The sequence below is a fragment of the Anaerorudis cellulosivorans genome (genome assembly GCF_025943985.1).
Taxonomy (GTDB): Bacteria; Bacteroidota; Bacteroidia; order Bacteroidales; family Dysgonomonadaceae; genus Anaerorudis; species Anaerorudis cellulosivorans.
The window spans coordinates 1-115,343 of the sequence record NZ_JAPCWE010000005.1 but is presented as its reverse complement, the minus strand read 5'-3'; the positions used below and the strand labels follow the sequence as shown (position 1 = coordinate 115,343).

Sequence of the window (115,343 nt, the reverse complement as noted above, 5' to 3'; positions counted from 1 at the left end):
AACTGCCAAAACTGGCAAATCTCGCAGGCTTCTCCCGAAGATTTTGAGCAGTATCGTTTCACCCCGGAAGAGATTGTTCAAGCCGCTGTTTCGTATCGTACGAAAATGATTGCTTTCACCTATACCGAGCCGACCATTTTTTACGAGTATATGTATGACATTGCCGTTCTTGCCCATCAAAAAGGAATAAAAACGGTGATCGTTTCGAATGGTTTTATCAATCAGGAACCTCTCAACGACCTCTGCCCGCTGCTGGATGCCGCCAATATCGATTTGAAATGTTTTAATGATGACGTTTACCGAAAACTGACTACCGGCAGTCTTCATCCCATATTGTCGACACTGAAGACATTGAAGGATAACGACATTTGGCTCGAAATTACCAACCTGATTATCCCCACATACAATGATGATCATCAGATGATCCGAAATATGTGTGAATGGCTGGTAGAAAACGGTTTTGCCGAAACGCCGCTTCATTTCAGCCGCTTTTTCCCCGCTTATAAACTACAGCACCTGCCTCCTACCCCCGAAAGCGCCTTGATTGAAGCAAAAAAAATTGCCGAAAATGCGGGTATAAAATACGTGTATATCGGAAATATGCCTCAGCTGAACGGAGAAAATACCTATTGCCCCGCCTGTCATGAATTGTTGATTGCACGACGGGGCTTTTACGTCACCGAAAATAATATCGTCGACGGAAAATGCGCCTTTTGTGGCGAAAATATTCCGGGCAGATGGGGCTAGGTATTAGGCTATTTCGTCTTCGCTAAATACGGTAGCCGTAAAAATGAAAATATCGGCATCCTTCCAACCATCCCACCCTATGCCGGCTTTGTCACGGGCACAATGGCCAAGAAAATTCTCGAGATCCCAACCGGTTTCTGTGGCCACTTGGGGTAGAAATACCCCGCTTCGGACGCCTTTCACAAGGTAAATGCCGTGCTTCCCGAGCTCGATTTCCGAAATATCGCGAATTCTTTTCAAGGGAGAAAGCACGGATATTTCGATGGAAATATCGCTCAGCTCGCTTGCGGTAACCGGAGGAAAACGATAATCGTGGCGGGCAGCCGATATGGCCATATTGTGTACGGTTTCGATTAAGGGCCTATCGCTTATCATTTGTCCGATGCACCCCCGCAATTGCCCATATTTATTCAACGTTACAAATGCTCCGCAGTGAGCATAAATGGCTTCGGAACAAGCACTCAGATCGGGTCGAGGCGTAATATTAAGGCCGAACAACTGTTCAATGGCACACCTTGCTTCGGCCAATAATGCTTTTTTGTCTTCGAGTGTTAAATTAAAATCGCCGGTATTCATAGTGTTATCATTTTTGAGTAAGAACAATTGCCCAATATCCTACCACTTCACGATGATTGCCGTAAACGGCATCTCCCGAATTGCGATAATCTACTTCGTGATATTCTAAGGAAGGGTTGTTTTGAGTCATGTACAGTAAGGTCAATACCGATGTCCATCCACACAAGCCGGTGAGCAGATTGGGAATCCCTTTGTTCTGATTTTCGGCCAGAACGTTCAACAACACGTCGGGATCGTTGGATAGAATGGCTTTTGCTGTTGCCGCATCCACTATTTTTGCATTCTGATAATCGGGATAATGAGAAAAATCGGTACTGATCACAAACAGATTTTTTTCGTTGAGGTAAGGTTTCAATGCCGATGCCATCTCAAGACACGTTTCGGGTTCGGAAGTGCCGATTACAATGGGGACAATTTTATAATCGTTTTTCAATTTGTAATGCAAAAAAGGAAGCTGCACTTCAATGGCATGTTCCCGTGCATGAGGTGAGGGATTGTTGGTGAAAATTTCGGGATGAGAGGCAACCAATTGCTCTCCGAAATCGGTATCGACTTTTTCTATCCCATAGGGCATGATAAAATCGCCGATACAATACACCGACGCTCCATTGAAATGATAATGGTGAGAGGAAGCCAAGATAAAAATACGCTCATAATCGGCATCTTCATCGAGCTGATTAAATGCCGATGCAGCAACCTTTCCCGAAAAAACATAACCCGCATGGGGAGAAATAACTGCCCTTACATTGGTGTATTTTCGGGGAACTGCTTCGCTAAAATAGGTTGCGATGTCATGCTGCAATTTTTCTGCGCTTGCCGGGTAGAATTGCCCTGCTACGGCCGGTTCCCTGGGTATGCTACTGTTTTTCATAATTCGTTAGTTTTTACATAAACTAAACAATTAATCGCTTGTTAAGTTTCTTGTTTATTTTCTTTTAACATGGCGATAGGGGTTTTGGTAAACCATGAAATAAAAAAGAGCGCCGATCAGTTGACCCGCGCCCTTTCCTGCAAAATAAACCGGTTTGACTTGTTTATCTTCCGCGAGGGGCAGGAGCATTTCTGCGATTAGCAGCTCTCTTCATTTGTTCCTCGCGATAGGCTTTCCATTGTTCCATTTTTTCTTTACCGATGATTTTCTCCAGCTCGGCATCTTGTTCTTTCATGTTTTGTTCCATCAATGCTCTCATTTCTTCGCGTTGTTTTTCGCGATCCTGTTGCTGCATTTGCTGGCGTTCTTCTCTGAATTTACGCATTTGCTCGGCACGTTTCTCATCCTGCTTTTTAAAAAGTTCTTCTACCTGTGCCGTTTGTTCCGGAGTCAATTGCAACTGTTTAGCCATACGTTCGGCACGTTCTTTGGCTGTCATTCTCATTTCTTGCTGCGGTCGATTTCCGCCCCCCCTTTTTGGGGTCGAATCCTGAGCCGATATCGAAAGGCTCATCATAAAAAAGGCAATTAATGCCAACATTCCATACTTTTTCATTTTCATTCCAAATTTTATTGGTTCAACATAAAATACATCGTTATGACACTCAAAGATAAGGAAATGTTTAATTAGGCAATGAGCGATTAACGAAAGTTACACCATCATAATCGCCATATTTACACCTTTTTATACGGGAAAAAGGGGATTTTATAGGAGAGATTGTCCGATTCGTCGATAAAAAAGGGGGATTGGTCTAAAAGTGAATTTTTTATATTTTTTTGCGATTTTTTTATTGCAGAAAATCCTCACGCGTCGGACTGAAAACATCGATCAATTCTCCTTCTTCAATACATGTTACGCCATGAAGGACGTCAGGAGCCATGTAAAGCGCATCGCCTGCCGAAACGGTCTTCGTTTCGTCACCGATGGTGAAGACAAATTTACCCCTGATAATATAGGTACATTGCGAATGTGGATGCGTGTGCATACTGCCTTCGGCTTTTGCATCAAAATGCATTTTTACCATCATGATCCGATCATCATAACCCAAGATCATGCGTTGCATGCCTTCGCCGGCATTTTTCCATTTAGCGTTGTCGGAAATCAAAAAAGTTTCGCTTTGCAATTTCATCGCATTTATTTTTTGTAAATGATTTATATATGTTGCCTCATTTAAATCGTTGTTAAATAGCATTCAAAAGATTTCTTCTCTGGGATATTTTTCTTCCACTTTGCTGAAAAGATACGAGATAATGATACCCACAACAAGAAAAACGACACACAGCAGGAGGGAGCCGAAAAAACTCAGTCCGGAAGCTGCCAACCGTTCGGCATGAAAAGCCGGGAAAACCACCGTGGGAAATATGGCCAACGATGAACCTGCCACCATACCGAGAATGAAATGATACATTTCGGAATAATATCTTCTGAAAAGATAAGCTGCCAGTTTGGCAAACATCAGTACACATACAACCACTCCGATAATCAGCGGAATAATTACGCCGAAATCGAAATCTTTTATTCCGATGGCCATTTTGTCGTATAACCCGAAATAAATCAGAAAATTGGAGGGACTCATGCCGGGTACCACCACACCTAATCCGATGAGTGCTCCCGAACCCATCCATACCAAAAAACCGGGCGGAACTGCAGTGAGCTGCTTTTCGCCAATCATCATCAGGATGAAAATGAAAAGGGTGGAAACAGCGAAAAGAATGAAATCTTTTGCCGAACGCCCTTCTTTACCCGCTGTTTTGTAGAGCGACGGAAATGTGCCGACTACAAATCCCACAAACAAACAAATAAATTGTGCGGCATAGTTGCCGAATGCCTTCTCAACGAATATCGAAAAAATGACAATGCCGATGGCCATCCCAATGGCTACGGGGAAAAAAAAGGCGATGTTTTGAAGAAATTTTTTCCGGATATCGGACAAAAATTGAATCAACTTATCGTAAATTCCCAAAATAACGGCAAATACGCCTCCCGAGAGACCGGGTAAAATAAAACCAATTCCAATGATGATTCCCTTTATCAGCCTGATAAACCAATCGACCATCGCATGGGGTTTGACAGTTGCTGATTCCGTTGCTTTCGTTTCGTCCATAAACTTATTCATGAATTATTTTTTATATACGGCCGCAAAGTTACAATAAAATAAAAAGGTATCCAAAGATACCTTTATAAAAATCGTCATAAAGTCGGTTACCAACCCGGAACGAAATTGATGCCGAACATGCCGTTGCTGAATCCCCCGTTTTGGAAAGGAATGGCATAATAGGGCTCGATTACCAGATAACCGAACAAATTTATTCTGAACGAAGCGCCGGCGCTGAATACCGGAATGCGTTCATTAAAATCGGAGGTTTGCCATTTCATGGCTATTTTATCGCCTTTGTTCCATGCCAGACCGCCATCGAAAAACAAATTGAAGTCGGTTAAAAAGATGTTCGATTTGATAGGCGCCAACACTTTTGGTCCCGAAAACGGGAATCGCAATTCGGCATTGATAACGGCAATTCTCGAACCCGCAAGATTGGATACGTTAAACGAATTGTAACCTGCTGTACCACTTGTACCGCCGTATATCGAAATGTCTTCATAACCTCGCACCAACCAGGGGTATCCAAGATACATGGGGGATGCTTTCTCAATTTCAGATGTACTCCCGTATAAGCCGTTATGATATAGGCGGAAAGCAAATCCTACCGGTTTAGAGAAATAATATCTCCGATAATCCAGTAAAATATTGAAAAGGTTGATATTCCCGAAATACCGTTCAATCTGATAGCGTGATCGTTGACCTACCAAAGGGGCAGTCATTCCGAAATAGGAATTATCGGTCACATATGCCACATAGGCAGTCTGAAAATCGATACCGGGTGGTGAAGGCAGCTTCTCTCTACTTCCGCCAATAGGATATCCCAATGCATCAAAATAATTATGATACCTGTCGATGCGGTAAGAATACCACGAAGCCGAAATCCCACCCTCCACGCGTCGGGTTTGTGAGAACGGGTAATACATAAATGCCGAAACATTATCTTCGAACATACGGATATAATCGAGCACCAAATCATCGGCAATGAATTCTTCCTTTTCGATTTGTAATGTATCTATTGTCCAAAACATACTTCCACTGCGATAGGGAATATGCGAAACCGAAGCTCCCCATTTCATTTTGTTGCTTTGATTCACATAGGCAACCTGACCACCGAAATCGTATATTTCGCCGTTGAGCGATAAAGTAGTATATAGCTGATGATCACCTATCATATCGCTGAAAAGCATGTACACACTTCCGGCCATATCGGTTCTGTTGAAACTGGGTCCTGTGGAGATGCCCACACCTACCGAATTGGAGATGTAATCGAGTTTCAATTTGGGGCGGTAAGGCAATTCTTCGAGAGAGTCAACCGGTAATGCAATTGCCGGAAACCGGTTACATAATGCCGAATCCACTATGTTGATGGAAAGATGTTTCAGTACGGGAAGCGTGCCGGCATCGAAATTTACCGCATATTTATCTACTTCCACCGGATTGAAATCCCTGTCGTTTGCAGTATATATTTCGTACTTGGTATTGAAATAATGGGTATAGGCAATCAATCCGTTTGCTCTGTCGGTGCTGATTGCCGGAGAAAACAACGTAATGCCGCTTATTCCGGTCAAATATTCGGTAAGCCGGTACACTTTATCGCTTTGTAAATCGTATTTATACAGATTCCTAAATCCGTCGGCATCCGACAAGAAATAGATGAAACGATTATCGGGAGAGAATCGGGGATTCAAATTGTCGGCTTTGGGGAATACATCGATGATCCTGCTTTCGCCGGTTTCAACATTTAAAAGGGTAAGATTGAAACAGTATTTTTTGGACTGATCGGTACAAATGGCTTCGGTCGAATATACAATATACCGGCCGTCGGGCGACCAGGAAGGATGGATATTGGAAAACAGATCATGAGTGAGTTTACGGGTTTGTTTGGTTTCAAAATCGTAGAGATACAAATCGCCTATCCCTTCATTTAATCCGGTAAAAACCACATATCTGCCGTCAGGCGACCATTCGGGATTGGAAAAAGCAGGCACTTCTTTTATTTCTACCAGCGCTGTTTCTTTTTTATCGATATCCACTATGGCGAGTTTGTTTCGGCCTTCACTATACACCACGAAAGCGAATTTTTTGCTGTCGGGCGACCAGGTTCCTCCCGATTCGATGAAGCTGAAATCGTCAATTTCGCTGTTACGGGTTACGGTAGAGAGTTTTTTGATGATTTTTCCCGTCCTGGCATCAGCCAAAAACAAATCCAGTGCAAAAATACTTTTGTCGGAAAAAAAGGCGAGGTATTTTCCGTCGGGACTCAACGATGGACAAACATTGGTGGAACTGCCGTTTTTCGCTCCAATGATTTTGTTTCCCGCCAACGTGTAAGTGGAATCTTTCATGAATTGTTTATAATGATTTTCGGTGGCGGATACCCACATGCCGGATAACGTTTTCGTATTGAAATGGAACACACTATCGATGGCAGCGTCCAATCCCAATAAGGCTGTTTGCTCAAAAAGAGGCATAATGATGGTGTCTCCCCAGGTTTTCCCGATAAATGCCCATAACGCCTGCCCATACCGGTAAGGAAAATATTCCGACGGATTGGCCAAATCGTCTATCGTGGGAAATTTTTTATTGAGAATAGCATCTCTCATCCACATGGAGGTGTTGGGATCGACACTGCCGATCGAGAGGTATTCGGCCATTCCTTCCACCATCCATAAAGGCAGATTATTGATCGAATAATTAACGGAATCGTTGTGCAACAATTTGTTATACTGAAAAGCATGTACCAATTCATGACCAAGTACATGGTCGGTTTGGTACAAGGTAGGCGCAAAAGGCATTATAACCCGCTGTTTCAAACTCTCCGTAACCCCTCCCGTTCCTTCGCTAATAATGCTGCTGATGGCGTTGGTTTGCTGAAAATCGGCATGATGCGAATAAAGAATAATGGGATTTTTTATCCGGAAAGTATCTTTAAATATGCGTTGATGCATAGTGTACCATTCTTCAGCCCAACCGGTAAAATAGTTGATCATCGTATCGTTTTTCAGGTAATGATGAATTTCGAAGTGAGGTGATCGAACCACTTCAAATTTAAATTTCTTGTAACCGGGTTTGTTCCGCCCAAAATACTGTGCATACGTTGCAAACGTACTCATTTGCAGAATGGTTATGGCAACAATTAAAACGGCCTTGGCATTTAAATTCTTCATAACTCTCCTCCCCTTTGCATTTTTTATGATATCATTGATTTAACGCTTGATGGGGTCACATGTTCACGAAAAAGCGGAGAATTTTGTATAAATGCCTTATTTTTTAATCATTCCATTTTCAATAGTAAAATAGGCATTCCCAATATTGTCGATGATATCCGATGCGACGAAACTGCGCGGATGAATGGTTTGTTGCGTTAGATTTGCCGTTAAACCGTGAAGATAAACCCCTACTCTTGCTGCATGGCCGGGTTCGTAACCCTGAGCCAACAAGGAAGCAATTATTCCGGTCAGCACATCGCCGCTTCCTGCAGTAGCCAGAGCGGGTGTCCCCGAATCGTTCACATATAAATTATCGGAATCGATGATCAACGAATAAGCGCCTTTTATGATGACAATGAGTCGATATTTTTGTGCGAATGCAGTTGCTTTCTCTATTTTTTCATAGTCGTCGCTCCATTCTCCTATCAACCTCGAAAGTTCTTTGGGATGCGGGGTTAGGATGGTTTTTGGAGGCAAAAGATCGAGCCATTCGGGATGTAACGATAAAATATTCAGGCCGTCGGCATCGATAACCATCGGCAACGCATTTTTCTGCAAAAACCGGTAAAACGCGTGTTGCGTTTCCTCCCGTTTTCCCATGCCGATGCCGATACCGATTGCATTGGGGCTGATGTCATAATCAATATGGGTAATGAAAGCACTATTGTCATCCTCTATTGCCATCGCTTCGGGAAAATGGGTCTGAATAACCGGCGTGCCGCATTTGGGCAAATAAGCCGAGACCAAACCACAGCCGGTTTTCAATGCCGCTTTAGAAGCCAAACATACTGTGCCTGTCTTTCCTAAGCTGCCGCCAATAATGAGTGCATGACCTTGTGTGCCTTTGTGTGCAAATTTGGATAAGGGTTTTAAAAGTTCCCGGATATCTTTCTTTTCGATGAGGTACCGGTTGGTGGAAGCTTCCGCAATCGCTTTTTCGCTTAAACCGATATTTACAATCGTCACGTTGCCCACAAAACGATAATTATCGGGTAAATACAACGCAAGTTTAGGAATTTGAAAAGTAACCGTCTCGTCTGCTTCAACAGCAAATGTGGTTTTTTTATCGGGAAACAACCCGCCGGGAACATCGATGCTGACAATGGTTTTGCCGCTTTCGTTCATTTTTTTTATCACTTCGGCAGCAATACCCGTAATTTCTCGCGATAAACCGGTTCCGAAAAGTGCATCGATCAGTATATCGTATTCCGAAAAATTCGGAATCTCTTTCTCCTTCGTAATCCGTTTAAAAGGGATGTTCTCCGCTTTTACGCGGCGTACATTATGTGCGCAGTCTTCGGTGTAATTCTCGCTATATTCAACAACACATGCCTGAACGCGATAACCGGCTTTGTGGAGCAGACGGGCAACCATCAACCCATCGCCGCCGTTGTTGCCTACCCCCGACAAAATGAGGATAGCGTCGTTTTTGTCGGTATATTTTTTGGTAAACCAATCGTAAAAGGCACCGGCTGCATGTTTCATTAATTCGAGTGATGAAATCCCTTCATAATGAATGGTTTTTGCGTCTATTTCCCGGATTTGTCCGGCAGAAAGAATCTTCATAAATTACTTCTTGAGTTGTTGTTCTTTTTAGCTGTTATTCCCGATTATTTGTCGTTTTTCATCATGAATTCAAAAAGGATATGAGGTATCGGCATTCCTATGTATCGAATTGATTATTGATTTTTGTGCTTAAAAAAAGAGGTACACTGATTGCAGAATACCTATTGGATAAAAGTGCGCAGGATGAGACTCGAACTCACACGCCGTTACCGGCACTACCCCCTCAAAGTAGCGTGTATACCAATTTCACCACCTGCGCAAACAAGGTGCCCGGAACAGGACTTGAACCTGCATGTTGTTGCCAACACTAGTCCCTGAAACTAGCGCGTCTGCCAATTCCGCCATCCGGGCGCAACACTATTTTTATTTAATCGAAAAACAGACAACCCCTGTTGTCGTATTTTTTGTGCGTGCAAAGTTAGGTAATTTTTAAACCTCTACAAACATTTTCGGACCTTTTTTAATAACAATAATTCGTTCAACTTTTAATTAATATGTGTCAAGTCTTACAAGGTTGTTTATGAAAACTTGGATTTTTATTCGGCTAATAGTGCAAAAATATGCCGAAAAGAATAGAAATATTTTCATGATATGAACATTTGTTCAAAATAAGTCGTATATTTGCAAAGTTATTGTATGGTATTTCAATTATAAGTAAATAAATATGTCTCGTCCTAAACAGTGTCGAAAAATACTTTCTCCACCCTTAATGGTTGGATTTAAGCCTTTTGGCATACCTCGGTCGGAACTCGAAGAGATAGTTCTCCAATACGATGAGTATGAAGCCATCAGGTTGCTTGACTATGAGGGGATGTTACAAGAGCAAGCTGCAGAAAAGATGAATGTATCGCGTCCTACCCTGACCCGCATTTATGAAAATGCGCGCAAAACCATTGCTGAAGCTTTCGTGGAAGGTAAAATGATTGTAATCGAAGGAGGAAATGTGGATTTTGGCCGGAAATGGTATCGTTGCAGAAAGTGCTACAAATTGATTGATGGTCTTGAAAATCATACCGCTTGCAAACATTGCAGAAGTGGTGGTGATGAGGAATTAATTCCCATAAATAACGAGCAATAAATTCATTATGAAAGCCGTTGTTTTATCCGATAATAGAAAAGGATTCCCCGATATTGAAACAGAGCACGGTTTATCGATTTATCTTGAAACCGAAAGACACAGGATTTTACTCGATACGGGCGGATCGGATTTATTTCTGCAAAATGCTTCGAAATTGAATATCGATCTTGCCCCGGTAGATTACGTATTCATTTCTCATGGGCACAACGACCACATGGGAGGATTACCCCATTTTCTGAAAATAAACACCCGTGCCAAAATAATCGTTTCGCCAAATGTGATGCATTGTTCTTTTTATTCCAAAAGGAACGGATTTCATACCATTGGTTTGGATTTTGATTTTTCGCCTTATCAACATAGATTGATACCGATTGAGAAGGAATACCGGATCGATGATGAAATTAGTATTTTTGTGAATATTTCAACCAGATTTAAACAGCCTATGGCCAACCAAACGCTGTTTTGTGAGGGTAAAAATCATGAAATCATCCCCGATGATTTTTCGCACGAATTGATATTTACCCTTACCAACAACGAAAGACTTTTTGTATTCACGGGATGTGCACATAAAGGTTTATTGAACATACTTGAAACAGTAAAAGAAAAACTTGAATTCCCTATACAATGGGTGATGGGAGGGTTTCATTTACTCGATTCAAAAAACGGTGTCGATTACGAAACGGAAGAGAACATCGCTGAAATCGCCAATTATCTGAATGTGCATTATCCTTCATCCATGTTCATTACGGGGCATTGTACCAGAGATCGAGTTTTTGGTCAATTAAAAAATATGTTGGAAGACAGATTAACTCAATTTTTCAGTGGATACACTGTTCAATTTTAAAAGAAAGTATATGAAAATAGCTATTACGTCAGAAGGGAATTCCCTTAATTCAAACATGGATGCTCACTTTGGTAGATGTTCTTATTTTGTTTTTTATGATACCGAAACCGGTAAAACTGATTTCATTGTCAATCCTGCCAAAGAAGTTACTGAAGGAGCTGGTCCTGCAGCAGTTCAATTTATCGGATCAAAAAAAGTTGAAAAAGTGATTTCCGGCGAATTTGGATTAAAAATAAGATCATTGTTGGAGAGCTTGAATATAGAAATGCAGCGTGAACACGATAAAACCATTGCAGAAATTATACAAGAATTGAAAAAACAATCATGAAATGCCAAAACTCGATGGAACAGGGCCGGAGGGACAAGGTCCCGGAACCGGCCGAAAAATCGGAAAATGCAACATCTTGCCTGAAGATGAAAAAGTAAATTTGTTGGGAACAGGTATGGGAAAACGCCGAAATAGTGGTGGTGGAGAAGGACAAAAGAAACGCTTGAAAAGCGGAGATAAAATAATAACAATAATTAAAAAAGGAGGTAAATTATGCCGGGATTAAACAGAAGAGGACCTCTTGGAGAAGGTCCAAGAACAGGAAGAGGATTAGGCCGTTGCAATCCTCAAAACAAAGGTAAAACGGATGAAGAAATTTTGCAGAGTCGTATGGAAAACAATTCCAATGAAGAATCTTTTTTCGGCCGCGGTCGGCAGCTCGGTTATGGGATGGGGCGCGGATTAGGCAGAGGAAATGGTTTAGGATTAGGACGAGGACGAGGTCCTCACCTGGGCCGAAATCGATGAATTTTGTAAAAGGTTGTATGACAAAACGTACAACCTTTTTATAAGTCCAATATATTTTGAATAAATAATTATAAAATCAAGAATTCTACAAATGAAACATGTATTTGCTATTCCATTAGAAAATGGAATTTTATGTCAACATTTTGGTCATTGCCAACAATTTGCTTTTGTTGAAGTCGAAAATGGTTCGATTATAAAAGAAAGCTTGGTTACTCCGCCTCCACACGAACCGGGATTGCTCCCTGCTTGGCTTGCAGAAAAAGGGGTTACCGATATTATTGCTTCCGGAATAGGGCAAAAAGCGATCAATTTATTTCGACAACAACATATCAGGGTATATATGGGAGCTCAGCAAAAAAGTCCTACCGAACTGGTCTCCGATTGGATGGAACAATCATTGGTTACCGGAGTCAACACTTGCGATCACTAAATGGGAAATGATGAGATCAGATTATCGATGTTATTTTTGCTTTGCCCGGCATTTTGAAAATTTAATCGAAAAGACGTCCCTCTCGGCCGAAGAAAAAAACCATTTTGCCGGCGAATTGTTTGGATTATTCAATACAGGCGAAAACAGTTTTTCCGTTCCTCATTTGTCGCGAGAGGTGCACCTTCTTTTCAAAAAATATAGTGGCAACGACGATCCGTATAAATTGGTCAAACGTCAAAGCAACGATATGGTTTTAAGTAGGTATGCCGATTTGAAAAAGACAGTCGCCTCATCGGCAGATCCTTTCGTCACGGCATTGAAACTGGCCATTGCAGGAAATATTATAGACTATGGCATTCCGCAACATTTTGATTTGGATGAAACCATCGGGAAAGTACTGACTTCCGATTTTGCCATCGATCATTCAAAAGATTTAAAACAATCGTTGTCTGAAGCAAAATCGGTGTTGTATATTGGGGATAACGCAGGGGAAATCGTATTTGACAAACTATTTATCGAAACCATTCACCATCCCGATTTGTGGTATGCTGTTCGAGGGGCTCCGATTATCAATGACGTAACACCGGAAGATGCGAATTATGTGCAAATGAATGACGTAGCTCACGTAATAGAAAACGGATACGATGCTCCTTCTACCATGCTGTCGCATTGTTCGGAAGAGTTTAAAGACCTTTTTTCACGGGCCGATATTGTCATCTCGAAAGGACAAGGAAATTTGGAAAGTTTACTGCATGAATCAAGCAAAAAAATCTACTTTCTTCTCATGGTAAAATGTGATGTCATAGCCGATATTTTAGGTGTAGAGAAGGGACAATTTGTAGTTGCGCGAAACATATTTGAAAATGAAAATTGCCATAGCCAGCGGGAAGGGGGGCACAGGGAAAACGTTTGTCTCGACCAATCTTTTTTGGACGGCGCAACATTCCGGAATGCCGACTACGCTGATTGATTGCGACGCCGAAGAACCGAATGTAAGTGAATTTCTCAGAGGAGAAGAACAATCAGTAGAGAAAGTCGTACAGCACATTCCGTATATTAATGTGGGAGCATGTACTTTTTGCGGAAAATGTGCCGAATACTGCAACTATAATGCAATTCTGTTTTTACCGGAAAGTCGCTTCATAAAGGTATTGCCGGACCTATGCCACGATTGTGGAGCTTGTTCTTACGCCTGTGAATACGGAGCCATTATTGAACAAGAAAAAACAATAGGGACTGTAAAAATCAGTCTTGTCGGAAACTCCTCTTATATTATCGAAAGTCGTTTGGAGGTTGGAGAGCATTCACCTGTTTCCGTTATCAAAAAAGCCATAAAGGCAGCCGATTCTCAACATCTGATATTGCTGGATGCTCCTCCGGGTATTTCTTGTCCATTCATTACAACAGCGGAACAAGCCGATTTTATCATTTTAGTTACAGAGCCTACACCGTTTGGATTACATGACTTGGAACTCTCCGTGAGTACCGTTCAACAGCTTCAAAAACCTTTCGGTGTAATTGTTAACAAATCGGGGCTTGGCAATCGGGCTGTTTATCAATGGTTAGACGAAAACAAGATTCCCTTGCTGCTCGAAGTTCCATTTGATAAAGACATTGCCCGTATATATTCGGAGGGTAAGATACTGGCAAAGGAAAATCCGACATATCAAAAAATTTTTATGGATTTACTGAACAAAATAGTTAAAACGCTTTGGTCATGATGGAAATTGCAATCCTCAGTGGAAAAGGTGGAACAGGAAAAACAAGTCTGAGTGCCGCCCTCGCTACCATTAACCATCAGATTGTCGTTGCCGATTGCGATGTAGATACTGCCAATCTGTATTTGATCTTACAGCCTGAAAATTATATCGAAGAAAAATTTTTAACGGGACACAAAGCAATGATCGATTACAGTTCCTGTAATCAATGTGGAATATGCATCGACTATTGCCGATTCGATGCCATTACTTATGTAAACGGACGTGTAACTATTTCCGAAACAGCCTGTGATGGGTGTAAGCTTTGTTCGCGGGTTTGTCCATCGCAATCTATTACCATGATTCCATCCGATAAAAGTTCCTGGTATATAGGTAACTATCGTAACGGAAAAATGATCCATGCCCGATTGGCACCCGGAGAAGAAAATTCGGGAAAACTTGTCAACATGGTGCGCGAGCAAGCCCGTAATACGGCCAAAGAAACCGGCCGGGAAATTATTATTATTGATGGTCCTCCCGGCACAGGCTGCCCGGTTATTTCCACGCTTACAGGAGTAAACAAAGTGATCGTAGTAACAGAACCCACTCGTTCGGGATTTCACGATTTGAAACGCATTGTAGATTTGACGAAAGGGTTTAACATACCCACTTATATCGTTGTCAACAAATATGATCTGAACGAAAATATGACAGACGAAATTCTTGTCTGGTGCTCCGAAATGGGACTTCCCGTGATCGGTAAAATCTCTTTTGAACCCCAAATCGTCGAAGCCATGCTCCAATGCAAAAGTATTGTCGAATGGGCTCCCGAAACACAAGCTGCAAAAGAAATATATGCCATTTACCAACAAGTGGTGAACAACAAAACAATAATGTAACAAACAAAACAACGATGGAACAACTAAAAGCACTCAATAAAAGCCCTTTTGAAAAAATAATGATTCCCTCCATTAAGAACATGATAATGGTTTCTTCCGGTAAAGGCGGAGTCGGAAAATCGACGGTAGCCGCAGGTATTGCACTATCTCTGGCAAAGAAAGGATATTCGGTAGGTCTAATGGATGCCGATATATACGGACCTTCAGTTCCTACTTTATTTAATTTGAAAGACGAACGTCCTGTAACCATTGAATTAGACGGGAAAACTAAAATTGAACCTTTCATCCGATTTGGGATTAAAGTCAATTCACTGGGATTTCTTATCGATCCGATGCAAGCAGTATTATGGAGAGGACCAATGGCTTCCAATGCTATAAAACAACTTATGAACGATACGCATTGGGGTGAATTGGATTTTTTGATTATCGATACCCCTCCCGGAACAGGAGATATTCATCTTACTTTTCTTCAGCAATTTGAAATCACCGGTACAATCATTGTTACTACCCCTCAGCTAGTGGCGCTGGATGATGTCCAAAAAACGATCAGCATGTTTAAAAATGAACGGGTGGGTGTTCCCGTATTGGGAATTGTGGAAAATATGGCATGGTTTACTCCATCCAAACATCCTGAGGAAAAATATTTTTTGTTTGGACGGGGAGGAGGAGAAAAATTATCGAAAATATTCAATGTGCCTCTCATTGCCCAAATACCGATCAACGAAAATATTTGTCAAAGCTGTGACGAAGGTAAACTCGATATTTTATTCGACGATGATGAAGTAAAAACAGCTTTTTCAAATTTAACAGATGCTCTCCTGGATCAGTTAAAAACAAAGGCCTAATTCAACAATAATAAATTAACTTGGTCAAAAAACATACGAAAAAAACTTCATAATACTAACCTCTTCGAAAAAATTAATGCAAATGAATTCAAAAAAAATTATCGTAATCGGAGGGTCGGCAGCAGGGCCAAAAGCTGCTTCAAGAGCCCGCAGACTGGATGAAAATGCTACGATTACTATTTATCAGAAAGCTTCTGATCTTTCCATGGCCTCGTGTGGCTATCCTTATTACATCGGTGGATTTTTTAACGACCGCAATCAACTGTTATGTTCTCCCGCAGGTGTAGTAAGAGACTCCAAATTCTTTCTCAATGCAAAAAATATCAATGCCGTCGTCAATACGGAAGTTACTGCAATCGATCGAAAAAACAAACGCATTGAATTTACTAATCTGCTTACCGGAGAAAAAGGCAGCGACACTTATGATAAACTTGTCATAACTACCGGATCTTCTGCCCGCAAACCACCTGTAGAAGGAATTGATCTGGAAGGAGTAACAACCCTTCAGTCATTGTCGGATGCCGATTATTTGCGAAAGATTCGCGACGAAGGAAAAATAAAAAAAGCGGTTGTGGTTGGTGGAGGATTAATTGGAATAGAAACGTGTGAAGCTCTTCACTTAGCCGGAATCGAAATTACCATCATCGAACTGTTGCCACAATTGCTCACATTCCTCGATAAACAGATGGCGCGTCTGGTCGAAAAATATTTACAAACCAAAGCCAACGTTATCCTGAAAAATGGAGTAACCGCATTTTTAGGCGAAAATGGGAAACTTACCGCCGTAAAACTGCAAAACGGAACAGAAATTCCTTGCGAATTAGCGGTTGTTGCAATTGGGGTATCTCCCAATACAAAGCTTGCGAAGAATGCCGGAATTGAAATTGGCCATACCGGAGGTATTAAGGTGAATGAATACATGCAAACCAACGATCCGGATATTTATGCGGCAGGCGATTGCGTTGAAATTCCAAATCTGATCACAGGGAAATCTGTTCATGCTCCCTATGGTGATTTAGCCAATCTGGAAGGTCGGGTAGTCGGAGAGAATGTGATTATGGGTAATGTAGCCAAATTCCCGGGGACAATCCAAACGGGAATATGCAAGGTTTTTGATTATGGTGTCGGATCAACCGGATTATCTGAACAAAACGCCCTGCAACAGGGATTTGATACTATCGAAACCGTAGTCAATGCTAGTCTCGATAAGCCCGGATTTATGCAAGGAAAATTACTCATTACGAAATTAGTGGTAAACAAAACCAACAGCAACATATTGGGCGCTCAAGTCATAGGGCCGGGCGAGGTTAGTAAACAGGTAGCCATTTGGGCAATGGCGATAAAAAACCATTTGACGGTTGACGATATGGTCAATGCCGACTTACCTTATGCTCCTCCCTATTCGTTGGCCATCGATCACAGTATTGCCACGGCTCACGTGATGCAAAATAAATTAAAGGGTCTTTTTAAAGGAATATCGGCCAAAGAATTAAGGGAGAAATCAAAAAATAAAGATCCGATGGTTTTGATTGATGTTCGTAATCCGGACGAATATGAAGAAATGCGCCTGGGTATTGGCGAAAAACTGATCCCTCTCGGGCAACTGCGCAAACGGCTCAACGAATTGCCGGAGGATAAAAATACCGAAATCATTGCCTGGTGCAAAATCTCATTGCGCGGTTATGAAGCTGCCCGTGTACTTCAAGCATACGGTTACCGAAATGTAAAAATATTGGAAGGTGGGATTGTCGCCTGGCCATATCAAAGAGAAAAATAAAGTGAAATGAAGATTTATGTTTTTTATTAAAGGCTAATTAGCCCGAACATTAATCAATGTTCCGGCGTTATATAACTATAAAAAGGCAAATCTTCGATTATGATGTGAGGTTGTTCAATATCATCAAGAAAATCAAAATGTAACAATAATTTTATAGGAGGAATTTATTATGGGATGTGATGCAGGTATAAAACCAAGAAAAAAAATTCAACTTCAATCAACAGAAATTTCAAACATTCAACAAACGGAGGAAACGAATATGAGTTCAACTATGGTCCGGCAAATAATGCCAACTTTCACAATGGATGCGTACGACGCAAAAACAGGACATTTTAAAACGGTTTCGAGCGACGATTATAAAGGGAAATGGACGGTAATCTGCTTTTATCCTGCCGACTTTACTTTTGTTTGCCCTACCGAAATAGCGGCTATGAATGCCAAGTATGACGAATTTCAAAAACTGAATACCGAAATCTTAGCCGTATCGGTAGATTCGAAGTACTCTCACAAACGGTTTGTGGAAACGGAACCTCTCTTGAAAGATTTGAAATTAACCATAGCTTCCGATGCCAATCAAGAGGTCAGTCGTGCTTTCGGAGTACTGGTTGAAGAAGACGGGGTGGCTCTCAGAGGGCGTTTTTTGTTTAACCCTGACGGGATTTGTGTGGCTCAGGAAGTTCAGGCAGATGCGGTGGGAAGAAATGTAAACGAATTTTTGAGACAGATACAGGCATGGCAACATGCAACCAAGACCGGAGAGGTATGTCCGGCGAATTGGAGACCCGGGAAAAAAACATTACCCGTGAACACCGAAGCCGAAAAAATGACGGGTCGTGTCGGCGATTACATAACGATAGAAGAAATTTTATCGTAACCCTTGACGACCGCAATATATTACATTGGGGTTTTTCTTTGTCGATCACGGCAATGGCATAAGCACCAATCACTTCTACCAGTCGATGGGGGTTTTTCCGTGCGCAATTAAATATTCATTCGTTTTGCTGAAATGCTTATTCCCGAAAAATCCCCGATTGGCAGAAAGCGGCGAAGGATGGGGAGATTTTAGGATGAGATGCTTATTCGCATCAATATTTTCACCTTTTCGCTGCGCGTATGCTCCCCAAAGGAGAAATACCAGATGTTCGCGTTCGTTTGCCAAAAGACGTATCACGGCATCGGTAAATTCTTCCCATCCTTTTCCCTGATGCGAACATGCCCGATGTGCCTGAACGGTAAGAATGGCATTCAACAAGAATACGCCCTGTTTGCACCAACGCTCTAGATTCCCCGATTTCGGAATGGGTTTACCCAAATCGTTATGGATTTCTTTGTAAATGTTGAGTAATGAAGGTGGAATTTCTACTCCGTCGTTCACCGAAAAACACAACCCATGAGCCTGACCGGGTGCGTGATAAGGATCTTGCCCTACGATAACCACTTTCACTTTGTCAAACGGACATTGATCGAAAGCATTGAAAATGAGTTTAGCCGGAGGATAAATGGTTTTTGTGCGATATTCCTCACGAACAAAATCGGTCACCTGCTTAAAATAAGGTTTTTCAAATTCGTTTTCCAATCGTTCTTTCCAGCTTTGTTCAATTACTACGTTCATCTTTTTTCTTTTTAGTCCACTAAATTATAAAAAAACGCCAACTTATCCCTCTTTTCTCTTTTTTTTGCCTTCTTTTTCTTTTTTATGACATTCAAGGACGGCGATACAATTTATTATAAAAATATGTTCACCACCTTGCCCGCACCAAGTCCGTACCAAGGCTGCACCTTCCTCGCTCCAAGTCCGCTCTTCGATTTTGCATTTTTTGATGTTAATATTCAGGTTGGTTTTACACTGAACCGACATAATTCGGGGGTTTTGTCCTTGCTATAGAGCGAGCATGAAGCGAGCATTCTCCCTTTATGCTGCCGTGGCGAGGGTGTTTTTTAACGATTTTTTAACATGAAAAGCCGCCTAAATCAGAAAAATTCCACTTTCTTTTGCTTCTTGCCGTATTTCTTTAGGCCATAGACTGGCCTGAATTTCGCCGATATGTGCTTTGCGTAAATAGTACATACATAAACGCGATTGTCCTATCCCTCCGCCGATGGTTTGTGGCAATTCGCCGTTTAATAACCGCCGATGAAAATACAACGACAATCGGTTTTCCTGGTTTTTGGCCTTTAATTGTTGTTTTAATGATTCGGAATTTACGCGAATTCCCATAGATGAGAGTTCCATGGCGTGTTGCAAAACCGGATTCCAAAGCAACAAATCGCCGTTTAAACCCTGATAACCTTCTTCGTTCATGGTAATCCAATCGTCGTAATCCGGAGCACGTCCATCGTGTGGCTCTCCATTCGACAAATCCGCACCAATGCCGATAATAAACACTGCACCGAATTCTTTAGTAATGGCGTCTTCACGTTCTTTTGCATCTTTATCGGGATACATTTGCAGTAATTCTTCGGCATGGATAAATTTGATTTCGCGAGGTAATTGGGGTTTTATTTCCGGAAAAAGTTCAAAAACCATATATTCGGTGCGCAGCATGGCTGCATAAATGCGGCAAACAATCTGTTTGAGAAAAGCAATATTGCGGTCTTTTTCGTTGATCACCAATTCCCAATCCCATTGATCCACATAAAGCGAATGCAGATTATCCAGCTCTTCATCGGCACGAATGGCATTCATATCGGTATAAATACCGAATCCTTCCTCAATTTTATATTCGGCAAGAATCAGCCGTTTCCACTTGGCAAGCGAATGAACAATTTCGGCCTTTTTGTCGTCCATATCTTTAATGGGGAAACTCACGGGCCGTTCACTGCCGTTGAGATCATCATTTATTCCTGTGCCACATTCCACAAACAACGGTGCAGTCACCCTTCGCAAACGTAATTCCGATGAAAGGTTCTGCTGGAAAAAATCTTTAATGTTTTTTATTCCCAGTTCCGTTTGATTAAGATTCAAAATCGGTTTATAACCTTTCGGTATGAGCAGTTTCGACATAATTCCTTTAAACTTATTTACTTTTCTCAAAAAATCAAATAGAAACAACAAAGATAAATTAATTTCTCATTTTGTCAAAATATTCTTATTATTAATTTCAAAATGACTAAATAAAATAAAAAACTATTTCATATACGTATTAGGCGGAATACGTATGCAAATAAAAGAAAATAAAATTATATTTCGAGTTTCCCGATGAGTTCGGAAACCGTGTGTAGGTTATGTCTGTTCAAATAGTTTTTGATACCCTCAATAACCTGTATCGAAACCGTGGGGTCAATGAAATTGTATGTGCCTATTTGAACGGCCGTTGCACCGGCCAGCATGAATTCTACGGCGTCTTTCCAGTTTGAAATGCCGCCCATGCCGATAACAGGGATATTAACGGCATGATATACCTGCCATACCATGCGCAGGGCAATAGGTTTGATGCAGGGCCCCGACAATCCGCCGGTTACGGTTGAAAGAAGGGGCTTTCGTGACTCGGCATCGATTGCCATTCCCAAAAACGTATTGACGAGCGAAACGGCATCGGCTCCTTCGGCTTCTGCCGCTCTGGCTATTTCGGTAATATCGGTAACGTTGGGTGATAGTTTCACGATGAGTGTTTTAGGATACACCTTGCGCACCGCTTGGGTTACCCGGGCAGCCGAAGCGGCTGATGTACCAAAAGCCATTCCTCCTTCCTTCACATTCGGACACGAGATATTGAGTTCAATAGCCGGAATCTTTTCGAGATCGATGAGTTTTTCGGCACACGCTGCATAGTCTTCTATCGTCGAACCGGAAACATTGACGATTATAGCAGTGTCATAATGCTTTATTTCGGGATAAATATGTGTCACAAAGTAATCAACCCCTTTGTTTTGTAATCCCACTGCGTTTAACATTCCCGACGCGGTTTCTGCCATACGCGGATAATCGTTGCCTTCGCGCGGTTCTAAGGTAGTTCCTTTAACGAAAATACCGCCCAAACGATCCAAATCCATAAAATCGGCATATTCTCTGCCGTATCCGAATGTTCCCGAAGCAGTTGTGACAGGATTTTTAAGTTCCAGGTTTCCTATGGTTACTTTCAGTCTATCCATGTGAGTTCTTTTATATTAAAAACGGGGCCTTCGGTGCACGTGCAAACATTTCCGTTTTTCGTTTTTTCGGTGCAACACAAACAGGCACCAAACCCGCAAGCCATAAGGTTTTCGAGTGATACTTCGCATGTTATGTTGTTTTCATGAGCATATCGCGCAACCGCCATCATCATGGGCTGCGGTCCGCAAGTGTAAATGAAATCGTATTTCTTTTTTTGCAGCACGGAATGATGCGTTACCAGTCCTTTTTCACCTTTGGTTCCATCTTCAGTAGTGCAATAAACGGTTCCGTATTTTTCGAACTCGTTGATTTGCAAGAGATCATTTTCCGAACGTCCGCCCAACAAAAAATCGGGAGAAAACCCGCTTTCTTTTAATACCCTTCCTAAAAAAAGCATAGGTGCCGTACCTACGCCACCACCAATCAACACCGTTTTTGTTTCCGTATCATCCGGTATGGAAAAGGATTTTCCGAGCGGAAATATCATATTCAGCAAACTGCCTTCTTTCTTTGCACAAATCTTTTGGGTTCCTTCACCGATTTTCTGCACCAGTAACCACATTTCGTTTGCTTTTTCGTCGACGAAATGGATAGAAATGGGTCTTCTCAGAAAGGTGGAAGGCGAGTCTTCCACGCGAATCTGTACAAACTGTCCGGGATACATAGGGGGGAGTTTTTCGCCTGTCGATGGCGAAACCTTGAGCAAATGATTCCGAGAATTCAATTGTTCATTTGAACGAACAAGAAAATCGAGCATTTTTTTCATTTCGAATGCGAAAAGTATAAAATTGGACAAAGGGTGCACGGATGCACTACCATTACCTATAATTTTGGCAAAGGTACGAAAAAGAAAACGTTTAATTTTTCATTTTATCCGGAATAAAGGTCTCATACGTATTATCATCGTAATAAATAATTATTCGGTCGATTTTTTTCTCCGGTCTTAAATGTGCTGTAATTGCTTTATTTACAGTTTGTTGTTCATCGGAAAATGTCGACTTGGCTGCACTCTCCGTGAGTTCTTCGTTCTGTCGTGTATCATGGGTTGCATTTACATCATTCTGACGAAATAAATCGGGTTCTCCGATTGACGACTTTTCATCTTTTCCTTTAATATACATCGAACCTTTGCCGGTTAACAACCATTCGGGATTAATGTAATCCATTTGAGAAAGAATTTTTAAGACGACATCAAGACTCGGATTATTTCTTCCATTGAGGATATGGGAGATAACAGCTCGACTGATTTGCAATTTGTCCGCAAATTTTGCCGGCGTCAGATTTTCGTGTTCCATGATTTGCCTGATTCGATCTTTCATTGCCGTATAATTTAATGATTGTAACCAATGAAATATATACTTGTGAAATACAAATGTAAAAAAGATAATTCACATTTGAAAATAATGCCAATTTATATTTGTAAATAACAAATGGAACTCTAAATATACATTTATATATTATACATATGTATCGATACAGTTGTAATGATACGGACAGGATTAAAACAACGTTTTATATTTTCCCATTATAAAATTGATATTTAATCTAGTAAATAAATGATAGAGCGGGATTTTAACAAGCTCCCCAACTACACGGAAAAGATGCCTTTAAAATACGATGCAATACTTTAGAAATTATATATAAATGCATGATATTATGGTAATAATATAAAATCAAACACATAAAATCAAACAGTTAAAATTGGAAATTTACATAAATATACAACGAAACAATATTAAATTATAAGGATATAATTGTAAACTATTAGTGTATACAATTGGAGTAAATATTATTCTGAATGATACGGATTGTATAATATATGTATATTATTTACATATGTATAAGGAATAAATATATTAAAATATGAAGGATTTGTTATTGCAACGTGTTTTCTTTCTCTTTGCATTATTTGGATCTTATCCGGAAAACAATTTCAATTATTCAATTCTCGGCGACTTATTGTGTTGATACAATCTCGGCAAACAACTTGTGGTAAAGTTATCTGCACAATTGATATACTTTTTGTGGTAAAGCCTGTTTTTCTGAAGTATATAAAGGGATAACGCTGTAGATATTTACTACAGAAAATCAAATGGTGTAGAAAGAAGAAAAAAAGAAAGGGTTAATGCATTATTTTGTAAACCAATTCTTTGAGCAATTCACCCGGCGCAGCCGAAACATTATCGATTCCTTTGGATTTGGCATCGTAAGTCCGTAAAAGAGAAATAATTTCCATGACTTTATTGGCATTATAATATTTCAAAGCAGTCAGGTATGGGCGAACAAAATAGGCCGATCGCAACTCCAGCGCTTTCATGATATGTTGTTCCGATTTGTTGGGAAGCCAATAACACTCGAGCAGATTACCAAAAAAATTAAACAATACCGACAGGGTTACCTGTATAGGATTATTTTTCGGGTTTTTATCGAAATAATTGACAATCCGGTTGGCACTTAACGTATCTTTCTCGGTAATCGCCTTCAACAATTCGAAATTGTTGAAATCTTTACTGATCCCTACATTTTTTTCGACCAGCTCCTCCGTAATCCGTTTTTGTGTTTCCGGGAGGGAGATTTCCAGTTTTTCGAGTTCCCTGATGAGTTTACTCAGATCATTCCCCACAAAATCGGTGAGCATTTGTGCCGATTTTTCATCAATACCAATCCCCCGAACTTGGAAGTACGACTTAATGAAAGCCGGTACTTGATTTTCGTACAGTTTTTTCGATTCAAAAACCACGCCGGCTTTTTCGATATTCTTGACTACCGATTTCCGTTTATCCACCGTACCGTGTTTATAAGCAATTACCAGGATGGTAGAGGGCACGGGTTTTTGAACATAATAATTCAAATCGTCAAAATGATCCAGCTCCTGTGCCTCTTTAACCATCACCAGTTGGTATTCGGCCATCATTGGAAACCGTCTTGCAGACGATATAATGGTATTTACGTCGGAATCCACACCATAAAATAGCATCATGTTGAAATCTTTCTCTGCGTCGGTCAGTACGTTTTCTTCCAGGAGATCGGTCAATGCATCGATAAAATACGTTTCCTCCCCCATGAACAAATAGACAGGTTTGAAATTGCGGTTTACGATATCGTTGCGAAGCGAATCAAATGTCACTGCTTTTGTAGCCATAATAAATTATATCAATCGAAACGAAGATGTTTTACGTTTGCGCCTTCCTGAATCAGCATCGATAGCGATTTAATGCCGATCATCACGTGTTCCTCCACAAATTGTTGTGTAACAATCTTATCCATTTCTTCTGTTTTTACCCCTGAAGAAATCATGGGTTGGTCCGAAACAAGCAATAAAGCACCGGTGGGGATATGATTGGCAAATCCGCAGGTAAAAAGGGTTGCCGTTTCCATATCGACCGCCAACACACGAATACGGCGCAGATAATTTTTGAAATCGTCGTCATACTCCCAAACACGGCGGTTTGTGGTATAGACCGTTCCCGTCCAGTATTCCCGATTAAAATCGCGAATATTGTAAGAAACCGAACGCAATAAACTGAAAGCCGGCAACGAAGGTACTTCGGGCGGAAAGTAGTCGTTGGATGTACCTTCTCCCCGAATAGCAGCAATGGGCAAGATATAATCGCCCAAATCGCTTCGTTTTTTCAATCCTCCGCATTTGCCCAGAAAAAGTGCAGCCCGTGGCGTAATGGCACTCAACAAATCCATGATGGTGGCTGCATTGGCACTTCCCATTCCGAAATTGATAATGGTAATTCCGTTTGCCGACGCATTGGGCATGTTGCTGTCTAGCCCGACAATGGGTACATCAAAATGATCGGCAAATATTTCCACATATTTCTGGAAATTTGCCAATAGGATATATGGGGTAAAATCTTTCAGAGCCCTTTTGGTATAGCGAGGCAGCCAATTTTCAACAATTTCTTGTTTGGTTTTCATAAATACGCTAATTTTGTTTTCTATCGTATCAATTTATGGACAAAGATAATCGCTACATACTAAATTTACCTCCTTTTGATGCGAAAATTTTGGAAACCGACAGCGGACTTGTCATTTTCGACAAGTTGCGGCGTAAATATGTAGCGTTGACACCCGAAGAATGGGTGCGTCAACATTTTGTTCATTATCTCATTGCGAAAAAAGGATATCCCCTTTCGCTGATGGCAAACGAAATCCCTATAACCTTGAACTCCATGACGCGACGCTGTGATACAGTAGTGTATAATAATCGCTTGGAACCGCTGATGATCTTGGAATATAAAAGCCCCCAAATAACCATTACGCGGGATGTTTTTGATCAGATTGCCCGTTACAACAGCGTTTTGCGCGTAAAATACTTGACTGTTTCCAACGGATTGGTACATTACTGTTGTAAAATGGATTATGAAAATCAAACGTTCTGCTATTTGCGGGAAATTCCCGACTATTTCACGATCACCCAAGATCGTCCCCTTCCATCAACGTGAGCTGCACGTAACATTCTTCGCTGCTAAAGATCAATAACTCTCTTCCGGCGAAGGGAAATCGGTAGTTTTAACGTCTTTTATGTAGGACTGAACCGCCTTGGTAATATCATCGAAAAGGTTGGCATACCGACGTAAGAAACGAGGCGAAAAATTTTTATTGATACCCAGCATATCGTGCATCACCAACACCTGACCATCGACATAAGGTCCTGCTCCGATCCCGATAACGGGAATTTCGAGCTCAGAAGCCACGCGTTTTGCCAATTCGGCCGGAATCTTTTCCAGCACCAGCGCAAAACATCCCGCTTCCTGAAGCAGATGCGCGTCGTCAATCAATCGGTTGGCTTCGTCTTCTTCCCGTGCCCGTACGGTATATGTGCCGAATTTGTTGATGGATTGAGGCGTCAGCCCCAGATGGCCCATGATGGGAATTCCCGCACTCAAAATGCGGGTAACCGACTCCAAGACTTCTTTTCCACCCTCCAGCTTCACGGCATCGGCTTGCGTTTCCTTCATGATTTTCACGGCCGAAGCCACAGCTTCGATGGGATTTCCCTGATAGCTGCCAAAAGGCATATCCACTACTACCATAGCCCGTTTTACGGCTTTCATCACCGACTTGCCATGATAAATCATCTGGTCGAGAGTAATCGGCAAGGTAGTGACATTGCCGGCCATCACGTTCGATGCAGAATCGCCCACCAGGATCACATCCATACCGGCCTGATCGATAATACCGGCCATCGAATAATCGTAAGCGGTAAGCATGGCTATTTTTTCACCCCGCTGTTTCATTTCCTGTAAACGATAAGTGGTAACCTTTCTTTTGTCTTCGAATAATTGAGGTATTTCTTCCGCCATGATTTTAATTGTTTAAACGATTTAGACAAGACAAAGGTACGGTTTTTCTTTTTGAAATGCCGATTTGAGACGAAAAGATTTTTGCGACCACTCACGATCCATTTTTTCCTTTGATCTTGTATTTTTGCACAAAACATGGAGATATCAAATCAAAAATTTATACATTTGCCTTTCATTAATTTGGCCTTCTTGCAAGAATCCATGTGGCCATCAATTGATTTTTTTCGAATAAAACAAAACAATACTATTTCATAACCGGATGAATCCTGACTCAAAAATTTCTTTACCCGTTCTCTGTTTAATCATCTTATCGGTTTGCTTCGTTTCTTTTTTTGTTCACAATGACGCCATTCCTGCCGATTTAATGGAATCCCGCAACCTTGTTACGGCACGGGAAATGGTAAACTCGGGCAATTATTTGATTCCCACCATGAATGGGGAGTTGCGTTTGGAAAAACCACCCTTGCCCACGTGGATTGCAGCCGTAATTGAACAGGCATTTCCACATAATCTTGCTGCACAACGTTCGGCAGCCGGTGTTGCGGCAACGATAATGGTGCTTTTCTTGTTCCTGCTGGTTCGCACGATTACCGGTGAAACTTTTCTCGCATTCATGGCAGCACTGGTATTGGCCACCTGCTACAATCCGGTAATGATGGGGCGCAATGCCACGTGGGATATCTATTGCCATGCCTTTATGCTGGGTGCCATCTATTTTATATGGGGAGCTTTCAAGTCGGAAGGCAAACAATGGTTAAGGTTTCTGCTCGCCGGATTTTTCATGGGGCTCTCCTTCCTAAGCAAAGGACCGGTATCTTTTTATGCTTTACTCTTGCCGTTTCTCATCGCTTTTATTATCGTAGAAAAACCATCGCTGAAAGGAAAAACCGCACCTTTTATCGGCATGATCTTGCTTACCCTTATCGTTTCCTTCTGGTGGCCGGCTTATATTGCCGCTTTCCATCCCGAAACCGGCTCGGCTGTAGCAGCTAAAGAATCGGGGGCATGGCTTAGCCACAATGTGAGGCCGCTGTGGTATTATTGGCAATTTCCTGCTGAAGCAGGCATTTGGGCGCTTTTTTGGGTTACTTCCCTCTTTTATTATTTCCATTACTTTCGTAAAGAAATCTCGGAACCTCGCAATATATTCCGCCTGTCCGTAATCTGGACACTCGCGGCTCTGATTTTGCTTTCCTTGATTCCCGAAAAGAAACCCCGATATTTGTTGCCTATGCTTATTCCCGGAGCCATCAATATTGCTTTTTATTTATGGTATTCCATGAAAAATGTTAATGGTATGAGCAAAGGGGAAAAAATTGTATTGCGGATAAACGGAACGCTAATTGCCGTCATATCGCTGATCATGCCCATCGGAATATACTTTCTTGCAAAAGATGGCCATATAGATTTGTTTTTCCATCTCATCCTTCCATCATTTGTATTTTGGGCAATCGCAATCTATTTATTCATTGGATTATACGGAAAAAAAGGTATATTCCCGAACAGGATATTTTTGGGTACCGTTTTAATAATGATGAGTTTCATCCTGTTTTATTACCAACCGGTCACCCGATTGTTTGTCAATGAAAACAGGCACAGCATCAGTGCGTTGAGAGACGACCCCAAGGTGCAAGGACTCCCATTCCGTTATCCGGAAGAAGAGGGAACCATCCGAATGGAATTGGTATATGAGGCAGGAAGGAGTATCACCCCTATCGATCTCAAAAACGATTCTGCGGTATATGCTGCATTGCCTTTTGTTCTTGTCAGCGAAAAACCGGCACCGGATTTACTTGAAAATTTGGAGGTAACTGCAGAATATTTGGGAACCTTCGACAACAACTGGCAAAAACCGGACAGTCATCGATACAACAAAAGCCTCACAAAAGAGGTTTATCTTGTAAAAAAGAAATAACTTGAATTGTTTGTTCCTAAGCCGATATCGTTAAGATAGTCGGCAATTAAAAGCCCACCACAACGTATGCCCGGCAAACTTTTTCTTAATCGATGCGATCAAAGCCGGTATAAGGTACCAATACGCCGGGGATGAGGATACCGTGGGGCGTTTGGTTGTTCTCGAGCAAGGCCGCTACAATACGGGGTAAGGCCAAAGCACTGCCGTTGAGGGTGTGGCAAAGGTGGATTTTGCGGTTAGCATCGCGGTAGCGGCATTTCAGTCGGTTGGCCTGATAACTTTCAAAATTCGACACCGAACTTACTTCCAACCACCGTTTCTGTGCAGCAGAAAATACTTCGAAATCGAACGTCAGAGCCGACGTAAAACTCATATCGCCACCACAAAGACGAAGAATGCGCCACGGTAATTCCAAGGCATCGACCAATGTTTGTACGTGGTCCACCATCTGTCGCAGACGTGCATAGGAATTTTCGGGCTTTTCAATGCAGACAATTTCCACTTTATCGAACTGATGCAGGCGGTTGAGTCCGCGTACATCCTTTCCGTACGAACCTGCTTCGCGACGGAAACAAGCCGAATATGCCGTATTTTTTATGGGTAGGTCTTTTTCGTCGAGAATTACATCGCGATATATATTGGTGACAGGCACTTCGGCAGTAGGAATCAAATAGAGATCATCGATTTCCACATGATACATCTGTCCTTCCTTATCGGGCAGTTGTCCTGTTCCAAATCCCGATGCAGCGTTAACCATATAGGGTGGCTGCACTTCTTCAAAGCCGGCTTCGCGAGCCTTGTCTAAAAAGAAATTGATGAGTGCACGTTGCAGCTGTGCTCCCTTCCCTTTGTATACCGGAAAGCCGGCACCGGTGATTTTAACGCCCAATTCAAAATCGATAATATCATATTTTCCGGCCAACTCCCAATGAGGAAGAGCATCGGCAGGGAGTTCCGGCATTTTTCCTCCGGTTTTTTCAACCACATTATCTTCTGCCGATTTTCCTTCGGGAACCGAATCATGGGGAAGATTGGGAAGAAGTACCAGGAGATTTTGTATTTTTTCTTCGGTTTCTTTCAGGGTATCGTCATAACTACGGGATGTTTCTTTCAGTTTGCTTACTTTATCTCGAATTTGCGAAGCTTCTTCTTTTTTCCCTTCTTTGAGCAACTTCCCGATTGAGCGGGAAAGGGAATTGATTTCGGCCAATGTACTGTCGAGAACAGCCTGAGTGCTTCTTCGCTCATTATCCAATTCGATGATTTGATCAACAAGCGCTTTGGCATCGAAATTTTTTTTCGCAAGTTTACGAATTACCTCTTCCGGATTTTCGTTTATTGTCTTTAGTGTAAGCATAAAAAAGCAATTTCAACTATTTGTCGTTTTCTAACATGCAAAGGTAAGAAAAAACTTTGCACGAAAAACAGTTGAAATCACCTTTATTGTTTTCTGCCGATTCTGCCGGTCAGAAAAGTTGTAAATGGGCAAAATCTTTTAATTCGCGCTCTTTCTTTTTTCGAATACGGTAACTGCGAAGCATCAAATATGCAAATCCCGTTAATGTTGCTATCGCAAAAATGTCGCGTAAATCACTTGCTTTCATATTTCAGTGGCTTATTTAAATATACTCCTTTATAGTTATAATGTAAAAATCGGGAAAAAGTTGCACGAAAACACGAAAAAATTTTCACAGAAAAATGAAAAGTCACCTCACTAATCCTTAATGAATTCTACAACCATAACATTTTCAGTAAATTCGGTAACTTTAAATCGCTCATCGGAGCGCTCTCCCACAATCCACACCATGTTTTCACCCGAAGTAAGCACCCAGGCATTTTCTTTATCGACAAGACTGAATTTTCGATCGGTAAAAAAATCGCTCAGCTTCTTCCTCCCCTTCATACCAAAGGGGACAAACCAATCGCCCGACTGCCATTTGCGAAGGGTTAATGGAAAGGAGAGTTTATCGGCATCGGCATACAAAAAACGGGCATCTTTGTTAATAACTATATCCCCCGATAAAAAATTGATTTTTAAACGAATGGGATCGGTAATCTCTTGTGAAACTTTATCGATCAAGTATTCTTCCTGTTGAGGCTTTTTATCTGTATTTTTGTCCAAAATAAGCTTGTTTCTATCCTTGATCAACCGATAATCATTCGAATAAAACACGTTACCCGGTATACTGTCCAAACGTCGACAAATATCTTCGATTACCGAAGCATTGAAACCCAAAGGCGAAAGTATTTCGAACAACATAGCGGCAGGCGAGAGGGTCGCTTTGAGTTTGTCGATATCGATACGGTTATCGACAAAAATCGCTTTTTTTTGAGTCTCCACATAAAAATCGTAGATTTTTTTTGCTTCACCAACATGTTGTGCCGTGCGATAAATGGCATTTTTAACCGACGGATTGATTTTTTCAAGCAGAGGCATGACGTTCAACCGCAGGAAATTTCGCACGAAAACATCGTCGCTGTTGCTGCTGTCGAAAATAAACGGCAATTTTCGCTCTTCAACATAAACTTCAATTTCGTCGCGCGAAACACCCAGCAAAGGTCGTACGATAAAGTTGTTTTTGGGTGGGATGCCGGTAAGCCCCCTTATGCCTGTTCCACGAATAAGATTCAGCAACACTGTTTCCACCAAATCATCGCGGTGATGTGCTACCGCAACAGCCTGGGCATGATGTTCTTTGCGTATGTCTTCAAACCAGGTATATCGCAATTCGCGTGCTGCCATTTCAATGGAAATTTTATGCGTGGTTGCGTACCGACGGGTATCGAAATCCACCGAAACCAGTTCTACTCCGACATGTTCACACCACCGCTTCACAAATGCGGCATCGCGTTCGGATTCTTCTCCGCGAAGATGAAAATTGCAATGTGCTGCCACGCAGCTGTATCCCAACGACAAAAGTACATCGAGCAAGGTAACGGAATCCATCCCCCCGCTAAATCCAACAATTACGCGATCTTCTGGAGCCAACAATCGATTTTCTTGAATATAACTGCGAACTTTTTCGATCATCCCTATTTATTCGGTGTTTTGCTCCCACAAAAGTACGAATTTAGAACCGATACTCAACCCCATGTTTGCAAATCTTTTACCGAAAATATTGGCTAATCGCCCAGGAAAATGTATTTTTGTAAAAAATAAAGATTACGCTGTAGAATTTTATACACGATGATAGAAAAAATAAAATCACTCCTTGCCGAAATTGAGAATTTATCGGCATCCACTTTAGACGAATTAGAAGCACTCCGTATTAAATATCTAAGCAAAAAGGGATTGATTCCTTCCCTGATGGATGAATTTCGCCACATTCCGGCCGATCAGAAAAGGGAAGTAGGCATGTTGCTTAATGAATTGAAACAAAAAACACAAGATAAAATTCAATCCCTTAAAAAACAATTTGAAGACAGGGAAACGGCTTATTCCGATCTCGACTTATCGCGAACGGCCTATCCTATACCTTTAGGTACGCGTCATCCCCTATCTATCGTGAAAGAAGAGATATGCGACATATTCAAAAGATTGGGCTTTTCCATTGCCGAAGGTCCCGAAATTGAAGACGACTGGCATGTGTTTACTTCGTTGAATTTTCCCGAAGATCATCCGGCGCGCGATATGCAGGACACCTTCTTTATCCGGAATAATCCCGACATCCTGCTCCGTACCCATACCTCATCGGTACAGACACGGGTAATGGAAAAAACACAACCTCCCATTCGCATTATTTGCCCGGGAAGAGTGTATCGAAACGAAGCCATTTCGTATCGTACCCATTGTTTTTTCCACCAGGTAGAAGCCCTGTATATCGATAAGGACGTGTCGTTTGCCGACCTCAAACAAGCGCTGCTCTTCTTTGCTAAAGAAATGTTTGGCACCGGAACCGACATTCGCTTGCGTCCCTCCTATTTCCCGTTTACCGAACCCAGTGCCGAAATGGATATATCGTGCAATTTGTGTGGAGGAAAAGGCTGTCCTTTCTGCAAATATACCGGATGGGTAGAGATTTTGGGCTGCGGCATGGTCGATCCCAATGTGCTCGACAACTGCGGCATCGACAGCAAAATATACTCGGGATACGCTTTGGGAATGGGAATCGAGCGTATCACCAACCTGAAATATCAGATAAAAGATCTGCGGATGTTTTCCGAAAACGATGTGCGGTTTTTGGAACAGTTCCAATCGGCATATTGATAGCGATGTACCAAGGCCGCTTCATCCTCGCTCCTAAGCAGGGAACAAAACATCCCATTCAACCCATCGATAGAAAAATAGTTTAACGTATTTATAGGATTCGAATGAAGATTATTGAGCGGACTTGGAGCGAGGATGGTGCAGCCTTGGTACGGACTTGGTGCGGAGATGACCTGCATAAATTGCCGGGATCGTAAAAGGATATTCACAAAGAGGTGAATTTGATATAGATTTGATGTAATGGTAATATATAAAACTACAGCAAGATGAGAAGAAGATATGCGCTTTTATTTTTCTTCACCGTTTTTTTGTTTTCCGACGTTTTTTCGCAGAAAACCATTCGTATCGATGCCGTTAAGGCCAACGATTACGGTGTGGTTTATTCCCTGCCGAAAACCACATTTGTCATTACTTTTAAAACAAAAAAGACGACCTATCGACGCGGAGAATTTTATCAGTATGCACGACGATATTTGGGTATCGAGAATCCGATAAACGAAAACAGAACCGTCTATTCGTTGGAAAATGTAGCTGTTGCCAATAAAGGTATTCCCGATAAAACCCATTCGTTTATGGTAGAATTCCGTCCCAATACAATCGAACCTTTTGTGTATTTGACGGAAGAGGGTTTGATTTGCTCGATAAATGCCATGCCTGAAACGAAACCTGCCGTGCCGGCGGAACAAGCTCCAAAAGCCAACCAACAACCGGTTGATGCTCGTCGGTTTTTTTCGGAGGAAACACTTATGGCCGGTTCAACCGCCAAACAAGCCGAGCTGATTGCAAAACAGATTCTCGAATTGCGTCGCAGCCGTAACGACATTCTCATCGGGGAAGCCGAAAACATGCCACCCGACGGAGAAGCCTACAAAGTGGTAATGGATCAGCTGAATCTGCAGGAAAAAGTACTCACCGAACTGTTTACGGGTACCGTTGAAACCGAAACGTTTACTTCGGATATAACCTTTGTTCCCGATGATATGAATATCGAAAGAAAGGTAATTGCCCGTTTTTCGACAAAGTTAGGACTTGTGGATGCCGACAATTTGGCGGGAGCGCCGATTTACTTGTCGTTGACGAACAAAACGCCTAAACCCGAAATGCGGCTTTCAGAAAAGGAATTGCAGCAACTGGAAAAAAAATTGACAGAAGGGTTGGTGTATAATATTCCTTCCAAAGCCGATCTGAAAATGGAATACAACAACCAAATCATAAAAGAAACGGAGGTCGATGTCGTTCAATTTGGGTCGAAAGAAGTGCTGACCAAAAAAATGTTCGACAGTTGTAAAAAGCCCATTCAAATCATTTTTTATCCTGAACTTGGAGCAATAAAGCAAATTATACAATAAAAAATCTTAAAATGAACAAAAACCATATCGTGGCTGCATCGCTTGCCATTTTTATTACAACTATGTTTTTTTCTTGTAAAAATATCCGACAAAAATCCGAAACCGCTCTTACCTTTGATACGATTGTAGTAGCAAAGCAAATTCCTTTGGTGCAAGAAAATGATACTACCGTACCTTATGCCGATGTCGATATCAAATTTATTTACCCCGTTAAATTCAGAACGGCTGAGGATTTGGCACGATTGCAACAAATTTTTGTTGGTACGTTTTTCAACGATACACAATACGATTCGTTGAGTCCGCAGCAAGCAGTAGACAAATATTTGGAAAGCTACATTGCCGGTTATCGGGCATTGTCTAACGATTATTATTCCGACAAAAATCGGTTGCCGGAGGGCAAAACACCGGTATGGTATTATTACCAGCTGAAAATTTCCAACAAAATCATGTTTCAAAACGATTCATTGTTGAGTTATGCCGTGGAATATAGCGATTATACGGGAGGGGCACACGGTTCATACCGAATAGTGTATTACAATATCGATCTCAATGACCTGGTAACCATTTCGGAGGAAGATCTTTTTACTCCCGATTATTATAAACCGCTTACCGATATTATTTTGCGCTCGTTGATGGAGAAATATCAGGTGACTTCTCCCGATTCGCTTCTTGCCAAAGGTTTTTTCAATATTGAAGACATTGCTCCGAACAATAATTTTTGGATGGACGATTACGGTTTGCACTATACGTATAACCAATACGAAATAGCACCCTACTCCATGGGTACGATTGATGTTACGATTCCTTATGAAGAGCTGACTTCGATCCTGAAACCGGACAATATAATCGAACGCTTCTTTCCCAAAAAAGAAGAATAGAATGGGTACTCGGCCTTTTAAACGAAATCGCATTTTTAGATGGAGGTATATAAATCACGCATCGTTCGGAGAGTTGTAGCGGATAGGCAAAACGTTTCATTTTTAGATGCAAGTAAACAAAATGTACTTTTTGTTTGTTTTGCGTAAACGTTTAAGAATAAATGAGTCCACTTGAATAAGTCTTATTTATCAAAAATGAGCAAAAAATATACTTGAAAATCAGAATTTTAAAAAATTATTTTTCAGTATTTTGGACTTTTAAAAGCAGACTCACAAATAAACACGGGGAAAACCCGTTTTAAATTACATTTCGATGGAAGAAACGAATCAAGATCAGCTCTTGAACAAGTTGGCCAAGAGCGATTACAAATACGGATTTACGACAGATATACCCACCGAATTCATCGAGAAAGGATTGAATGAACAGGTAGTAAGGTTGATTTCTGAAAAAAAGAATGAACCCGATTGGTTGCTCGATTTTCGGTTGAAAGCTTATCGTCACTGGTTGACGATGGAAACACCCACCTGGGCACACCTGAATATTCCGCCTATCGATTTTCAAGATATCATTTACTACGCTGCACCCGAAAAGAAAAAAAGTCCGCAGAGTATGGATGAAGTCGACCCCGAATTGATAAAGACCTTCGAACGGTTAGGAATTCCACTCGAGGAACAAAAGCAACTGGCGGGAGTGGCTGTCGATGCTGTTATGGATAGTGTATCCGTAAAAACCACCTTTAAAGAAATATTGGCCGAAAAGGGAATTATCTTCTGCTCATTTAGTGAAGCGGTGCTCCATCATCCCGATTTGGTGAAGAAATATCTCGGTACGGTCGTTCCCTATAAAGACAATTTTTATGCCGCCCTTAACTCGGCAGTATTCAGCGACGGTTCATTTGTATATATTCCGGCGGGAGTTCGTTGCCCGATGGAATTGTCCACCTATTTCCGCATCAATGCCTCCAAAACCGGCCAGTTTGAGCGCACGCTGATCATAGCCGACGACGGTGCGTACGTAAGTTATCTGGAAGGGTGTACGGCTCCTATGCGGGATGAAAATCAGCTCCATGCCGCGGTTGTGGAAATTATTGCCTTAGAGAATGCCGAAGTAAAATATTCGACGGTTCAAAATTGGTATCCGGGCGATAAAGAGGGCAAAGGCGGAGTCTATAATTTTGTTACTAAACGCGGACTTTGTAAGGGAAACAATTCCAAAATATCGTGGACGCAGGTAGAAACAGGTTCGGCCATCACGTGGAAATACCCTTCGTGCATTCTGGCCGGTGACAATTCGGTAGGCGAATTTTACTCGGTGGCCGTAACCAATAATTTTCAGCAAGCCGACACCGGCACTAAAATGATTCATCTGGGGAAAAATACTCGCAGTCGCATTGTAAGTAAAGGGATATCGGGCGGATACAGTCAGAACAGCTATCGCGGTTTGGTGAAAATTACGAAGAAGGCAAAAAATGCCCGCAATCACTCCCAATGCGACAGCTTGTTGCTAACCGATCATTGTGGAGCGCATACTTTTCCGTATACCGACATTCAAAATCCCACGGCTATTTTGGAACACGAGGCAACTACATCGAAAATCAGCGAAGATCAGATATTCTATTGCAATCAGCGGGGGTTGAGCGAAGAAGAAGCCATCGGACTCATCGTGAACGGATATGTGAAGGAAGTGGTGAACAAACTCCCCATGGAATTTGCCGTTGAAGCACAAAAACTGCTGCAAATCAGCTTGGAAGGAAGTGTTGGATAAGGAATTTCAATAACAGGTTTTTACTGTAAAATACGAATTTCGATAACGTATGATCTCAAAAAAAGATATTCAAACCGAAGTGGATGCCGGTTACCTCTACGGAGAAATTGCCGCAAGGGAAGAAGACCCGGAGATGAAAAGAATATTTGAAGAGTTGCGCGACATCGAAAAAGGTCATGCATTGGCTTTCATCAAGGAAAGCCAGCTTAATCTCGCCGAATTACCCAAGCCTTCTCTGCGGGCACGAATATTAAATTTGATTGGAAAAATATTCGGCAACGATTATGTACTTGGTGTATTGCTGGACACCGAAAAAGGGATTTCGTCGGCGCTTGTCAAAGCAAGAAAAGAAAAACAATCCACTCCTTCTCTTACCGATTATGCCCATGTTTTTATTCTTCAAAACGTTCTCAACCGTAAATATCCACTTTCCGGCAACAACATTGCCCGATTGGAAAAACGTCATCATACCATTGGAGGAAATTCTTTACGCGCTTCCGTGTTGGGCGGGAATGACGGACTGGTGTCGAATTTTAGTTTGGTGATGGGCTTTGCAGGAGCAGCAAGCAGCCAGCAATCGATTTTGCTTGCAGGGATTTCGGGATTGCTTGCCGGCGCCTTATCCATGGCACTGGGCGAATGGATATCGGTAAAGAGTTCGCAGGAATTATATGAAAACCAAATCAATATTGAAAAAGAGGAACTCGAGCTCGCACCGGAAGGAGAAGAAAAAGAATTGGTTCTCATTTATCAATCAAAAGGGTTGTCTCACGACCAGGCAGAGAAACTTGCTCGGGAAATTATTTCAGACAAAGATCATGCTCATGCCGTACTAGTGAAAGAAGAATTGGGTATTAACCCCGATGAGCTTAAAGGATCTCCCATGCAGGCCGCAATAAGTTCATTTATCTTGTTTTCCATCGGTGCCATTATTCCGGTAATCCCGTTCTTTTTCACTTCCGGCATGCCGGCCGTCCTTCTCAGCGCAATTTTCAGTGGATTCGGTTTGTTCTTCATCGGCTCTGCCATAACGCTTTTCACCGGTAAAAGCGTGTGGTATTCGGGATTCCGTCAACTCCTTGTCGGCATGGCCGCAGCTGCCGTTACTTTCGGCATCGGAGCATTAATCGGGTCATGAAAATGTTGAACATTCCACAGGCTTCAACACAGGCTGCTTATGATGCCGCTTTGGAGAGATACAACCATCCCTTTGGACGAAAGTTCTGTTTATCAAACACGCCTGTTGAGATCATACATAGCGAAACACTAACAGCAAAATAAATTCCCGGTTGTCCTCTTCCATATTTCTGCTTGAAATAATCAAAAAACGGTTAAAGTTCGTATCTTTGCAGCCGAAAGCTTTTCAACACAGTATTCAATCATGGCAAAAGAATTTAAACGCACACTGATTACATCGGCACTACCCTACGCAAATGGTCCCGTACATATCGGACATCTTGCCGGAGTTTATGTGCCTGCCGATATTTATGCCCGCTATCTCCGAATGAAAGGCGAAGAAGCCATTTTTATCGGAGGTTCGGACGAACATGGCATTCCTATTACGGTAAAAGCCCGCAACGAAGGTGTTTCGCCTCAGGATATTGTGGACAAATATCATTACTTGATAAAAGATTCCTTCGAAAAATTCGGTATTTCGTTTGACATTTATTCGCGCACCACATCGGAAATTCACCATAAAACGGCATCGGATTTCTTTTTGAAGTTATACGAAAAAGGAGAATTTATCGAAATGGAAACCGAGCAGTATTATGATGAAGAAGCGCAGCAATTTCTTGCCGACCGCTATATCACCGGCACGTGCCCTGTCTGCGGTAACGAAAATGCCTATGGCGACCAGTGCGAAGCATGCGGAACGTCGCTCAGTCCTACCGAGCTTATCCGCCCCAAATCGATGTTGAGCGGAAGCGTTCCGGTCATGCGCAAAACCAAACACTGGTATCTGCCTTTGAACAAACACGAAGAATGGCTCAGGAAATGGATCCTCGAAGCACATAAGGAATGGCGGCCCAATGTGTATGGACAATGCAAATCGTGGCTCGATTTGGGGCTTCAACCCCGTGCCGTCAGTCGCGACTTGGATTGGGGAATACCCGTACCCCTGGAAGGTGCGGAAGGCAAGGTGCTGTATGTGTGGTTTGATGCCCCGATCGGATATATCTCGAATACAAAAGAATTATGTCTGAATAATCCCGAAAAATACGGCGATTGGGAAAAATGGTGGAAAGATCCCGAAACCCGTCTTATCCATTTCATCGGGAAAGACAACATCGTATTTCACTGCATCATTTTTCCCGTGATGCTTAAAGCCGAAGGTTCATTTATCCTGCCGGATAACGTGCCGGCCAACGAATTTTTGAATCTTGAAGGAGAAAAAATATCGACCTCACGCAATTGGGCGGTTTGGCTGCACGAATATCTTGAGGACTTTCCCGGAAAACAAGATGTGTTGCGTTATGTTTTGACGGCCATTGCACCCGAAACGAAGGATAACGATTTCACGTGGAAGGACTTTCAGGCTCGCAACAATAATGAATTGGTAGGCGTTCTCGGAAACTTTATCAACCGTGTGTTGGTGCTTACCCAAAAACATTTCGACAATAAAGTTCCGTCTCCCGGCGCGTTTACCGATTACGACAAAAAAACGTTGGAAGAATTGGGCAATTTAAGAAAAGCAGTAGAAAAGAATCTCGATAATTTCCGTTTTCGCGAAGCGCAACAGGAAGCCATGAATTTTGCCCATCTCGGCAATAAATACTTGGCGGAAACCGAACCCTGGAAAACCATTAAGAGCGATAGGGAACGTACGGCCACCATTCTTTATACGGCATTGCAGATGGTTGCGAATTTGAGCATTGTTTTTGAACCCTTTTTGCCTTTTTCGGCAGAAAAAATACGCCAATTCCTCCAAATCGACACCTTGTCTTGGGATCGTTTGGGAGACACGGATATTTTGCCGGTCAGTCATGAACTGGGAAAATCGGAATTGCTTTTCGAAAAAATTGAAGACGAAATTATTGAAAGACAGATACAACGATTGCGGGACACGAAAAAAGCCAACGAAACAAAAACCTATAAGCCGGCACCCGTTAAAGAAAATGTCCCATTTGACGTGTTCGAAAAAATCGATATCCGGGTAGGAACAGTGCTGGAATGCGAAAAAGTGCCCAAGTCGGACAAACTTCTTCGTTTCCTGCTGGATGACGGACAGGGAAAACGCACCATTCTCTCGGGCGTTGCTCCATGGTATCCCCATCCCGAAGAATTGGTGGGCAAACAAGTGTGTTTTATCGCCAATTTGGAACCCAAAAAAATGCGCGGCCTCCTTTCGGAAGGCATGATTCTTTCGGCAGAAAATGCCGATGGTTCTTTTACGCTGATTGAGCCCTCGAAAAATGTAGTGCCCGGAAGCCGGGTATTCTGATAACACAGGAGTGGAGAATCCTGAAACATAACCTAATCTTGCAGGTAGATTATTCGTTTACGCTGCAATAAATACAGAAACCGAATGAGAAATTTTACCGTTTTCAAAAAATTTTTGCCCGATTTGATTGCTATCGCGGTATTCGTTGTTATATCCTTTGCCTATTTCTCGCCGGCTGTTTTTGAAGGGAGAGTTATTGCCCAACACGATTCGTTGGCTGCAATTGGCCAAGGGAAAGAACATCGCGATTACATGGAACGCCATAATGGCGAACGCACCCGATGGATCAATTCCATGTTTTCGGGTATGCCCACTTACCAAATGTCGCCAACCTACAATTCCACAAAACCTCAAGACAACGCAAAGAAAGTCTATTCTTTGTTCTTGCCCGATTATGTATATCTGCTGTTTATCATGCTCTTGGGATTCTATATACTCATGCGGGCTTTTGATGCTTCGCCGCTGATCAGTGCATTGGGTGCCATTCTTTGGGCTTTCTCTTCCTATTTTCTGATTATCATTGCCGCAGGACATATCTGGAAATTTGTTACACTGGCCTATATTCCGCCCACTATTGCGGGATTGGTATATGCTTATCGAAAAAAATACTTGTTGGGAGCCTTGCTCATCATGGTATTTGTTGCTTTTCAAATCTCGTCCAACCACATTCAGATGAGCTATTATTTTTTGTTTGTGATGTTTTTTATGGTTCTTGCTTTTTTTGCAGATGCCCTGAAGAATAAAACATTACCCGATTTTTTTAAAGCTACCGGAGTAATTCTCATTGCGGCTTTGATCGGCGTATTGGCCAATACGTCGAACTTGTATCATACCTACGAATATTCCAAAGAAACGATGCGGGGAAAATCGGAACTATCGCTTCATGGTGAAGCCAACAAAACCGATAACGGATTGGAACGCGATTATATAACCCAATGGAGTTACGGTATTGGCGAAACGTGGACTTTACTCATTCCCAATGCCAAAGGCGGAGCTTCGGTTCCTCTTTCGGAAAACCCGAAGGCCATGAGCAAGGCAAAACCCGAATACCGTCAGCTGTATAGCCAAATCGGTCAGTATTGGGGAGAACAACCGGGGACATCCGGTCCTGTGTATGTCGGGGCTTTTGTGTTGACGCTGTTTATCCTGGGACTTTTTATCGTAAAAGGTCCCATGAAATGGGCACTTCTTGCCGGTACCCTTTTTTCAATCTTGCTCTCGTGGGGTAAAAATTTCATGGGATTGACCAACTTTTTTATCGACAACATTCCTTTATACAATAAATTTCGTACGGTTTCGTCAATTCTTGTCATAGCCGAATTTTGTATCCCGCTACTTGCCGCTCTAACGATAAAAGAGCTGATTAAGAAGCCTGAAACATTGAAAAACAACCTAAAATACCTCTATATCAGTCTCGGCCTCACCGGAGGTATTGCGGTGTTGTTTGCCCTTGCGCCGAAACTCTTTTTCCCTTCATTTATTTCGAGCAGCGAAATGCAAGCACTGCAAACGCTTCCTGCAGAACATATCCGCCCCATTATCGAAAACCTGACCGACATGCGGATAGCCATGTTTACTGCCGATGCATGGCGAAGTGTTGCCATTATCGTAATTGGCACTCTCCTGCTCTATACAATGGCAAATCGTAAATTAAAAGCTCAAACTGCCGTAGGCGCTATTCTTGTTCTCTGCCTTATCGATCTGTGGACGGTTGACAAACGTTATCTGAACGATAGTCATTTTATCCCAAAGACCAATGTGGAACAAGCTTTCGTTAAAACGCCCACCGATGAATATATCCTTCGCGATACCACTAAATACTATCGGGTACTCAACTTGGCTACCAGTACTTTCAATGATGGTATAACCCCTTATTGGCATAAATGTATCGGCGGATATCATCCGGCAAAATTGCGCAGGTATCAGGATCTGATTGATGTGCATCTCTTTAAGGAAATGATGGCATTGCAAAACGATATTATTCGTACACAAGGCCGATTGGATTCGGTGAATACCGAAGGATTCAAGGTCTTGAATATGCTGAACACCAAATGGATTATCATGCCGGCTGAAGGAGGTGGTACATTACCGATAGCCAATCCTTATTATCAGGGAAATGCATGGTTTGTGGATACGATTATGTTTGTAAACAATGCGGATGAAGAAATAGATGCATTAGGGAAAATCGATTTACATAACCGGGCTGTAGCCGATAAACAGTTTGCATCGCTTCTCGACGGATTTTCCGTTACACCTAAAGATTCAGCCTCTTCCATTTGGTTGGAGTCTTACGATTCCAATTTTCTCGATTATCGGGTAGATGCAAAAAAAGACGAGTTAGCCGTTTTCTCGGAAATCTATTATCCCAAAGGGTGGCAAATCACCATTGACGAAAAGCCGGCAACCATGTTGCGGGCAAATTATACGTTGCGTGCTCTGCCTATTCCGGAAGGGAAACACGAAATCGTATTTAAATTCGATCCGCCGAGCATCAAAATTACCGACGCCATTGCTTATATAGCTCTTGCCCTGATGCTGTTGACGGCCATCGTAACGGTGTGGAAAGAAATCAAAGCGGGTTTACGTTCTTAAAAATCGAATATTGAACATTTAAACATTGTCGTAGAAGATAAAAGATAAGGTTCAAAACCGATAGAATTGCGTAAACCATTCGTAAAATTTACGGATGCCGATTTCGATTGGTGTAGAAGGTTTGTAGCCGAAATCTTTTTCAAGAAGGGAGGTGTCGGCATAAGTGCTGATAACATCTCCCGGCTGCATATCCATCAGTTCTTTTATGGCTTTTTTACCCGTGATATTTTCGATGGTTGCAATAAAATCCATAAGTTTTACGGGTGACGAGCAGCCCATATTGTATATGGCATACGGTATTTCGTTTTTGGGAGGTGAAGGAATAATTTTTAAAAGTCCTTCCACAATATCGTCGATATAAGTAAAATCGCGATCCATATTGCCGTGATTGAAAACTTTGATTGGTTTTCCCGCCAAAATGGCCGACATAAACAGTGAAGGTGCCATATCCGGACGTCCCCAAGGTCCGTAAACCGTAAAAAAACGAATTCCCGTAGTCGGAATGCCATAGAGTTTGCTGTAAGTAAAAGCCATTAGTTCGTTCGCTTTTTTTGTTGCTGCATATAAACTTACCGGCGAATCCGTCCGATCCGATTCCTTATAAGGGGTCTTCGTATTTGCACCATATACGCTGCTGGAACCGGCAAAAACCAAATGTTCGACTTTATACCGCCGACATGCTTCTAACAAATTGACAAATCCCACAATATTGGAATCGATATATGCATAAGGATTTTCCAATGAATACCTTACGCCGGCCTGTGCCGCAAGATGAACAACATGCGTAAAATTTTCGCGTTCGAAAAGAGCACGGAGATCGTCTTTGTTTGTAACATCCAATTGCATGAAACGATAAGACGGAAACTTTTTGCTTTGAATGCATTCGTTAGGCTTTATTTCCTTCTTCCCTATTCCGGCTTCTTGAAGACGGGCATATTTCAGTTCCACGTCATAGTAGGAATTGATGTTGTCTATACCGACTATTTCGTATTCTTGATCCGTCAAACGACAAACGGTATGATATCCGATAAATCCGGCAGCACCGGTAACCAATATTTTCATCATCATGCTGTTTTTAAAAAACCACAACGGCGTAATTTCCAATTGCATAATGTTCCTTTCGTTCGATAATAGAACGAAGCTTTTCGTCTTTTTTTATTTCTTTTGTGGGAAGCAAAACTATGCCCGTGGTTGTGATAGATTTTATAAGATCTTCTTTCCCAATTATTTTTATATCTTTTCCCAAATACACATCCATATTTTCGGCACGATGTATATTATAGACATAATAATCTGTTATCTTTTTTTCTTGTGCCAATATTTTCGCTTTTTTGCATAATTCACCCCATCCCAAATACTTGTTTAACTCAGGCATTGACCACCCGGCCACAAATACCGATAATAAAAAACCGACGGCCAACGTATAAATAGCACGATAGATTTTTTTCTTATGATATAATAAATAGAGAACCATTAATCCGCTGATGGTTAATATTCCTCCTGCAATAATAATCGGCACTAAACCCAGAAAAGCCGTTTCTTCCATGCGTTTCAAATAAAAAATTACCGGTAGAACGCTTATAAAAAGTGCAGCCGGAAAAGCAATCGCAATTTTTATCCAACGAGATTGATTATCGAATGTGTTTAGCAGTAATACTGAAAGATAAACGGAGAAGGGAATGATGGGAAGCAAATAAACCGCTAATTTGGAACTGATGATGGATAACATGATGAAAGTTGAAAGAATAATAATTGCAAAAAATTGTTCGAGATCTGTATTGATTTTCTTTTTCAACAATCCGGCAATGATGAGTCCCACAACCAACAATGACCACGGAGCCAGAGAATACCACATGGCAATTAGATAAAAATAAAAGGGTTCTTTATGATGAAATGCATTGATGCCTCTGCCCACCGTTTGATGAATAACCAGATTGTCAAGATATTCCTTCCCTCCTTCCATATAAACACCGGTAAACCAAACCATACATCCTGTTAAAATAATCAACAGGCTTTTCCATCCCCAATATCGTTTAACAGTGTGCAATTTCCTTTTATACAGCAAAAAGAGGATCGTTGAAATCAATGGGACTAACAGTCCGATCGGGCCCTTCGAAAAAAGGGCCAAAAAAACGTACAACGGAAAAAGATATTCATCCCTTTTTCGGTTTTCACCGTTATACATTCTGTAAAAAGTATAAAGAGATAAGGTGATGAACATACACATCAACATATCCATGCGAACAAATATGGTAAGACCTGCAAATAAACCGCATGTCATCAATATCAGCAAGGCAGTTTGTTCATTCGCTTTGTTTTCTTTCTGTATCCACCGCGTCATCGTTATCAAAATTACGAGAGCCGGAACAAACGACAACAGTGACAGGAACCACATATGATGACCACCCAGCAATACCTTGCCTATCATCATCAGCCAAAAATACAATGGGGGTTTCTCTGCATAAATCACCCCCTGATTGGAAAAAGTAAATATAGTGCCATTACGCAACGCTTCATCCACAATACTCAAATAGCGCAACTCGTTGTCCGGTGTGAAATCACGCCCTATCATAATAGGTAACAACGCGATAAACCAAAACAGATAGAGGTATTTAGTTTTCATTCAATGCTGTTTTTTTGTGTTTATTTCCAATCATGATATTTCGGATATAGGCAACGAAGCCGAAAGATTGCCCAAGTATTAACACGGGATCGAGACGAAAAATGGCATAGATGATGATAATAGATGAACCTATCAGACTCCAAACCCAAAAACCAAGAGGGAGAACAGAACAGTGATGAAGTACGCCATAAATCCATTGATAAACGAATCGTAGAGAAAAAATCATCTGCCCGATCGAACCAAAGATCAACAGCCACATGGGAACATCTTTATTATGAAAAAAAGTAACGTTAAACGCCGATAAATCACGAAGCATATATGCTGCAGCAGCTACAGGGGTCAACAATAAAATCACTTTAACTATATTGGCAATTTTTATCCATAGTCCCTGCATATTCAGGTTCCATAAATAAACGTAGTACGACAAAAATTGCCCGAGGATAATGGCAAAATCGTTCCTAAGTACGCCATAAATAAAAAGCAGATATGATCCCAAAATACTTAATACCCAAAAAGCCGGAGGAGAAAGCACCTTTTTGGCCTTTTCGGTAACGATCCATTGATAAAGGACACGGGCAGAAAAAAAAAGTTGCGCCAATAATCCGATTCCAAAAACCCAAATCTGAGTCTGTTGCATAAGTTAATTCAAATTGGTGTCATTCACAACATAGTTGATGTAACGTTTTTTCATCCATCGATAGGCAAAGCAGTCGATAAAAGGTCCCGTCAAACGGTTCCACAAATGATATTTGGATTTGCCGGCCATGCGGGGATAATGACGTACGGGAATTTGTTTTACTTTTCCGTTTTGCAGCAAAATTAACGCCGGCAAAAAACGGTGCATCCCATTGAAAAGCGGCATTTTTTTAGCCGCATCGGTATGCATGACTTTCAGCGGGCATCCCGTATCCGAAACGCCATCATTGGTCATCATCCTGCGAAAGCCATTGGCAATTTTCGACTGAAGATTTTTAAAAAAAGAATCTTTCCGGTTTGCCCTGATTCCCGTCACCATTTCATAGGCTTCGATCTCATTCAACAACAGATTGAAATCTTCGGGATCGGTTTGCAAATCGGCATCCATATATCCAACATAGGCTGAAAAGGTATAATCGATCCCCGCTTTAAGAGCAGCACTGAGCCCGCCATTTTTTTCCAGACTCAGATAAAAAAAATCGTTGTTTCGCTCACATATTTCACGAATTCGATTTAAACTGTCATCTGTAGAACCATCATTTACAAAAACCACACAGGCAGGATAAAGGGATTGCGGAAGAAAGTGCTGCAATTTTTCTTCCAATAAATAGATATTCTCCTCTTCATTATATACAGGAACAAGAATGGTAAACCCGTAATTTTTTGTTTGATTTTCCACTATTCTATTTCAATATTTTAGCATGTGGGAATACAAATCGCGTCTATTGTGCCCGAGTGTATCATCCCGTGATTTTACCCTCTTTGTATTCGTACTCCTATCAGAGAATAATTTTAACTATCCAATTCTCAGCGGCTTATTTTTAATGCCAAAACAGCCTAAGGGATTGTTTCGACGCTACAGCTGCAAAATTAGCAAAAAAACGAAAGGGGAACAATTGTATAATGGAAAAACATCTGTCGGAGCATTGCCCATCAAGTTGGATTTAGCCGGATGGAAAATAAGATTACAGTCCCAATTGACGATACGTTTCCATCAACGCTTGTTCGTTATCGGCAATCAGCAAAACGATATCCCCAACTTCGAGTGATGTGTTTCCTCGTGGCACCAAATATTCGCCACTTCGCTTTATCATGGTAACCAGCACTTTATCCGGCAATGCAAGGTCCGATAGTCGGTTGCCGTTTTTAAGCATTTCTTCCGTTATCACTATTTCCGCTATTGCCGAATTAATTTCGTCCGACAAATCGATATCGAACTCTTTCAGTTGAGGTTTGCGTTCACTGTTGTTCTGAACAGCTAAACCAAGCCAACGAGCCATCAACGGTACGGATGTTCCTTGCAAAAGCAAAGAAAGTATGGTGATAAAAAAAACAATATTGAACATGGTCTCGGCCTGTTCAACTCCACTTATCCAAGGATACGTGGCAAAAATGATGGGTACAGCACCACGTAATCCGACCCAAGAAACGAACAATTTGCCCTTGAACGTAATTTTCTTGAACGGCAACAAGAGCGAAAAAACCGATAGCGGACGCGAAACAAGAATCATGAACAAACCGATTAAGATTCCCACTCCGGCAATAGGCAACAGTTCATGCGGATTCACCAGGAGTCCTAATGTTAAAAACATAATGATCTGAAACAGCCATGTTAAGCCATCGAAAAATTTCATCATGCTGCGCTTATATACAAAACGCTGATTGCCAATTAAAAGTCCCCCTATATAAACAGCAAGATAACCGTTTCCTCCCAAAACGGAAGAAAAGCCGAACAGAAAAAGCATAACCGCAACCAGCAATGCCGAATACAAACCTTCATACTCTAAATGAATATGATTAATCAGATACACAGCCAATCTGCCCAGTATTACCCCTACCAACACACCGATTATCAATTGCTGAAAGAAAGAAAAGATAATTTTCCCCGGTTGAATGGCAGTTGACTGCAAAAGCTGAATGCAAAGAATCACCAGCATGTAAGCCATGGGATCGTTACTGCCACTCTCCAATTCGAGCAGCGGACGAAGATTCTGCTTGAGAGTCAATCCTTTTGACCGCAAAATGGAAAAAACAGAAGCAGAATCGGTTGACGACATGATACTTGCCAAGAGCAACGATTCGATAAGCGAAAAGGTGACGGTTTGTATTACATTGTTTGTCAACCAATAAATAAAAACACCCGTAATGAGAGCGGTAAGCAAAACACCGGCTATCGACAAAATCACACCGGGAAGAATCACCGGTTTTATTTCGGAAAACCGGGTATCCATACCCCCGGAAAAGAGGATGATGTTTAAGGCGATTATTCCTATATACTGCGCTTGATGAGGTGAGCGAAATTCTATTCCAACGCCATCGCTGCCAACAAGAATGCCTACGAGAAGAAACAGCAACAAAGCGGGGATGCCGAAACGATATCCCGTTTTGCCGACAAAAATGCTGACGAAAAGCAGTACTGATGCCAACAGTAAAAAAAATTCGAACGAAACGGCCATAGGCATCAAATTCTTGTTGAAAATTGCAGATTCATCGCATGATCACATTAACGATTCGGGTGGGCGGCAATTCGCGATTGCGTTTATCCACAGCAGCGATAAGATTATCCGCCAGTTCGGAAAAAGCCATGCCGGTAATGCTGTCGGCATTGAGAGCCACCGGTACGCCATCGTCTCCACCCTCTCGAATGCTCTGAACGATAGGTATCTGACCCAGTAAGGCATAACCGGATTCTTCTGCCAATCGTCTGCAACCCTCTTTCCCAAAGATATAATATTTATTTTCAGGAAGTTCGGCAGGTGTGAACCATGCCATGTTTTCGACTAAACCTAAGATGGGTACATTAACTTTATCGTTCGAAAACATGTCGATTCCTTTTCGTGCATCGGCAAGCGCCACTTCCTGTGGCGTACTCACTATCACAGCCCCGGTGATGGGTATGGTTTGCACAAGTGTTAAATGAATATCGCTGGTTCCCGGAGGAAAATCGATGAGAAAATAATCCAATTCGCCCCAATCGGCATCACCGATAAGTTGTTTCAACGCATTGCTCGCCATGGCTCCACGCCACACCACGGCATTTTCCTTTTTGACGAAAAATCCGATGGAAAGCATTTTTACGCCGTAGTTTTCAATCGGAACAATCAGATCTCTGCCCTCCTTTTTTTCCAACAGGGGAGAAGCATCTTCTACACCCAACATTTTTGGAACCGAAGGTCCGAAAATATCGGCATCGAGCAAGCCAACCTTATACCCCTTCATGGCCAGAGCCACTGCCATATTGGTGCAAACCGTACTTTTCCCCACACCACCTTTGCCCGATGCAACTGCAATGATGTTTTTTACACCCGGCAACAATTCCGGTAGAGCCGGACGGGGTGGTTGCTTATATTTTACCGATATATTTCCTTTGATATCGATATCTTTGTTTACATAAGTTAAAACAGCTTGTTCGGCCATTTTAACCAGTGATTTAATGAACGGATCGTTAGGCCTTTCCGCTATAAGCGAAAAACTCACTTTATTCCCTTCTATTCGAATATTATCGGCAACCATGCCGGCAGAAACGATATCCTGCCCCGTTCCCGGGTACCTGACGTTTTTGAGTGCATCAAGAATAAGTTGTGGATATATTGTCATAATTTAATTTATTGGTTATCTATTAGATAATGAAAAAATTTAAATCTTTACTTCCGGGTAATTGAAATAGTCTTTATATCATTTACTCGGGTGAGCATTTCGCTTGTAACTCCGATAATTGTCGCGTTCGATCTCTACCTTGGGTTCTGACCAACTTGCCTTTTTCGGACATCGAAATGCAAGGTACTTAATGTTTAAACCACGAGAAAGCCATTGTTGTTCATAAAAAGTTTGAATATGCAGTATTTTGTCGTCAATTCCCGAATGATACAGATCGTTTGTATCGAAAACGATTTCAAGTTCATTTTCTTCGATCATAGCTTTCGTGTAGGTGTAAAGAAAATCACTGTCGGTCTTCAAATGTACTATTCCGCCGGGTTTAAGAATACGACTATATTCTTCCATAAAACGAGTAGAAGTCAGCCGTTTGTTCGTTTTCTTCATTTGCGGATCGGGAAATGTAATCCATATCTCCGAAACCTCATTCTCCGCGAAAAAATGAGTAATAAATTCGATTTGTGTTCTCAAAAAAGCCGCATTTGTGATATTTTCTTTCAGCGCTTCAGTGGCCCCTTTCCACATGCGTGCTCCTTTTATATCGATACCGATAAAATTTTTTTCGGGAAACAAACGGGCTAATCCAACAGTGTATTCGCCTTTTCCGCATCCAAGTTCCAATACCATGGGATTATTGTTTTCAAAATAGCTATTCCATTTCCCTTTCAACGGAAAACCTTCGCTTTTCAGCATTTCGAACGGACATTGAAAAACATGAGGATAAGTGGCCATATCGGCAAATTTGGATAGCTTATTCTTTCCCATTTCGGAATATTTTCGATTTTCTTTTGCAAAATTACGAATTTAACGTCAAATATCAACCCTATACCTTTTTTGCTATTTATCGATAAAAAGTATCTTTTTTTAATTTTAATCCCTACCTTTGCCCAATAACGAATATTTTTTGGAATATGAAAGTTAAAGATATCATGGCACAACTCGAAGCCAAGTATTCCAACGAAAAGGAATATTTGCAAGCCGTCAGAGGAGTACTTCCTTCTATTGAAGAGGTATATGACGAACATCCCGAATATGAAAAAGAATGCCTTCTCGAGCGACTTGTGGAGCCCGACCGTATTTTTATATTTAAGGTTCCCTGGACAGACGATCAGGGCGATATTCATGTGAATACGGGTTATCGGGTGCAATTCAACAATGCCATAGGACCCTATAAGGGAGGGATTCGATTTCACCCTTCCGTTTCGATTTCCACGTTGAAATTTCTTGGGTTCGAGCAAATTTTTAAAAATGCCTTGACTACTCTCCCGATGGGTGGCGGCAAAGGTGGAGCCGATTTCAATCCTAAAGGACGCTCAAATGGAGAAATCATGCGCTTTTGCCAGTCCTTCATATTGGAATTGTGGCACAATATCGGTCCCGATACCGATGTACCGGCGGGCGATATCGGCGTAGGTTCTCGTGAAATCGGATACATGTATGGCATGTACAAAAAGCTGGCACGCAAAAATACAGGAACTTTCACCGGAAAGGGGCTATCTTACGGCGGATCGCTTATTCGTCCCGAAGCTACCGGTTTCGGCGCATTGTATTTCGTATCGCAAATGTTACGGGAACGAGGAATGGATATTAAAGGGAAAACCGTTGCTGTTTCGGGTTTCGGTAATGTTGCATGGGGTGCAGTCTTAAAAGCAACCCAACTGGGAGCAAAAGTGGTAACCATCTCCGGTCCAGACGGTTATATTTACGATCCTCAAGGCATCAGTGGAAAGAAAATCGATTATATGTTGGAACTTCGCGCTTCCGGCCACGATATCGTAAAACCCTATGTCGATAAATTCCCTGAAGCGGTATTTTATCCGGGCAAACGTCCTTGGGAACAGAAAGTTGACATTGCCATGCCCTGCGCCATTCAAAATGAACTGAACGAAAATGATGCACGTAATATCATCGGAAATAACGTTTTGTGTGTGGCTGAAGTATCCAATATGGGGTGCACGGAAAAAGCCGTCGATTTGTTTCTCGAAAACCATATGTTGTTTGCACCGGGCAAAGCAGTGAATGCAGGTGGCGTGGCAGTTTCCGGACTGGAAATGTCGCAAAATGCCATGCATTTGAGTTGGCCGGCAGAAGAAGTGGATGAAAAATTGCGTTATATCATGTCCAACATCCACGAACAATGTTTGAAATACGGAAAAGAAAAAGACGGATATATCAATTATGTGAAAGGGGCTAGTATAGCCGGATTTATGAAAGTAGCCGATGCCATGATGGCGCAAGGAGTAATCTAACCAAAAAATAAGGAATATCGATGACGCCGTTTCTTTATCGGCTGGCCCAACATTTTTATAACCGATACAAAAATACCTTGCACGAGCATACTTTTGTTTTCCCCGGCCGTCGTGCAGGTATTTTTTTTCAAAAATATTTAACCGATATTTCCGGGAAGCCGCTGTTCTCCCCTACTATTCTCACCATTCAAGAGTTGTTTGAAATACTCTCGCCGTATCAACCCGGCGACAGGATCGGCATGCTCGTTACATTATATAACGAATATGCAGCTATCAGCCGATCGGACGAGTCGTTCGATGATTTTCTATATTGGGGCGAAATGTTGCTGGACGATTTTAATGATGTCGACAAATACTTGATCGATGCCGAACAACTTTTCCGTAACGTGCAAGACCTGAAATCGCTGGAGGCCGACATGTCGTATCTTTCTGAGCAACAAATAAAGGCCATCCGCAATTTTTGGGAACATTTTATGCCTGCAGAAGGCAACGATACCAAGAAAAAATTTCAAGAAACATGGCAGATTTTATTCAAGCTTTATACGGCTTTTCGTAATACCTTGCACGAAAAGGAATATGCATATGAAGGAATGTTGTTTCGGGAAGTTGCGGAACGCACCAATGCAAAAGAAAAAATGCATCTCCCTTTCAACGATATTGTTTTTGTGGGATTAAATGCTTTAACGCCGGCAGAAACCGTCTTGTTGGAATATCTTAAAAATCGTGGGGTTGCCGATTTTTATTGGGATTACGATTCGCCTTTCGTCAGCGACAAACAAAATAAGGCTTCTTATTGGATGACAAATAATTTATGGCGTTTTCCCTCCCATTCATCCATCGAAGAATGCGTAAAATCGGAAACGCCCGAAAAAGAAAAACAAACAATTGAACTCATTGGCGTTCCTTCGGCCGTGGGTCAAGCAAAACAAGCAGGTACTATTCTTTCCCAACTTATTGCATCGGGAGCCCTCGATCCTGAAGAAGCCATCCATACGGCAATCATCTTGCCCGACGAAAACCTGCTATTACCGGTACTCTATGCCATTCCTCAGGATATCAAAAAGATAAACGTAACCATGGGGTATGGCCTATCGCATTCATCCATCGCAAGTCTTATCGAACACTTGGCCGATTTGCAGCGTAATCTCCGAAAATCGAAAGACGAAACTGCTTTTTATTACCGTTGTGTACTTGCCATTCTCCATCATCCGTTAATCACGATTTCGGCAAAAAATGAAGCTGAATTTCTCAAAAAACACATTACGGACAATAACCGGATGGTAATAACCGAATCCGAGATTCCGGATCATCCGTTATTGCAACTCATTTTCAAGCCCCTCATCCGATGGGAAGAAATTGCCCAATACTTGCAGTCGGTTTTGATTTTTATCTATAATCGTTTGACCGAAGAGAAAAACTCGAAAGAAAACAATAAGGAGCCGGATAATCAGACACACTCCGGCGACTTGGAACGCGAGTTCATTGTACAATATTATAAATCGGTTACCCGATTACAGGAAACCCTTGCCGAAGTTAAAACATTGTCTGTTGATACTTATTTTCGTCTATTGAAACAAGTTGTACAACACCTGAGTGTACCCTTCAGCGGTGAGCCGTTATCGGGTTTACAAATCATGGGGGTATTGGAAACGCGCGTTCTCGATTTTGAAAATCTCATTTTGCTATCGATGAACGAAGGTGTTTTCCCCTTGAAAAAATCGACGGGTTCATTTATTCCCTTTACCTTGCGCAAAGGCTTCGGATTGCCTACTTACGAACATCAAGAAAGTACATATGCCTATCATTTCTATCGGTTGATCAGCCGTGCAAAACGGATATTCATGCTTTACGATACCCGTACAGAAGAATTGCAAACCGGTGAAGTAAGTCGTTACTTTTATCAATTGAAATATCTGTACAACAATTATTTCGATATTAATGAACGCGTGTTGACCTACGATGTGAGTGCCCCTGATAATTCACCAATTACGATGGCAAAAACGCCCCAAGTGTTGCGAAAGTTGGATGCTTTTAAAGCAGGAGGCGATAAATATCTGTCGGCTTCCTTAATCAATCGTTACATCACATGTCCATTGCAATTTTACTTTTCTGCCCTAGAAGAATTATCCACGAAAGAAGAAGTTCAGGAATCGGTTGAGGCTGAAATTTTCGGTATCCTTTATCATAGCTTGATGGAAAAAATTTATCGCCGTTTTATCGGAAAAACGGTAACACCCGATACGCTGACCGCTTTAGCGAAAAACGATGCATATCTGACCGAATTGATCGAAAAAGCTTTTGCTGAACACTATTTCAAAGATAAAGACCATCCTCAACCATTGCAGGGGCAGCATTTTTTGATAGGCGAAATATTGCGGAGTTATGTAAAACAAACCCTGGAATCAGATAAACAGTTTGCCCCGTTTCGATATATTGGAGCAGAATATAAATTTAACAGCATTTATCGCGTTGCAGATCATTTATCGGTCAACTTCAAAGGAAGCATCGACCGAATAGACCAAATAGAAGACGGATATCGGATCATCGACTACAAAACCGGTAGTGGAACAACCAACTTTAAGGACATTGCTCAATTATTCGATTCGTCAAAGAGTAACCGCCCTGAGCATATTTTGCAGGTTTTTGTGTATGCCCTGTTTTTTGCGAAAGAAAATCCAAACCACACGATTTTTCCTGCCCTATATTATTTACGATCGATATTCAATAATTTTAATCCTTCGATTACCGTAAATAAACAAAAGATAGCAGATATTTCTTGTTTTTTTGACGAATTTACCGAACATTTTAATGCTTGTTTACAGGAAATCTTCGATGAAAATATACCGTTTACACAAACAAAACAGGAAAAAAATTGTCAATGGTGTACTTTTAAAGAAGTATGTGGGCGATAACAAACCGATTTATCAAAAAATATGTTTCAAATATGCCTGCTAATGCGTATATTTGCCGAGACATTAAATGAATCATTTTCATATGGACAACTACAAAAAACACCTCCTGATTACCGGAGGAGCCGGATTTATCGGTTCTCACCTGGTACGTTTGATGGTGAATCGTCATCCCGATTATCATATTGTAAATCTCGATAAACTTACCTATGCCGGTAATTTGGGAAACTTGAAAGATGTGGAAAACAAGGCCAACTATACTTTCGTAAAAGCCGATATCTGCGATTTTGAGGATATGCAAAAGATCTTTGCAAAATATCGTATCGACGGGGTTATTCACCTTGCAGCCGAAAGCCATGTCGATCGTTCCATAACCGATCCGTTTTCGTTTGCCAAAACCAATGTAATTGGTACACTCAATTTGTTGCAGGCTGCCAAAGAAGCGTGGAAGCCCGACTATACCGGAAAACGCTTTTATCACGTTTCCACCGATGAAGTCTATGGTGCTTTGCAATTTGACGATCCCGCCTTCACCGAAGAAACCAACTATAATCCCCATTCGCCTTATTCGGCATCCAAAGCCTCATCCGATCATTTTGTTCGCGCCTATCACGATACGTATGGTTTGCCAACCCTTATCTCCAACTGTTCCAATAACTACGGTCCGTATCAGTTCCCCGAAAAACTGATTCCATTGATCATCAACAATATTCTCCATAACAAACCGCTTCCCGTTTATGGAAAAGGAGAAAACATTCGCGATTGGCTCTATGTAGAAGACCACGTACGCGCCATTGATTTAATCTTTCATAAAGGTAAACCGGGTGATACCTACAATATAGGGGGATCTAACGAATGGAAAAATATCGATTTGATTAACATTGTCATCTCTATCACCGATCGACTGCTGGGACGCCCCGAAGGTACATCCAAAAAGCTCATCACCTATGTTACCGATCGTGCAGGACACGATTTGCGTTATGCCATCGATTCATCGAAACTGAAAAACGAACTCGGGTGGAAACCCTCTTTAACATTCGAAGAGGGGATCGAAAAGACCGTCCGTTGGTATCTCTCAAATCAAGACTGGCTGGCAAATGTCACAGACGGCAACTACATGCGTTACTATGAAGAAATGTACGCTAGCCGATAGGAAATTGCGTATTATTTATAAGACGATTTCGATAACCGATTGTCCACAAAACCATAAGAACCCGTAGCGTTATTCGTTTCCAAGGGTCTTAACAATTCGGCTGCCATCTTCGGTTTCGGTGATGGCAATTTTAACGGCATCAGGCGGAAGAAGAGGTTCGATTAATTCCGGCCATTCTATAAAACACAAATTGCCGCTATAGAAATAATCTTCGTACCCAAAATCGAAAACTTCCTCAAGCTTATTGACGCGGTAAAAATCGAAATGGTACACCGTATCGCCTTTATCGGTATGATACTCGTTGATAATCGCGAAAGTAGGACTGGTAACTGTTTCGCGCACACCCATCTCTTCACACACAGCCTTAATAAAGGTGGTTTTCCCTGCTCCCATCGCACCATAAAAAGCAAAGACTTTACTCTCGCCCATTTCCGACAAAAACTGACGGGCTGCCTGTGGAATTTCCGAAATATCGTTGATCTCTATATTCATTTTTGGCTTGATTTGAAGAGAAATTTTTCGTGAATTATGCATTTATTTCTCACCCTCCTGATTTTGCAATACGTTTTTCATTTTTATGATAACACAAAAGTAAGGCTTTTAATTTCATTGTAAAACGATTGTGTCGGAGAATTTCCATGATTGGTTTCTTCCTCCGGCATCATCGCTTAATTTTAAGAGGCTGTCTCATTTTTCTATGTTGAGACAGCCTCTTTTATTGGTTGGAATTGAAATCGGCGAACAATAACTTACCCGATTACAAAATTCCTTGTGCCATCATTGCTTTGGTAATTTTCATAAAACCGGCAATATTGGCACCTTTCACATAATTGATATATCCATCGTTTTCTGTACCATACTTCACGCAATTTTCATGAATGTTACGCATAATCCATTTCAGTTTCTCGTCCACTTGTTCTGCTGTCCAACTGATCCGTTCTGAATTTTGCGTCATTTCCAATCCGGATACCGATACTCCACCGGCATTGGCTGCTTTTCCCGGAGCATACAAAATTTTATTTTTTTGAAATACTTCAATTGCTTCAGGAGTAGAAGGCATATTGGCACCTTCCGAAACGGCAAATATACCATTTGCAACCAGTTTTTCCGCATCTTCTTTATCGATCTCATTCTGTGTAGCGGAAGGCAACGCAATATCGGCTTTTTCACCCCACGGACGTCCTCCTGCAACATATTTGCATCCGTATTCTTCGGCATATTCACGAATACGCCCGCGATATATGTTTTTCAATTCCATCACGTATTTGAGTTTTTCCTCATCAATCCCATCCGGATCATAGATATAGCCATCCGAATCCGATAAGGTAACAGGAATTGCTCCCATCTGGAGAAGTTTCTCACAGGTATATTGTGCTACGTTTCCCGAACCGGAAACCAAACATTTCTTTCCTTTAAGCGCTATATTTCTCGTCTTGAGCATCTCGTTCAAAAAATAGACATTCCCATAACCGGTGGCTTCCGGACGGAGTAACGAACCTCCAAATTCGATACCTTTACCGGTAAAAGCGCCGGTAAATTCACCGGTTAGTTTTTTATATTTTCCAAACATATAAGCCACCTCACGACCTCCTACCCCAATGTCTCCGGCAGGTACATCCATATTGGGACCGATCACGCGCCACAAGCCTTCTACAAAAGCCTGACAAAAACGCATAATTTCTGCATCCGATTTTCCTCTCGGAGAAAAATCGGACCCACCTTTGGCACCGCCCATCGGAAGAGTAGTTAACGCATTTTTGAAAGTCTGCTCAAAAGCTAAAAATTTGAGGATAGACAAATTTACCGATGCATGGAAACGGATACCTCCCTTATAAGGACCAATAGCATTATTGTGTTGAACTCGATATCCCATGTTGGTTTGCACATTGCCTTTATCGTCGACCCATGTTACCCGAAACGAATGGATCTTATCGGGGATAACCAAACGCTCAATAAGATTTGCTTTTTCAAATTCGGGATGCTCATTATACACATCCTCAATCGATTCCAATACTTCCTGAACAGCCTGATAATATTCGGGTTCGTTAGGAAAACGCCTTTTTAATTGGTCGATAACCGCTGAAGTCTTCATTGAAAATAATAATTTAAAAATAAAACAATATTGAATAATCAAATAGAGCAGCAAAAATACAAAAAATATTCATAAATGACATATTTTCCCGATTTTTATTTTACAATGTTACAAAATATCCTATTTTTTTAGATTTTTGTAAAGGAAATTCAAGTGTCCCCGCCCCCGATACATTTTCATGTTCCAATCCTCCAATCGTTACGTTGTCTTTTGAAAAAGTTCCTCTTGTGCGTTAAATTCGCCCAAATTTACCTCATTAATTCGATTTTTTCCTTTTCTTTGTGATGAATAAAAACCTTAAACATTTAAATTTTAAACATTATGAGCCTTACATCCGAATTGAAAACATTTTTACTGCGAGGAAACGTAGTTGACATGGCAGTAGGTATTGTGGTTGGCGCAGCCTTTGGCAAAGTCGTAACTTCGTTTGTAAACGACATCCTCATGCCGCCGATTTCATTACTTTTGGGGAACACCAATTTTTCGGACTTAAAAATTGTTTTAAGGAAAGCAGCGACCGAAGGTACGGAGATTGCTACACCGGCTATTACCTGGAATTATGGCAATTTTATTCAAACCGTCATTGATTTTCTCATTATTGGGACAGCCATTTTTTTTGTAATTAAAGCAATGAATTCGCTTAGTCGCAAGAAAGAAGAAAAACCGGCACCTGCTCCTCAACCGACCAACGAAGAAAAACTACTGGCGGAAATTCGAGATCTGTTGAAAAAAAGCAATTAAATGTATCGTCCTATCTCCGCACCATCTTCGCACCAAGGCCGTACCATCCTCGCTCCATGCTTGCATCAGGCTTGCACCCTCTTCACATAAAGTATGCACCGGCTTCGCCTCTGCATCCCGCTCTCCATGCGGCAAAGACATAGGTTTGCTTTACATCGGTTTCGCGGAATCCGATGTTGTCGTCCCTGCCTTGAAGCGAAGGAAGAGCGAACAAGGAGCGAAGGAGAAGCGATAAAAGGTCGGCAAGCCCATCTATCGAACAAAAACTTATTGGGTCAAAAATCCCATTTTTTACTGTTCTTTACGGTAATTATCTCAAAAATTTTATATACATTTGCATCTGCAATCAAGAAGCTTTGCCTTTTTAGCTCAGTTGGTAGAGCAATTCATTCGTAATGAATAGGTCTGGGGTTCGAGTCCCCAAAAAGGCTCCATTTTTTTATTCCAATCTTCAAACAACACTCTTTTCTCCGGTTGAATGTTTTGAAAGTCAACAAGAATTCTTTCACGATTCTTGATTCAAACGCTTATACCAATTGGAGTTTATTTTTGTTTTATTTAAAATGCATGCATTCATCCATTTTTTGCAAATCAAAAACGATATATCGCCACCTTCTCGTTTTTCCCGGAGAAGATTGGAATGAAAACATACATCTTTTTTCACTTGTTTTAAACCCAATAAAAATGAAACAAATTTTAATCGCGGTTCTCTTATCGTTTCCCTTGATTGTATCAGCGGAAGACGAGGAACAAAAAGATTCATTGAAAGTGATTCATCTGGATGAAGTAAACGTTTATTCTTACAAAGAAACCATGCTGCAGCAAATGCCTGTTTCTTCCACAACCCTTACGCCCAATACTATAAACGGTGCGCAACTGAATTCCATCAGAGACTTAAGTGTATTTGTTCCCAATTTATTCATCCCCGATTACGGCTCAGCCATGTCAACCGTACCTTATATCCGCGGTGTTGGTTCCCGCAGCTCAGGACAGTCCATGGCTTTATATGTCGACAATGTTCCGTATTTTGAAAAATCGACCTTCGATTTTGATTTTTACGATATCCGGCAGATCGAGATTTTACGCGGGCCGCAAGGTACACTTTATGGACGCAATGCCCTGGGTGGAATAGTAAATATCTATACCCTTTCACCTTTCGATTTTCAGGGAACCAAATTTTCTGTAACAGGGGGAAATTACGGTCTTGCAAAAGTTCAAGCCTCCTATTACGACAAAATCAACGCACATCTTGGTTGGTCGGTAAGCGGCTACTACAACCATGTCGATGGATTCTTTACGAATCTTTACAACCACAAAAAAGCCGATAATAAAACCTCAGCAGGTGGAAGGGCAAAAATCGAATGGCTCGTCACTCCGAATTTCCGGACGCAATACATTTTTAATTACGACTATGTAGATCAGCGGGCTTATCCTTATGGCCTGTATGACCCCTCGACGGGTACTACTGCCCTGCCCAACTATAACGACGACAACAGCTACGGGCGCTCGATGGTGAATAATAGCCTGTTGCTCGAATATACGACCGATAAAATACAGCTGACCTCATCCACTTCACATCAGTATTTTTCGGATGACATGAAAATGGATCAGGACTTTTCTCCGAAATCGTATTTTTCGCTTAATCAACGCCAAAAACAACAGGCTTTAAACGAAGAAATCGCCATACGGTCGAAAACAACGAGCAATTACCAATGGAGTTTTGGGTTGACTACTTTTCTTCAATATTTAGATACGGATGCACCGGTAGCATTTAAAAAAGATGGAATAACCGACATTCTTCAACCGGTTTTTGATCGGGCTGCTGCAATGGGAGCACCTATAATGACCATCACCGATACCGTTATGAACATCCCCGGCAATTTTAACACAACGACATGGGGAGGTGCATTATTTCACCAATCGACCTACAATCATCTATTAGTCGACGGACTTTCGGTTACGGCAGGTCTACGTGCCGATTTCGAAAAGACCAAGTTGGACTATTCCACCCATTCAAAGTTGAATCTTAACATGAAAATGGGCCCCAGAACCATCCCTCTCTCCATTGCCGATACCCTGCAAGGAAAGGAATCCCTGCAATTTTCGGAAATTTTACCCAAGGTTGCATTGAAATATGCATGGGACGACCGTCAATTTGCCTATGTAACGGTATCGAAAGGTTATAAAACCGGCGGTTTCAATATCCAAATGTTTTCCGACTTGATGCAAACGCAATTAATGAATTCCGGTAATCCTGCCGCTACGAAAATAAATGTCGCTGACGCTATAGCCTATCAACCGGAGCACAGCATGAATTACGAAATCGGTTATCAATCGGCTTTCTTCAACCATCGGCTGAAAACGCATCTTTCCCTTTTCTACATGGATATATCCGATATGCAACTTACTAAATTTGTTCCGAGTGGCAACGGACGAATGATCACCAATGCCGGTGAAGTAACCAGCAAAGGAATGGAGGTTTCGCTACAAACCAATTTAGGTAAAGGATTCGGTCTGGATGTCAATTACGGATATGCACATGCCGTTTTCGAAAATTACACCGATTCGGTTAAAGTCGGGAATACTGTCGAAGAAGTGGACTACAAAGGGAATTTCGTTCCCTATGCTCCCCAAAATACCTTATGCCTGAACGGAACATATACCCATCTTTTCAACAATGCATTTATCGACCATATCACGGCAAATGTGCAATATATGGGAACAGGAAAAATATATTGGGACGAAGCCAATTCCCTTTCTCAACAATTTTATCACACGGTGAATGCTAAAGTTGGTTTGGTCAAAAACAATTTTGAGCTCGAAATATGGGGAAAAAATCTGTTGAACACCAATTATAACACCTTTTACTTTGAATCGTTCGGGAATCGGTTCTTTCAGAAAGGCAAGCCGTTGCAATGCGGTGTAACGCTAAAAGTAGAATTATAAAGAAAAGGCCTCAGGCGAATAATTGTAAGATCCTACCCAACATCAGTGGTAACGGCATAAGGTTCAAAAATACTAAACAAAAAAGCCGGACAATAATCCGTTGAGGAAATGTCCGGCTTTTCATTTAGAAAGGAGGAAAATATTAAAACTTATATCCTAACGTCAACAACCCTTTTATGTTATTGTTTTCGAGGGAATATCTGTTAATAAGAGGACTTCCCTCTGAATCGAATACGGTCGGAAAAGGATAAAGGTCATCCTTTTGGGTTTTATATACGAATGCCAAATCGAGATAGAAATTGCGACTGAGGCGGTATCCCAATCCGCCCGTGAAATAAGAGGCATCACCTTCAATACGGTAAATCGTAGTGGAACCGGCAATAGCGGTAACCCTGTCGATGTTGGTACCTTCCCTGTATTCGGCATCATATGGATTTTGCATCCATGCGTATCCCAACCTTCCATAAAATTGAGGCGTGAACCGGTATTCCAATCCCACCCTGACGGTAGAAGCAGGTTCATAATCTTCGGAAATATAGCGATTATCATTGTCGTACATGCTTTCGGCATCAAGTTCATTTACCTCTCCCTTAAATTTCATATTTTGATAATTGGCAAGCTCATAATCAAGGCTGGCAATGAATTTGTTGCCAATAACACCGGCAATGCTCATCACCCACTTGTCGGGAGTTTTGAAACGATAATCGTGACCATATAAGCCGGAAAAAGTTTTCCCGGGTTCATAATCGGGATAAGTGTCGATAACATATTCAGTCACATTTTCTTCCATTTCTGCAGAATAGGTATCGGTAAGGGAACACCACACCGGCGTATGATATGCCACACCGATTCTCAGTTCGTTGACCGGACGATAAATAACGCCGATTTTTGCTCCTACACCGGCTCCTTCGGTGGTGAGATAATTTCTTAAATCGAAACCGGCACTCTCACCCCTCTCAAATTCTTCCGAATAGCGGGAAGATAGATTATAATAAATATCTGTAACGGACAAGGTAAGTCCCACGTTTATTTTTTTACCCAATGTTGTTCCCACGGTAAAATCGTAATTGTTAACCGAACCGTTTTCCACCAACTCCAACGAATTAGTTATATGTTCCTGATGCAATGGGAGATAAAAGTATCCCTGTTCGTCTTGATAATCATCAATTAAGTATGAATTAAATCCCAACACACTTAACCATGGAGCTCCTGAACTAAACGGATCTTTCGTTAAATTGAAATCAAGTTTTGCAGGATCCACATTTTCATGTGTGGAAATATCTGCTATGTAATCCATTAAAGAAGAAGCCGGTTCACCATTATATGCCGCAATCTTTTTATCGAAAGATTTAACTTTATTATAGGCAAATCCGAAATTGATAAACGGGATAGTATTACCTCTCAATGGAAAATAACCCACAAATCCCATATTATCCATTTTAAAAGAGGTTTTATCCCTCGAAATATCCCCGACATTGGATCTTTCCCGGGAAAGATCGGCAGTTCCTACTACCTCACTGCTTCGGTACACTGCAATCCCTGCCGGATTAATGGAAACCCCGGTGAGATCTCCACCCAGTGCACCAAATGCTCCTCCCATCGACATACTTCGAGCCGTTCCGTAAAGGTCGTTTCGCGACATTCTGCCTGCTTCAACTTCACCTTGTGCATACAAATAAGAGAAAAAAATCAAAACAAACACAAAGAGACTAATAAATCTTTTCATCGTTGTACTCATTTAATAGAATGACTACCTCATCATTCCTTTTTTATGTGTTATCAGTTATCGATAAGGTAGTCATCACTCGTGATTATATTGTTTATATTTATCGGCGGCCGCCACTACTGCTTCTGCCACTCGAAGATCCGCTGCTTGACGATCCGGAACTTCTCGAAGATGAACTTCCGCTGCTTGAAGAAGAACCGGAAGAACTTCTACTTGGTGCAGAGTAGGTGGAACCACTTGACGAGGAACTTCTTGTAGAACTACTGCGTGAAGGTGTCTCGTATGTTCCCGAATTGCTGCTGCTCCTGCCTGAGGATGACGAAGAGCGTTGGTAGGTGTTTCCGCTGCTACGTGTAGAAGAAGAGGAGCTTCGGTTGTAGGTTGTATTACCCGAACGTGTTGTTTCTGTGCCGCTGCTTGAACGATTTACAGCACCCCGTCTTTCCACTTGTTCGCCGGTTCGTGAATCATAAACCTTGCCGGAATTATCAATAATACGGGTTGTCGATCCGATTGTTGAACTTCTTCCTGAACCGCTACCGGAACTTCTACCCGAAGATCTGCCGGAAATTCCGGTTGTAGAACGCGTGCCTGCGCTTCTTGAACCCGATAATCCCGCCGTTGTATTTCTTCCTGATGCACTTGATCTGTAAGTAGCAGTGCTTCGGCCGAAACGATTTTGAGTTACGCCAACATATATACCGTCATAAAATCCGCTGTAATAACCTCCGTATCCCCAATAATAGGGATATCCCCAGCCACCATAGAACCATGGATCATACCAACCGTAATACCATGGGCTGTGCCATGGAGAATACCCGCCATAGTACCACGGGCTATACCAGCTAAAGTAAAAATTCCATCTCCAGCTCCCATAATACCATGGATCATACCAGCCATATAACCACGGATCATACCATGGATCGTACCACGGATAGCAATATCGGCAATTCCATCTTGGATCACAGCAACGTTTATCGTAATAATCCGAATAAAGCTCATTATCGGTATAAATCGTTATCTTGTCTGCTCCCGTGATTTTGATTACAGACTCCGGATCATGGTATTTCACTATTCTGTCGGTATATTCGTAATCTTCGTATTCGTTCTCGCTTTCAGGAACAAGAATTTCTTCTGTTTCCTTTCCTCTTCGATTGTATTCATCAACATCCCTGCTGATGCTTTTAACTTCCAGTTTCGACTCATCTCCTTCTACCACCACAATTTTCTTGTTAGGAGGTTGTGGTTTTTCTTTATTTATCTGTTGTTTTTGCGAAGTTTGAGAAGGATCGGCATAAATATCATCCCATTCTTGCGTAAAACCCAAGATAGGAATCACAGCCAACAAACCTGCAATTATTAATTTTTTTGTTTTCATAGTGTTCTCGTTATTTTAATATTCTCCTCATTCTTTATCTTTGACCAATTATTTCCTCAAAAGTTTAATATATTCCTCTATTAGGGCAGGTATGTACATTGCAAATATATTACTCTTTTTCTGAACTTGAAGCAATTTCCCCTTTCGTTTTTATTTAAAAGACGATAAATATAAAAAAAAGCTGCATGAAACCCGTTAAAAAACAAAAAAATCACTTAGAGACCTTATTTTATTGCATTTTCGCATAGCTATTCAGATTGTAATTTCCAAGCCGTCGTAAGCAAAAAACATACCGGATGGCAGTTGTTTTTCCGTTACGCTATGCAAACCCATCTGGTGACTCATATGAGTAAAATATGTAATTCGTGGATTGATTTTTTTGGCTAATGCTATAGCCTCATCCAAATTTTCATGTGAAAAATGTTCCTTTTTTCTTAAAGCACTTAAAACCAATGTGTCAACATTTTTCAATTTAGGTATTTCTTCTTCCGGCACATATTTCACATCGGTCAGATAGGCAAAATTGCGAATTCTGTATCCCAAAATAGGTATTTTATAATGCATTACCCGAATAGGAATAATTTCGATGCCATCAATCAGAAAAGGAGACAGGTCGTGAATTATGTGTAGTGCAATATCCGGTACTCCCCTGTATTTATTGGCTGAAAAACAATAAGGCATACGCATTTCCAGTGCCCGTGCCACATTAGGTTCAACATAGAGGTTAACCGTTCCAAACCGGCTAAAGGGCCTGAGATCGTCAATACCGCCCATATGATCGTAATGTTCATGAGTGATGAGCATCCCGTCTATTTTCCGAAACGGAAGGTTCAACGTCTGCTGGCGAAAGTCGGGAGTGCAATCGATGATTATATTTCTATCGTCAACCCTGACCTGTACCGATGCACGTAGTCGATTATCTCTTTTGTCAATTGAAGTACACACTTCACATTTGCATCCAATTTCGGGCACACCGGTTGAAGTGCCCGTTCCTAAAAATCTGACAATCATGCCTGTAATTTTTTTATTCTTACAAAAAAAGCTACCTCGCTTATGTTGCGGGATAGCTTTCCGTCATTGAATAATGCTATTCATTAATACTGTCTTTCCAAAATCCAAAGATCATTGAAAGGTATGCCATATGTTTTTCTCAAATACTCGGAATCTCCTTTAGCCGAATATTTACGATAAATTTCATCTCGTTTGGCAACAGCTGATTCTTTGTCGTCGTAACTTGCTACAATTACCCGATACATGCCCTGTTCATTTTGTGCCAGGATAACCGGATAACCTTCGGCTTCCATTCGCGATTTCAACGATTCGGCATTGAGTTTTACGCTTAACGAAGCGATAACGACGCTATATTTTTTAAGATTGGAAGCATCCGATGCATAAACCGGTTCAACTTTTTCTTTTCTTACCGACACTTCAACAGGTGGAAGCGATGCAGCCTCTTTAACCACAGTTGTCGGTTGCGATGCAGCTTCCTGCATTTCTTTTTCTTTTGCGGCTTCATATACTTGTTTGTAGGCACTCTGTTTGGGTTTACAGGAGGTAGTTAAAGCCAGCATGACGATAAATGTCAATCCCAACGGGAATAATCTTTTCATTGTGTGTTATTTTTAGTTGTTTAACCAAATACGCGTTCCTAATACATGCAAAGATAAAAAGAAGAACAGAAAAACGATGATTCTACGTGTGAAAATAAATTAAAAGATTTCTTTATCATGATCAAATCTCTACAATGCATCGAGTTCATTAAAAGGAATAGTGGGAGGCGCCTTTTCTTCTCTTCGATTGAATATGGATCCAAAAGGAGTTGATTCGAAGAAGAAACCACCGTTTTTCAAATAAAAACGATTTGATTTTTCATCGTATCCTCCTCCATAATCGAGTCGCACACCGGCTTTTGCCGTTGCATCATAAGAGAATTTTGAACCGGTTACCTCTATCCATTCCCCTGCTTTTGATCTGCACCATTGATTCCCGAAAAATACGTGACGTGTAAGGTATCCTTGTTCCGGAATGAAATTCTCGAGAAACGAATGTGCATGAGAATAATAAACGTGAGTGTGAGGGCGTAAAAAACTCGCAATTAATCGCCAACGATTTTCATCCGTTGCAAAGAAATAAGACGTATAAATGGTATTTCCATTACCATCGGGTTTTACTTGTGTAAGAAATTTATACGTAGTGCCCGCTTTCCAATTGTATCTCAAAAAACTTTGGCCGCCGGAGCCTTCATTTCCGAATTCTCCGATATGTACACCTTCACCTTTACGCAACACCTTTATTTTAAGACTATCCGGTATCGATGCCGGATCCTGGGTATCGAAAGGGCTCCATACGGAAAATAATATTCTTCGTTCTTTTTCCGAATTATACTGCATACCAAAGTATCCTTCTCCAAAACCATTTGCCATATAATAACTTCCCACGACTTCACCCTCTTTTGGAACAGTGACTTCGTTATAAAACCACTCGATGGTATCCGTTGGCAAAGAATAGTTCAAATGAACAGAAGATCCTCTCCTCCCCCAATAATCCGAAAAATCGTGAACATAAACCAACTGTTCATCATTTGTTTGTACCATAAATGAAACAATCCGCCCAAATTTGTCGTCTGTTTTTCGTAATCCCTGCAATGTCACAGGATAGTAACCGGGTTGTTTAACTTTAAATTTTCCTACAGGAATTTCCCCAACGTTATTATTTACCTCCAATTTGACTTTCTTGTTTTGAAAAGAAACCAAATAAGTAGAACGTCCTTTTGTATTCCCTTTTATTGACAATTTGATCGTTTGAGGTTGGGAAAAATAGATATATGTTTGAATTACAGAACGGCTGTCTATCCACTTTTCCAACCCGTTTGTCGTTATGGCTGCTCCTGAAGGGAAAGAAGTCACATACGCATTTCCACTGAGTTTTACTTCATAACTCTTATCTTGAGCAAAAATAAAACCAATACTTAAAAAAGTAAGGACTAAAAAAACAGATAAATTTTTCTTCATTTTCTATTTACTATTTTTTCGATTCGAATATTTCAAAAAAATAATGAATGATTCGATTTTTGATTTCATCCATTTTGAGACAACCCGAATTCAATTCTTTTTGAATGGAAGTGACTCCTTTTTCTGTGAATCCGCAAGGATTGATCAACGAAAAATAGGATAAATCGGTATTGACGTTCAAAGCCAATCCGTGCATGGTCACAAAATGGCTGCTGCGCACCCCTATCGCACAAATTTTGCGCACATTTTTGTCGGAATCTGCTCCCAGCCAGACGCCCGTAGCCCCCGACATTCGTTCCGCTTTTATTCCATAATCATTCAATAACCGGATAATAACCTCTTCAAGATTAAAAATATACGATTTAAGACCCATTTCAAAAGCATTTAAATCGAAAATCGGGTAAACCACCAATTGCCCCGGTCCGTGATAGGTAATGTCCCCTCCGCGATCGGTATAAAAAAATTCTACTCCTCTCTTACGAAGATTTTCCACAGGTAAAAGCAAGTTGTCGGAATTTCCGTGTTTCCCCAGCGTTATTACGTGAGGATGTTCACAAAGAATCAGCGTTTGAGTTGTTGATACCCCGAGTTGTTTTTGAGCGATCGCTTTATCGAAAAGTTTTTGCTGGTATTCCCATGCTTCTGCATAGGCAATCGTACCCAGATCGATAATCTCATCTATCTTTTGCATAGTGCAAAAATAAACAATTTTAGGGTATAACGTATCTTCAAATGCACGTCCAAAACAGTGAAAAATAAATTAATGGTGTTAAATGTCAAATATTGCAGTATTTATGTCAAATATTGCAGTCCGAAATAATTTCTGTTATCTATTTTTGACATGTTTAAATTAGAAAAAACAAATAAAAACATTTACCGGGGAAAAGCATTACTCGTAATTTTATCAATATCAATATCAAAATCAATATAATAGTAAAGAAAACAAAATAATAAATATTGGCAATAACAATAATGAAAAAGGTCAACCGCTGAGTACAGAAGAAAAAAAGGCTATGCAAAATCCCGGCTATTAGAAATTCACGCAGCCGTTTGATAAGGTAAAATAATCAAAAACGGGGATGTGCCGTAACAGGCACATCCTCGTAAATTTAGTATAAGCAAATAAAATTAATGGATATGAAGATTAAGAACTACAAGGGGAAATTGTTGTTTGTATGCGGATTTTTATCCCTACAAGTACTGGCACAACCGGCTCCTCCCTCAGAAAAGCAACTTCAAGAAGCTACCCAATTCAAAAAACAAATCAAAACAGACTTAGACAGGGTATTCACATTTTTGGATACAAATACGCCGGCCGCAATAATTGACAATAAAACCGGAAATAAAATTACCGATTACAGAAAAATCGATGCGAACAGCAAGTTCGAAGAAGGTCGTTTCGGACTGGTTACTTACGAATGGGGAGTGACCTATTCGGGCATGTTGCGGGTAGCTGAAATTACAAACGACAGAAAATATGCCGACTATGTATTTGAACGCATGCGGCTGATCGGTGAAACGTATCCCTATTTCAAAATAATCAACGACAAAACCGGGAATAGTGGCTTACGCGCATTAATCACTCCAAAATGGCTGGACGACTGCGGATCGATGGGTGCGGCCATGATTAAAACTTCGTTGGCGAATCCGGAATTGAGCCCCCTGTTGCGTCCCGTTATCGACAATGCCTTCAATTTCGTCATGTATAAAGAATACCGTCTGTATAACCGCCTTCTTGCAAGGAAAAGGCCCATGATGAATTCGGTTTGGCTTGACGATATGTACATGGGCATTCCTATCCTTACTTATATGGGAAAGCTGATTGAAAAAGACAATCCGACTTTTACCGATACCTTATACAACGAGTCGGCTTTACAAATCGAATTATTCCAACAAAAGCTGTGGATTCCGGAAATGAAACTTTTCCGTCACGGATGGATAGAATCGATGAAAGAACACCCTTCATTCTTTTGGGGACGTGCCAATGGTTGGGCATTGCTGGCCATGTGCGATGTGTTGGACATATTACCTGAAAATCACCCGCAATACGGAGAAATCATGGCTTTGTTTCTGGAACATCTGAGGAGTATCGTTACCTTGCAGTCCGGTAAAGGTTCATGGCATCAACTGCTCGATCGAAACGATTCTTATTTGGAAACCAGCGCAACTGCCATGTATACTTATTGCATGGCACATGCCATAAATAAGGGATGGGTGGATCCGCTGGTCTATGAACCGCTTGCACGTTCGGCATGGAAAGCTGTTTCAACCATGATCAATGCCCAAGGGGAAGTGGAAAACACCTGTGTGGGAACCGGATTGGCTTTTTATCCTGCCTTTTATTATGATCGCCCTGTAAGCGTAAATGCTGCACATGGATATGGTCCTGTTTTACTAGCCGGTGCTGAAATGATCGCCCTTTTGGAAAATCGATATTCCAATAAATAAGCACATAATAACCAATCCGTTTGAGAAAAAAAGAAAAAGGAACAACGATGCAGGGCTGTAACCCTACGATGGGAAGAATCGCTACTTTTGTAAATCCAAGTTGTTTACAATTACATGCGTATAGCACCGGCTACTGGGGTCAAAAACAATTCTAAATGCATTAAGTGAAAACGGTTATGCCGAATTGGCCTATGAGGTAGCTTCTCAAGAAACATTTCCTTCATGGGGATGGTGGATTGTAAATGGCGCAACTACTTTCTACGAAAATTGGCCTATAGATGCCAAAAGCGACATTTCCATGAATCATATCATGTTTGGAGAAATCAACGCCTGGTACTATAAAGCATTGGGAGGTATTTTCCCTGACGAAAATCAGCCGGGCTTTAAAAATATCGTATTAAAACCTAATTTTGTACAAGGACTTGATACCTTATTTCCAAATCTGCCACGATCAGTTTATCGTGAAAGTACCTTATACGGCCGCAGGCCTGTTAGGCGCCCGCAAACTCCGGGAGAAAGGTGTAAAAATTAATTTCACACTCGAATTCTCAGCCCGGCAGAATGTGTTGGTGGCAGCGATCACCAAGCCCAATTACCAGAACGTGTTTCTGGGACGAATTGGCGCTTATATCAGCGATAACGGGTTAGGCGATGGTTCAGGCGCCGGAGAAAGAACTGTGCTGGCTTCGCAAAAATGGGTAACAAAACTGACCAAAAACAATCCGGAACCTACTCGGCTGATCGCGGCCAGTCTCCGGAATTACCGGCAACTAGAAGACCTGGCCGGTCTAGCCAGTTTCGCCTCTGATCAGGCCCAATTGGATGAACGGATCAGGCACATCATCCTATCATAATAAACCGGTTCTAATATAAGACTTTCTGAAAAATCATAAATTATTGTGATTTCAACCCTGTAATTTATGTTTTGTTGGTAAAAGTACAAAGTTTCGAGTAAATTTGTCTCAACTACCTTATGGTTATGCTCAAGTGAAAATCAGAAAACAGTTGTCAATTTTCGATTTTCATGCCAACTTTGAAAGCAAACTTAATCCGGATAATCTGTGGGTAAAAATGATGGCGAACCTGAGGATCCCTTTGAAGTTCTCTGAAAAAAAAAAGAAGATGCAATATTTTCTTGGTCTTGAACATATCAGTGATGGAATGGTATAGGGGTGCATTAAAAACTAACCAATAATAAACATAATGAACAACAATTTCAGATTTTCAATCTTACTCAGTTTGCTCTTAGCAAGTAATCTTGCTTTTGAGGTTTATCCCCAGGAAAAGAAGAACACTAATGATTTAAGAAGCCGATATTTTGTGGCAGCTTATATTTGGCCATCCTGTCACTATGACGAGCGGTTTGGCAACATGCTCTGGCCGGAAGGAATCGGCGAATGGGAAGTGATAAAAAAAGGAACGCCGCGCTTTGACGGACATTATCAACCTCGTCTGCCTTTGTGGGGATATGAAATGGATAACAATCCCAAGGTGGTAGAGAAGTGGATTGACGTTGCCGTCAATCATGGTGTCAATGTTTTTGTATACGACTGGTATTGGTTTGATGGAGGGCCTTTTTTGGAAAGTGCTTTGAATGACGGATTTTTGAAAGCAAAAAACAATTCGAAAATGCAGTTCTACATCATGTGGGCTAACCATGACCTGAAACGAAACTACTGGAACGTGCATAAATTTAAGGACGATGATTCCCTGCTTTGGGATGGTGCAGTCGATTGGGAGAATTTTAAAATTATTGTCGATAGAGTGATTAACCAATATTTTAAACAACCCAACTATTTCAAAATCGACGGCAAACCGGTATTTTCCATTTTCAGCATAGAAAATCTGCTGGAAAGTTTTGGAGGAAGTTTGGAAGAAACGCGCAAAGCATTGGATTATTTCAGAGAAAAAGTAAAACAAGCCGGCTTCCCCGATTTGCACATCCAATGGAATCAGGGCGGAGGATCCGTTATGTCGAAAGATGCAGCCGGTCGATTCTCTCAAAGAGTGAAAGATATGGGGTTCAACAGTGTGGCCATGTACAATATGGGAGGACTGGATGAAGATTATTTGGTGTACGGTGCCAATTCGCTAAAAATAAGAGCACAAATGGATTCTATTTTGGATGTCCCCGTATTCCCATGCGTTTCTATCGGGTGGGACGATACTCCAAGGTTTCCGGCTAAAGGAAAAAAAGATGTGGTACATTATCATAACACGCCTGTCAGTTTTGCCGCTTTGCTTTTCAAGGCAAAAGAATATGCAGACAACCATCCCGACCAACCCAAGCTCATTACCATAAATGCTTGGAACGAGTGGGTGGAAGGTAGCTATTTGTTACCCGATATGTTGAATGGATTCGGCTATCTGAAAGCCGTGAAAAAAGTTTTTGGGAATAAAGACGACTAAAAAATTAGCTGTATCTATCTTAAAATATCAATAAAAACCTGCGCAAATTAAAATTTGACCCTTTAAAAATAATAAGACATATGAAAACAGTATTATTAGTTAAAAAACGAAACGTTTTTGCTCTGTTTTTTCTCTTCTTCAGTTTGGGATTATTCTCACAGAATGAAATGTCGGGAGAATTGTTCGATTTGGCAAAGATAAAAAGCGGAGTAAGGAACAGGCGGATAAGCAGTTATGATCGGACAGGCGGCAACGCCGATAATGTGTCCGGAATCAAAGCGGGGGAAAAGCGTACCATTGCCGAAATATCGGGAAAGGGAGTCATCAACCACATCTGGATTACCATTGCCCCACCTCCCGGCGAACTGAGCAGAAACGACATTATCCTGCGAATGTATTGGGATGGCAACGAATACCCCTCGGTAGAATCGCCTATCGGTCCTTTTTTTGGTCAGGGATGGAACGAACAGTACAATTATTCTTCCTTTCCGCTGAATGCGGGACCCGTAAACGGCACCGGACTCTCCTGTTACTTTGCCATGCCTTTCGAAAAAGGAGCACGCATCGAAATAGAGAATCAAACCAACCGGAATATCGATGCTTTCTATTTTTATGTCGATTATCTCGAAACGGATAAATTACCCGAAGGGATGGGACGTTTTCATGCCTGGTACAATCACAAACTGACAAATGCCTTGCCGGAGGGCGAAAACGAATGGGGTACCCTCGGACCTCAAGAGAATAATCCTACAGGTGCCGAAAATTATCTATTTATCGAAACACAAGGCAAAGGGCATTTCGTGGGAATCAATTACTATGTGCATTCTCCTACCCCGATGTGGTACGGCGAAGGGGATGATATGTGGTTCATTAACGGGGAACAAATACCTTCGCTGATCGGTACCGGGACAGAAGATTTTTTCAATACCTCATGGTGTCCCAAAGAGCCTTATACAAGTTTGTTTTTCGGCTATCCCCGGGTGAACAACGATGTAGGTTGGCTCGGAAGAACCCATTTGTATCGTTTCTTTATTCATGACCCCATTTTCTTCGAAAACGGAATAAAAGGGACCATCGAACACGGTCACAACAACAATCTGACGCTCGATTTGGGATCGGTAGCCTACTGGTATCAGGACAAAGCCGTGATGTTGCCCCCGGCTCCCACAAAAGAACAACGCAAATTGATGCCGTTTATCGGCCCTTCGGAAATCCACAAATGGCGCGACGCATGGCGCAAGGCAAAAGGCAATAGCCCAACTTTATGGGGTAATGAATAAGTGAATGAAAGAAATTATTCAAATTTACAACTAAAATGATGATGAATAGAACGATTATGCACTTAAAAATCTTATAAAACTTATGAAAATAAAAACAAAGCATTATCGATTTATAGCCACAATATTATTTGTTGCGGTTATTTCACGAGGTGCCTGCGCTTCAAACAAAGATAAAGCAAAAATTGCGTATCTTACATCTGATTACCAAACAAATCCCATTTTAGTGTCTTCGCAAACACCCTCTTTTGGATGGCAACTGATGTCTGTAGAAAACAAGGATGTGCAACAATCGGCTTACGCCATAGCAACATTCATTTTATCGCCTTCAAATATTGAATCGAAAGCCCAATGGATTGGGGCCATAAAAAAAGAAGATGCCCATATTCCCGAAGGTCGCAATTATCATGCATTGGCCGTTACCTCGGAAGCGGCAAAAAAATGGCAGCAAACGCATCCACTTTCAAAAAGAAGCATCTATTTGAGAAAATCGTTTGATACCCATGGAAAAGTGAAAAGTGCCATCATTTATATCTGTGGGTTGGGGAATTACGAACTCTCATTGAACGGAAAAAAGGTTGGCAATGATCAGTTTTCCCCTTTATGGAGCGATTACGATAAAACAGTATATTACAATACCTACGATGTCACAGAAAATATCGGAACCAAGAACACGATAGGCGTTCTGTTAGGAAACGGTTTTTATAACGAACAGGGAGGGCGTTACGTAAAAATGCAAGTTAGTTTCGGACCTCCCACCTTGTTTTTCAACATGCAATTGACCTATGAAGATGGTTCGACAGAAGAAATCGTTTCAAATGAAAGTTGGAAATATTCCCTTAGTCCCATCGTTTTTAACGACATGTACGGAGGTGAAGACTATGATGCACGATTAGAGCAAAAGGGATGGAATACCTGTAGTTTTGACGATTCGGAGTGGCAACAGGTAGTAATACAAGAACCTCCAAAAGGAAAACTAACTCCACAGACTGCTCCACCTGTTAAAATAATGGAAACCTATCCCATCAAAGAGATCAAAAAGGAAGAAAATTTTTATACACTCGATATGGGGCAAAATCTTTCAGGATTCCCATTGATAAAGGTATCTGGCAAAAAAGGAGATAAAATCCGATTGATCGTTGGAGAAAACCTGAAGGAAGACGGATCGGTCAACCAATCCCAGTCGGGGGCTCCTTATTACTATGAATACACGTTGAAAGGGGAAGGTGAAGAAATTTGGCATCCGCGCTTTTCTTATTACGGTTATCGATATATTCAGGTAGAAGGCGCGAAAATGAAAAACAGTAAAGACGACCGCGACTTGCCTGTCATAAATGATATAAAATCATGCTTTGTCTATAATTCGGCATCCCAAACCGGACATTTTTATTGCTCCAACTCCATTTTTAACGATGCCCACCGAATTATCGTAAACGCCATGAAAAGCAATTTTCAGGCGGTTTTTACGGATTGCCCGCACAGAGAAAAATTAGGATGGTTGGAACAAGTGCACTTAAATGGTCCCGGGTTGTTTTTCAACTTCAATTTAACGACTTTTGCTCCAAAAATCATGCGCGACATTCGCGATGCCCAACTCCCAAACGGTTTGGTACCCGATATTGCCCCGGAGTATGTTATTTTTGAAGGAGGATTCAGAGATTCACCCGAATGGGGAAGTACCGCTGTTATTTTACCTTTCATGTACTACCAATACTATGGAGATCATTCATTGATAATCGAATATTACGACGTGATGAAAAAATACGTCGATTATTTGTCGACTACTGCCAAAAATCACTTGGTTTCGCATGGCTTGGGAGATTGGTACGACTTCAGCGAAGAGTTTCCCGCAGGACCCTCGAGAAATACACCCATTGCGCTATCGGCAACCGTCCACTATTACATGGATATCGATTATTTGACAAAAGCCGCGGCTATGCTTGGCAAAACAGACGATGTTGCCTGTTATACCGATTTGAAGGAAAAAGTAAAAGAAGCTTTCAACAAAGCGTTTTTTGATCCCGAGACAGCCCGATACGGAACAGGAAGTCAAGCCTCTTATGCCATGCCCCTGTATGCCGGACTGGTTGATCCTCAATATAAACAAGCCGTTCTCGATAATTTGGTTAAAGACATTGAAAAACACAACTATAAATTAACAACAGGAGATGTCGGTAACAGATATTTATTTCAGGTGTTAGCCGATAATGGATTGAATGAAATCATGTATAAAATGCATAATCATAAAGAAGTTCCCGGTTATGGCTTTCAGGTACAATTCGGTGCAACCACTTTAACCGAACAATGGGACCCTCGAAAAGGGAATTCCTGGAATCATTTTATGATGGGACAGATCGAAGAATGGTTTTATAAATCGTTGGCCGGAATTACAGTTGATAAAGAAGACTATAGCGGATTTCGAAACATCATCATTGCCCCCCGGGTAGTAGGAGATTTAAAATTTGTTGAAGCTTCTTATACTACTTTATACGGAACCATTGAAGTAGATTGGGAAGTCAAAGATAACGTCTTCACAATGAATATTTCTATTCCGAACGGTTGTTCTGCCAAAGTCTATTTGCCAAATGAAAAAACCTGTAAAAAAGTAGGTAGTGGAAAATATGCTTTCCAAAAAGCTTTATAACCCGAACATTTTCATTTCAAAAATCACGATCGTATGAAAACAAAAAATACACTAATTGCTCTTCTCATCTTATTTTCCCTGTCGGCAGTTTCTCAACCGTCTTGCAGCATTTTCCCGGTAAACCTTACCTGCGAATACCTGACAAATCCCAGCGGATTGGACGTGTTGCATCCGCGCTTCAGTTGGACATTGAAAGCAACCGATGAAAATAAATACGGACAGAGACAAACAGCATACCGTATATGGGTAAGCGGTTCACGAAAAGCGATAGATAACAACAAAGGGGATATGTGGGATACAGGTTGGGTGAAATCCGACAAAATGCAATTAATTGAATACAAGGGGATTCCACTGTTATCCGATAAAAATTATTATTGGAAAATAGCCATTAAAGATGAAAACGACAATGAATCGGGATATAGTGAAGTTGCGGAGTGGAGCACCGGTTTATTTTCGCGAAGCGAATGGACGGCGAAGTGGATAGGTAGTTCACAACTTTTTGATTATCAAAAATCGAACGGAAATTGCAACATCGATGATCCATGGTTGCGGAAAACATTCGAATTGAGAGAAAAACCCTCAAAAGCTACCTTGTTCGTAGCTTCTGTCGGTTATCACGAAGTATATGTCAACGGGAAAAAAATAGGAGAAAATGTATTGGATCCTGCTGTAACCGACCATACCCAACGTGCCCGATACGTGGCATACGATATCGCCGATGAACTCAAGACCGGTAATAATGTAATCGGATTATGGTTGGGAACGTCGTGGTCTATTTTTGCACCTTACTATACAGCAGATAAACCCCGTACTCCTGTCGTCATTGCTCAAGCCGATATATACGATAAAGACCATAACAAAATGGTACGCATTGAAACCAACGATACATGGAAAACGCGTCCGAGTTCGAATAAACTGCTGGGGACATGGGAAATGCGGAATTACGGTGGCGAAATACAAGATGCAAATAAAGAGATAAAAGATTGGAATGTAGCCAATTTCGATGACTCAGAGTGGAATATGGCAACAGTCTATTCCCCACATCTGACCTTATCTGCCCAACAGGTTGAAGCCAACAACCTGTTCGATGAAATACATCCTGTTGCCATAGAAGAACGGGCAAACGGATCATACCGCGTAGACATGGGTGTTAATTTTACGGGGTGGACCCAAATTCATGTCCGGGGTAATCCGGGTGATACCATTCATTTTTTGTTTTCTGAGAGAGAACAGGACGAAATGACGTTCAATATTCATAGTGCGTACATCATCGGTTCAACAGGTGAAGGCACCTTTCGCAACCGCTTTAATTACAGTGCCGGGAGATGGATCACAATAAAAGGTCAAAAAACAAAACCCAAACCCGAAGATATCAAGGGATGGATGATACGCACCAACTATAAAACCGCTACCACTTTTGAATGTTCAGATCCGTTACAAAACTGGATCTACGATCGTGTGCGCTGGACATTTGAAAATCTTTCACTCGGAGGGTATGTAGTCGACTGTCCGCATCGGGAACGATTTGGTTACGGCGGCGATGCCCATGCTACTTCCGAAACCGGCATGTTCAACTACACGTTAGGAGCATTTTACTCCAAATGGTTGCAGGACTGGCGTGATGTGCAAGGCACGGAATCGATGGTGGGCAATATGAACGACCCCGGATGGGCACGCAAACAAGTAGGCAGCGGTAGATTTTTGGGTAATGGCGTTCTCCCCCACTCCGCACCTACTTATCACGGAGGGGGAGGTCCCGCTTGGGGCGGTATTGTGGTAACCTTGCCGTGGTTGCTGTATCAGCACGAAGGAGATATCAGAATTCTCGAGGAAAATTTCGATATGATTAAAAAATGGCTCGAATTTTTGGATTCGCACACTCAGGACAATCTTCTGCAACGTTACGGAGGTCAATGGGATTTTCTGGGAGATTGGCTATGGCCGAATGCCACAGCAGAAGGAATGAATAACGATAAACCGGAAACGCTCTGTTTTAACAACTGCTATAGGGTATATAACCTGCGTACGGCAGCTAAAATTGCCCGAGTAATCGGTAAAACAAATGAAGCCGAAAAATGGGAACATCAGGCTGAAGCATCCAGCAAAGCCATTCACAACAAATTTTACAACGAAGAAGATCACAGCTATGCCGACAAGTCGATGAGCAATCTTGCTGCAGCATTATACGGAAACGTTATGCCTCCGGATTTGCGTCAAACCGTGATGGATAGGCTCGAAAAAGAGATTTTGGTAAATAGAAAAGGGCATATTCATGTGGGAATTACGGGCGGAGCCATGCTTTTTAAAGTATTACGGGAAGAAGGGCGGGATGATCTCATTTATTCCATGACATCCAAAACCACTTATCCGAGTTGGGGATTTATGCGCGAGAATGATGCCACAACCATTTGGGAAATGTGGGAAAAAGACCTTCCCGGTCATTCTTTGCTACACAGTTCTTATCTTTATCCCGGTGCTTGGTATATCGATGGAGTTGCAGGAATCCGAAGAGATCCTGACATTCCGGGATTCAAACGATTTGTAATCCGTATTCCCAACCTTAACGAAATGCAAATTTCGTGGGCAAAAGCCGATTTCGATTCTCCCGCAGGTTTAATTAAATCGCATTGGGATTGCAAAGGCGAAAAAACATCTTTATCACTGACTGTCCCCCCCAATTGCGAAGCAACCGTCTGTTTCCCGGATAAAAAAGGAACAATAATTCGCGAAAATTCCGGATTTGCCCGTCAAATGGGCAAAAAGGACGGTTACATTTTATTTCATGTTCCTGCCGGAAAATACGAGTTTTCAAACTAATTCTTCTTATTTTTGCAATAGTTTGGTCATTTTTTGATAATATAAATATTACGGATATCAATAAAAATAAATAAAATTCGAAATTATCTCCTGATTATTCGATTATAAGCCTATCAACATAAAAGCGCAACGAACCTTGCTATAAAAATGTCTTAAATAATCAATTTTTCAACTGTTTTATAAACTCAAAAACATTACAAAATGAAACACACAATTTTTTTAATCGGAATCTTGGTGACCCTATTATTGGTCGGATGTCAGGGTAAACATCCCACGGTGATTGCCCCGAAAGTCGAAATGCAGGAAAATCCTCAGGGAATTGCCACGCTAACCCCCCGTTTTTCATGGCAGATTATCTCAAACGAACCCGACCTGGTGCAGCAATCCTATCGCATTCAGGTTGCACAAACCGAAGAAGATCTGGCAAAAGAACAAAACCTCCTTTGGGATTCGGGAGATGTGAAAAGCGATCAATCGATCCTTATCCCATATGAAGGATCGGAGCTAAGATCGAAAGGTATTTATTATTGGCGCGTGAAAGTAAATACCAATCAAGGTGCCGCCAAATGGAGCAAGCCTCAATTCTGGACAATGGCATTACTGAACGATTCGGAATGGCAGGCGCAGTGGATTGGTGAAGACTCGCTTTCCAATCCCAATGAAACAGCTGAAGGAAATACCCGCTTGGCTGCACGGTATCTGCGCAAACCGTTCGGTACAAAAGATTCGAAAATAAAACGGGCTACGTTATATATCTCAGGACTTGGCATGTACGAAGCTTTTCTGAACGGAAAGCGCATTTCTGAAGATGTTTTTGCGCCCACCGTGTCCTGGTATCCCAATCGGGTTTATTATAACGTTTACGAAGTAACCCCCCTCATTCAACAAGGCAATAACCTGTTGGGAGTGAAATTGGGAAACGGAAGATTTTTCGGCATGCGTGGAGGCGAAACCATGGTGTTCGGATTGCCTCGCTTGTTGGCTCAGCTTGAAATTCAATATGCCGATGGTTCAACCGACGTAATCGTAAGTGACGAATCGTGGAAAGTGACTTCTAAAGGCCCCATCATAGCCAACAACGAGTACGACGGAGAAGAATACGATGCGCGTTTGGAACTCAACGGCTGGGATACGCCAAATTACGACGACAGCAGTTGGAAGCCGGTAGATATCATGGAAAACCCTAAAGGAAAACTCACGGCACAACCCAATCCCAATCTCCGGATTCAAGAAGAGATTCAACCGATAAAAATCACCAAACTTCCCGACGGAAAATTTATCCTCGACATGGGACAAAACATGGTGGGATGGGTAAGAATAAACAACCTGAATGGAAAAAAAGATCAACCCATCACTTTACGGTTTGCCGAACTGCTCAATCCCGACAGTACGCTTTACACGGCCAATCTTCGTTCGGCAAAAGTTACCAATATCTACATCCCGGCAAAAGACGGAACATTCAGCTGGGAACCTTCATTTGTTTATCACGGTTTCCGCTACGTCGAAGTTTCAGGGTTGGATTATCAACCCGAACTTTCCAACTTTACCGGCAGGGTGCTGTACGACAAGATGACAACAACCGGGCAATTTGAAACGTCGAACGAAATCATCAACCGGGTTTTCAAAAACGCTTATTGGGGAATCAGGGGCAATTATCGGGGAATGCCTACCGACTGTCCGCAGCGCGACGAACGTCATGGTTGGCTGGGCGACCGGGCTACGGGTTGTTTCGGCGAAGCTTTCGTCTTCGATAATGCCTTGCTGTACGGCAAATGGGTACAGGATATCGAAGATTCGCAAAGTCCCGAAGGAAGCATTTCGGTGGTTTCCCCACGCTATTGGACAATATATAACGACGATGTAACGTGGCCGGCTGCTTATTTTTACGCCATGAACATGCTTTATCGTCAGTTTGGCGACGTCGAACCCATCAAGAAACATTACCCGTCTATGAAACGGTATCTGGAACGCATTCAACAGGTATCCATGCAGGATTATATCATTACCAAAGATACCTATGGCGACTGGTGCATGCCTCCCGAATCGCAGGAATTGATCCACTCGAAAGATCCCGCACGAAAAACTGCCGGTCCCATTCTGAGTACAACCATGTATTACAGTCTGCTGAATTTGATGTCAGACTTTGCCCGTCTTACCGGAAACGAACAAGATATTGCCGGATATCAAGACCTTGCAGCAAAAATAAAAGAAGCCTACAACAACCGCTATTTCGATGCCGACTCGGCAAAATACGACAACAATACGGTAACGGCCAATATGCTATCCCTTCGTCTGGGATTGGTCCCCGAAGGATACGAGCAGCGGGTTTTCGAGAATATCGTACAAAAAACCGAGGTCGATTTCAATGGTCACGTCAGCACAGGCGTATTGGGAATCCAGCAACTGATGCGGGGTCTTACGCAATACGGAAATGTGGATCTGGCCTATAAAATTGCCACCAACGATACCTATCCGAGTTGGGGTTACATGGTCAGAAAAGGGGCAACCACCATTTGGGAACTCTGGAACGGCGACACGGCCGATCCTGCCATGAACTCGGGCAATCACGTGATGCTGCTGGGCGACCTCCTCATCTGGTATTATGAAGATCTGGCAGGAATCAAAAATGCAGCCGAAAGTATCGCTTACAAAAAATTGCTGATGGAGCCCAAATTCCCGAAAGGATTAACGCATGTAAAAGCCACCTACAATTCGGTTTACGGAGAAATCAAAAGCGAATGGACGAAGGAAAACGATGCGTTCACGTGGGATATTGTTATCCCGGCTAATACTTCGGCTTTGGTAAGATTGCCCAAGGACCTGAATATTTCGGTACCCACTCAAAAAGGAGTGCGAAAGGTTACGGAAACCGATTCGCACATCGAAATCGAACTTGGTTCGGGAACCTATCATCTGAGCAGTAAGTCGTAATCGGTCAACCGACAAAAGAACACTTAGAAAACGCCAGAAGATGAAAAATCTTCCCGGCAATCATAAATCGACAATTAATCGAACAACAGGATAATGAGGATCGGAAATTCACTTCAGCAAGCAATACTCATTCTTTGTATTGCCGTGGTACCGTTTTCATGTAACACCCATAATAGGAAGATCGACCGCAAGGCTCTTGTCATGCGCAACAATCCGATCATCGATACAGTGGATTCTCTGTCCTCATTATCGGTTGGCAATGGCGGATTCGCCTATACGGTCGATATCACCGGACTGCAAACTTTCCCCGACAAATACAAAAAAGGGGTTCCGCAGGGGACACAAAGTCAGTGGGGATGGCACAGTTTTGCAAACGATAAAAACTTCCGCTTTGAAGAAACCTTAAAAGAATACGATTTCGGCAGGGGAAGGAAAGAGCTCTATTCGGTACAATTCGACGAACCGGGTCGTCAACATGAGGCTGCCAACTGGTTTCGCATCAACCCACACCGACTTCATCTTGGCATCGTGGGACTCGAACTTTCGGAAGCAAAACCTGAAGATGTAAAAAATATCCGTCAAATGTTGAATATGTGGCAAGGAATCATCACCAGCAATTTCAACATAAACAACGTTTCCTATGAAGTAAAAACCGCCTGTCATCCGAATAGAGACGAGATTGCCATACAGATAAAGGCAAAGGGCATGAAACCCGCCGTCAACTTTCGTTTCCCCTACCCTACGGGAGGACATTCGGACGATGCCTGCAACTGGAATGCCGACGATAAACACTCGACTACTGTAGTGCGCACAACCGAAAATTCGGCCGTTCTTAAACGTGAACTGGATAGCACCGTCTATTTCGTACAACTTCAATGGGAAAATGAAGCGGAATTAAAAGAGAAAAGCACCAATTATTTCGTGCTTCAATCCGCGGCAGACCAACTCAACTTCACGTGCTGTTTTTCGCCCACCTATCCCGAGGACGAAAATTCAACAACCGAACAATCCATTGCTGCTGCAGCCGATTATTGGCATCGTTTCTGGGAAAACGGAGCCGCGGTCGATTTTTCGCAATGTACCGATCCGCGTGCCAAGGAGTTGGAGCGACGCGTGGTGCTCAGTCAATACCTCACGGCCATTCAGTGCTCGGCTTCCACACCTCCTCAAGAGACGGGGCTGACCTACAATTCGTGGTACGGCAAATTTCATTTGGAAATGATCTGGTGGCATCAGGCACATTTTGCTCTGTGGAACAGACCGCAGATGCTGGAAAAAACCCTGCCGTGGTATCACGAGGTTGAACCGGTGGCAAGAGCAATTGCCCAACGTCAGGGATTCGACGGTGTGCGCTGGATGAAGATGACCGACCCAAGCGGGAGAGAGGCACCTTCAAGTGTAGGCAGTTTCCTGGTATGGCAACAACCCCACCTTATTTACCTTGCCGAACTTATTTATCGGGCAAATTCCCAAACGGATGAGCAAAAGAAAATCCTGAATGCCTATTATCCTTTGGTAGAAGAAACGGCTGAATTCATGTATTCCTTTGCTTCGTACGATAAGGAGAAAGATCGCTATGTGTTAAAAGGATTGATCCCGGCTCAGGAAACGTTGAAGGCTTCGGAAACGGTAAATCCTCCTTTTGAACTCTCCTACTGGCATTTTGCGATGGAAACCGCCCAAAAATGGCGGGAACGCAAAGGCGAAAAAAGAGTAGCCGAATGGGATACCCTGATACACAAACTCTCGCCGTTGGCCTATAATGAAGAGGGACTTTATCTGGCTGCCGAATCGGCACCCCAAACCTATGAAGATATCCGTTTTACGTCCGATCACATGGCGGTATTGGGCGCGTTGGGTATTTTGCCGTCCAACCGGCTCATCAACGAAACCTACATGCGGAATACCCTGCATTGGGTTTGGGACAACTGGAACTGGGATAAAACCTGGGGTTGGGATTATCCGATGACGGCGATGAATGCGACGCGACTCGGAGAACCGGAAAAAGCGGTAAGTGCCTTGTTGATGGACAAGCGGACCAACACGTACCTGACAAACGGGCATAACTATCAGGACGAGCGCCTGCGGATTTATCTTCCGGGTAACGGCGGATTGCTCACAGCCATAGCCATGATGTGCGCCGGATGGGATGGTTGCACGACACCAAATCCCGGATTCCCCAACGACGGCAGATGGGATGTAAAATGGGAAGGCCTTCAACAATTGCCCTGAGAATTGATAAGCTTAAGAATTACCTAAAAATAAATGAGACTAAAAACCCGAAAAAGAATAACAAAACTTTACATCCTTCTTTCCCTGTTTATTGTCCTGAACCGGGCAGCAGGTAACGCACAACCTCTTCCTTCTTTGCACGAGGGGAAACACCTCTCGAAAAGGAGCTTGCGGTACATTCCTGACGGTGAAGACTTTGTTATTGTAAACGGGAAAAATAAATTCAATCGCGCCCTGTATGGTTCCCATTCGGGATTCCGTCTCGAAACGGGAGATGTTCCCGAATTTGCCCTTTATTTACCCCGAATGGGCGGGAATTTGTCCTTTGCCCTTTGCAACGGCAAGGATACCATTTCATTGAACAACGCTCGTTATATCGAGAGCCGATACCGCCCCGGAACAAGATTGTACACCATTAAAGACCCCTTGCTTAAGGAGGGTGCGATTTGTATTTCCACGCTTGCTTTATACGATGTCGACGGAGCTATATGGAAAATCACGGCAGAAAATATTCCCGGCAACATCCGTCTGTTATGCCGGTACGGGGGAGCTTCGTACACACGTTTTTCGCGCGAAGGCGACCTGGGCGTCGATCCTCCCGATTGTTTCGATCTCAAACCCGAGTATTGCAACGGAAACCGCTACGTCATCGACAGAAACAGATTCACCCTTTACTTCGGACAAAACGGCGATCAGCAACTTTTCGGTTGTTTTCCGTCTGATGCTGTTCTCAAGACCGATGAATTGCCCGCTCTTCATGCCTCGACACTTTTAACGGACTCATGCTACATTTACATCGGAAAATCGGATACCCTTTTAAAGAAAAATTTGACGGAGGTCTTTATTCAATCAGAAAAAACACGTCAAACACTGGCCTCACGCATTACCATTTCCACTCCTGACCCTTTTTTCAATACGTTGGGAGGTGCACTATCCATAGCTGCCGATGCCGTTTGGGACGGACAAGTATGGCTGCACGGTGCCATCGGTTGGCGCATACCGCTGACGGGATGGAGAGGACCATACACGGGCGATTTTTTGGGCTGGCACGACCGGGCAAGGTCGCACTTCGATGCGTATGCCGCAAGTCAGGTAACCCGGGTTCCTCAAACGATACCCCACCCTGCTCAGGACAAACAAATGAATCTGGCTCGCGCCGAAAAGAAATGGGGTACACCCATGTACAGCAACGGCTATATCTGCCGGAATCCTTACCGGAACGATCAAATGCATCATTACAACATGAATCTGTGCTACATCGACGAATTGTTGTGGCATTTCAACTGGACAGGCGATTGGGATTACGCAAAAAAGATGTGGCCGGTTATCAAGCGCCATCTCGATTGGGAAAAACGAAATTGGGATCCCGACGATGACGGACTCTACGACGCGTATGCCTGTATCTGGGCCAGCGATGCGCTTTACTATACAGCCGGATCGGTAACCCACTCCACGGCCTACAACTACCGTGCAAACAAAATGGCGGCCGAAATAGCCGAAAAAAAGGGAGAAGATCCCGCGCCGTATCGAAAAGAAGCCGAAAAAATTTATCGGGCACTCAATCAGACCCTTTGGATGCCCGACAAAGGATACTGGGCAGAATACAAAGACCGGATGGGATTGGGGCGTTTGCACGAAAGTGCTGCCCTATGGACAATCTATCAGGCCATAGACAGCGAAGCGGGCAATCCTTTTCAATGGTATCAGGCAACCCGATATATCGACAATTATATTCCTCATATTCCGGTACAAGCAGAAGAGTTGACCGATGAGGGTTACTATACACTTTCGACTACTAATTGGCATCCTTATTCGTGGAGCATCAACAACATTGCTTTTGCCGAAGTCATGAGCACGGCTCTTGCCTATTTCCTGGCAGGGAGGAACGAGGAAGGATATAAACTGCTGAAAAGCTCCGTTTTGGACGGCATGTACTTAGGCGAAAGTCCGGGAAATTTCGGCCAAATCAGCTTTTACGATGCTGCACGCGGCGAATGTTATCGCGATTTTGCCGATCCCATTGGCGTTGCTTCCCGGGTTTTTGTTCAGGGACTGTTTGGCATTAATCCCGATGCACTACACGGCAAGCTTTTCATTCGGCCGGGTTTTCCTCAAGCTTGGGATAGCGCCCGGATAAAAACTCCGGATATTCAATTCTCCTACAAAAACACAGCTTCGCTCAAGGCTGATTCACCCACCGTTGTGGAAGTATATTCCGTCCATCATCGGTTGGCGAATGTGGACAGTGTCGAATTGCAAATTCCCGCCCTAACCACTCAAATCAAACAAATCGGCATAAACGGAAAACCGGTGGAATGGAAAACGTCGGAACATGCCATAGGCAAACCGGGGATTACCATCCGTTTCGCTTTAACGCGAGATGCGTCGGCAACGGTGAAAATCGAATGGATCGGCGAAAAAATAATTCCCCCCGTACTGCAAATGGAAAAAACAGCCGGTGACACACTCTCTGTTTATTTGCCTTACGTCATTACCGACATCTACGACCCGCAGCAAGTCATGGAAAATGCAACTGTTGCCGATTCCCGCCGGATAACCGGGAGGGTGATTTCGAAAGAAGGAGCACACACTTTTTTTATCCGGGTAAACGAAAATGAGCTGCAATGGTGGATACCCGTTGACGTGCACGTTGCTGCCCCATCGAATCCGACAGTTTCGACCTCACATAAAGCCTTTTCGCACGTTATTGCCGAGAAATGCACGCCGGTAAATATCGATCCTTTTTTCAATTCTTCGGTAACGGATATATTCAGGAACTCATACCTAACGCCCCGTCCGCCTTACACCTCACTGCAAATTCCTGTTCAAGGTATTGGCGAATGGTGTCATCCCCACATGACCGCCGAAATCAACGATACCGGTATGCGCGAAAAAATTGTAAACGGAATCTTGTCCACCTCGTTGGGTGTGCCGTTTCGTTCACCCGAAAAAGGGAAAAATATCGTTTTCACTTCGCTTTGGGATAATTATCCCGACAGTGTACAAATTCCGCTTTCGGGCAAAGCTTCACATGCTTATCTGCTGATGGCGGGAAGCACCAATCACATGCAATCCCGCATTTCCAACGGCGTTATCCGTATTTATTACACCGACGGCTCTTTTGAGGAATTGCAACTGATTAATCCCGAAAATTGGTGTCCGATAGAGCAGGACTATTATGTGGATAATTTGGCTTTTCGAATCGAAAAACCCCGACCCTATCGCCTGCATTTTGCAACGGGTCTTGTTTCGAATAATTTGGAAAAAGAGTTGCATATCGAAGGAGTATACGGCAGGTCTATCCAAGCAGGTGCAGGTGTATTGCTGGATTTGCCGCTCAACCCTGCGAAATCATTACGTCGTCTCTGCTTAAAAACCCTTTCCGGAGATGTGGTCATCGGCTTAATGTCTCTCACGCTGCAGCACTGATTATTCAAACCGAAATTCAAATTTCCCCATTTTAACCGCCTTTCAAGGAAACGGACGTCCATAACATTAACATTGTCGCCCCCCACATCAAAGAACCCGAAAACAACAGACGAAACAGGGAAAAACAGCAGACAGGCATCCTCATCACGACATCAAAATGAACTTGCAAATAACAGAAGAAACGAGGAGACGGCCCCACAACAAATCGTCGTCCCGACATCCGATTTGCAGTTAAATTCCTAAAAAGAGGCATAAAAAGAAGTCGGTCTCAGCATAAAAAATGAGACCGACTTTTGTAGATTTGTCGGGGTGGCGGGATTCGAACTCGCGACCCCCTGCTCCCAAAGCAGGTGCGCTAACCGGGCTGCGCTACACCCCGAACTTTTATCTTAAAAGCAGTGCAAAGATATAACTTTTCATTCGAAACGCAAAAACTTTCGACGGATGAATTCGGCAGTGTATCGTCCTGATTTTTGTTTACATTTATTATACTATTTTTTCAGAACAAGATAAGACAATTTCGCCCCTGAAAATACCCATACCAAGTCCGTACCTTCTCCGCACCAAGTCCGTACCAAGTCCGTACCATCCTCGCTCCAAGCTTGCCGATGAATTTTTCATTTTATGCCGCAAACGCACAGGATGTTTTTTACATAAATTCACTAAAACGGCAGCTGTTGTCCCTGCCTTAGAGCGAGCATGAAGCAGTTATATAGCAAACAAAAAGCTAACAAAAGAACAATTTCACCCGCTTGGGCGTTACTTTGAAAATAATAAATTTGAAAAGCATATGGAAAATTTCAATTTTTACAGTCCCACGTATTTTGTATTCGGCAAAGGCCGGGAAAACGAAGTCGGAGAATGGATCAACCGCTTTGGCGGTTTGAAAGTACTTCTTCACTATGGCGGAAGTTCGGCCGTCAAGACCGGTTTACTCGACCGCGTAAAAGCCTCACTCAAGAAAAACAACATTGCTTTTATCGAATTAGGCGGCGTAAAGCCTAATCCCCGAAGCGGATTGGTATATGAAGGAATCGAAATCTGCAAACGCGAAGGAATCGATTTTCTGCTCGCTGTAGGTGGTGGAAGCGTCATCGATTCGGCAAAGGCAATTGCTGCAGGAGCATTGTATGACGGCGATTTCCGGGATTTTTACTGCGGAAAGGAAGTTGAAAAAGCGCTGCCAGTCGGCACCATACTGACGTTGGCTGCAGCCGGCAGTGAAGGATCGGACAGTTCGGTAATTACACTCGAAAACGGCATGCTTAAACGTTCGGCAGCCGGAGATGCGTTGCGCCCGGTATTTTCGATTTTGAATCCCGAACTTACGTTTACGGTATCACCTTATCAAACGGCTTGCGGAATTACCGACATGATGGCACACGTGATGGAGCGCTATTTCACGAACACCCGCGGGGTCGAAGTTACCGACCGGATGTGTGAAGGAATATTAAAAGCCATCATCACCGAAGCACCCAAGGTGTTGGCCAAACCGGACGACTATGATGCACGGGCAAACATCATGTGGGCCGGAACAATTGCGCATAACGACATTTGCGGTGTGGGAAGGGAACAGGATTGGGCAACCCATAAAATGGAGCACGAACTTTCGGGGTTGTACGATGTGGCTCACGGCGCCGGTTTGGCCGTCATGTTTCCGGCGTGGATGAAATATGTGATGCCTCACAATGTGATGCGCTTTGCCCAATTTGCCGTGCGTGTATGGGGTTGCGAAATGGATTTTCAACACCCCGAGAATACCGCCAAACAAGGAATTGAAAGATTGGAACAGTTTTTGGTTTCCATCGGAATGCCCATTCGTTTTGCGCAACTCGGGGCGAAGGCTGAAGACATCCCTACCCTGGTAAAAAACATGCAGCCGGGCAATCAAACGGTCGGTAGTTTCGTTAAATTAACCGAAGAAGATGTAAGAAAAATTTACGAACTTGCCGTCTAGAAATACTAAATTTTTGCTAAAAAGATGGTTTGTTTCCTTTAAATGTGTATTTTTACCTATTTAACGGAAACAAAGCGGTTATCGTATGGCTCGACACAACGAACTCGGCAAACAAGGGGAAGACGCGGCAACGCGATTATTACAGGAAAAACAATACCGGATACGGGAACGGAATTGGTCGTTCGGGGGTTATGAGGTGGATATTATTGCCGAAGACGAAACATATATTATTTTTGTGGAAGTAAAAAGCAGAACATCGCTGCAATGGGGAAATCCGGAGGACTTTGTCGGTGAAAAGCGAATGCGGCGAATGGTGAAAGCGGCCCATTGCTATTTGATCGGAAAAAAGATCGATAAGCCTGCGCGATTCGATATTATCGGTGCATTATGGAACGGACATGCGTTTGAACTGAACCATATAGAAGATGCATTTTTACCTTCATGGTAAGCTTTTTTACAATAACCGAATAAAACAACAACCAGTATGGATCAATTAAGTAAAAAAAGGTTGGTTGTCCGATTGGATGAAACCGAATCTACCAATGCATATATGAAAGAACTTGTCAGGAAAAAGCATCCGGAAGAGGGTTCGATCGTGATTGCCGAATACCAAACCGAAGGGCGGGGGCAACGAGGAAATGCCTGGGTTTCGGCCAAGGGCGAAAATTTGCTGTTCAGTTTACTCATCTATCCCAAAGACGTTCCTGCAAACGAACAATTCATTATTTCGCGCATAGCTTCTCTGGCAATTAAAAACACACTGGATCAGTTTGCCGACGATATCCGCATTAAATGGCCGAACGATATCTATTGGAAAGATAAAAAAATTGCCGGTATCCTCATCGAAAACGATTTGCAAGGCAACAAAATAGAAAATTCCATTATCGGTATCGGATTGAACCTCAATCAGGAGGTTTTTCCGCCCGAATTGCCCAATCCCGTTTCACTGAAACAAATTACCGGGGTAACGTACGATAAAGACTACATCCTCGATATGCTGCTGCGTGAGTTTTTTCTTCTCTATCGCGAGTTGGAAGAAGGCAACACCTCCACCATCGAAGATGAATATATGCGCGATTTGTATCGGGCCAACGATTATTATTGGTTTGAAGATGCCGAAGGTAAATTCCGCGCAAAAATCGAAAACGTACTTCCCTCGGGACGACTTGTACTGAGAACGTTGGATGACGATGACATCAGGGCATATGCTTTTAAAGAGATTGTTTTTTTAAACGAATAAACGCAAATGAAATACAAACGGATACTATTGAAACTCAGTGGAGAATCGCTGATGGGAGAAAAACAATACGGCGTTGACGAAATGCGTCTCGCCGAATATGCCGAACAAATTAAAGAAGTCGCTCGACAAGGAGTGGAAATAGGCATCGTAATCGGAGGCGGGAATATTTTTCGCGGACTCAGCGGCATATCAAAAGGGTTCGATCGGGTAAAAGGCGATCAGATGGGAATGTTGGCAACTGTCATCAACAGCCTTGCACTCAGTTCGGCATTAACCTCCATGGGTCAGAAAAACCGGGTATTCACAGCCATCCGGATGGAACCGGTTGGCGAACTCTATTCCAACCAAAAAGCCATAGAGGCACTGAAAAATGGCGAAATTGCCATTCTTTCCTGTGGAACAGGAAACCCGTTTTTCACCACAGACACGGCTGCCGCCTTGCGCGGAATTGAAATCGAGGCCGACATTCTTTTAAAAGGTACACGTGTGAACGGTGTGTTTACGGCCGATCCCGAAAAAGATCGCAACGCATGTAAATTTGACGAAATCACCTTCGACGAACTCTATTTTCGAGGACTGAAAGTGATGGATCTCACTGCTGCTACCCTCTGTAAAGAGAATAACCTGCCCCTGATCGTTTTCAATATGGACGTGCCGGGTAACTTGAAAAAAGTAATTTCGGGAGAAAATATGGGCACTTACGTGCATAACTGAAAAACAAGGATTAACATATTCAAATAAAAACCTAAAAATATGGCTGAAATTTCTAAAATTAAAAAGGAAACTGAAGAAAAAATGGGGATGACCATCGAATTTCTCGATGAAACATTCTCCCGCATTCGTGCCGGAAGAGCCAATACGCATATTCTCGACGGCGTGCATGTTGAATACTACGGAAGTTTGGTTCCGCTATCCAACGTTGCCACCATAACAACACCCGATGCAAAAACCATCCTGATACAACCTTGGGAAAAATCGATGTTGAAAGTGGTGGAGAAAGCCCTCATCAATTCCGATGTAGGCATCATGCCCGAAAACAACGGCGAAGTGATCCGGCTAAACATTCCACCCCTGACCGAAGAACGTCGCAAAGCATTGGTGAAACAAACCAAGCAAGAGGCCGAAGACGCAAAAATAAGCATTCGTAATGCACGTCGCGAGGCAATTGAAGATATAAAGAAGGAAGTAAAAAACGGACTTGCCGAAGACGTCGGAAAAGATGCCGAAGAAGACATTCAACGACTTCACGACAAATACATCAAAAAAATCGACGAGATGTTTGCCGCTAAAGAAAAAGAAATTCTCACCATTTAAAAAAACAAAGCCGGGAAGAAAAAACCAACGATGGCAAAACACTGCACCAAGAGGTGCCTGCGATGAAAGGAGTGGTAATTAAAAATACAGGAAACACCTATTGGGTGCGTACGGAAAACGGAGAAGAGATCGTGTGTCAGGCGAAAGGTAATTTTCGCTTGAAGGGGATTCGCAGCACCAGTCCGATTGTGGTGGGCGACCATGTGATAATCGACCAAAATCCCGATGGAACGGCTTTCATCACCGAAATAGAAGATCGTAAAAACTACATCGTCCGCCGGGCATCCAATCTTTCGAAACAAGCTCACATTCTTGCAGCAAACATCGACGAAGCGCTTTTGTGCGTCACCGTGCGGTTTCCCGAAACCTCCACGGTGTTTATCGACCGTTTTTTGGCAACAGCCGAGGCATACCGCATTCCTGTATGCCTCGTCTTCAACAAAATCGATTTATACGATGAAGACGACAAGGAATATCTCGACGGACTGATCTATTTGTACCAAACCATCGGCTATCCCTGCCTGAAAACGTCTGCCGAAACAGGCGAAGGCATTGAAGCGCTTCGAGAAAGGATCAAAAACAAAATAACACTGCTTGCCGGCCATTCGGGTGTCGGCAAATCGAGTTTAATCAATGTGCTTCAAAAAGATGCCTCGAGAAAAATCGGGAAAATATCGGATTATCATCTCAAAGGAACGCACACGACCACATTTTCCGAAATGATCAACATCGATACGGGTGGTTATATAATCGATACGCCGGGCATAAAAGGATTTGGCACGATCGACATGATCCCTCAGGAAATATCGCATTATTTCCCCGAAATCTTCCGATTTTCGAAAAATTGCCGCTATAACAATTGCCTGCATATCAACGAACCCGATTGTGCTGTGGTGAAAGCCGTCGAAAATCATTATATCAGCGAAAGTCGTTATCGGTCATACCTGAATATTTTGGAAGACGTTAACGAGAGCAAATACCGATAATTATGTACATTGGCTTGAGTAACGATACCCCGATTCTTGTTGTCCAGATCATTTACATTCTTACTGCTCTGAGTATAGTAGTCGTAGTGATCTCCGAAAACCGTAACCCGATAAAAACCGTAGCTTGGATAATGGCGGTGATTTTTTTGCCGGTTGTGGGAATTATCTGGTATGTAATTTTCGGACAGGATGTCACCAAACAACACGTTATTTCAAAACGCATATACAGCAGGCTGAAGAAAAGACCGTTAAACGAAATAGACACGCAGGAAGAACTCGCCGTTCCGCAAGAGCATACCGCATTGATCACGCTGCTTAAGAACCTCGATCATACTCCTCTTTTAGGAGGAAACGATGTACAACTTTTTACCGACGGACAAGATAAATTCGATAGTCTGTTTGCCGATATAGCCAATGCCAAAAACCACATTCATGTGGAATATTACGCCCTGATGGACGATGAAATCGGCAAAAAATTTCAAGAAGCACTCATAAAAAAAGCACGCGAAGGACTGGAAATCCGCATTATCTACGACAGCTTCGGTTCAAGGAAAGCAAAAAAAGAGTATTACGAAGAATACCGGAAAGCCGGTATAGAAACCGAACCTTTCCTTAAATTGGCATTCCCCGTACTCACGTCGAGAATCAATTATCGAAATCACCGAAAAATCGTGGTTATCGACGGCCGTATCGGGTATGTGGGCGGAATGAATGTGGCCGATCGCTATATTCACGGTTTCGAATGGGGATGTTGGCGCGATACCCATGCGCGTATCGAAGGAAAAGGGGTTCAGGGTTTGCAGTCGGCATTTCTGCTCGACTGGTATTTTGTATCGCAGACGCTTATCACCTCCCGAAAATATTTTCCTCCGTTGGAAACGTACGGCACTATTCCCATGCAAATTGTGGATAGCGGGCCGTTGAAAGAAGAAAGCGGGATTCCTTTCGGCATTCTCCAGGCTATTTATAATGCACAAAAATCGATTTTCATTCAAACACCCTATTTCTTGCCTCCCGACGCAATGATAAAAGCATTGCAGGCTGCAGCCATACGAGGAATTGACGTGAGAATCATGCTTTCCAAACGATCGGATATGCCGCTGGTGCAACTTGCTTCACGTTCCTATGTAAAAGATATGTTGGAGATCGGCGTTAAGATGTATTTTTATAAAAAAGGATTTTTACACTCGAAACTCATGGTGTTTGACGACTCGCTTACGTTGGTGGGTTCGGCCAACTTCGATAGCCGAAGTCTGGAACAAAATTTCGAAATAGATGCTTTTATTTACGATAAGAATATAGGGAAACAGGCACGAAGCATTTTTATTGCCGATCAACATGATTGTGAATACATTTTTTTGAAAAACTGGATGAAACGTCCCCGAATAGAACGTTTTTTGGAATCCTTTGTGCGATTGTTTGTTCCATTATTATAAATAATTTCGTTATTTTTGCGACAAAATAAAAAAGATGGAACGTATATTTCTCATCGGTTACATGGGAGCGGGCAAAACAACAATCGGAAAAAAACTGAGCAAAGCGTTAGCGCTTGACTTTATCGATTTGGACAAGTACATTCAGCATACGTATCAAAAAAGTATCTATCAACTGTTTGAAGAAAAAGGAGAAGAAGGATTTAGAAAAATTGAACAAAAAGCATTGCATGAGGTTGCCGATTTTGAGAATGTTGTGATCTCATGCGGAGGAGGAACGCCTTGTTATTTCGATAACATGGAGGTAATGAAAAAGGCGGGAACGACCGTTTACATTCAGGTCGATCCCGAAGAATTGGCCAACCGGCTTTTGGCATCCAAAACCATCAGACCGCTTATTGCCGGGAAATCGAGAGAAGAACTTATTCCTTTTATCGATAACCAACTTCGGGAAAGAGAACGGTATTATAATAAGGCCGATCTCGTCATTAAAAGAGATAAGCTCATCACCAAAGAAGATGTGTATATAACGGTAAACCAAATAGCCGAACAATTGAAAACCCGAAACAAATGAATTACGAATCTATATACAAAACTTCTTTTTGCGTGCACGAATTGCTGCAAAAAACGGATAAAACGAAAGCCTCACTGATCATCGGTATTCCTAAAGAAAATCAGTCGGAGGAAAAACGATTGGCGCTTACGCCCGAAACAACGGCTTTATTGGTTGAAGAAGGGCATCGTGTGCTTGTGGAAAAAGGAGCCGGAATAGGTATTAATTATCCCGATTATGCGTATGCCAATGCCGGTGCAGAAATTGTGGAGACGCATAAAGAAATCATGCAGGCCGATCTGATTATAAAAATCTCATCACCTACGTTGGAAGAAGTGGAAATAATGAAACCCCGAACCACCGTATTTTCTTTTTTGCAACTGCACCAACTTTCTAAACCCACCCTGGAATTAATGGCCGAAAAACGCATCAATGCGTTGGCTTATGAACTCATTTCCGACCATCGGGATATTTCGCCTTTTGTAACAGCCATGTCGGAAATCGAAGGGGGGTATTCCATAACGTTAGCGGCAGAATTGCTCAGCAATGCCCATGGAGGAAAAGGGATTCTGTTGGGAAGTATCCCCGGAATTTCACCCACCGAAGTGGTCATTATCGGAGCGAGTGTAACCGGAGTTGCGGCTGCAAAAGCAGCCATGGCGCTCGGCGCCATGGTGAAAGTTTTTGATGACGATATCGATAAACTGCGCGATATTCGAAACACCCTCGGACAAACCCTTTTTACCTCCACTTTTCAGCCTAACGTATTGAGAAATACGTTTCGTTCGGCAGATGTTGTCATCGGCGCCATGCAATATGTCAATAAATCCCAATCCTATCGTATAGCCGCCGATTTGGTTCGCGAAATGAAGAAGGGTGCCATCATCATCGATTTGCGCATTGCTCAAGGGGGGTGTTTCGAAACCACGATGGAAGCATGTTTGCCCGATCATCCTCACGTTTTCGATAAATACGGTGTGCTCCATTTTTGCGAACACAACATCACCTCACGCGTGGCACGTACCGCTTCCATTGCATTGAGCAATATTTTTTCTTCCCTCTTTATTTTTCTTACCGATTGTGGAGGAGTAGACCAATTTGCGCGACTCGATAGAGGTTTTGCCGGCGGTTTTTATGTATATTCGGGAAGAATGGTAAACGCATACGTTGCAAACCTTTTCAATCTGCCGGTTAACGATATCGGTTTATTTCTACCGGGATGCTGAGCGGATTCTTCGTTGCAAAAAGTAAAACCAGGTAGGGGAAACGATGCCTTTCAGGATAGAAGACAGGCTGATAGCCCACCATACTCCGATGATACCCATTTTCCCGGCAAAAAACATAGCCAGCGGAATACGCAGCGTGTTGAAAGCGATACTGATAATTGCCGGAATGATGGTTTTCCCTATCCCGTTGAACATGCCTTGTGTGGTAAGTTCCAACATCATAAACAATTGCGATATACCCATGATGAACAGATACTCGCCTCCGGCTTCATAGGCGGCTTTTTCGGGAATGAAGAGAGCAAAGATATTTTCTCCTTTCAGCATGAAACCAAGAGAAACGATTATCCCCAACGTACCCATCAAAAGCAAGGTATAGCGATAGGCTTTCCATGCTCTATCCATGCGATGTGCGGCATAATTTTGTGCCACAAAACTGCCCAATGCCGTCGAAAAACCTTGCGATGTGCTCCAGGTAATTCCTTCAATCTGACCGCCGGCCGTCTGACTTGTCACACCCAAATGCCCTCCGTATATCGACGCAATACGTGCAAGGTTCATGCTGATGAAAGCAAAATACATATTCATTGCCGCAACAGGTAATCCGAGTTTTAATATGTTCCGAAGAGGTCTTTTATGAAGTCGAATAAAAAAAGGAAAGTTACCCAATAATCCGTTTTTCTTTTTTAAATGATAAACAAACAGCATCAAAACAACGACTTGCGACAGGCAGGTGGCTATTGCAGCACCGGCCGAGCCCCATGCCGGAACAGGGCCTATACCGAATATAAAAACAGGATCGAGAATGATGTTTACTATGAGTCCTACACCATTGAAATAAAACGGAATATCGCTTCTGCCCAATCCGATATAAATACCCGAAAAATTCAGAATCAAGAAAACGAAAGGCAAACCAAACGCCACGATCCGCAGATAAATCGTGGCTTCTTCCGCAATATCACTCTGGAGTTTGAAAAAAGAGACAAAAGGATGAGGAATAGCAATAAAGAGTAAGGCAAAGATCACACCCAATATAATGGCAAGCGTGGTGGTATGCGATGCATAAATAGTTGCCTGGTCGAGCCGTTTTGCACCAACTGATTGCCCAATGGAAATTTCGGCACTTACTTTGGAAGTCAAAGCAAGCGAATTCATCATCCACATGATCATGCCAATGGTTCCTACGGCGGCAACCGATTGGCTGCCGAGTCGGCCAATCCACATGATGTCTACCAAATTATAGGTCATCTGGATGAAGCTGACCGCCATTAACGGCATAGCCAGCACGAAGAGTTGACTGAAAATCTTCCCTTGCGTGAAATCGCGTATGTGTTCTGTCTTTACCAATTTACCGGACATATGATCCCTTTTACAAAAAGGGAAAGCAACCAATGTATTGGCCGCTTTCCCTTTAAATGAGCGGAAGACGGGACTCAAACCCGCGACCCTCAGCTTGGAAGGCTAATGCTCTATCGACTGAGCTACTTCCGCAAAATATTTAATGAATGAATAATTCCTCACTTTTGAGGCAAAATTATCCGTCGTTTAGCATTATCAATCATCCCTTTATGTTTTAAGTGGGCAGTGATGGATTCGAACCACCGAAGGCTACGCCAGCTGAGTTACAGTCAGCCCCATTTGGCCACTCTGGAAACTGCCCTTGCCTTTAAGACGATGCAAAGATAATATATTTCCGGCATTATTTGCAATATTTCCGAATGCTGTTTTTTTCGCCCAACGCAAATTCAGCTCAATACATCCATCTTATTTATATCCAATCTATATTGGAATAAAAAATGGAGCCGGATCGCCGTAAAATAAAAAAATGTATGTAATTTTGATTTTCTTTTCAATAGGTTGATGATGAAACAGGAATCGCTGAAAAAATTCATATATCTGTCCATTGCGGCTGCAGTGGTCACTATTTTGCTCAAATTTTACGCTTTCTATCTCACCGGATCGATGGGTTTTTTCTCCGATGCCTTGGAATCATTTGTTAATCTTTTTGCAGCCGTTGTAGCCCTTATCATGCTTACCATTTCGGCAAAGCCTGCCGATAAAGAACATGAATACGGGCATAGCAAAGCGGAATATTTTTCGAGTGCTATTGAAGGCGCACTCATTGTGTTGGCTGCATTAAGCATTCTTCTGTCGGCTGTTCCGCGTTTATTTGATCCCAAACCCCTCACGAATATCGATATCGGTTTAGTGTTTTCATTGGCAGCATCGCTTGTAAATTTAACGGTTTCACTCGTTCTTATCCATAACGGAAAAAAGAAACATTCGCTGGTACTCGAAGCCGACGGTAAACACATCATGACCGATGTTTGGACTTCGGCGGGGGTAATTGCGGGTATTCTTGTTGTAAGATTCACAGGAATTTATATTTTCGACCCGATTATTGCCATCGCTGTGGCAATTAATATTATCTATACGGGTTACCAACTCATCAGTCGGTCGGCAAGCGGATTAATGGATGCTTCCATCTCAGATGAAGCCGTAAAAAAAATAACCGCTTATCTGGATTCGCTTAAAGAACAACATATCGAGTACCACTCGTTAATGACTCGACAAGCCGGTCAACGCATGTTCATCTCCGTTCATTTGCTTGTACCGGGATGGTGGACGGTAAAAAAAGGACACGATTATGCCGATCTCATCGAACAATCGATAGAAAACATGTTTGAAGAACCCGTTAATGTTTCTACCCACATCGAGCCTATCGACGATCCGACTTCCATGAACGACATCGGCATTTACCGCAAAAAAACGGATTAACACAATCCGTCATTCTCTTTTTCCTGAAAATAAGGCCCCAACAAGTCTTCGAATGAATAATAACCGGTTTCCTTATCTGTAAGATGACTAGCAACAAAAAGAACCCCGTTACCAAAAGCTTCTCTTGAAACCGATTCATGAATGAGACGAACCGTTTGATAGGGAAATCCGAATATGACCTCATGCCTACCGACAATTCCTCCAACCCGAATAGAATTGATTTGCTCATCTTCAAGATGAAGGATTTCGGCTATTTTTAACGCTGTTCCCGATACGCCTTTTTTGAGTTTGAAGTGTTCTTCCACAATTTCCACATCAGCCCACGGGGCTATTTTTTTCAAAATTCTGCCGGCTAAGATCAAAAAATTTACACCTAACGTGATATTAGGTGACCAAAACATCACTGTTTTTTGGGATAGATGTTTTAAAAATTCTATGGTTTTTTCGTCGTAGTGAGAAATTGCAGAGATTAACTTGATGTGCCGACGTGCTGCACTTTCTCCATAATAAAAGATACTTTCCTGTGAGGAAAAATCAATGATGAAATCAACGGGATGATCATCCAGAAAAGTTTCGATATCAATATGTTCGATCGAATATATCAACGCAGGATCATCGGTTTCCACTCCGATAAAATCGCGAACGGAATAATATTCCTGTTTCAGCCCCTTACGTACTACAAAATCCAACGTGAAATCAGGATGTTGTAAGATAACATTGGCGACAGCCTTCCCGGCTTTACCAAAACCTATAAGTCCTATTTTTGGCATAATTTTATGTATATCTGATAATCAATAAATTGATCCACATGACTTTAGAAGATAAAAAAAATCGGCATTTAAAAAACGGAAAGCCATGGATCAAAAGTTTTAACTTACAAATATAATAAAAAAAGCAAACGATTATTCCTATTTTTTACCCGTAAAAAGGGCTGCATAAAAAAAAATCAAACGGTAAAAACGGAATTATCGAAATTGTTTTCCGATAGGTGTACATACAAAATAAGGATGATATCACATTGTGATACACCCTTATTTTATCTGATTTTTAGCTAAAATGTCAACTAAAGCGTTTATAGCTTCGCACTTTACTATGCAATCGCACTTCCGATCAGGAAAACACCGGCCAATGCCACAATGGCATAAAGTTCGGGGAATACGCCCAAAATAAGCGTATTGCCGAAAACATCATGCCCTTGCCCAATGGCTGCAATACCATTTGCACATACCTGTCCTTGACGGATAGAAGAAAGCAAGCCCACCAATCCCATAGCCAATCCAGCACCTAACACGGCAGCAGCCTGAATGGAGGTAATCTCCGGAGTCAACACGCCAAAGATGTTCTGAAACATGAAATAACCGGCAAAACCATACAACCCTTGCGTCCCGGGAAGAGCGGTCAATACCAAAAAATTTCCGAATTTACTGCTGTCTTTCTTCAGCGCTCCTATGGCTGCATTACCGGCTATTGTTACGCCGTAAGCACTTCCTACACCCGCAAGAGCAATCATAATACCTATTCCCAAATAAGCAAGTAATAAATTAATGTCCATAATGTTAATTGAATTATTTTGTTACTAGTAATTTAAATTTCTGTTAATTATTTTTTAAACGGATTGTATTTTTTTCCTCCGCCGGTAAATTCGGCATTCTTATAAAATTCGACAAAAGTCAAACGCATGGGATGAACAATGGCTCCCAACGTATTCATAAAAATGGTGATCCCATGTCCAACAACAAAAATGAGCACGGTAACTATGGCTCCTATCACGACATTGTTGTCGGGGCTTATACCAACGGCCAGGCTGTTAAATACACTCGCCAAAATACCTCCCGACAAACCCAACGCAAACAAGCGGATATACGACAACACATCTCCAAGTAATCCTGTTACCATATTATAGGTATCCCATAAACCCAAACCGAAATTGAACAACGGATTTTTTCCCGGCGAGTTGAAAAAGAAAATCAATATACCGGCTGCCAATGCCACAATGGTATGGGCTATGCCAAACAACGGAAAATACGTAGGTAAAAGTACGGCTATACCAATGCTCAGCAATAAAACAAACCAGCCAATGGTAGATAAAGCATATTTGAAGCCGAATTGCCTTTTGCGATTGAAAATTTTGAGCAACATTCCAAACATGATCTGCACAACACCCAGAACAAGGGAAAGAGCAAACATTTGATTGTTATCCAAAAATATTTTCTCTTTCAACATGGCGATAAAAGGAATATTAACCTCGTAAATGTCGAAACCGAAAAAACCTCCGGTCAATAAACCGCAAAAAAAGGCGGATGCACCCAGCACTTGAACCAAAGTCAAAATATCTTTCAAGTTCTTTCCCGGCGATGTTTTTTTAATGATCTTAACCACCGTTGCCACAAGAAACAAAAACAATCCGTAGCCCAAATCACCCAAAGACAAACCGAAAAAAATCATATAAAACGGTGCAAAATAAGGAGTCAAATCGAGCTCACTATACTTGGGCAACGTGTACATTTCGGTAAGGGGTTCAAACAATCTTGCAAACTTTTTGTTGTTAAGCTGAATAGGCACATCGTCCTCGGGTTGCGGGTCTTCGATGACATAATATACGTTTTTAGCATCCATGTAAGTACGGATATCTTGCTCATTCGGTTCGGGAACCCATCCCTGCAACAACATGATTTTATTGTCGGCCACCGGATTGGCACTGATTTGCACCCGCGTAAAACGAATTTCCGAATCGAGTTCTTTTAGTGCAACATTCAACGAAGGAAGATCGGCCGTCAGCCGGATCAGCTTTTCTTTATTATCTTGCAGCTTCGCATTCAATTCATCAATTATCCTGTTCAACTCTCCGAGAGAAACTCCCGGCATTTTCACGGCTTCAAGATTCAGTTGTTGCTCAATATTCTCCTCTTTTGTAATGGTGATAAAATAGGTTTTTGAATTTCGATTATCGATAACCACGGCATTATAAAGATCTTCCCATTCGGGATTGTAATCGCGATTGGGAACAACAAAGAACCAGACATAATATCCTGCTTTTTCGAGTCGCAAAATATTTTCAGGATCAAAATTCCCCCATGGAATCAATGCCTCACGCTCCTTTTTGCTTATTTGCAATTGTTGCATCAGCGTGGTCATCTCCGCCTGTATTTTTTCAATTTCCTGAGGCAAACGATACCCTTTATCAATAGTTGCGGGATTCTCCGGAAGCGGATTTTTTTTATCCCGATATTTTTCGAGTATTTTTTTTGCTTCCGTAAGTTGCTTCCATTGCGTATAAAGGCTCTCCAATTGATCGCTTTGCGCTTGATTCAGCTTGTTTTCGACCACATGCACTACTCCAAGTTCACGAAGTTCATGAAGAAACTGTTCGTATTCTTTGTAATAAACAAGGAAAGTGAGTTTTTTCATTTTTGTTACCATCCTTCTTCCTCCTTCCTTTTTTCTTGATGAGCACGCATGATTTTCTGTGACGATTTGGAAAGATTTTCCTCATCTTCCAAGTATCTTTTTATCTTGAGAATCGCTTCCTGATAGCCGGGAATCTGCACCTTCTCAAACAAATTCACTTTTTGTGTTGTTTTTTTTCGTGCATATTCCAGCCGTTCCAGTTTAATGGCATTAAAATCGCGTCGAATCCCGATTTCGGCAAGAAGTTCCAACATATGTATGCCATCGAGAAACCACTTTGGCCGATTGAAAATGCTGAAACGTTTCGTTTCGAATTCAACACGATTGAGTATCGGGATGGATACGCCTGCGATCTTCTTTTTCGACAGATTAACATCTTTCACCTTTACGAGTGAAGGATCAAATTCAGTCCATAAACCCACCATCTTCTCGTAAGACATAATCTGTTTTTCGAGTTCTGTATCCAGTTTCTCGACTTCTTTTTTGGCTTTTTTCACTTCCATACGCAAAGCCGTTTCTTTGCTTTGCAGGGTTGGCAGTGCACGTTCGCGTATCTGCAATTGTTTTTCCAACTGCTGTCGCGAAGTTTTATTATATTGGAATTTAATGGCCATATTAATTTTTCCAGTACTTATCCACCAATTCTTTCTTCACATTCACTTCTTCGGGTTTGAAATAGGTCGCAAACAACCTCCACGTTCTGTCCAACATTTCCGTAGTATCCAAATTTACATCGATGGCAAGAATTGATCGGGAATACTCTTTTGCGAAAGCCAGCGCCCGCTGATCGTATTCCGTAAGATCGAAACCATTTTCCAGCTTTGTTTTTGCATTTGCTGCATCGGCATACAAACGGACGGCGGCATTCATTACCTGTGGATGATCTTCGCGCGTTTTTATCCCTTGTACGAGCTGTTTTAATCGCGATAGTGAACGGAACGGATCGATGATCACTTTACCCACATCGGTGTCGCGACGCAAAAACAATTGTCCTTCCGTAATATAACCGGTATTATCGGGCACAGCATGCGTAATATCGCCACCGGAAAGAGTGGTTACCGCAATAATGGTAATGGAACCTCCGGTGGGAAACTGTGCCGCCTTCTCGTATATTTTCGCCAGGTCGGAATACAATGATCCGGGCATGGAATCTTTCGAAGGTATCTGATCCATACGGTTTGAAACAATGGCCAATGCATCGGCATAGGAAGTCATATCCGACAGCAATACCAACACTTTCTCGTTTTTGTCTACCGCAAAATATTCGGCAGCCGTCAATACCATATCGGGAACCAATAATCTTTCTACAGCAGGGTCTTCGGTAGTATTCATGAAACTGATAATGCGATCCAGAGCCCCTGCATTGCTAAATGTATTTTTAAAATACAGGTAGTCGTCGTTTGTCATTCCCATACCGCCGAGAATAATTTTATCGGCCTGAGCTCGCAACGCCACCGTAGCCATAACCTGATTAAAGGGTTGATCGGGGTCGGTAAAAAAAGGAATTTTTTGTCCGGTAACCAGCGTGTTATTCAAGTCGATGCCGGGAATGCCGGTTGCGATAAGCTCAGAGGGCTGGTCGCGACGTACCGGATTTACCGACGGACCTCCGATTTCGCGTTCTTCTCCTTCAGGAACAGGCCCACCGTCAATAGGTTCGCCATACGCATTAAAAAAACGTCCGGCCAGCTGCTCTCCCACTTTCAGTGTAGGTGCTTTACCCAAAAATATTACTTCGGCATTGGTGGGAATGCCCTCTGTGCCACGAAATACCTGTAAAGAGACCTCATCACCGACAATTTTTATTACCTGAGCCAGCCTTCCGTCAACGATAGCCATTTCGTCGTAACCCACATGAGTCGCTCTCACCGAACAGGTTGCTTTGGTTATCTGGGTAATTTTTGTATATATCTTTTGAAATGCTCTTGCCATACTGAAAAACTTTTAGCAGTCAACGCAGTTAGTTTAAAAAGTTGACGGCTTATTTATTGTGTTTTTTTAATTATTCTTCTACTGTTTCCAATGCTTTTGACTTGACCAATTCGTCCAGTTTTTTTCGATAATCATTAAATTCTTCCGAATGAAATTCGCAATAATTCATTTGAATGCACATATTGATCATCTTCTTGAAGTAATCGGACACTTGATTGAAATTGTCGAATTCGAATTCGGTTCGACAAATCTCAACCACCATATCGACAATATATTTCTGTCGTTCTATCGGAGTTACGGCATCAACAGGATCGAAAGAATTCTGCTGCAGCAAACAAAAATCAATCAACTCCGATTTCCAGTAAATCACATGATAATCTACCGGTACACCATCGTCGCCCAAAATATTGATTTGCTCGGCAATTTCCTTACCACGCAACAATCGGGTTTTAAGTTCATTTACTTTCTCAATCCAGTCCGGCGAAATACGTGTAGAAACATATTCTTCAAATTCGGGATATTCCAGGTATTTCGAATACGATTCTATGGGATTGATGGCCGGATAGCGCTTTTTGTCGGCACGATCCTGTTCCAAAGCATAAAAACAACGGGCTACCTTTTTCGTATTTTCCGTTACCGGTTCCTTAAGATTACCTCCGGCAGGAGATACCGTTCCGATAAAGGTAATGGAAGCCTCTTGTCCGTTGTTGAGAATAACATGACCTGCACGTCCGTAAAAGTTGGAAATGATAGCCGACAAGTCCATCGGAAACGCATCGGGACCCGGAAGTTCTTCCAACCGGTTACTCATTTCACGAAGTGCTTGTGCCCAACGCGATGTGGAATCGGCCATTAACAATACTTTCAATCCCATTGCTCGATAATATTCACCGATAGTCATAGCCGTATAAACCGAAGCTTCACGTGCCGCAACCGGCATATTCGAAGTATTGGCCACAATGATGGTTCGTTCCATCAGTTTGCGTCCTGTATGAGGATCGATCAGTTCCGGAAATTCCGTGAAAATTTCAACCACCTCGTTAGCTCGTTCACCACAAGCAGCAATAACCACAATGTCGGCTTCGGCCTGACGGGAAATAGCATGTTGCAAAACCGTTTTTCCCGTACCAAAAGCACCGGGAATGAATCCTGTACCTCCTTCCACAATGGGATTCAATGTGTCTATGATACGCACTCCGGTCTCCAAGAGTTTAAAAGGTCTCAATTTTTCGCGATACGTTGTCACGGGAATTTTCACCGGCCACTTTTGAACCATCGTGATTTCCGTTTCTTTGCCTTCTTCGTCCTCTACCACTGCAATGACCTTATGGATGGTATATTTCCCTGCAGAGACAATGCTTTTAACGGTATATTCTCCGGTCAACACAAAAGGGACCATAATCTTGTGTGGTTGAAAATTTTCGTCCACTTCGCCAAGCCACGATCCAGCGGTAACTTTCTCTCCTATTTGAGCAATAGGAACAAAATTCCACAACTTATCCTCGTCGAGCGGATAGGTATATTGCCCTCGCTTCAAAAATATCCCATCCATCTTATCGAGATCGTTTTGCAGTCCGTCGAGATTACGCTCCAGCAATCCCGGACCTAAAACCACCTCAAGCATGTGTCCGGTAAATTCAACGGAAGCCCCTACCATCAAGTTTCGTGTATTTTCAAAAACCTGAACATACACATTCTTCTCGATGACCTTAATCACCTCCGCCATTAATTTGTTCCCATTCAGGTCGATATAGGCAATTTCGTTCTGCGAAACAGGATTATCGACTTCTACTATTACCAAGTTTGAAATAATTCCCTTAACAATTCCTTTTGTTGGCATATGTTGTTTTTCTTTCGTTGTTTTTTAATCTTCGGGCATCGACACTCCCCGCTTTAAATCGGTAATGATTTGACGAAAAATACGTTCACCCTCTTCGGCATTCAATTGAACCCACCGTTCCAAAATCTGTAATTTACATAAATAGGCAAAAATAAAATTGATGTCGAAATAATCGAAAATGGTGTTTTCATCGAGCCAATCCCAACGAAGTTTATCGATTTTACGTTCTCTTTCATAAATATCCGTTTCCTCTGCAATACGTTGAAGAGTATCGAAATATTCGAGCTCACGACTCAAACCATAATCCCGTACATTTGAATTTTCACGAATGAGTTGTGCAACTTCATTATTCCCCACAATTACATTATTGAGGTCTATTCCGTATTTTCGACAATAAATCGCTGTTAAGATATTGCTGATGTTCAAGTTTAATTCGAACCACTCGGAAACGAGCTTGTTCTTCGATTTCCGACCATAATCCATATAAAACTCCGACATGAGATCTTCCCACAATTTACTTTCGTTATGTGCGCTTTCGTCAAGCCACAACCGAATGTAATCCTCAAAATAAGAAGGAATAGCCGGATTTTGAACAGGAAAATCCACATCTACCGAATCAATGGTTTCTTTCATCTCTTCTGCGGAGATTTTCCCTTTCTTGTTCAGCTCGGCATTTTTATTTTTTAAAAAAGTAAGAAGATTTTCGTTATCGTATTTGAGGAAATATTTATCAATCAGCTTTTTATCTTTAGGTGCCAGCACTTCATCCAACATCTCTCTAAAATCATCTACGGTAAAAGGGAGTTTGGTGGAATCGAAAAAAATATCAGGAAGTCCGGCAACAAAATAGTAATATTGATTTTCAGCCATACTATTGCCTTTCCATTATCAGAACAAAAGTTTTTGTATCCGGGGACGCAAAAACCCTTTAAAATATTCGATAAACTCTTCTTCTCCAAATTTCACTTTATACGTACCATCCTCGGGCGAAAGAACAAAACCTGTTTTTATTCCGTTCACCGACTCAATTTTCAGTCCTTTATCCAACAAACTTTTTGCATTTCCGGCAATATAATTTTCCAGTTCTTCGGCATTTTCAACACCAATAACAAGTTTTTCGTCTCTTGCCCAATTTTTTACCAACTCCAAAATAATTTTCTGCATAAAATCTTTGTCTTCAAATGCAGCCTTTACATTGGATTCGGCCAATTTGTCGGTAACGAGATTGACAATTTCTGTTTTCAATGCCTCGATGGCCTGAGAAGCATAGAGTTTTAATTCGGCTTCGGTATTGCTCTTGAGTTCTTGTGCTGTTTTTTCGGCATCCGCAATAATCTGCTGCGCTTTGTTTTTTGCGTCTTCCACAATCTGATTGCTTAATGCCTTGGCTTCAGCAATAATTTTTTCGGCTTCTTCTTTTCCTTTTTCTATTCCTTCGGAATAAAGTTTAGAGGTAAGTTCCTGAATTTTGTCCATAAATATGCTATCTATTTTATTTCCCCATTATCCATGTAAAAGACAAAGGTATAAAACAAAAAAACAAAAGAGGATTAATTCTTCTTAATTTTTTTTCTGACTAAAAAAGGGAGCTGCAAAAACAATTAAAACGGCGACCAAACGATTATTTATTGCAAATATTCCTCAATTTGTCCGCTAATCTGCATCAGCGATATTTCGTAAAGTTTGGTGCGATATTGTGCACTCACAAGCCGTTGTCCGGCCTCAAGTAAACTGTTTTGCGCTTCACGCAGTTCCAATCCCGAAAGATCTCCCAATTTATACCTGTCGATGGCAATTTCGTAATTGATTCGGGCATTTTCCAAGCTCTCATATTCCAATTTAACAAGTTCGATGTTGTTTTGATAGGCCATCCACATATTTGCAAAATTGCTTTGCAACAATAATTGTTGTTTTTCGATCGCCAACTGACGATTTTCAATTGCTATCCGGGTATTTTTCTGCTCACGCTTTCGGTTAAATCCGTCGAAGATCGTAAATCCCAGCGTCAATCCTACTGTAGGTCCCCAATTTCGTTGCTTGTCGATCGTTCCTGAATTGTAATCGTAATGCGTAAATCCATATTCGGCGTTGAGTTTCAGGTACGGATAATTTTGACTTTGAAGCGTTTTAAGATCGAGTTCACTCAACACTTTATCTTTTTCTACAAGCTTCAACAAGGTATTTTCAGCCATCATGCTTTCATGCAATTTATCCTTCGATAAATCTGCATTAAAATAAATGAGCGTATCCGCTGTCACAAAAGGTTGTTCAACATTCTCAACACCCATTAATTCATTTAATCGAATGCGTGAGGTATTCAGTACTTCATATTGTTGGATGAGCAAAGAACTATCTGCATTAAAATCCACTTTTGCCTGCTGAAAATCCAGTCGCGAAAGCGAACCAATCTGATACCTGGCTTCCACTATGCGCAAACGTTCTTCCGAAAGTTGAACTGCGTATTTCAAATTATTAAGCCGGATGTTCTGTTGAACATAATTAAAATATTCTGCCGCAAGATCGGCTATAAAATTTTCGACTTCAAGTCGCGTGTTCAATTCTCCGATGGTTTTAAGCTCATGCAATCTTTTGTAATTGGTTTGAACCTTGAATCCTTCGAAAAGAGGCTGGCTTAAATTGATACCGGCATCCAATGTTTGCGTAGTGGAACCGCGACTTTTTAACGTCTCTCCGTTTTCCTCGGGAAATTGATCGGAATTGCTTTCTCTAAAATTATACACTCCACTCAAACCGATAGTCGGAAGAAAACCCGCATTTCCCAATGTAACATTGTTATCTGAAATTTGCTCTTCATTGCGAATAATCCGCAAATCGTAATTGTTTACCAACCCTATTCGCAAACATTCCTCCAAATCCATTACTTTTTGTGCATCCAATATCATAGGAAAGGAGAAAAACAGAATAACCGAAAAATAACGAATTTTACCCATGACTATGTAAACTTGCTTTTTGTTCTTGAAATTTTCTGTCGGTAGCCATATAAATATACATGGTTGGAACCACCAACAACGTCAATAACGTCGACACCAACATTCCGCCCACCACGGCAACCCCCATGGCAATACGGCCGTTGGCTCCTTCTCCGTTAGCAAATACCAAAGGCAGCATGCCGAGAATGGTAGAAAAGCTTGTCATCAGAATAGGCCGCAACCGCTGTACCGACGCACCTATAACTGCTTCGAGTTTAGGCGTCCCTCCATCCTGGCGCTGATTGGCAAACTCCACAATAAGAATCCCATTCTTGGCCACAAGTCCTATGAGCATGATGATGCCGATCTGACTGAAAATATTCATCGTAACGCCCGTAAAATACATAAAGATTAACGCACCTCCCACAGCCAGCGGCACGGAAAACATAATGATGAGCGGGTCTTTAAAACTTTCAAATTGAGCCGCCAACACCAAAAAAATCAGCACAATGGCCAAACCAAAAGCAAAAATCAAACTCGATGAGCTTTCCCTGAACTCTTTCGACTCGCCACTCAAGGCGGTTCGAAATGTTTCGTCCAATACCTCTTGAGAAATACGATCCATTTCGTCGAGGCCGTCTCCCAATGTATAACCCGGCGCCAATGCCGCAGAAACTGTTGCCGAACTGAAACGGTTGTAACGATACAATTGCGGAGGTGCAACCGTTTCTTCAAGCTTAACCAGATTATCCATCTGAATCATCTCACCGGTGGCGTTTTTTATGTAAATGGATTTGAGATCAAGGGGTGTATTGCGTTGCTGACGATTAATTTCGCCTAAAATCTGATATTGTTTTCCATTCATATAAAAATAACCCATTCGTTGGCCACTAAGGGCATATTGCAACGTTTGAGCAATATCGCGTGTATTTACACCCAGCAAAGCTGCTTTATCTCTATCCAGATGGATTTGTATTTCCGGTTTCGTAAATTTCAGATTGACATCAGACATCCTGAAAACCGGACTTTGCTCAACTTTTTCCATAAACGGTGGAATAAACTCACGAAGTTTGTCGATATTTGTTGCCTGTAAAACATATTGCACCGGCATTCCGCCTCGGCGTCCGCCAAAAGTAGATTGCTGCTGCACAAATGCCCTTCCTGCCGTTTCGTTTCTAACCGCATCCGACAGTGCATCGGCAATTTCCATCTGACTACGCTCCCGCTCTCTTATATCGGGCAAAATGATATTTATATTTCCCGTTGACCCGGACACACGGGTAATGTTCGACTCACGTTCCGGTACAACAGAATCTGCAATCAACGAAATTTCGGAAGTATAATCCCTCACGTATTCAAATGTTGCCCCTTCGGGAGCTGTCGTACGTATGCTTACCTGTGAACGGTCTTCCAGTGGTGCCAATTCGGAAGGGACAGCCCCCCAAAGCACGACAATACTAACCAAAATGATTGCGATAAGAGGGAATATCAGCTTTTTATGATGAATTACTGTCCGCAGCATATTTTCGTATACCGCATTGATTTTCTCGAAAAAAGGCTCGGTCACCTCATAGAGTTTGTTGTGTCTTTCCTGTTTTTTCAACATCTTTCCGGAAAGCATCGGCGTAAATGTCAAAGCCACAAAAGCAGAAATAAGCACCGAGCCACCGATAACCAAACTAAATTCCCTGAAAAGTCGGCCGGTCATTCCTTCCATAAACACAATAGGAAAAAATACCGATACCAAAGTTATGGTAGTGGAAATGATGGCAAAAAAGATTTCTTTTGATCCTTCTATAGCCGCTTCGCGGGGTTTCATCCCCTGTTCAATTTTCCGATAAATATTTTCGGTCACCACAATAGCATCATCCACTACCAATCCCACCGAAAGTACTACGGCAAGCATGGAAAGTACATTGATGGAAAATCCTGCGATAAACATCACGAAAAAAGCGCCCACCAACGATATCGGGATAACAACCGTAGGAATCATGGTCACACGCCACTCACGCAAAAAAACAAAAATTATAAACACCACCAGCAGAAAGGCAACAACAATGGTATCCTGCACTTCCTTAATGGAAGCCCGAACAAACTTGGTACTGTCATACACTACATCCACCTTTACATCGTCGGGCAAGTCTTTTTGCATGGTCTCCAAGCGTTTATATACATTATCGGCAATCTCTATCTGATTTGATCCCGGCTGAGGAATAATAACAACATTTACCATCGGAACACCGTTGCGGCGAAGGATATTTTTCCGATTCTCGGTATCGATTTCGGCAAAACCGATATCCCTAAAACGAACAACACGCCTGTCGTCTTCTTTAAGAATAAGATCGTTGAATTCTTCCGGTGTTTTCATCAGACCTAAGGTACGGATGGACAATTCAATCAGATCACCCTCTACGCTTCCCGAAGGCAATTCGATATTTTCTTTGTCCAGGGCATTTTTTACTTCAACCGGCGTTACCCCGTAGGCAGCCATTTTCATGGGATCGAGCCACAAACGCATGGCATAACGATTTTCCCCCCATATATCCACGGCACTAACATTAGAAATGGTCTGCAGTTGCTCTTTTACGGTAAGTTCGGCTATTTCGCTGATCTCGAGAAGCGAACGTTTGGGACTTTGCACCGTAATCTGCATGATAGGCACAGCATCGGCATCGGCTTTCGAAACCGTGGGAGGATCAACATCGCGAGGCAGATAGCGTTGTGCACGCGAAACCTTGTCGCGCACATCATTTGCTGCCGTTTCCAAATCGACACTCAACTCAAACTCCACAGTAATGCGGCAAGAACCTTGGCTGCTCTGACTGGTAAGCGATCGGATTCCGGGTATGCCGTTGATATTCTGTTCAAGCGGTTCTGTAATCTGATTTTCGATCACTTCGGCATTGGCTCCCGGATAAGAAACGCTTACGGTAATGATGGGATTATCCACATTGGGATACTCGCGTATGGGTAAACTCACATAACCAATAATACCAAACAGAATAATTACCAATACAAATACCGTTGCAAGTACCGGTCTCTTAATACTTAATTCGGATATATTCATTTTCTAATCTGCCGTATTGGGTACCATTGTTTCGATTTTCACAGGCATGCCGTCTCTCAGCTGCATCACACCCGATACCAGCAACGTATCACCCGCGTTCAATCCTTCTATAATCTGCACAGACGAAGCAGTTCGCAATCCTTTGGTTATCGTTACGCGTTTAGCCTTCCCATTGTCATAAACATAGGCAATATCCCGCCCCATCTCTGCAATTGCAGAGATGGCAGGAATCACAATAGCCTGCTCTATTTTGCTCAACTCAATCTCGACGGTTGCCGACTGTCCGGGTTTAATTTTTCCGTCGGTATTGGGATAAAGGGCTCTGGCTTTAAGGGAAAACGTTTTTTCATCCAACTGAGATTCAATGGCATATACCGAAGCGTGATAAGTGTTTAAATCGTTATCCACTTTAAAAGCAAGAGAAGTGCCCGGTTTAATTTCGTTAGCCTGATTTTCATTCACCGAAAATTCCACTTTTAAGGGCGATATTTTTGTTAGTTTTGCCACTACTACCGAAGGTGATGCGTATGCACCTTCACTGACAAACCTTAAACCAATAATACCACTGAAAGGTGCTCTCAATTCAGTTTGTGCAATTCGTGCCCTGGTTAGTTCAATATCGGCATTTAACGTTTCTAACTCGGTGATCACGGTTTGATAGGTTTCCTGACTCACAGCATCTTTTTCAAGAAGAGTCCGTTGTCTGTAAACCCTTGCTTCGGCCAACGGCAACTGAGCTTCCAGTTTTTTCAGCTCAGCTTTCAATGGTTCATCGTTTACTTTTGCCAGTAATGCCCCCTTTTGTACTTGTGATCCTTCCTCAAAATAAATAGCGGTAATTTTCCCGGACGTTTCAAATGTAAGATCAACTTCCTCGTCAGGCAACAACACCCCTTTTGAACGAAACATATTCTGCAATGTCTGTGGCCGCAAAACGGTAGCGTTCACAACCAACTCAGTCCGGCTCATTCTACTGTCGCCTCGCTTTATATCGCCACTATCCGATGTAAATAAAATCTTGATCTGAGGAAAAAAAATCATTCCCAATAGAAGTAAAACAATGAAAATGACGACAATTATTCTGGTTTTTATGTTCATTGATACGAATAATTTTTCTAAAAGTAGCTATTATCTCATTATTCGCAAAAGTAGATCTTTTACTTTTAAGTTTTTTTTTCTAAAATAATAACAACATGACTCGATTATAAAATCAAAATAAAATACGTATTTTTGAAATCGAATCATTCATTTTTTTCATTCACAATTTATAATTTATAAATCATGAATCGTTTTACTGTATTTTTTATTGTATCATTAATTATGTGTTTCACAACAGATCTTGTTGCTCAAGACTGGGCAAACCTGAATCGCTTTAAAGAAGAAAATCTAAAAATCGGCTTGCCAAAAGAAAATGAAGATCGTGTAGTTTTCATGGGAAATTCGATAACAGAAGGTTGGATTCGAGAAGTTCCTGAATTTTTTGCCGGCCGTCCCTACATCAATAGGGGGATTAGTGGACAAACAACGCCCCAAATGCTTATTCGTTTTCGTCAGGATGTTATTAAACTTCAACCCAAAGTGGTTGTAATTCTTGCCGGGACCAATGATATTGCAGGGAACACCGGTCCTTCCACTTTGGAAATGATTGAAGATAATTTATATTCTATGGCAGAATTGGCTCAAGTTCATGGCATACAAGTTGTATTGTGTACGATACTCCCCGCTGTAGACTATCCATGGCGTCCGGGATTGAATCCGGCTCCCAAAATAATGGAACTCAACCGTCGTATAAAAGAATATGCGCACAATCACCATGCAATTTATTGCGATTATTTTTCGGCGATGGCAGATGAAAATAACGGATTACCCAAAGAACTTTCAGAAGATGGTGTTCATCCTAATAAGAAAGGTTATGCCCTTATGGCTCCTCTTGTAGAATCTGCCATATCAGAGGCGCTGACTCGCAGTAAGTTGTTATCTGTTTCCCCCTTGCGATGACAGGTCCGATCCGAACCGCCGGGCGGGGCGGGATTGTCGGGGCGGGGGTAAAAAACGGAAAAAGCCTTCGACGGAAAGATATACTTCCGCGAAGGCTTCTGCGTAGTGCAAGACGGCGGCTGCCTGCTCTCCCGCATTGTTGTGCAGTACCATCGGTGCTGTCGGGCTTAACTTCTCTGTTCGGAATGGGAAGAGGTGGATCCCCGATGCCTCGGCCGCCTTAATCTCTTTTTAAATAACACGACGGACAAAAAAGAAAAGATACA

The 115,343-nt window shown here is 42.1% G+C and carries 92 protein-coding genes, 6 tRNA genes, 1 rRNA gene and 1 pseudogene (1 of these 100 running past the window's edge); 49 read left to right on the top strand and 51 right to left on the bottom strand.

Translation table 11 applies throughout. The annotated features are described in order from the left end of the window. Window positions 1–747: the 3' portion of an AmmeMemoRadiSam system radical SAM enzyme gene (amrS, locus tag OLM34_RS04155; protein ID WP_264405438.1), read on the top strand. It extends 288 nt beyond the left edge of the window; the window shows 747 of its 1,035 coding nt (coding positions 289–1,035); its start codon lies beyond the left edge, outside the window; it ends in the stop codon at window positions 745–747. 3 nt (window positions 748–750) lie between these two features. Here the strand turns inward: amrS and amrA are convergent, their stop codons facing one another. From amrA to OLM34_RS04110, 9 genes are all read right to left on the bottom strand, one after another. Next, window positions 751–1,323 carry an AmmeMemoRadiSam system protein A gene (gene amrA / locus OLM34_RS04150; protein ID WP_264405436.1) on the bottom strand — a complete coding sequence of 191 codons (573 nt, stop codon included), beginning with the start codon at window positions 1,321–1,323 and terminating at the stop codon, window positions 751–753. Window positions 1,324–1,330: 7 nt separating this feature from the next. Beyond that, the gene (gene amrB / locus OLM34_RS04145; RefSeq protein WP_264405434.1) at window positions 1,331–2,194 is read right to left on the bottom strand and encodes an AmmeMemoRadiSam system protein B; all 864 of its coding nucleotides are present in this window, start codon (window positions 2,192–2,194) and stop codon (window positions 1,331–1,333) included. A 163-nt stretch (window positions 2,195–2,357) separates the two neighbouring features. Continuing rightward, the gene (locus OLM34_RS04140) at window positions 2,358–2,810 is read right to left on the bottom strand and encodes a hypothetical protein (RefSeq protein ID WP_264405433.1); all 453 of its coding nucleotides are present in this window, start codon (window positions 2,808–2,810) and stop codon (window positions 2,358–2,360) included. Between the two features lie 232 nt (window positions 2,811–3,042). Continuing rightward, window positions 3,043–3,384, bottom strand: coding sequence for a cupin domain-containing protein (locus OLM34_RS04135; RefSeq protein WP_264405432.1), 342 nt, complete (start codon window positions 3,382–3,384; stop codon window positions 3,043–3,045). A 63-nt stretch (window positions 3,385–3,447) separates the two neighbouring features. Next, on the bottom strand, window positions 3,448–4,371 hold the full coding sequence (locus tag OLM34_RS04130) for a DUF368 domain-containing protein (RefSeq protein WP_264405431.1): 924 nt from the start codon (window positions 4,369–4,371) through the stop codon (window positions 3,448–3,450). 86 nt (window positions 4,372–4,457) lie between these two features. Then, window positions 4,458–7,523 carry an eIF2A-related protein gene (locus OLM34_RS04125; protein WP_264405429.1) on the bottom strand — a complete coding sequence of 1,022 codons (3,066 nt, stop codon included), beginning with the start codon at window positions 7,521–7,523 and terminating at the stop codon, window positions 4,458–4,460. 96 nt (window positions 7,524–7,619) lie between these two features. Then, the gene (locus tag OLM34_RS04120) at window positions 7,620–9,131 is read right to left on the bottom strand and encodes an NAD(P)H-hydrate dehydratase (RefSeq protein ID WP_264405428.1); all 1,512 of its coding nucleotides are present in this window, start codon (window positions 9,129–9,131) and stop codon (window positions 7,620–7,622) included. 175 nt (window positions 9,132–9,306) lie between these two features. Beyond that, window positions 9,307–9,390: transfer RNA gene (locus OLM34_RS04115), tRNA-Leu, on the bottom strand. An 8-nt stretch (window positions 9,391–9,398) separates the two neighbouring features. Next, window positions 9,399–9,482 (bottom strand) — tRNA-Leu (locus OLM34_RS04110). 313 nt (window positions 9,483–9,795) lie between these two features. Here OLM34_RS04110 and OLM34_RS04105 point away from each other — a divergent pair. The 12 genes from OLM34_RS04105 to OLM34_RS04045 all read left to right on the top strand — a co-directional run bounded on the left by OLM34_RS04105 (window position 9,796) and on the right by OLM34_RS04045 (window position 18,371). Beyond that, entirely contained in the window at window positions 9,796–10,209 is a 414-nt protein-coding gene (locus tag OLM34_RS04105) for a DUF134 domain-containing protein (protein ID WP_264405427.1), read from the top strand. Window positions 10,210–10,216: 7 nt separating this feature from the next. Further along, window positions 10,217–11,053 (top strand): MBL fold metallo-hydrolase, encoded by an 837-nt coding sequence (locus OLM34_RS04100; RefSeq protein ID WP_264405425.1) that lies wholly within the window; start codon window positions 10,217–10,219, stop codon window positions 11,051–11,053. A gap of 10 nt (window positions 11,054–11,063) precedes the next feature. Then, window positions 11,064–11,381: a NifB/NifX family molybdenum-iron cluster-binding protein gene (locus tag OLM34_RS04095; protein ID WP_264405423.1), complete on the top strand. Its 318-nt coding sequence runs from the start codon at window positions 11,064–11,066 to the stop codon at window positions 11,379–11,381. A 1-nt stretch (window position 11,382) separates the two neighbouring features. Beyond that, complete coding sequence (locus OLM34_RS04090; protein WP_264405422.1) at window positions 11,383–11,607, top strand: DUF5320 domain-containing protein; 225 nt, start codon at window positions 11,383–11,385, stop codon at window positions 11,605–11,607. Beyond that, a complete protein-coding gene (locus OLM34_RS04085; protein ID WP_264405421.1) occupies window positions 11,595–11,849 on the top strand; it encodes a DUF5320 domain-containing protein in 255 nt (84 codons plus the stop codon). The genes OLM34_RS04090 and OLM34_RS04085 overlap by 13 nt, the downstream gene beginning before the upstream one ends. Window positions 11,850–11,940: 91 nt before the next feature. Further along, window positions 11,941–12,279, top strand: coding sequence for a NifB/NifX family molybdenum-iron cluster-binding protein (locus OLM34_RS04080; RefSeq protein ID WP_264405419.1), 339 nt, complete (start codon window positions 11,941–11,943; stop codon window positions 12,277–12,279). 7 nt (window positions 12,280–12,286) lie between these two features. Then, a complete protein-coding gene (locus OLM34_RS04075; protein ID WP_264405417.1) occupies window positions 12,287–13,249 on the top strand; it encodes a damage-control phosphatase ARMT1 family protein in 963 nt (320 codons plus the stop codon). Further along, window positions 13,143–14,000 carry an ATP-binding protein gene (locus tag OLM34_RS04070; protein WP_264405415.1) on the top strand — a complete coding sequence of 286 codons (858 nt, stop codon included), beginning with the start codon at window positions 13,143–13,145 and terminating at the stop codon, window positions 13,998–14,000. Before OLM34_RS04075 ends, OLM34_RS04070 begins: the two co-directional genes overlap by 107 nt. Then, on the top strand, window positions 13,997–14,875 hold the full coding sequence (locus OLM34_RS04065; RefSeq protein WP_264405414.1) for an ATP-binding protein: 879 nt from the start codon (window positions 13,997–13,999) through the stop codon (window positions 14,873–14,875). Before OLM34_RS04070 ends, OLM34_RS04065 begins: the two co-directional genes overlap by 4 nt. Window positions 14,876–14,889: 14 nt before the next feature. After that, window positions 14,890–15,720 carry an Mrp/NBP35 family ATP-binding protein gene (locus OLM34_RS11425; protein WP_320051502.1) on the top strand — a complete coding sequence of 277 codons (831 nt, stop codon included), beginning with the start codon at window positions 14,890–14,892 and terminating at the stop codon, window positions 15,718–15,720. 82 nt (window positions 15,721–15,802) lie between these two features. After that, window positions 15,803–17,497: an FAD-dependent oxidoreductase gene (locus tag OLM34_RS04050; protein ID WP_264405413.1), complete on the top strand. Its 1,695-nt coding sequence runs from the start codon at window positions 15,803–15,805 to the stop codon at window positions 17,495–17,497. A 259-nt stretch (window positions 17,498–17,756) separates the two neighbouring features. Beyond that, on the top strand, window positions 17,757–18,371 hold the full coding sequence (locus OLM34_RS04045; RefSeq protein ID WP_264405412.1) for a peroxiredoxin: 615 nt from the start codon (window positions 17,757–17,759) through the stop codon (window positions 18,369–18,371). 75 nt (window positions 18,372–18,446) lie between these two features. On the opposite strand, the gene ung is transcribed toward OLM34_RS04045, so the two are convergent. From ung to OLM34_RS04010, 7 genes are all read right to left on the bottom strand, one after another. Further along, window positions 18,447–19,109 carry a uracil-DNA glycosylase gene (ung, locus tag OLM34_RS04040; protein ID WP_264405411.1) on the bottom strand — a complete coding sequence of 221 codons (663 nt, stop codon included), beginning with the start codon at window positions 19,107–19,109 and terminating at the stop codon, window positions 18,447–18,449. A gap of 354 nt (window positions 19,110–19,463) precedes the next feature. Further along, the gene (asnA, locus tag OLM34_RS04035) at window positions 19,464–20,501 is read right to left on the bottom strand and encodes an aspartate--ammonia ligase (RefSeq protein WP_264405410.1); all 1,038 of its coding nucleotides are present in this window, start codon (window positions 20,499–20,501) and stop codon (window positions 19,464–19,466) included. Between the two features lie 176 nt (window positions 20,502–20,677). Beyond that, a complete protein-coding gene (locus OLM34_RS04030; RefSeq protein WP_264405409.1) occupies window positions 20,678–21,589 on the bottom strand; it encodes a dihydroorotate dehydrogenase in 912 nt (303 codons plus the stop codon). Continuing rightward, complete coding sequence (locus tag OLM34_RS04025) at window positions 21,577–22,356, bottom strand: dihydroorotate dehydrogenase electron transfer subunit (protein ID WP_264405408.1); 780 nt, start codon at window positions 22,354–22,356, stop codon at window positions 21,577–21,579. Before OLM34_RS04025 ends, OLM34_RS04030 begins: the two co-directional genes overlap by 13 nt. 91 nt (window positions 22,357–22,447) lie before the next feature. Further along, window positions 22,448–22,909 carry a helix-turn-helix domain-containing protein gene (locus tag OLM34_RS04020; RefSeq protein WP_264405407.1) on the bottom strand — a complete coding sequence of 154 codons (462 nt, stop codon included), beginning with the start codon at window positions 22,907–22,909 and terminating at the stop codon, window positions 22,448–22,450. Between the two features lie 803 nt (window positions 22,910–23,712). Beyond that, window positions 23,713–24,732 (bottom strand): DNA polymerase III subunit delta, encoded by a 1,020-nt coding sequence (gene holA / locus OLM34_RS04015; RefSeq protein ID WP_264405406.1) that lies wholly within the window; start codon window positions 24,730–24,732, stop codon window positions 23,713–23,715. Between the two features lie 11 nt (window positions 24,733–24,743). Continuing rightward, on the bottom strand, window positions 24,744–25,517 hold the full coding sequence (locus OLM34_RS04010) for an AMP nucleosidase (protein WP_264405405.1): 774 nt from the start codon (window positions 25,515–25,517) through the stop codon (window positions 24,744–24,746). 35 nt (window positions 25,518–25,552) lie between these two features. Here OLM34_RS04010 and OLM34_RS04005 point away from each other — a divergent pair, with 35 nt between their 5' ends. Next, window positions 25,553–26,044, top strand: coding sequence for a type I restriction enzyme HsdR N-terminal domain-containing protein (locus OLM34_RS04005; RefSeq protein WP_264405404.1), 492 nt, complete (start codon window positions 25,553–25,555; stop codon window positions 26,042–26,044). Between the two features lie 30 nt (window positions 26,045–26,074). On the opposite strand, the gene panB is transcribed toward OLM34_RS04005, so the two are convergent. Further along, window positions 26,075–26,905 carry a 3-methyl-2-oxobutanoate hydroxymethyltransferase gene (gene panB, locus OLM34_RS04000; RefSeq protein ID WP_264405403.1) on the bottom strand — a complete coding sequence of 277 codons (831 nt, stop codon included), beginning with the start codon at window positions 26,903–26,905 and terminating at the stop codon, window positions 26,075–26,077. Between the two features lie 259 nt (window positions 26,906–27,164). Here panB and OLM34_RS03995 point away from each other — a divergent pair, with 259 nt between their 5' ends. Next, the gene (locus tag OLM34_RS03995; protein WP_264405402.1) at window positions 27,165–28,820 is read left to right on the top strand and encodes an ArnT family glycosyltransferase; all 1,656 of its coding nucleotides are present in this window, start codon (window positions 27,165–27,167) and stop codon (window positions 28,818–28,820) included. A gap of 85 nt (window positions 28,821–28,905) precedes the next feature. Here OLM34_RS03995 and serS read toward each other — a convergent pair whose 3' ends face one another. The 3 genes from serS to tilS form a co-directional block, all read right to left on the bottom strand. Then, a complete protein-coding gene (gene serS, locus OLM34_RS03990; protein ID WP_264405401.1) occupies window positions 28,906–30,177 on the bottom strand; it encodes a serine--tRNA ligase in 1,272 nt (423 codons plus the stop codon). A 109-nt stretch (window positions 30,178–30,286) separates the two neighbouring features. Beyond that, window positions 30,287–30,424 carry a hypothetical protein gene (locus OLM34_RS03985; protein WP_264405400.1) on the bottom strand — a complete coding sequence of 46 codons (138 nt, stop codon included), beginning with the start codon at window positions 30,422–30,424 and terminating at the stop codon, window positions 30,287–30,289. Between the two features lie 110 nt (window positions 30,425–30,534). Then, a complete protein-coding gene (gene tilS / locus OLM34_RS03980; protein ID WP_264405399.1) occupies window positions 30,535–31,851 on the bottom strand; it encodes a tRNA lysidine(34) synthetase TilS in 1,317 nt (438 codons plus the stop codon). Between the two features lie 156 nt (window positions 31,852–32,007). Between tilS and pheS the strand changes: the two genes are divergently transcribed. The 7 genes from pheS to OLM34_RS03945 all read left to right on the top strand — a co-directional run bounded on the left by pheS (window position 32,008) and on the right by OLM34_RS03945 (window position 43,053). Then, window positions 32,008–33,027, top strand: a complete 1,020-nt coding sequence (gene pheS / locus OLM34_RS03975; RefSeq protein WP_264405398.1) for a phenylalanine--tRNA ligase subunit alpha — start codon at window positions 32,008–32,010, stop codon at window positions 33,025–33,027. Window positions 33,028–33,293: 266 nt separating this feature from the next. Next, window positions 33,294–34,376 carry a DUF4831 family protein gene (locus OLM34_RS03970; protein ID WP_264405397.1) on the top strand — a complete coding sequence of 361 codons (1,083 nt, stop codon included), beginning with the start codon at window positions 33,294–33,296 and terminating at the stop codon, window positions 34,374–34,376. Between the two features lie 11 nt (window positions 34,377–34,387). Further along, window positions 34,388–35,254, top strand: a complete 867-nt coding sequence (locus OLM34_RS03965; protein WP_264405396.1) for a DUF3298 and DUF4163 domain-containing protein — start codon at window positions 34,388–34,390, stop codon at window positions 35,252–35,254. A 313-nt stretch (window positions 35,255–35,567) separates the two neighbouring features. Then, window positions 35,568–37,019, top strand: a complete 1,452-nt coding sequence (gene sufB, locus OLM34_RS03960; protein WP_264405395.1) for a Fe-S cluster assembly protein SufB — start codon at window positions 35,568–35,570, stop codon at window positions 37,017–37,019. 49 nt (window positions 37,020–37,068) lie between these two features. Then, window positions 37,069–38,157, top strand: a complete 1,089-nt coding sequence (locus OLM34_RS03955) for a VIT1/CCC1 transporter family protein (RefSeq protein ID WP_264405394.1) — start codon at window positions 37,069–37,071, stop codon at window positions 38,155–38,157. Window positions 38,158–38,400: 243 nt separating this feature from the next. Further along, window positions 38,401–40,461, top strand: a complete 2,061-nt coding sequence (metG, locus tag OLM34_RS03950) for a methionine--tRNA ligase (protein ID WP_264405393.1) — start codon at window positions 38,401–38,403, stop codon at window positions 40,459–40,461. Between the two features lie 84 nt (window positions 40,462–40,545). Then, on the top strand, window positions 40,546–43,053 hold the full coding sequence (locus OLM34_RS03945; RefSeq protein ID WP_264405392.1) for a YfhO family protein: 2,508 nt from the start codon (window positions 40,546–40,548) through the stop codon (window positions 43,051–43,053). A gap of 51 nt (window positions 43,054–43,104) precedes the next feature. Here the strand turns inward: OLM34_RS03945 and OLM34_RS03940 are convergent, their stop codons facing one another. The 7 genes from OLM34_RS03940 to trmB form a co-directional block, all read right to left on the bottom strand. Beyond that, on the bottom strand, window positions 43,105–44,115 hold the full coding sequence (locus OLM34_RS03940) for an NAD-dependent epimerase/dehydratase family protein (protein WP_320051504.1): 1,011 nt from the start codon (window positions 44,113–44,115) through the stop codon (window positions 43,105–43,107). 13 nt (window positions 44,116–44,128) lie between these two features. Beyond that, a complete protein-coding gene (locus tag OLM34_RS03935; RefSeq protein ID WP_264405391.1) occupies window positions 44,129–45,676 on the bottom strand; it encodes an ArnT family glycosyltransferase in 1,548 nt (515 codons plus the stop codon). Further along, complete coding sequence (locus OLM34_RS03930; RefSeq protein ID WP_264405390.1) at window positions 45,666–46,313, bottom strand: lipid-A-disaccharide synthase N-terminal domain-containing protein; 648 nt, start codon at window positions 46,311–46,313, stop codon at window positions 45,666–45,668. The genes OLM34_RS03935 and OLM34_RS03930 overlap by 11 nt, the downstream gene beginning before the upstream one ends. Window positions 46,314–46,316: 3 nt before the next feature. Then, complete coding sequence (locus OLM34_RS03925) at window positions 46,317–47,051, bottom strand: glycosyltransferase family 2 protein (RefSeq protein ID WP_264405389.1); 735 nt, start codon at window positions 47,049–47,051, stop codon at window positions 46,317–46,319. Between the two features lie 286 nt (window positions 47,052–47,337). After that, the gene (locus OLM34_RS03920) at window positions 47,338–48,834 is read right to left on the bottom strand and encodes a potassium/proton antiporter (RefSeq protein WP_413777188.1); all 1,497 of its coding nucleotides are present in this window, start codon (window positions 48,832–48,834) and stop codon (window positions 47,338–47,340) included. 25 nt (window positions 48,835–48,859) lie between these two features. Next, window positions 48,860–49,969, bottom strand: coding sequence for an Mrp/NBP35 family ATP-binding protein (locus OLM34_RS03915; protein ID WP_264405387.1), 1,110 nt, complete (start codon window positions 49,967–49,969; stop codon window positions 48,860–48,862). Window positions 49,970–50,047: 78 nt separating this feature from the next. Beyond that, window positions 50,048–50,791 (bottom strand): tRNA (guanosine(46)-N7)-methyltransferase TrmB, encoded by a 744-nt coding sequence (trmB, locus tag OLM34_RS03910; RefSeq protein ID WP_264405386.1) that lies wholly within the window; start codon window positions 50,789–50,791, stop codon window positions 50,048–50,050. A gap of 146 nt (window positions 50,792–50,937) precedes the next feature. On the opposite strand from trmB, the gene gdhA reads away from it, so the two are divergent. The 3 genes from gdhA to rfbB all read left to right on the top strand — a co-directional run bounded on the left by gdhA (window position 50,938) and on the right by rfbB (window position 56,337). Next, window positions 50,938–52,275, top strand: a complete 1,338-nt coding sequence (gene gdhA, locus OLM34_RS03905; protein WP_264405385.1) for an NADP-specific glutamate dehydrogenase — start codon at window positions 50,938–50,940, stop codon at window positions 52,273–52,275. Window positions 52,276–52,295: 20 nt separating this feature from the next. Then, entirely contained in the window at window positions 52,296–55,187 is a 2,892-nt protein-coding gene (locus tag OLM34_RS03900; RefSeq protein ID WP_264405384.1) for a PD-(D/E)XK nuclease family protein, read from the top strand. Between the two features lie 82 nt (window positions 55,188–55,269). After that, a complete protein-coding gene (gene rfbB / locus OLM34_RS03895) occupies window positions 55,270–56,337 on the top strand; it encodes a dTDP-glucose 4,6-dehydratase (RefSeq protein ID WP_264405382.1) in 1,068 nt (355 codons plus the stop codon). A 69-nt stretch (window positions 56,338–56,406) separates the two neighbouring features. Here rfbB and tsaE read toward each other — a convergent pair whose 3' ends face one another. Together tsaE and OLM34_RS03885 are read right to left on the bottom strand one after the other, a co-directional pair. After that, complete coding sequence (gene tsaE / locus OLM34_RS03890) at window positions 56,407–56,829, bottom strand: tRNA (adenosine(37)-N6)-threonylcarbamoyltransferase complex ATPase subunit type 1 TsaE (RefSeq protein WP_264405380.1); 423 nt, start codon at window positions 56,827–56,829, stop codon at window positions 56,407–56,409. Window positions 56,830–57,094: 265 nt separating this feature from the next. Then, window positions 57,095–58,429 (bottom strand): NADP-specific glutamate dehydrogenase, encoded by a 1,335-nt coding sequence (locus OLM34_RS03885; protein ID WP_264405379.1) that lies wholly within the window; start codon window positions 58,427–58,429, stop codon window positions 57,095–57,097. Window positions 58,430–58,747: 318 nt separating this feature from the next. Here OLM34_RS03885 and mscL point away from each other — a divergent pair, with 318 nt between their 5' ends. The 3 genes from mscL to OLM34_RS03870 all read left to right on the top strand — a co-directional run bounded on the left by mscL (window position 58,748) and on the right by OLM34_RS03870 (window position 62,116). Next, on the top strand, window positions 58,748–59,170 hold the full coding sequence (gene mscL, locus OLM34_RS03880) for a large-conductance mechanosensitive channel protein MscL (protein WP_413777189.1): 423 nt from the start codon (window positions 58,748–58,750) through the stop codon (window positions 59,168–59,170). 358 nt (window positions 59,171–59,528) lie between these two features. After that, window positions 59,529–59,604, top strand: a tRNA-Thr gene (locus tag OLM34_RS03875). Window positions 59,605–59,854: 250 nt separating this feature from the next. Further along, window positions 59,855–62,116 carry a TonB-dependent receptor gene (locus OLM34_RS03870; RefSeq protein WP_264405377.1) on the top strand — a complete coding sequence of 754 codons (2,262 nt, stop codon included), beginning with the start codon at window positions 59,855–59,857 and terminating at the stop codon, window positions 62,114–62,116. 142 nt (window positions 62,117–62,258) lie between these two features. Here the strand turns inward: OLM34_RS03870 and OLM34_RS03865 are convergent, their stop codons facing one another. The 6 genes from OLM34_RS03865 to lipB form a co-directional block, all read right to left on the bottom strand. Then, window positions 62,259–63,842 carry an OmpP1/FadL family transporter gene (locus OLM34_RS03865; protein ID WP_264405376.1) on the bottom strand — a complete coding sequence of 528 codons (1,584 nt, stop codon included), beginning with the start codon at window positions 63,840–63,842 and terminating at the stop codon, window positions 62,259–62,261. Between the two features lie 100 nt (window positions 63,843–63,942). Beyond that, window positions 63,943–65,220: a hypothetical protein gene (locus OLM34_RS03860; protein ID WP_264405508.1), complete on the bottom strand. Its 1,278-nt coding sequence runs from the start codon at window positions 65,218–65,220 to the stop codon at window positions 63,943–63,945. Window positions 65,221–65,472: 252 nt separating this feature from the next. Continuing rightward, the gene (locus OLM34_RS03855) at window positions 65,473–66,231 is read right to left on the bottom strand and encodes an MBL fold metallo-hydrolase (protein WP_264405375.1); all 759 of its coding nucleotides are present in this window, start codon (window positions 66,229–66,231) and stop codon (window positions 65,473–65,475) included. An 83-nt stretch (window positions 66,232–66,314) separates the two neighbouring features. After that, the gene (locus OLM34_RS03850) at window positions 66,315–66,830 is read right to left on the bottom strand and encodes an SPOR domain-containing protein (RefSeq protein WP_264405374.1); all 516 of its coding nucleotides are present in this window, start codon (window positions 66,828–66,830) and stop codon (window positions 66,315–66,317) included. 129 nt (window positions 66,831–66,959) lie between these two features. Next, the gene (locus tag OLM34_RS03845; protein WP_264405373.1) at window positions 66,960–68,231 is read right to left on the bottom strand and encodes a DUF3472 domain-containing protein; all 1,272 of its coding nucleotides are present in this window, start codon (window positions 68,229–68,231) and stop codon (window positions 66,960–66,962) included. Window positions 68,232–68,241: 10 nt separating this feature from the next. Continuing rightward, entirely contained in the window at window positions 68,242–68,922 is a 681-nt protein-coding gene (lipB, locus tag OLM34_RS03840) for a lipoyl(octanoyl) transferase LipB (protein ID WP_264405372.1), read from the bottom strand. A 446-nt stretch (window positions 68,923–69,368) separates the two neighbouring features. Here lipB and OLM34_RS03835 point away from each other — a divergent pair, with 446 nt between their 5' ends. The 10 genes and pseudogenes from OLM34_RS03835 to OLM34_RS03790 all read left to right on the top strand — a co-directional run bounded on the left by OLM34_RS03835 (window position 69,369) and on the right by OLM34_RS03790 (window position 88,418). Further along, window positions 69,369–70,679, top strand: coding sequence for a glycoside hydrolase family 88/105 protein (locus tag OLM34_RS03835; protein ID WP_264405371.1), 1,311 nt, complete (start codon window positions 69,369–69,371; stop codon window positions 70,677–70,679). Window positions 70,680–70,809: 130 nt separating this feature from the next. Next, window positions 70,810–71,121 (top strand): annotated as a pseudogene (locus tag OLM34_RS03830) (alpha-L-rhamnosidase-related protein); the annotation flags it as partial. A gap of 19 nt (window positions 71,122–71,140) precedes the next feature. Further along, the gene (locus OLM34_RS03825; RefSeq protein WP_264405370.1) at window positions 71,141–71,533 is read left to right on the top strand and encodes a transaldolase family protein; all 393 of its coding nucleotides are present in this window, start codon (window positions 71,141–71,143) and stop codon (window positions 71,531–71,533) included. A 349-nt stretch (window positions 71,534–71,882) separates the two neighbouring features. Further along, window positions 71,883–73,088, top strand: a complete 1,206-nt coding sequence (locus OLM34_RS03820) for a glycosyltransferase WbsX family protein (protein ID WP_413777187.1) — start codon at window positions 71,883–71,885, stop codon at window positions 73,086–73,088. An 80-nt stretch (window positions 73,089–73,168) separates the two neighbouring features. Next, entirely contained in the window at window positions 73,169–74,368 is a 1,200-nt protein-coding gene (locus OLM34_RS03815; RefSeq protein WP_264405368.1) for a glycoside hydrolase family 172 protein, read from the top strand. A gap of 82 nt (window positions 74,369–74,450) precedes the next feature. Further along, the gene (locus OLM34_RS03810) at window positions 74,451–77,009 is read left to right on the top strand and encodes an alpha-L-rhamnosidase (protein WP_264405367.1); all 2,559 of its coding nucleotides are present in this window, start codon (window positions 74,451–74,453) and stop codon (window positions 77,007–77,009) included. A 33-nt stretch (window positions 77,010–77,042) separates the two neighbouring features. Then, window positions 77,043–79,826: a glycoside hydrolase family 78 protein gene (locus OLM34_RS03805; RefSeq protein WP_264405365.1), complete on the top strand. Its 2,784-nt coding sequence runs from the start codon at window positions 77,043–77,045 to the stop codon at window positions 79,824–79,826. A 201-nt stretch (window positions 79,827–80,027) separates the two neighbouring features. Next, a complete protein-coding gene (locus OLM34_RS03800; protein ID WP_264405364.1) occupies window positions 80,028–82,757 on the top strand; it encodes an alpha-L-rhamnosidase in 2,730 nt (909 codons plus the stop codon). A 93-nt stretch (window positions 82,758–82,850) separates the two neighbouring features. Then, window positions 82,851–84,989 carry a hypothetical protein gene (locus OLM34_RS03795; RefSeq protein ID WP_264405363.1) on the top strand — a complete coding sequence of 713 codons (2,139 nt, stop codon included), beginning with the start codon at window positions 82,851–82,853 and terminating at the stop codon, window positions 84,987–84,989. Window positions 84,990–85,022: 33 nt separating this feature from the next. Next, window positions 85,023–88,418: a DUF4450 domain-containing protein gene (locus tag OLM34_RS03790; RefSeq protein ID WP_264405361.1), complete on the top strand. Its 3,396-nt coding sequence runs from the start codon at window positions 85,023–85,025 to the stop codon at window positions 88,416–88,418. Between the two features lie 304 nt (window positions 88,419–88,722). Here OLM34_RS03790 and OLM34_RS03785 read toward each other — a convergent pair. Further along, window positions 88,723–88,797: transfer RNA gene (locus OLM34_RS03785), tRNA-Pro, on the bottom strand. A 411-nt stretch (window positions 88,798–89,208) separates the two neighbouring features. On the opposite strand from OLM34_RS03785, the gene OLM34_RS03780 reads away from it, so the two are divergent. The 9 genes from OLM34_RS03780 to OLM34_RS03740 all read left to right on the top strand — a co-directional run bounded on the left by OLM34_RS03780 (window position 89,209) and on the right by OLM34_RS03740 (window position 97,127). After that, window positions 89,209–90,375 carry an iron-containing alcohol dehydrogenase gene (locus OLM34_RS03780; RefSeq protein ID WP_264405359.1) on the top strand — a complete coding sequence of 389 codons (1,167 nt, stop codon included), beginning with the start codon at window positions 89,209–89,211 and terminating at the stop codon, window positions 90,373–90,375. Window positions 90,376–90,460: 85 nt separating this feature from the next. Continuing rightward, window positions 90,461–90,823, top strand: coding sequence for a YraN family protein (locus OLM34_RS03775; protein WP_264405358.1), 363 nt, complete (start codon window positions 90,461–90,463; stop codon window positions 90,821–90,823). 36 nt (window positions 90,824–90,859) lie between these two features. Next, window positions 90,860–91,615 (top strand): biotin--[acetyl-CoA-carboxylase] ligase, encoded by a 756-nt coding sequence (locus OLM34_RS03770; RefSeq protein WP_264405357.1) that lies wholly within the window; start codon window positions 90,860–90,862, stop codon window positions 91,613–91,615. Between the two features lie 6 nt (window positions 91,616–91,621). After that, entirely contained in the window at window positions 91,622–92,329 is a 708-nt protein-coding gene (gene pyrH / locus OLM34_RS03765; RefSeq protein WP_264405355.1) for a UMP kinase, read from the top strand. Between the two features lie 39 nt (window positions 92,330–92,368). Beyond that, complete coding sequence (gene frr / locus OLM34_RS03760; protein WP_264405353.1) at window positions 92,369–92,929, top strand: ribosome recycling factor; 561 nt, start codon at window positions 92,369–92,371, stop codon at window positions 92,927–92,929. A 62-nt stretch (window positions 92,930–92,991) separates the two neighbouring features. Further along, window positions 92,992–93,915 carry a ribosome small subunit-dependent GTPase A gene (gene rsgA / locus OLM34_RS03755; RefSeq protein ID WP_264405351.1) on the top strand — a complete coding sequence of 308 codons (924 nt, stop codon included), beginning with the start codon at window positions 92,992–92,994 and terminating at the stop codon, window positions 93,913–93,915. A gap of 2 nt (window positions 93,916–93,917) precedes the next feature. Continuing rightward, window positions 93,918–95,351: a cardiolipin synthase gene (cls, locus tag OLM34_RS03750; protein ID WP_264405349.1), complete on the top strand. Its 1,434-nt coding sequence runs from the start codon at window positions 93,918–93,920 to the stop codon at window positions 95,349–95,351. A 34-nt stretch (window positions 95,352–95,385) separates the two neighbouring features. Then, window positions 95,386–95,922, top strand: coding sequence for a shikimate kinase (locus OLM34_RS03745; protein ID WP_264405347.1), 537 nt, complete (start codon window positions 95,386–95,388; stop codon window positions 95,920–95,922). After that, window positions 95,919–97,127: an alanine dehydrogenase gene (locus tag OLM34_RS03740; protein ID WP_264405346.1), complete on the top strand. Its 1,209-nt coding sequence runs from the start codon at window positions 95,919–95,921 to the stop codon at window positions 97,125–97,127. Before OLM34_RS03745 ends, OLM34_RS03740 begins: the two co-directional genes overlap by 4 nt. Here OLM34_RS03740 and OLM34_RS03735 read toward each other — a convergent pair. The 3 genes from OLM34_RS03735 to OLM34_RS03725 all read right to left on the bottom strand — a co-directional run bounded on the left by OLM34_RS03735 (window position 97,113) and on the right by OLM34_RS03725 (window position 98,784). Beyond that, window positions 97,113–98,483, bottom strand: a complete 1,371-nt coding sequence (locus OLM34_RS03735) for an MATE family efflux transporter (RefSeq protein ID WP_264405345.1) — start codon at window positions 98,481–98,483, stop codon at window positions 97,113–97,115. The genes OLM34_RS03740 and OLM34_RS03735 overlap by 15 nt on opposite strands. Window positions 98,484–98,542: 59 nt before the next feature. Further along, window positions 98,543–98,615: transfer RNA gene (locus OLM34_RS03730), tRNA-Gly, on the bottom strand. An 87-nt stretch (window positions 98,616–98,702) separates the two neighbouring features. Next, a tRNA-Tyr gene (locus OLM34_RS03725) sits at window positions 98,703–98,784 on the bottom strand. Window positions 98,785–98,984: 200 nt separating this feature from the next. On the opposite strand from OLM34_RS03725, the gene OLM34_RS03720 reads away from it, so the two are divergent. Continuing rightward, window positions 98,985–99,902 (top strand): cation diffusion facilitator family transporter, encoded by a 918-nt coding sequence (locus OLM34_RS03720; protein WP_264405344.1) that lies wholly within the window; start codon window positions 98,985–98,987, stop codon window positions 99,900–99,902. Here the strand turns inward: OLM34_RS03720 and OLM34_RS03715 are convergent. The 11 genes from OLM34_RS03715 to OLM34_RS03665 form a co-directional block, all read right to left on the bottom strand. Then, the gene (locus OLM34_RS03715; protein WP_264405343.1) at window positions 99,899–100,672 is read right to left on the bottom strand and encodes a 4-hydroxy-tetrahydrodipicolinate reductase; all 774 of its coding nucleotides are present in this window, start codon (window positions 100,670–100,672) and stop codon (window positions 99,899–99,901) included. The two genes, OLM34_RS03720 and OLM34_RS03715, sit on opposite strands and share 4 nt — an antisense overlap. A gap of 320 nt (window positions 100,673–100,992) precedes the next feature. Then, on the bottom strand, window positions 100,993–101,454 hold the full coding sequence (locus OLM34_RS03710) for a V-type ATP synthase subunit K (RefSeq protein WP_264405342.1): 462 nt from the start codon (window positions 101,452–101,454) through the stop codon (window positions 100,993–100,995). Window positions 101,455–101,501: 47 nt separating this feature from the next. Continuing rightward, window positions 101,502–103,322 carry a V-type ATP synthase subunit I gene (locus OLM34_RS03705; protein ID WP_264405341.1) on the bottom strand — a complete coding sequence of 607 codons (1,821 nt, stop codon included), beginning with the start codon at window positions 103,320–103,322 and terminating at the stop codon, window positions 101,502–101,504. Continuing rightward, window positions 103,316–103,924, bottom strand: a complete 609-nt coding sequence (locus OLM34_RS03700; protein WP_264405340.1) for a V-type ATP synthase subunit D — start codon at window positions 103,922–103,924, stop codon at window positions 103,316–103,318. Before OLM34_RS03700 ends, OLM34_RS03705 begins: the two co-directional genes overlap by 7 nt. Before the next feature lies 1 nt (window position 103,925). Continuing rightward, entirely contained in the window at window positions 103,926–105,242 is a 1,317-nt protein-coding gene (locus OLM34_RS03695) for a V-type ATP synthase subunit B (protein WP_264405338.1), read from the bottom strand. A 70-nt stretch (window positions 105,243–105,312) separates the two neighbouring features. Next, window positions 105,313–107,082: a V-type ATP synthase subunit A gene (locus OLM34_RS03690; protein WP_264405336.1), complete on the bottom strand. Its 1,770-nt coding sequence runs from the start codon at window positions 107,080–107,082 to the stop codon at window positions 105,313–105,315. Between the two features lie 24 nt (window positions 107,083–107,106). Next, on the bottom strand, window positions 107,107–107,952 hold the full coding sequence (locus OLM34_RS03685; RefSeq protein ID WP_264405335.1) for a DUF2764 domain-containing protein: 846 nt from the start codon (window positions 107,950–107,952) through the stop codon (window positions 107,107–107,109). Window positions 107,953–107,970: 18 nt separating this feature from the next. Continuing rightward, window positions 107,971–108,558, bottom strand: coding sequence for a V-type ATP synthase subunit E family protein (locus OLM34_RS03680; protein WP_264405333.1), 588 nt, complete (start codon window positions 108,556–108,558; stop codon window positions 107,971–107,973). 149 nt (window positions 108,559–108,707) lie between these two features. Next, window positions 108,708–110,033: a TolC family protein gene (locus OLM34_RS03675; protein ID WP_264405332.1), complete on the bottom strand. Its 1,326-nt coding sequence runs from the start codon at window positions 110,031–110,033 to the stop codon at window positions 108,708–108,710. After that, window positions 110,026–113,079, bottom strand: a complete 3,054-nt coding sequence (locus OLM34_RS03670) for an efflux RND transporter permease subunit (RefSeq protein ID WP_264405331.1) — start codon at window positions 113,077–113,079, stop codon at window positions 110,026–110,028. The genes OLM34_RS03675 and OLM34_RS03670 overlap by 8 nt, the downstream gene beginning before the upstream one ends. 3 nt (window positions 113,080–113,082) lie before the next feature. After that, window positions 113,083–114,177 carry an efflux RND transporter periplasmic adaptor subunit gene (locus OLM34_RS03665; protein ID WP_264405330.1) on the bottom strand — a complete coding sequence of 365 codons (1,095 nt, stop codon included), beginning with the start codon at window positions 114,175–114,177 and terminating at the stop codon, window positions 113,083–113,085. Window positions 114,178–114,399: 222 nt separating this feature from the next. Here OLM34_RS03665 and OLM34_RS03660 point away from each other — a divergent pair, with 222 nt between their 5' ends. Beyond that, a complete protein-coding gene (locus OLM34_RS03660; protein ID WP_264405328.1) occupies window positions 114,400–115,077 on the top strand; it encodes an SGNH/GDSL hydrolase family protein in 678 nt (225 codons plus the stop codon). Between the two features lie 110 nt (window positions 115,078–115,187). Here OLM34_RS03660 and rrf read toward each other — a convergent pair. After that, window positions 115,188–115,300, bottom strand: a 5S ribosomal RNA gene (gene rrf, locus OLM34_RS03655). Between the last annotated feature and the right edge of the window lie 43 nt (window positions 115,301–115,343).

Coding starts and splice junctions, on each gene's coding strand:
- amrA (WP_264405436.1), bottom strand. CDS start 1,323: ATGAATACCGGCGATTTTAATTTAACACTCGAAGACAAAAAAGCATTA.
- amrB (WP_264405434.1), bottom strand. CDS start 2,194: ATGAAAAACAGTAGCATACCCAGGGAACCGGCCGTAGCAGGGCAATTC.
- OLM34_RS04140 (WP_264405433.1), bottom strand. CDS start 2,810: ATGAAAAAGTATGGAATGTTGGCATTAATTGCCTTTTTTATGATGAGC.
- OLM34_RS04135 (WP_264405432.1), bottom strand. CDS start 3,384: ATGAAATTGCAAAGCGAAACTTTTTTGATTTCCGACAACGCTAAATGG.
- OLM34_RS04130 (WP_264405431.1), bottom strand. CDS start 4,371: ATGAATAAGTTTATGGACGAAACGAAAGCAACGGAATCAGCAACTGTC.
- OLM34_RS04125 (WP_264405429.1), bottom strand. CDS start 7,523: ATGAAGAATTTAAATGCCAAGGCCGTTTTAATTGTTGCCATAACCATT.
- OLM34_RS04120 (WP_264405428.1), bottom strand. CDS start 9,131: ATGAAGATTCTTTCTGCCGGACAAATCCGGGAAATAGACGCAAAAACC.
- OLM34_RS04105 (WP_264405427.1), top strand. CDS start 9,796: ATGTCTCGTCCTAAACAGTGTCGAAAAATACTTTCTCCACCCTTAATG.
- OLM34_RS04100 (WP_264405425.1), top strand. CDS start 10,217: ATGAAAGCCGTTGTTTTATCCGATAATAGAAAAGGATTCCCCGATATT.
- OLM34_RS04095 (WP_264405423.1), top strand. CDS start 11,064: ATGAAAATAGCTATTACGTCAGAAGGGAATTCCCTTAATTCAAACATG.
- OLM34_RS04090 (WP_264405422.1), top strand. CDS start 11,383: ATGCCAAAACTCGATGGAACAGGGCCGGAGGGACAAGGTCCCGGAACC.
- OLM34_RS04085 (WP_264405421.1), top strand. CDS start 11,595: ATGCCGGGATTAAACAGAAGAGGACCTCTTGGAGAAGGTCCAAGAACA.
- OLM34_RS04080 (WP_264405419.1), top strand. CDS start 11,941: ATGAAACATGTATTTGCTATTCCATTAGAAAATGGAATTTTATGTCAA.
- OLM34_RS04075 (WP_264405417.1), top strand. CDS start 12,287: ATGATGAGATCAGATTATCGATGTTATTTTTGCTTTGCCCGGCATTTT.
- OLM34_RS04070 (WP_264405415.1), top strand. CDS start 13,143: ATGAAAATTGCCATAGCCAGCGGGAAGGGGGGCACAGGGAAAACGTTT.
- OLM34_RS04065 (WP_264405414.1), top strand. CDS start 13,997: ATGATGGAAATTGCAATCCTCAGTGGAAAAGGTGGAACAGGAAAAACA.
- OLM34_RS11425 (WP_320051502.1), top strand. CDS start 14,890: ATGGAACAACTAAAAGCACTCAATAAAAGCCCTTTTGAAAAAATAATG.
- OLM34_RS04050 (WP_264405413.1), top strand. CDS start 15,803: ATGAATTCAAAAAAAATTATCGTAATCGGAGGGTCGGCAGCAGGGCCA.
- OLM34_RS04045 (WP_264405412.1), top strand. CDS start 17,757: ATGAGTTCAACTATGGTCCGGCAAATAATGCCAACTTTCACAATGGAT.
- ung (WP_264405411.1), bottom strand. CDS start 19,109: ATGAACGTAGTAATTGAACAAAGCTGGAAAGAACGATTGGAAAACGAA.
- asnA (WP_264405410.1), bottom strand. CDS start 20,501: ATGTCGAAACTGCTCATACCGAAAGGTTATAAACCGATTTTGAATCTT.
- OLM34_RS04030 (WP_264405409.1), bottom strand. CDS start 21,589: ATGGATAGACTGAAAGTAACCATAGGAAACCTGGAACTTAAAAATCCT.
- OLM34_RS04025 (WP_264405408.1), bottom strand. CDS start 22,356: ATGAAAAAAATGCTCGATTTTCTTGTTCGTTCAAATGAACAATTGAAT.
- OLM34_RS04020 (WP_264405407.1), bottom strand. CDS start 22,909: ATGAAAGATCGAATCAGGCAAATCATGGAACACGAAAATCTGACGCCG.
- holA (WP_264405406.1), bottom strand. CDS start 24,732: ATGGCTACAAAAGCAGTGACATTTGATTCGCTTCGCAACGATATCGTA.
- OLM34_RS04010 (WP_264405405.1), bottom strand. CDS start 25,517: ATGAAAACCAAACAAGAAATTGTTGAAAATTGGCTGCCTCGCTATACC.
- OLM34_RS04005 (WP_264405404.1), top strand. CDS start 25,553: ATGGACAAAGATAATCGCTACATACTAAATTTACCTCCTTTTGATGCG.
- panB (WP_264405403.1), bottom strand. CDS start 26,905: ATGGCGGAAGAAATACCTCAATTATTCGAAGACAAAAGAAAGGTTACC.
- OLM34_RS03995 (WP_264405402.1), top strand. CDS start 27,165: ATGAATCCTGACTCAAAAATTTCTTTACCCGTTCTCTGTTTAATCATC.
- serS (WP_264405401.1), bottom strand. CDS start 30,177: ATGCTTACACTAAAGACAATAAACGAAAATCCGGAAGAGGTAATTCGT.
- OLM34_RS03985 (WP_264405400.1), bottom strand. CDS start 30,424: ATGAAAGCAAGTGATTTACGCGACATTTTTGCGATAGCAACATTAACG.
- tilS (WP_264405399.1), bottom strand. CDS start 31,851: ATGATCGAAAAAGTTCGCAGTTATATTCAAGAAAATCGATTGTTGGCT.
- pheS (WP_264405398.1), top strand. CDS start 32,008: ATGATAGAAAAAATAAAATCACTCCTTGCCGAAATTGAGAATTTATCG.
- OLM34_RS03970 (WP_264405397.1), top strand. CDS start 33,294: ATGAGAAGAAGATATGCGCTTTTATTTTTCTTCACCGTTTTTTTGTTT.
- OLM34_RS03965 (WP_264405396.1), top strand. CDS start 34,388: ATGAACAAAAACCATATCGTGGCTGCATCGCTTGCCATTTTTATTACA.
- sufB (WP_264405395.1), top strand. CDS start 35,568: ATGGAAGAAACGAATCAAGATCAGCTCTTGAACAAGTTGGCCAAGAGC.
- OLM34_RS03955 (WP_264405394.1), top strand. CDS start 37,069: ATGATCTCAAAAAAAGATATTCAAACCGAAGTGGATGCCGGTTACCTC.
- metG (WP_264405393.1), top strand. CDS start 38,401: ATGGCAAAAGAATTTAAACGCACACTGATTACATCGGCACTACCCTAC.
- OLM34_RS03945 (WP_264405392.1), top strand. CDS start 40,546: ATGAGAAATTTTACCGTTTTCAAAAAATTTTTGCCCGATTTGATTGCT.
- OLM34_RS03940 (WP_320051504.1), bottom strand. CDS start 44,115: ATGAAAATATTGGTTACCGGTGCTGCCGGATTTATCGGATATCATACC.
- OLM34_RS03935 (WP_264405391.1), bottom strand. CDS start 45,676: ATGAAAACTAAATACCTCTATCTGTTTTGGTTTATCGCGTTGTTACCT.
- OLM34_RS03930 (WP_264405390.1), bottom strand. CDS start 46,313: ATGCAACAGACTCAGATTTGGGTTTTTGGAATCGGATTATTGGCGCAA.
- OLM34_RS03920 (WP_413777188.1), bottom strand. CDS start 48,834: ATGCCTATGGCCGTTTCGTTCGAATTTTTTTTACTGTTGGCATCAGTA.
- OLM34_RS03915 (WP_264405387.1), bottom strand. CDS start 49,969: ATGACAATATATCCACAACTTATTCTTGATGCACTCAAAAACGTCAGG.
- trmB (WP_264405386.1), bottom strand. CDS start 50,791: ATGGGAAAGAATAAGCTATCCAAATTTGCCGATATGGCCACTTATCCT.
- gdhA (WP_264405385.1), top strand. CDS start 50,938: ATGAAAGTTAAAGATATCATGGCACAACTCGAAGCCAAGTATTCCAAC.
- OLM34_RS03900 (WP_264405384.1), top strand. CDS start 52,296: ATGACGCCGTTTCTTTATCGGCTGGCCCAACATTTTTATAACCGATAC.
- rfbB (WP_264405382.1), top strand. CDS start 55,270: ATGGACAACTACAAAAAACACCTCCTGATTACCGGAGGAGCCGGATTT.
- tsaE (WP_264405380.1), bottom strand. CDS start 56,829: ATGAATATAGAGATCAACGATATTTCGGAAATTCCACAGGCAGCCCGT.
- OLM34_RS03885 (WP_264405379.1), bottom strand. CDS start 58,429: ATGAAGACTTCAGCGGTTATCGACCAATTAAAAAGGCGTTTTCCTAAC.
- OLM34_RS03870 (WP_264405377.1), top strand. CDS start 59,855: ATGAAACAAATTTTAATCGCGGTTCTCTTATCGTTTCCCTTGATTGTA.
- OLM34_RS03865 (WP_264405376.1), bottom strand. CDS start 63,842: ATGAAAAGATTTATTAGTCTCTTTGTGTTTGTTTTGATTTTTTTCTCT.
- OLM34_RS03860 (WP_264405508.1), bottom strand. CDS start 65,220: ATGAAAACAAAAAAATTAATAATTGCAGGTTTGTTGGCTGTGATTCCT.
- OLM34_RS03855 (WP_264405375.1), bottom strand. CDS start 66,231: ATGATTGTCAGATTTTTAGGAACGGGCACTTCAACCGGTGTGCCCGAA.
- OLM34_RS03850 (WP_264405374.1), bottom strand. CDS start 66,830: ATGAAAAGATTATTCCCGTTGGGATTGACATTTATCGTCATGCTGGCT.
- OLM34_RS03845 (WP_264405373.1), bottom strand. CDS start 68,231: ATGAAGAAAAATTTATCTGTTTTTTTAGTCCTTACTTTTTTAAGTATT.
- lipB (WP_264405372.1), bottom strand. CDS start 68,922: ATGCAAAAGATAGATGAGATTATCGATCTGGGTACGATTGCCTATGCA.
- OLM34_RS03835 (WP_264405371.1), top strand. CDS start 69,369: ATGAAGATTAAGAACTACAAGGGGAAATTGTTGTTTGTATGCGGATTT.
- OLM34_RS03820 (WP_413777187.1), top strand. CDS start 71,883: ATGAACAACAATTTCAGATTTTCAATCTTACTCAGTTTGCTCTTAGCA.
- OLM34_RS03815 (WP_264405368.1), top strand. CDS start 73,169: ATGAAAACAGTATTATTAGTTAAAAAACGAAACGTTTTTGCTCTGTTT.
- OLM34_RS03810 (WP_264405367.1), top strand. CDS start 74,451: ATGAAAATAAAAACAAAGCATTATCGATTTATAGCCACAATATTATTT.
- OLM34_RS03805 (WP_264405365.1), top strand. CDS start 77,043: ATGAAAACAAAAAATACACTAATTGCTCTTCTCATCTTATTTTCCCTG.
- OLM34_RS03800 (WP_264405364.1), top strand. CDS start 80,028: ATGAAACACACAATTTTTTTAATCGGAATCTTGGTGACCCTATTATTG.
- OLM34_RS03795 (WP_264405363.1), top strand. CDS start 82,851: ATGAGGATCGGAAATTCACTTCAGCAAGCAATACTCATTCTTTGTATT.
- OLM34_RS03790 (WP_264405361.1), top strand. CDS start 85,023: ATGAGACTAAAAACCCGAAAAAGAATAACAAAACTTTACATCCTTCTT.
- OLM34_RS03780 (WP_264405359.1), top strand. CDS start 89,209: ATGGAAAATTTCAATTTTTACAGTCCCACGTATTTTGTATTCGGCAAA.
- OLM34_RS03775 (WP_264405358.1), top strand. CDS start 90,461: ATGGCTCGACACAACGAACTCGGCAAACAAGGGGAAGACGCGGCAACG.
- OLM34_RS03770 (WP_264405357.1), top strand. CDS start 90,860: ATGGATCAATTAAGTAAAAAAAGGTTGGTTGTCCGATTGGATGAAACC.
- pyrH (WP_264405355.1), top strand. CDS start 91,622: ATGAAATACAAACGGATACTATTGAAACTCAGTGGAGAATCGCTGATG.
- frr (WP_264405353.1), top strand. CDS start 92,369: ATGGCTGAAATTTCTAAAATTAAAAAGGAAACTGAAGAAAAAATGGGG.
- rsgA (WP_264405351.1), top strand. CDS start 92,992: ATGAAAGGAGTGGTAATTAAAAATACAGGAAACACCTATTGGGTGCGT.
- cls (WP_264405349.1), top strand. CDS start 93,918: ATGTACATTGGCTTGAGTAACGATACCCCGATTCTTGTTGTCCAGATC.
- OLM34_RS03745 (WP_264405347.1), top strand. CDS start 95,386: ATGGAACGTATATTTCTCATCGGTTACATGGGAGCGGGCAAAACAACA.
- OLM34_RS03740 (WP_264405346.1), top strand. CDS start 95,919: ATGAATTACGAATCTATATACAAAACTTCTTTTTGCGTGCACGAATTG.
- OLM34_RS03735 (WP_264405345.1), bottom strand. CDS start 98,483: ATGTCCGGTAAATTGGTAAAGACAGAACACATACGCGATTTCACGCAA.
- OLM34_RS03720 (WP_264405344.1), top strand. CDS start 98,985: ATGATGAAACAGGAATCGCTGAAAAAATTCATATATCTGTCCATTGCG.
- OLM34_RS03715 (WP_264405343.1), bottom strand. CDS start 100,672: ATGCCAAAAATAGGACTTATAGGTTTTGGTAAAGCCGGGAAGGCTGTC.
- OLM34_RS03710 (WP_264405342.1), bottom strand. CDS start 101,454: ATGGACATTAATTTATTACTTGCTTATTTGGGAATAGGTATTATGATT.
- OLM34_RS03705 (WP_264405341.1), bottom strand. CDS start 103,322: ATGGTAACAAAAATGAAAAAACTCACTTTCCTTGTTTATTACAAAGAA.
- OLM34_RS03700 (WP_264405340.1), bottom strand. CDS start 103,924: ATGGCCATTAAATTCCAATATAATAAAACTTCGCGACAGCAGTTGGAA.
- OLM34_RS03695 (WP_264405338.1), bottom strand. CDS start 105,242: ATGGCAAGAGCATTTCAAAAGATATATACAAAAATTACCCAGATAACC.
- OLM34_RS03690 (WP_264405336.1), bottom strand. CDS start 107,082: ATGCCAACAAAAGGAATTGTTAAGGGAATTATTTCAAACTTGGTAATA.
- OLM34_RS03685 (WP_264405335.1), bottom strand. CDS start 107,952: ATGGCTGAAAATCAATATTACTATTTTGTTGCCGGACTTCCTGATATT.
- OLM34_RS03680 (WP_264405333.1), bottom strand. CDS start 108,558: ATGGACAAAATTCAGGAACTTACCTCTAAACTTTATTCCGAAGGAATA.
- OLM34_RS03675 (WP_264405332.1), bottom strand. CDS start 110,033: ATGGGTAAAATTCGTTATTTTTCGGTTATTCTGTTTTTCTCCTTTCCT.
- OLM34_RS03670 (WP_264405331.1), bottom strand. CDS start 113,079: ATGAATATATCCGAATTAAGTATTAAGAGACCGGTACTTGCAACGGTA.
- OLM34_RS03665 (WP_264405330.1), bottom strand. CDS start 114,177: ATGAACATAAAAACCAGAATAATTGTCGTCATTTTCATTGTTTTACTT.
- OLM34_RS03660 (WP_264405328.1), top strand. CDS start 114,400: ATGTGTTTCACAACAGATCTTGTTGCTCAAGACTGGGCAAACCTGAAT.